The sequence below is a fragment of the uncultured Ruegeria sp. genome (assembly GCF_947500045.1).
Taxonomy (GTDB): Bacteria; Pseudomonadota; Alphaproteobacteria; order Rhodobacterales; family Rhodobacteraceae; genus Ruegeria.
Genome location: NZ_CANMQQ010000004.1, coordinates 281,457 through 373,791 on the forward strand (window position 1 = coordinate 281,457; position 92,335 = coordinate 373,791).

Genomic DNA, 92,335 nt, shown 5'->3' on the forward strand with positions numbered 1-92,335 from the left:
TTCAACTCCCACGCAATCGCATGCATCAGGTGAGTCTTACCAAGACCAACACCACCATATAGAACCAAGGGATTGAAGGTTACCGGCCCGCCTTCAGAAACACGGCGCGCAGCGGCATGGGCCAACTCGTTTGGCTTGCCGACAACGAAACTGTCAAATGTGAACCGCGCATCCAGCGGCGCGGCCTGTAGCGCGTCAAGCGCATCATGTTTTGCTTCGGTCATAACAGGCTGTGTCGCAATCTGGGGTTTTGGCGCCTCGGTCTGCGCAGGACGCGCCGGAGAATTGGCTGCGGTGCGGAAGGCCAGGCGTTTTACAGGTTCACCAGCGGTGTTCAATTCATAAAGAATAAGGTCGGCAAAATTCTGACTTACGTAGTTGCCCATAAAGTTGGTTGGCACAGAAAATACCGCCACCCCGTCCTGCAACTCCTGAAACTCCAAAGGTTCGATCCAGGTCGTGAAGTTGTTCTTTCCAACAGCCTTCATCAACTTGTTCCGCAGTTGTCCCCATTTCTCTTGTGTCATTCGGCGCCTCACGCATCCCATTCTTTATTGGCCTGACGGCCTTATCAAAAATAGTCCGGTTCCCCGGTTGTATTGCGTCCACCCACAAGGATACCCTGCGCCCGATCCCAGAATCTGGCGGGTACTATAAGATCAGCGCAATCCGAAACCATGTTGTCCCATGGCCGGAACGACCCAGAAAACCGGGTGGCGCGTCACAATCCAATTTTTCGACAGGGCCAAGATCATCGGAAAATCCGAGACCATGAGCAGATCGTCGATCCGACCGAAGCCGGCTTTCGAACATTCGCCCCTGAACCCTGCTGATGCCCGTCAGTCAGATCTCAGGAACAGCCTGTCCCCCCAAGCGAGTGAATCGCTGACTAAGTCGTAGCAAGAGCCCAAGGGTTCGGGCAACGAAACTCTGATATTGACTCGGGGTTCTGGCCGAAAGAATCTCTCGGGTTCGTGAAGGCGCGGCTTTCCGGCAACAATGAAAAAGGCGCCGCAGTACGCGACGCCTTTTTAGCAAATCAACGCTTGACGCGTTTTCCCGAAGAATCAGCCCAGCGCTTTGACGCGCGCCGACAGGCGCGACATTTTGCGAGACGCTGTGTTCTTGTGGAAGACACCCTTGGTGACGCCGCGCATCAACTCAGGCTGAGCGGCGCGCAGGGCTGCGGTGGCCGCGTCCTTGTCACCGGATTCGATTGCTTCTTCAACTTTGCGCAGATAGGTGCGAATGCGCGAACGACGTGCTTTGTTAACAGCGAAGCGCTTTTCGTTCTGACGCGCGCGTTTTTTTGCCTGGGGCGAGTTAGCCATGTGTCTCTGACCTTTGTTCGGTACGTTTATCTAGGGTTGCGCGCCACGGGATTATCCGCACCAGATCGAGATCACGAATGTGAATCGGGCCAGAGCGGGCCGCACGCGCATGTATGACGGCGGTCTCTAACTAAGTTTTCGGACTTTGCCAAGCTGATTCTCGCATTCGGTTCGCGGCACGAAAAAGGGCGGGACTTGCCCGCCCATCTTACGACACGTTTCGCGCTTTACTTGTCGCGGAATTGCGCCGCGCGTTTTTCCAGAAATGCCGCCATGCCTTCTTTCTGGTCTTCCGTCGCAAACATCGAATGGAAAACCCGGCGCTCAAACAGCATGCCTTCGCTCAGCGGCAACTCGTAGCTGCGGTTCACAGCTTCTTTGGCCGCGATCGCCGTGATCTGTGATTTCTCAGCAATCTTCTGCGCTGCACTTGTTGCTTCTTCGATCAGCTTTTTGGCTGGCACAACCCGGCTGACCAGTCCGGCACGCTCAGCTTCTTCGGCGTCCATGAACCGACCTGTCAGGTTCATGTCCATCGATTTGGACTTTCCGACAAAGCGGGTCAGGCGCTGGCTGCCACCCAGCCCGGCAATGACACCCAGATTGATCTCGGGTTGGCCAAACTTGGCCGTATCAGCGGCGATAATAAAATCGCACAGCATCGCCAGTTCACACCCACCGCCCAGCGCGTATCCGCAAACAGCAGCGATGATCGGTTTGCGAATGGCCGTGATCCGGTCATTTGCATCCGCAAACAGGTTGATGTTGAACACATCGACATAAGTCATCTCGGACATCTCTTTGATGTCCGCGCCCGCAGCAAAAGCCTTGTCCGAGCCGGTGATGACGATGCAACGCACCTTGTCATTGCCGTCCGCATCTTCCAGCGCGTCGCACAATTCACCCAGCAATTGGGTGTTCAGTGCATTCATCGCGTCGGGTCTATTGAGCTTGATAAGGGCGACGTGGTCTTCGATTTCGACGATGATCGTCTCAAAAGCCATGAGGTGTAAGCTTCCGGTTGTTCCGTTCAGATACGATTCCTTATCACGCGGTTTCGCTGGATCAAGCTATCTTTGGCATTGCGCACAATAGAAGGATGAGCGACCGGACTGGGTGATTCTCTTGATTTCACCGCCACACCCTTCGGTCCTGCAGGGCTCGCCCTCGCGTCCGTAGACATCAAAGCTGTGCTGAAAATACCCAAGTTCTCCATCGGCTTGGCGGAAATCGCGCAGGGATGAACCACCCGCCTCAATGGCCTCTTGCAACACCTGCCGAATGATCGGCACCAGCGCGGCGATACGCGGCACAGAAATCTGCCCGGCTTTGCGACGTGGCGACACCTTGCCGCGATAAAGAGCCTCGCAGACATAGATATTTCCCAAACCGGCAACGATTCCCTGATCCAAAAGCGCCGATTTGACCGGGGTGTTCTTACCTTTGAACGCATCGATCAGGTGCTGCTCGTGAAAATCATTGCCCAGTGGTTCAGGCCCAAGAACCGTCAGCAGCTTGTGATCTTCAGCCGTTGCTGTCGACAACAGGTCCATCGCCCCGAATCGGCGCGGGTCGTTGAACGTGATGCGCGCGCCATTGGCCATGTGAAAGATGACGTGGTCGTGTTTTTGCTTCGCTGGATGGTCATGCACGAATTGACCCAGCGGATCACCCGAGACCGTCATCCGTCCGGACATGCCCAGGTGAATCAGCAACGTCTCACCACTGCTCAAATCGGCAAGGATGTATTTCGACCTCCGTCGCAGCCGGTCTACCCGCTGTCCCGTCAGACGCTTTGCCATGCGATCCGGGAACGGCCAGCGTAAATCGGGTCGATTCACTTCCGCCCGCTCGATCACTACGCCCTCCATCGCTGGACACAGGCCGCGTCTTACTGTCTCGACCTCGGGCAATTCGGGCATTACATGGCTCCTATTCCAAAGGGCCGCATTGTGCCCACCTCTTATGGCCTTATAACAGAGGCGAAATTCGACGAACGGCAAGGCAAATGTCCGATAACAGTGACAAGACCACTCATTTTGGGTTCGAAACCGTACGCGAGGCCGATAAGGCCGGGCGTGTGCAGGGCGTGTTCAATTCGGTCGCCTCAAAATATGACGTGATGAATGATGTCATGTCGATGGGCATTCACCGGGTCTGGAAGGATGTGATGATGGATTGGCTCGCCCCGCGTCCCGGCCAGCGGCTACTGGACGTCGCTGGCGGCACAGGGGACATTTCATTCCGGTTTCTCAAGCGCGCAGGTCACGGCCACGCCACTGTTCTGGATCTGACCGAACCGATGCTGGTCGAAGGACGCCAACGCGCCGAGGCGGACCAGATGTCCGACAGCCTGAACTGGGTGGTGGGTGATGCAATGTCTCTACCGTTCGAGGATAACACCTTCGACGTCTACACCATCTCGTTCGGCATCCGGAACGTGACCCGCCCGCAAGAGGCCCTGAATGAGGCCTTTCGCGTGCTGAAACCCGGCGGCCGCCTGATGGTGCTGGAATTCAGCCAGTTGCCCAATGACGGGCTGCAAAAGCTGTATGACCTCTACAGCTTCAACGTCATCCCCCGCATGGGAAAGCTGATCGCCAATGATTACGACAGTTATCAGTACCTGGTCGAATCGATCCGCAATTTTCCTGATCAAGAGACATTCCTGAATATGGTCCGGACCGCTGGGTTCGAAAACGCCAAGTATCGCAACTTGAGCATGGGCATTGCCGCATTGCATTCCGGCTGGAAAATCTAGATGCGCGGCCCTCATAACATCATTCGCCTGATCCGCACAGGCGCCACTTTGGAACGCACTGGCGCAATGAATGTCGTACTGGACGCGTTCGAGGCCCCCCGTGCGCTGCGCATCCTGGCGCATACGCTGGGCAAACCCTTCCAGTGGTTGGGGTATAAGGGCGATCCCGACATGCCACCCGCGACTCGTGCCCTGACGGCGCTTGGTCCGGCCTATATCAAGTTTGGACAGATCCTTTCGACCCGTCCCGACGTGGTCGGGGACGAATTGGCCGAACAGCTGCGCGTGCTGCAAGACAAATTGCCTCCATTCTCCAAGGCCGAGGCCATAGCAGAAGTCGAAAAGGAATTGGGCCAGCCCGTCTCCGAGATGTTCAGTGAGTTCAGCGAGCCCATCGCCGCTGCGTCGATCGCTCAGGTCCACAAGGCCAAGCTGGTCAGCACCCAGGAAGATGTTGCGGTCAAAGTTCTGCGCCCGGGCATCGAACGTGCCTTCCGCAAGGACGTTGACGCCTTCTATTTTGCCGCCCGAATCGTCGATCTGTTCGCACCTGGCGCGCGCCGCCTGCGCCCCATGGAGGTGATTGAGCATTTCGACGGAGTCGTCCGAGGAGAGCTTGACCTGCGCCTCGAAAGCGCCGCTGCCTCGGAATATGCCGCCAACACCAAGGACGATGCCGGATTCTGGTTGCCACCCGTGGTGTGGTCCCTTTCCGCGCGCCGGGTGATGACGCTCAGCTGGGCCGATGGCATCCCGCTGGGCGACAATACCGCCTTGGATGCTGCAGGGCACAACCGCAGCGATCTGGCGGAACGCGTCCTGCGGTTGTTTCTGCTGCACGCCCTGCGTGATGGCTATTTCCATGCTGACATGCACCAGGGCAACCTCAAGGTTGCCGCGAACGGGGACATCATCGCCTATGATTACGGCATCATGGGCCATATCGACGAATACACACGCCGGGTCTATGCCGAGATTCTCTTTGGCTTCATCCGCCGCGATTACAAGCGCGTGGCCGAAGTACATTTCGAGGCAGGGTATGTTCCTGCCAATCAGGACGTGGACGAATTCGCCCGCGCCCTGCGCGCGGTGGGCGAGCCGATCTTCGGCATGGATGCCGCCCATATTTCAATGGGTCGGCTTCTGAGTTACCTTTTCGAAGTCACCGAACGCTTTGGTATGGAGACCCGGACAGAACTTATCCTTCTGCAACGCACAATGGTGGTCGTGGAAGGCGTCGCCCGATCACTTGACGATCACATGAATATCTGGGAAGTCGCCCGCCCCGTCGTCGAGGACTATATCAAGCAGTCCATAGGCCCCCGCGCGGCCTTGCGGGACTTCGGCAAGACGGCCATGGTATTGGCCCGTTTTGGCCCACGCCTGCCAACACTTGTCGAAAACGCCCTAATGGCGCAAACCGGGAAAGATGATCAACAGACATCCGGCAAAATTGCCATGCTGCTGCCTGCCGCCATTGGTGCTGCCGCCGGAATAGCAGCCACTCTTGCCGCTATGACGTTCGGCTGACGTCAATCCGCCTGCTTCATCTGGCTTTAAATATCTTCGGGGGGATCGCGCCAAAAGCGCGATGGGGGGCAGACAGCCCCCCTACAAGGTTTCAATCAGAGCCGCTCGATGGCAATGGCAATCCCCTGTCCGCCCCCTATACACATGGTAATCAGCGCCTTGGACCCGCCGATGCGCTCCAGCTCGTACAGTGCTTTTAAGGTTATGATTGCCCCGGTTGCCCCGACGGGATGCCCCAGAGCTATTGCGCCGCCATTCGGATTGACCTTGGTTGCGTCCAAGCCAAGCTCTTGATTTACGGCCAGCGCCTGCGCAGCAAAGGCCTCATTGCTTTCGATCACATCGAAATCAGCCGCTGACAATCCGGTCTTCTTGAACAGGTTCTGCACCGCCGGAACCGGCCCGATCCCCATGACCTCTGGGCGCACGCCAGCATGGGCATATCCCAAAATCTGCGCCTTTGGCTTCAATCCGGCCTTTTCTGCCGCGTCTGCCGTCGCCAAGACCATCGCCGCAGCCCCGTCGTTGATACCCGAAGCATTGCCCGCCGTGACGCGCCCGTCTTTCTTAAACACCGCGCGAAGGCCAGCCAGCGCTTTTGCGGTTGTGGCCTTTGGATGCTCATCCACTTTGAAGTCGACCATCTCGCGTTTGATCTTTACCTGCACAGGCACGATCTGGCTTTCGAAGTATCCGGCTTCGATCGCTGCCGCCGCTCGTGTCTGGCTGCTCATCGCAAACGCATCCATCTGCTCACGGCTGATCTGATGTTCGTCGGCCACATTCTCAGCCGTCACGCCCATATGACCGGTTCCGAACGGGCAATTCAGCGCGCCCAGCATCATGTCGAGCGAGGTGACATCACCCATCTTAGCCCCCCATCTAGCCTGCGGCACGATATAGGGGCTGCGCGACATGCTCTCGGCGCCCCCGGCGATGGCGAAGTCAGCATCCCCCAGCATCAGGGATTGCATTGCCGACACGATCGCCTGCGCACCCGATCCACATAAACGGTTCACGTTCATCGCCGGTGTCCCGTTCGGAATCCCCGCTTGCATCGCGGCAACGCGCGAAAGGTACATGTCGCGCGGCTCGGTGTTAATCACATGACCGAACACCACGTGCCCGATCTGCCCACCCTCGACACCCGACCGTTCAAGCGCGGCTTCGGTTGCGACGGTTGCCAGATCAATCGGCGCGGTCGAGGCCAGCGCACCACCAAATGTACCGATGGCCGTACGCGCACCATCCAGAATAACGATATCGGTCATGGATCACTCCTCCTGAGGTTGGCGGCAGTATGCACTCGCAGAAACCCTCTGTCGCCTGAGACGTCCCGTCACAGACGGAATTGACAATTGCATGTACAACACGCATGAAATTCCGTCATGACGGACAAAACGGACGATATCCTGACACGCCTCCCCGCACGCCTGAAAGAGGCGCGCCGGGCCCAAGGCCTGTCCCTTGAAGCGGTCGCGAACCTCAGTGGTGTATCGCGCTCCATGGTCAGCCAGATCGAGCGGGGTGAAAGCAGCCCCACAATCTCGACCTTGTGGAATCTGACGCGCGCTCTGCAGGTGGATTTTGCCGGGTTGTTGGAGGACTCCAAAACTGCTGACCAGATTGAAGTCCTTAGAAACTCCGAGGTGCCCAGCATCGACAACATGGGCGAACGCTGCCGAATCCGCATCCTTTCTCCACCGGAAGAGGCTGGCGGCCACGAGGTTTATGATATCCAGCTCGATCAGGGCGGTGCCCTGAACAGCCAACCGCATGCGCGCGGTGCACAGGAACAGTTGACTGTGTTGGAAGGTGCGGTGCGTGTCACCTCCGGCACGGCTGTGTCCGAGTTGAGACAAGGGGACACCGCCCGGTACGCCGCTGACGTGGTACATTCCATTTCTGCCAGAGCCCCGGCACGGGTCTTCCTGATCGTGAAAAACGCTTAAGTTCGGCGATATTCCGCCTTCACGGAAATTTTTCCGTAATTCTGTAAATCCCCTATTTGGGAATTTCATCCGTTATGTTAGATACGCGACTCAGAGCAAGGAGATCGCCATGGCAGATGCATTCCTGTCCCACATCACGGACACCCTGGAGCAGATCGAATCCGAAGGTCTGTATAAACGCGAACGCATGATCACCTCGCCTCAGGGCGGTGAAATCACGGTCGGCGGACGCCGGGTCATAAACCTGTGTGCTAACAACTATCTGGGTCTTGCGGATCACCCTGCCCTGATCGATGCAGCCAAGAACGCGATGGAACCCAAAGGGTTCGGTATGGCCTCGGTTCGTTTTATCTGCGGCACACAGGATATTCACCGCAAGCTTGAGCAGCGCCTGGCCAAGTTCCTGAACAAAGACGATTCCATTCTGTTTGCAGCCTGTTTCGATGCCAATGGCGGGTTGTTTGAACCATTGCTCGGACCAGAAGACGCCATCATCTCGGACAGCTTGAATCATGCCTCGATCATCGACGGGGTGCGGCTGTGCAAGGCCAAGCGCTATCGTTACATGAACAACGACATGAACGACCTCGAAGTCTGGTTGAAACAGGCGCGTGAGGACGGTGCGCGACACATCATGATCGCGACCGATGGCGTATTCTCGATGGATGGCTATCTGGCCAACCTGCCGAAAATCCGCGAACTGGCCGACAAATATGACGCCGTTGTCATGGTCGATGATTGTCATGCCACAGGTTTCATGGGGCCGAACGGCGCGGGCACACCGGATCATTTCGGAGTTGATGTGGACATTCTGACGGGGACCTTGGGCAAAGCACTTGGGGGGGCAATCGGCGGCTATATCGCCGGGCCGCAGCCAGTGATCGACCTGCTGCGGCAGCGGGCGCGGCCCTATCTGTTTTCAAACTCGCTGCCGCCCTCTATCGTCGCTGCAGGTCTGGAAGCGATCCGCCTGGTCGAAGCCGGTGACATGCTGCGCGCACAACTGTTCGGCAATGCTAAATACTGGCGGGAAGGGTTAGAGAAACTGGGTTTCGACCTGCTGCCCGGTGAACATCCGATCATACCGGTGATGCTGGGTGAGGCTACATTGGCCCAAGAGATGGCATCCCGGCTGTTTGATGAGGGCGTCTATGTTTCCGGTTTCTTCTTCCCGGTTGTGCCGCGTGGTCAGGCAAGGATCAGAACGCAGATGAATGCAGCCCTGAGCAAGGAAGAACTGGACCGGGCGCTGGCAGCCTTTGGCAAAGTTGGTAAAGAACTGGGGATAATCTGATGCGCGCGAACACGATGAAAGCGCTTGAAAAGTCCAAGCCCCAGGAAGGGCTTTGGATGGTTCAGGCCCCTGTACCCGAGATTGGCCCGGACGAGGTTCTGATCCGTATCAACAAGACCGGCATCTGCGGCACGGATATCCATATTTGGAACTGGGATGACTGGGCTGCGGCAACGGTACCTGTTCCGATGATCACCGGCCACGAGTTCGCTGGTGAAATCGTCGAGATTGGGCGAAATGTAGCCGGGTTCGAGATCGGACAGCGATGTTCTGGCGAAGGGCATCTGATCGGAACGGACAGCCGCCAGAGCCGTGCAGGCAAGTTCCATCTGGACCCAGGCACGCGCGGCATCGGAGTAAATGAACAAGGGGCGTTTGCGGAATATCTGAAGCTGCCCGCTTTCAACGTCGTTCCGCTGCCGGATGACATCCCGGATGAGATCGGAGCGATCCTCGACCCGCTGGGCAATGCCGTGCACACGGCGCTGAGTTTCGACCTGCTGGGCGAGGATGTCCTGATCACAGGTGCAGGCCCGATCGGCATCATGGCGGCCGCAGTCGCACGCCATGCCGGGGCGAGAAATGTGGTGATAACTGACATCAATGCCGAACGGCTGAAACTGGCAGAACATGTAGCCCCATCGATACGCACGGTGGATGTCACAAAAGAAGAGTTGCCCGATGTCATCACCGAACTGGGGATGAAAGAAGGCTTTGACGTGGGTCTGGAGATGTCGGGCTCGCAGGCCGCTTTGGATCAGATGGTCGAAGCGCTGGTCATGGGCGGCAAGATCGCACTGTTGGGCATCCCGCCCGGTCAGTCCCCCGTCGACTGGAGCCGCATTGTCTTCAAAGCCATCACCATCAAGGGTGTCTACGGCCGAGAAATGTTCGAGACCTGGTACAAGATGATCGCCATGCTGCAGAACGGTTTGGACGTCAGCCGCGTGATCACACATCAGTTTGGCGTTGACGATTTTGCCGAAGGGTTTTCAGCGATGAAATCGGGCCTGTCAGGAAAGGTTGTTCTGGACTGGACCTGATTTGCTGGAAAATTGCAAAACTGGCCTCTAAACAGGGTGCAAGCGACCTACCGGAGGACCAAGATGGGCAGCAAAAAAGATGACCGATTGCTGGAACGTGGGATCGAGGACACTCTGGTCACCGATTTCGCTGAGAAGCATCGCAAGAGCTATGGTGATTTTCTTCAACTGAAAACTCTGCTTAACCTGCAAGAAACTTTTCAGGACCCGGCACAACCTGACGAGATGTTGTTCATCATCATCCATCAGGTCAGTGAATTGTGGCTGAAACTGATGCATCATCAGCTCCTCGAGGTACGTCGCTTCCTGCAGGCAGACGACTTTGGCCCGGCAATGAAAAACCTCGACCGGATCAAGGCGATCCAGCGGCAGTTGATTACGGCGTGGGAAACCCTGTTGACGATGACACCTGCCGACTACATGACCTTTCGGCATGCACTTGGAAACTCATCAGGGTTCCAAAGCTATGGCTATCGACAGATCGAATTCATCTTTGGGAACAAGGATGCCTCGACGCTCAAGGTACACGCTCATGACCCTGAGGTCATGGAAATGCTGAACGCGGCACTCACCAAACCATCGCTGTATGATGAAGTGCTGCATATGCTGGCCCGGCAAGGTTTTGATGTACCACAAGACCTGATCGAACGAGATTACGCCCAGCCTTATTCTGGCGATCCGCGCATTGTCAAAATCTGGGTCGAAGTCTTCCGCAATCCCGAAAAATACTGGGATCTCTATGCGCTGGCTGAAAAGTTGATGGATGTGGAATCCCTGTTCCAGCGCTGGCGGTTCGACCATGCAACAGCCGTGGAACGCGTGATCGGGATGCAGCCTGGCACCGGTGGTTCCAGCGGAGTTGCCTTCTTGCGTAAAGCCCTTGAGCTACGGTTCTTCCACGATCTCTATGATATGCGGACGAAACTGATTTACGCCGAGGACTAAGACATGCTGTATCGCGGCTTTACCCAGATCGAACTTGCGCAGGAATACTCTCCCAGCGCAATGGTCGGTGGTGATATAACACCCTATCTGACCAGTTATGCCACGCTGAGCGCGAAGGCGAGGGCTGAGCTGGAGGTGAAAGAAAACACCGCTTTTGGCGACACTCCGGGGCAGGTTCTGGATTTCTTTCCAGCGTCGCGTCCAAATGCGCCTTTGCATGTCTTCATCCACGGCGGCTACTGGCAGGCGCTCAGTCAGCGTGAATCGGCCCTGATGGCCCCGGCCTTGCATGAAAACGGGTACGCTTTTGCGACGCTGAACTATACGATTGCGCCCGAGGCACGGCTGGGCCAGATGGTCGAAGAATGCCGCAACGCACTTCTTTGGTTAGCGTCTCAGGCCGATACGCTGGGATTCGACCCCTCGCACATCATCCTCTCTGGTCATAGTGCAGGCGCCCATCTGGCAGCGATGGTCATGGCGACGTCATCAGACCTTTTGGCTAAAGCTGGGTTGCGAATCCGCGATGTGATTCTGATCAGCGGTGTCTACGATCTAGAGCCGATCAGCCAAACACCGGTAAATGAACCATTGCAGCTGACGCCGGTTGAAATACATGATCTTTCACCAATCCTTAATCTGCCCCTACCCGGCCCGCGGTATCATGTGACAGTGGCGGAAAGAGATACGGCTGAATTCATCCGCCAGAGCCGCACCTTTGCCGAACTGCTGCGGAAGGCTGGTCACTCAGTCAGCTTTGATTTGCAGCAGGGCATGCATCATTTCGACATCATAATGCATGGATCAACCTTCGTACCGCCCGCACATTGACTGACCTCATTGCAAACGAAAAACAGCGGCTTAGACAAGCCGCTGTTTCCTGTTTTAGTAGGCAAGGATGATCAGTCCAGCGTGCGGGTCACTTCCTCGCGCTCGAAGATTTCGATCACGTCGCCTGCGCGGATATCGTCGTAGTTTTCGAACGCCATACCGCATTCCTGACCCGACTGAACCTCGGCGACCTCGTCCTTGAAGCGCTTGAGTGTCTTCAACGTGCCTTCGTGGATCACCACGTTGTCGCGCAGCAGGCGGACGCCCGCGGAACGACGTGCCACGCCTTCGGTGACCAGACAGCCAGCAACCTTGCCGACACCGGTAACCTTGAAGACTTCGCGAATCTCGGCGTAGCCAATGAACTTCTCGCGGATCTCGGCGCTCAGCAGGCCTGAAGCGGCGGCTTTTACGTCATCCACAAGGTCATAGATTACCGAGTAATAACGGATCTCTACGCCCTTCTGGTTTGCGGTGTTCCGCGCTGACGTATTGGCACGAACGTTAAAGCCCAGGATCGGTGCGCCCGAGGCTTCGGCGAGGCCGACATCCGTTTCGGTGATCGCACCTACGCCCGAGTGCAAGACGCGTACACGCACTTCGTCGTTGCCGATCTTTTCCATCGCCTGAACGATGGCTTCGGCTGAACCTTGTACGTCCGCCTTCATCAGAATCGGAAGCTCGTTTACGTTTTCGTCTTCTTTGGCCTTCTGCATCAGCTGTTCAAGGGTTGTCGCAGCGCCAGCGGCGGCGCGCTTGTCCTTGGCGGCTTGCTCACGATAGGCGGCAATCTCACGCGCCTGCGCTTCGGTCTCGGTCACGTTCAGAACGTCGCCCGCTTCGGGCGTACCGTTCAGGCCAAGAACCTCAACGGGAACCGAGGGTCCGGCTTCCTTGACGCGGTCACCCTTGTCGTTGATCAGAGCACGAACCTTACCGTACTGCTCACCCACAACAAAGATATCACCCTGACGCAGCGTGCCGTTCTGAACCAGAACAGTAGCCACGGGGCCGCGACCCACATCCAGCTGTGCCTCGATCACGGCACCTTGGGCGGCGCGATCAGGGTTGGCTTTCAGCTCCAGAATCTCGGATTGCAGCGCGATGGCTTCCAACAGTTCATCCAGACCTTGACCCGTAATGGCCGAAACCTCGACGTCCTGAACCTCGCCCGACATCTTCTCGACGATAACTTCGTGCTGCAGCAGGTCGGTGCGGACCTTATCGGGGTTCGCATCCGGCTTGTCGACCTTGTTGATCGCCACGATCATTGGCACTTGGGCGGCCTTGGCGTGGTTGATCGCTTCGATCGTCTGCGGCATCACCGCATCGTCGGCGGCGACAACCAGAACTACGATATCCGTGACCTGAGCCCCGCGCGATCGCATCGAGGTAAAGGCCGCGTGGCCCGGTGTGTCCAGGAAGGTCAGCGTGGTGCCGCCATCGGTTTTCACCTGATAGGCGCCGATGTGCTGGGTAATACCCCCGGCTTCGCCAGCGACGACACGCGCGTCGCGGATTGCATCCAGCAGCGAGGTCTTGCCGTGGTCAACGTGACCCATGATGGTGATGACCGGTGGGCGTGACTGCAGTTCGTCATCGTTGTCTTCGACCTCTTTAATGACGTCTTCAACATCCGAATCAGACACGCGGGTGACCTTGTGACCAAATTCTTCGATGATCAATTCGGCGGTATCTGCATCGATGGTCTGGTTCTGTGTGACCATCATGCCCATGTTCATCAACGACTTAACAACGTCAGCCACACGCTCGGCCATACGGTTGGCCAGTTCCGAGACCATGATGGCCTCGGGCAACTGTACGTCGCGGATCACCTTCTCCCGCTCGACCGGACCGCCCATGGCTTTCTGACGCGCACGCTCTTGCTTGCGCTTCATCGCAGCCATCGAGCGATGGCGATTGCCTTCGCCACCGGTGGCCTGACCCAGTGTCAGCTTGCCCGAACGGCGGTTGTCGTCGCGTCCCTTGCCACGGCCACGCTGTTCGCGTTCGCGATCCTGCTTGCGCGGGGCAGCTGCCGGGGCTGGTTTGCTGGCCGGGCTGCGTACGGGTTTGGGTTCTGCTGGCGCAGCGGCAGCACGTTGGGCCGTTTCTTCGGCCTCCTTGCGCTTGCGTTCTTCTTCTTCGGCCTTGGCTTTGGCCCGCTCTTCAGCCTCACGCTGTTCGCGTTCCTTGGCTTCCTGTTCGGCACGGCGGCGTGCGCGTTCTTCTTCACGCGCCTTTTCCTGTGCCTCACGGGCCGCGGCCTCATCGGCCTCACGGGCTTTGGCGGCCTGCAACGCTTTCATGCGGCGCGCCATTTCCGCATCGGAAATGCCCGCCGGACGACGCGAAGGATCACCCGAGGGTGTCGCACCACCACTTGGTTTGGTCGCGCCCGGCTTGGGTACGACCACGCGTTTGCGTTTGGTCTCCACCACGACATTCTTGGTACGTCCGTGGCTGAAACTCTGTTTCACATTTCCGGGGCGCGCCCCGCCACGAAGACCCAATGTCTTTTTGCCGTCACTATCGCTCATTAAGCTTCTTACCCTTCCGCGCGGCCCTTGCCGCCGTCATCCGTTTCGCGCAAGCCACGCAGGCGCTGCGCTTCCTCTACAACACGTTTGGCGAGTCCGCCAGAGGCCAAGGCCGCATGAATCACGGTTTGGCGCCCAAATGCAGCCCCCAACTCGTCAGCGGTCAGCCAACCGATGTATTTTCCGAAGTGCGGCGTGCTGAGTTTCGACTTGCCGCGCCCCGATCCATCTGAGGCCTGAATCAGTACCTGAGCCTCTTCACGGTCCAGCCACGTCTTGACCTTTTCATAGCCCGCGACAGCGTCGCCGGACTTTCGCGCCAGACTGATCAGTTCGATCACCCGTCGCGTCATTTGTTTTTCGACCTCGCCCACCAGATCCTTTGACGCGGTCACCTGCGTCTTGAACCCGCGCGAGAACAACTTCTTGTTCACAGCCTTGTCCAACGCAGCGCGATCCGCCGCCACATAGACCCCGCGCCCCGGCAATTTTGCCGCGATATCGGGAAACACCTGACCGTCCGGCCCCGTCACAAAGCGGATCAAGCCATATTTAGGCTGAACCTCGCCCGTGGCGATGCACTTGCGTTCGGGGCCTTCCGACCGATCCTTATGGACGCCACCGCGACCCATGTGCGCCACCCGAGGCCTGAGATCAGGCCTCGGCCTCCTCTTCAACGGTTTCACCGTCTTCTTCGGCCTGCTCCAGCTCGGCCGGATCAACCCAGCCCAACATGATGCGTGCGGTCATGACCATATCCTGTGCTTCTTCCAGCGTGACGCCGAAGGGCTCCAGAACACCATCGTCCTTGATGCGCTCACCATCGACTGTCGTCCAGCCACCGGCCAATTCCCAGTCAGCGCAGGTTGCAAAGTCTTCCAGCGTCTTCACATCATCTTTGGCAAGCGCTTCCACCATCTGGGGTGTCAGGCCTTCGAATTCAATAAGACTGTCCTCAACGCCCAGAGCCCGCGCAGCATCCAGCGCTGCCTTGGCCTGTGCTTCCAGGAACTCGCGGGCACGGGTCTGCAGTTCCTGCGCAGTACCTTCGTCTACACCATCGATCACCAGCAGCTCGTCAATCTCGACATAGGCCACCTCTTCGAGGTTGGTGAACCCTTCAGAGACCAGCAACTGGGCAAAGAACTCGTCCAGATCGAGTGTTTCCATGAACAGATTGGTCCGGGCTTCGAATTCCTTCTGACGGCGGGCCGATTCTTCGGCTTCGGTCATGATATCGATGTCCAGATTGGTCAACTGGCTGGCCAGTCGCACGTTCTGACCACGGCGACCGATTGCAAGGCTCAGTTGTTCCTCGGGCACCACGACTTCGATCTTGCCAGCTTCTTCGTCCAGAACGACCTTGGAAACCTCAGCGGGCTGCAGCGCATTCACCAGGAAGGTCGGCTGATCTTCGTTCCACGGGATGATGTCGATCTTTTCACCCTGAAGTTCGTTCACAACGGCCTGCACGCGGCTGCCGCGCATACCAACGCAGGCACCGACGGGATCGATGGACCCATCATAGGAGATCACAGCAATCTTGGCGCGCGAACCGGGGTCGCGGGCGACGGCCTTAACTTCAATAATGCCATCGTAGATTTCCGGCACTTCCATCTTGAACAGCTCAGCCATGAATTCCGGCGCGGTGCGCGACAGGAATATCTGGTGGCCACGAACCTCTCGGCGAACTTCCTTGATGTATGCGCGCACACGATCATTCGGGCGATAGCTTTCGCGGCCGATCTTGTCGTTGCGGCGCAGAACGGCCTCGGCACCGCCCAGATCGACGATGACATTGCCAAATTCTTCGCGCTTGACCGCACCGTTAATGATGGTACCGGCACGATCCTTGAAGTCTTCGTACTGGCGATCACGCTCGGCTTCGCGGACCTTTTGCAGGATCACCTGCTTGGCCGACTGCGCAGCGATCCGGCCCATTTCAACCGGCGGCACTTCTTCGACATAAACGTTACCGACTTCGGGCGCTTCCAAGTATTGCTTGGCCTGCTCAACGGTCATTTCCGCCTGATAATTCTCAAGCTCTTCATCCTCAACCACAGTACGAACGCGCGTGAAGGTCGCCTTGCCGGTCTTGCGGTCAATGCTGACGCGGATGTCCATCTCGGCGCCGTAGCGGCTCTTGGCGGCACGGGCGAGCGATTCCTCCATCGCTTCGACAACCAGACCGGGGTCGATCATCTTTTCGCGGGCCACGGCCTCGGCGGTCTGCAGCAGCTCCAGCTGGTTGGCTGAGGTGATTGCCATCAGTTCGTCTCCTCTTCGGACCCTTCGGTCTCAATCTCGTCGAAAGCGTTTTCGTTCAGGGCACCGGCGTCTTTGCGCTGGCGCAGCATTTCCTTGATCAGTTCATCGGTCAGGACCAGCTTGGCGTCGCTCAGCCAGTCAAATTGCAGACCGATTGTGATCGTCTCATCTCCCTCGGGGATGTTGATCAGAACTTCATCCCCCTCAATCCCGGCCAGTTCGCCCTTGAACCGACGGCGACCATCGATCAATTCGGCGGTCTCGATCTTGGCCTCATAGCCCTCGAACATCTCAAAATCCTTGAGACGGGTCAGCGGGCGGTCGATCCCGGGGCTGGACACTTCCAGCGCGTAGGCATCAAGGATCGGGTCCTCGACATCCAGCGTGGCGCTGACTGCATTGGAAATCTCGGCGCAATCGTCCACTTCGATTCCACCGTCAGGCTTGTCGGCCATGATCTGCAGTGTGGTCATCTTGCCGCTCATCAGGCGAATGCGCACAAGTTCATACCCCAGGTCCTCGATCACGGGGGTGATGATCTCGGCCAGTCGCCGGTCGATGGCAGCTTTTGCTATCAGGTCGTTTGTCATCAGGTTCTCTACCCTTCAATCGGGCACAAAAAAACGGGCGCGCGGCCCGTCGAAATTTCCGGTGGAGCCTCGGACCAGAAGTCCAACGCGCCGCTGTTGCAAATGCATATACGCAGGAGTTTCCGAGTCTGCAACCCCCAGCGAAATTCGTGAACGGATTTACGCCAGCCACCACCGTTCGGCGATGCGGCCATCATCAAGCGGATGGCCCGCACCGATCTGTCGTGGCATCCCCACATGGGGGGCTACGGCCAGTGCCATATCTGCTTCATCCGGGTGAAAACGTAGCCTGCGATGGCCCTTCAGTTCACCACGCGCTGGCAGGGCCGCGATGTCCACATAGCCATCACGCAGCGCCTCGGCGCGCACACGAGCGTCGGGAATCACAATGATTTCCACCGCATCAGCCCAACCTGCGGAACCGGTCTTGTAATGGCCAGCAACCTTGCGCCCCAGAAAATGGCGCCCATCCTCGGCCCGCTCAACTTGAAAACACCCGGTGCCATTGGCCGTGTGCAAAGGTGTCACATCCTGCCCTTCGCGCGTAATAACAAACCGATTATCTGCCAACACGAAAGGGAGCCCCGGATCGGCCTCGGCCAATTCCAATTGAACCGTGTCGGGTGACAAGGCCTCGGCCCGTCCCAACCCGTTCAGAACTGCCACCACATCGGCAACATCCAGTGTCGCGCCATCGTGGAAGCGCACATCGCAGCGCAAAACAAACCGCCAGACACGGGCTTCTGCATCGGTTTGCCAGCCTGTCGCCAGCTCTCCGCGCAAGGTGCCGTCGGGCGCGATTTCGGTTAGGGTATCGAACACAGCGCCGCGGGCCACCTGCTCAAGACTGTTATCCCGTGGCACTGCCAGCCTTAGCGTTCCACCCGATTTCGGCGTGTCCGCCAATGAGGCCCCCGTCGCCGCCAGCAGCGCGGCAGCAGCACCCGAGGCGAATAACGCACGGCGGTCGATCCGCGTCATGATACCCCCTCGGCCACGAGGTCCATGATACGGACCAACTCGGCACTAATTCCGGGTTCTGACAACGCGTGGCCCGCGTGACGGACCATCTTCAACTCGGCATTGGGCCAGCGTTCGGCAAGGCTCCACGCCGCGTGGGGTGGGCAAATCATGTCATAGCGCCCCTGAACGATATGCCCGGGGATATGCGCGATTCGGTCCATTTGATCCAGAATTTGCCCGTCCTTCTCAAGGAAGGCTTTATTGATGAAATAGTGATTCTCAAGTCGCGCAAAAGTGCGCGCATATTCACCCGGACTTTCACCGACCGAGCCGTTGGTATGGATCGAGGCCAGCGCGTTCTCCCAATGGGACCAGGCACGCGCGTACAGAATCTCGGTCGCGCGATCACCAGAGAAAAGGCGTTTGTTATAGGCCGCAATTGGATCTTGGAGATCGGCCTCAGGCAGCAAAGAGGTGAATTTCGCCCATTGCTCAGGCCAGAAACGCCCGGCGCCGCCGCCATAGAACCAGTCCAGCTCGGCCTGCGTTGCCAGAAACACGCCGCGCAGCACCAGACGGTTGACCCGATCCGGATGCGTCTGTGCGTAGATCAACGCCAGAGTCGCCCCCCAGCTGCCACCAAACGCAATCCAATCCTCAATCTCGAACAATTCGCGCAGCCGTTCGATATCGGCCACTAAATGCCATGTTGTGTTCCCGTCAACCGACGCCGTGGGCCGCGACCGGCCACATCCCCGCTGATCGAACAGAATCATTCGATACGCGGTAGGATCGAAATACCGCCGCATTGCCGGGCTGCATCCACCGCCGGGACCCCCGTGCAGAATCACCACGGGAATGCCATCGGGATTGCCGCATTGCTCCACATAGATACGGTGCCCATCGCCCATATCGACCATGCGCTGATCAAAAGGATCGATCGGCGGGTACAGATATTGAACTGCGCGCTTTTGGTCCGGGTACTTGTCCATTATGGCCCTATATAGTCCTTAAGCGTAAAAGAGCACACGGAGACAGGAATGCAAGCGCATCCGAACACGGTTGACCCGTCCGAGATCGCAAAATTTGAGGCGATGGCGGCGGAATGGTGGGATCCCCATGGGAAATTCAAACCCCTGCACTTGCTGAATCCGTGCCGTTTGGATTATATCACACAGCAGATTGCGGGCGAATTTGACCGTGATCTGAAGGTTCCGCGCCCATTCGAAGGCCTGCGCCTGCTGGATATCGGCTGTGGTGGAGGGTTGCTAAGCGAACCGATGGCGCGCCTTGGCGCTGAGGTTGTTGGGGCAGACGCCGCCGAGGGCAACCTGCCTGTCGCCCGCATCCATGCTGAACAATCGGGGTTGGAAATCGACTATCGCCACACCACAGCCGAGGCCATGGCTGCCGCAGGCGAACAGTTCGACGTGGTTTTAAACATGGAAGTGGTCGAACATGTTGCCGACCCGCTCAGCTTTCTGACCGCCACCCAGCAATTGCTGAAACCCGGCGGGCTAGAGGTTTGTTCGACCCTCAACCGAAACCCGAAATCCTATGCCATGGCGATTTTCGGGGCCGAGGTCGTCATGCGCTGGCTGCCGCGCGGCACGCATGAATGGAACAAGTTCATCACCCCCGATGAGCTGTTCGACCTGCTGCGTCAGGCCGGTCTGGACCCGGTGGACCGCAAAGGGTTTGTATTCAATCCGATCCTGTGGAGCTGGTCGATCTCGGACCGGGATCTGAGCGTGAACTATGTGACCGCGAGTGTGAAGTCGGGACCCAGCCAGTAGCGCAATTCTGTAAAAGGAAAACCTATTGATGTGGGGCAAAAGGTTTTTTGATGTTCCAGTCTATCGCTTAGCGAGAGATAGGTATCAGCACCAACTGAGCTCCAAAATTGACCGCGATATGGAGATCTTTGCTGGATCAGACATTCCCGAAGACATCCTTTCGCGAAACCGCAAAATGCGAGTCGAACATCAACGGCTGAAGTACGGAACGTGGGATTTCAACGAAATCGTCGGCTACATCCGACTTTATTTTCGCGGATCTCAAGTTCTAGGCGAGTATTTTAGCGCGGAAAAGAAACGTACGGTTCTAACCAGACGCAAGGTCTTCCTGTACGAGACCTACAAACTCGCTACTGAAGGCAGTATCCCTGCGAACGCTACGAACGAAGAAATCTTCAACTGCATCATAGAGTACACCCAGCGCTGCGAAAAAGAGCTTACAAGAGGCAGATTTGTTGAGACAGCTTTCTTGGAGCAGCTTGGACCTCACGTCGATTGGGACGCATTGCGAAGAGAAGATTGAACTTGTTCGCAACTCTAATGTGAGTCGGGACCCCTACTCGCCCTCCAACTGCAACCGCAAATCCCTCAACACCGGCAACGTACTGCGGACCCGCTCCAGCCCCAGTTCTCCGACCACGCGGTTGATCAGCGGGGCAATCGAGGAAATCGCCTGATCCCGCGCGCGGCGTCCGGCGGGGCTGATCGCAACCATCTTGCGGCGGGCGTCGTCCCAGTCGGGGCGGATGTGGATGTATCCGGCCCATTCCAGCTTGGCCAATGTGTTGGTCATTGCGCCTCGGGTCACGTGGAACGTGTTGGCCAGTTGCGCCGGGCTGCGCTCATCCCCGACAAAAACCAGATGATTTAGCACCGAGAAATGCGAGATTTCCATGCCCTTGGGCAGCACCCGGCTTAGCCGGTTGCGCAATAGCTGGTCCGCGGTCAGGATTTCGCTGAACAGCGTGACCGCCAGGGCATTTTTCTCGTCAGTCATGGTCCGGTTCTGGATCAGGGTCCGTCGAAGCGACGGATATGTGTCAACGAGGGCACCTTGTGGCGCGCCTCGGACACAGAACTATCATGCATCTCGAAAATGTGAATGCCTGGATCGGTGCCTGCGTCGATCAGCACCTCTCCCCACGGGGCCACAACCATGCTGTGACCATAAGTATAACGCGTTCTACCGAGCGTCTTGGGGTGTTCTCCGGTCTGCGCCGGGGCAATCACCCAGCAGCCGTTTTCAATGGCCCGGGCGCGCAGCAGCGATTCCCAATGTGCCGCACCTGTAACCGGTGAAAACGCGGCAGGAACGGTCAAAATCCGCGCCCCAGCCTGCGCCAGCGCGGTATAGAGATGCGGGAAACGGATATCATAGCAGATCGACAGGCCGACCTTGCCGAAGTCGGTCTCGGCAATCACGGCTTTCTCACCGGAGCGATAGTTCTTTGATTCGCGGAACGTTTCCGTTTCAGTGACCTGCACGTCGAACATGTGTATCTTGTCGTACCGCGCCACGATCTGACCCTTTGGGTCGATCATGAATGAGCGGTTGGCAAAACGGCCATCGGTGTTATGAGTCTTGATCGCCAGTGATCCAATCAGCAGCCAGACACCCAGTGCAGCGGCCTGCGCGCGCAAGCCAGCCAGGGTTATGTCATCTTCTTCATGTTTCAAAACTTCGCGTTGCCGCGTGGTGCTGGTCGAGACACAGTTCGTCACCTCGGGCGTCAGGATAAAGCGCGCACCATCAGCAGCAGCTTCGGCCATCATCGCACGCACCATGTCCAGATTTTCGGTCGGATCATCCGACGCGGTGATCTGCAGCAGCGCGGTTTTCATCACGCCGCGAGCAGGCGATCCAGCTTGCCCTGACGCTCAAGCTCGTACAGTTCGTCACAGCCGCCCACATGGGTCTGACCGATGAAGATCTGTGGCACTGTGCGTTTGCCGCCCGCCCGCTGGATCATCTCGGGTTTGCGTTTGGGGTGCACCAGAACATCAACTTCTGAAAACTTGACGCCTTTTTGTTTCAGCAACCGCTTCGCCGCGTGACAAAACCCACAGAGCGGCGAGGTATAGATTTCAACCGATTTCATTCTTCGTCCTTTTGGAATTCGCGCAATCTTCCGCGAATTAGGCATCCTTGGCAACGCGCGCCAGTACCAACACGGAAATATGATTTGCCCCTGACGCGCGACAGACACGCGCGCAAGCCTCAAGCGTCGCGCCCGAGGTCATGACATCATCCACAAGTAGAATGTCGCGCCCCTGCATCAGGTGCACATGTTTTCGATGCGTTGTTATGGCACCGGCAAGCGCAGCGGAACGCTCAACCGCTGTTTTTCCGTCCAGAACAGGGGTTCGCACCGTGCGCCTCAAAAGATCCGGGCATACGGGCAAACCCGTTTCCCGGCCCAAATGATACGCCAGCAATGCCGACTGGTTATAGCGCCGCCGGATCAGCCGGGACCAATGCAGGGGAACCGGCGCGATCAACATGTTCGGGCGTAAAATCTCTGAACCGGCTTGGGCCATCCAGCGCGCGGCGGGGCGCGCCAGTTCCGGCCGATCCCCATGTTTCAACGCAAGTATCAGCGCTTTGGCACCCCCCTTATAGCGCAGTGCAGCCCGACCATCATGCCACGCGCGCGGGATTCTCAGGCAATCATCACATTCGATCCGGTACCCGTCCTGCGCACCGGGAACCGGCATGCCGCAGCTTTCGCAAACTGTGCCGCCGATAAACGGTGTATCGCGCCAGCACGGGCCACACAGGCCAAAGTCTGATTCGGTCAGTGCACCGCAGGAAAGACAGCGGGGGGGATAGATCATCTCGACAGCGGTTTGAATCCCCTGACGAATGCGATACTTGCGGCTTATGAAACTGCCGTCCGCCACTGCACCCTCTCTGTTTGACCGCGCTGTGATCGCACTTCACCGCAATCGCGTGCGGGACGACGCGCTTTTCCTGCACCGCGCCGCGGTTGACGAAGTGCAGGATCGTCTGTCCATGGTTAACAAATCATTTAAGGCACCCGCCGTCGTGACCCCGTTCCCTCACATATGGGAGGGTTTATGGCCCGAGGTCCGGATCATCAGGGATGATGAGGTCCTGAATCTGACACCAGGCGCGCATGACCTGGTTATCCATGCGATGGCGCTGCATTGGGCCAACGATCCGGTTGGCCAGTTGATCCAATGTCACCGTGCCCTGAAACCCGATGGCTTGCTGCTGAGCGTTTGTCTTGGGGGGGACACCCTACAGGAATTGCGCGCGGCATTGGGTCAGGCCGAGATCGAAGTTTCGGGCGGGCTCAGCCCACGTGTTGCACCGATGGCCGAACTCCGTGATTTGGGTGGGCTGTTGCAAAGGGCCGGGCTCGCCCTGCCTGTTGCCGACAAGGCAACACTGACCGCCGAATACCGCGACCTGACACATCTGGTACATGATTTGCGTGCGATGGGGGAAACCAACGCGCTGACCAACCGCCTGAAACAACCGACCCGCCGCGCGGTCTTCGACAAGGCACAAGATATCTACGCCACACATTTCAAAACACCCCACGGCCACCTGACTGCAACATTTGAGCTGATCTGCCTGACAGGATGGGCCCCCGATGACAGCCAACCCAAACCTTTGCGTCCGGGGTCGGCTCAAATGCGCCTTGCCGAAGCGCTGGGCACGGATGAGGGCAAACTGCCCGATTGACGACCCGTCTTTTCCCTTTATCTCAGGCCAGACACCATAACTGAGGAAGCTTTACATGTTTGATGCCACGCGTCCCGCCCATGCACCCGCAGACCATCCCAAGGTCAAAACGGGCCGTGTCGGTATCCTGCTGGCCAATCTTGGGACACCGGACAGCTATACCTATTGGCCCATGCGGCGCTATCTGAATGAGTTCCTGTCAGACAAGCGGGTGATCGACTATCCGGCATGGAAGTGGCAGCCGATTCTGCAGGGAATCATTCTGACCAAACGCCCCTTCAGTTCGGGCGAGGCGTATAAATCGATCTGGAATCACGACAAGGGTGAAAGCCCCCTGATGACGATCACCAAGGATCAAACCGCAAAGTTGCGCGCAGCCTTGCAGGATCGGTATGGCGATCAAGTGATGGTCGATTTCTGCATGCGCTATGGCAACCCGTCGACCCCGTCGAAAGTGCGCGAAATGGTGGCAGAGGGCTGCGACCGGATCTTGTTTTTCCCGCTCTACCCGCAATATGCCGGGGCCACGACCGCCACGGCGAACGATCAATTTTTTCGTGCTTTGATGAAAGAAACCTGGCAACCATCCAGCCGTACAGTACCTGCCTATTTCGACGAACCCGCTTATATCGACGCGTTAGCAAGTTCGGTCGAGCGTGCTTATGCGGCGATGGAAACAAAGCCGGATGTCCTTGTCTGCTCGTATCACGGAATGCCGGAACGCTATCTGCAGCAGGGTGACCCCTATCATTGCCAGTGCGTCAAGACCTCAAGACTTCTGAAAGAGCGTTTGGGTTGGTCGGATGATCAGCTCGTATCGACTTTTCAATCGCGTTTTGGACCGGAAGAGTGGTTGAAACCGTATACCGTCGATCATGTGGCTGAGCTGGCGCGCGAAGGCAAAAAGAACATCGCAGTGATCGCGCCTGCGTTCTCGGCCGATTGCATCGAAACTTTGGAAGAGATCAACGAAGAGATTAAGGAAAGTTTCGAAGAGGCGGGCGGAGAATCGTTCACCTATATCCCATGCCTCAACGATGAAGAGTCGCATATTTCGGCACTGAGTAAGGTGATTGAAGACAATCTGCGCGGCTGGCTGGACTGATCCTGCAGGGCAACAAGCATAAAAAAAGGCGGTGGCTTGCACCACCGCCTTCTTAAATTGACTAAAGTCTCGTCGACTTAGCTTGCTGCAACAGCGGCGGCAACAACAACCAGCAGGATCAGCGGCAGGATGATACCCTGCGACGAACCTTGGGTTTCTTCGACAACAACAGGTGCTTCAACAACCGGCTCTTCCAGGTTGCCTGCATATGCGGTCGAAGCAGCAGCAGTCAGTGCAGCAGCGAGAACGAGTTTCTTCATATTAACCTCCAGAATTTGCGCGATTCCCAATAGCGAAACCGCACATCTAAGACTTACCTCGTGAGTTTTTCTAATCAGCTATCCCAATGGATTGCAATTGCAACTTGCTCCACAAGCGGGTTCGTGCGCGAAAATGTCGTCAAATTAGCAACACTTGCGTGCCCACATTGGCCATCGAGAACAGCTCGGCGATGTCTTCGTTGAACAAGCCGATGCAGCCATTCGAAGACCGGCGACCGATTTTGCGCGTATCGTGCGTACCGTGGATGCGATAATACTTCCAGCTCAGATATAAAGCGTGTGTTCCCAAGGGGTTATCAGGGCCGGGCGGAATATAGTCCGGCCATTCGGGATTGCGCTTTTTCATCGAGGGTGTCGGCGACCAACTTGGACCTTCCACTTTACGGATGACACTGGTGCGCCCGCGGCGGGTCAATTCCTCGGTCAATGGCACGGACGAGGGGTAAAGTTTGTACACCGATTGATCATCTGACCAATAATGCAGCGCCCGTGACACGGTATCGACCAGAATGGCCCCGTTTCTGGTGTTCGAGAAATAGGGCTGCCAATCCAGCGCCCTGAAACCGGACACATTGCGACGCACGTCTGGTTCGGGCTCGGGCGCGGGGCGCAGCGGATCACCGGGTGTATACTGGGCAAGCGCAGGCGAGGCCAAGCTGGCGGTGGCACCCGCCAGGAACCCACGGCGCGTCGGGGATAAAATAGGTTTCTTGACCATGCGGGGCGGTCCTTCATTATGTGAAATTGCAAATTCTACGACATTTTATGGCCAGAATGCTTCAGTCGCAAATCAAACCGGCAGAATCACGCAAGGTTGGGTCATTGTACGTTTACTCTGGGCGTACAGGCAGGCTATTTCCGTTGTCGACACTAAATTCAGGCCGATCATGACACGTATTCTTTCTCTTCTGGCGATTTGTTTTGTCGCGCTCGCGGCATGTACCGATTCGGGTACTACAACAATTGGTGCCGATGGCAGACCATTGCCATCCGTCTACAAAATCAGGGGCAACCCTGAAAAGCTGCAATTCCGCATGCTGGATTCAGTTAACGCCCTGCGGCAGGCCTCGGGTCTTCAGCAGGTACAGTTGAACGCGCAGCTGAATGCAGCCGCCGCGACCCACTCGAAAGACATGGCCCGTCAGAATCGGCCATGGCATTTCGGATCGGACGGGTCTTCACCGCTGGATCGGGCATCGCGGGTTGGATATTACGGAACCTTCCTGGGCGAGGCGATCTCGGAAACCTATGAAACCGAAACCGAAACACTGGCCGCATGGATGCAGGAGCCGGGTCCACGCGACGTGATTATGGACCCCAAGGCCACGCAGATGGGCTTTGCTTGGCATCAGGAAAACGGCGGCAAAATCTGGTGGACGCTGGAAATGGGAACCGGCGGCTGAGCAGACGGATCACCGAATTGAAAAAAGCCCCCGAAAATCGGGGGCTTTTTTATTGATCAGATAATTCTCAGGCGGCTTGCATCGATTGGGCTTCGGTCAGAATCGCATGAAGCTTTACCGGGTCGGGATTAGCCCGCAATTTTGCGCAAACAGATTGCTCACGCAATGTACGTGAAACCAATGCCAGGGCCTTGAGGTGTTCAACCCCTGCCTCTTCCGGCGCAAACAGCGAAAACGCCAGATCCACGGGCTGGCGATCGACCGAGCCGAAATCGATGGGCTTTTCCAGCAGAACAAAAACCCCCGAGACCGATTCGAGTTCGGACAGGCGTGCGTGCGGAAGCGCGACACCATGGCCGACACCGGTCGGACCAAGACTTTCCCGCTCGAGCAGGCCTTCAACGATCGCATGCGCATCCAGCCCAAGCGTCGCGGCGCCAACATCGCCAATTTCCTGAAACAAACGCTTTTTACTGGACGCTGCGGACAGTACACGCACCGCTTCGGGCTTCAAAATGCTCGAAAGCTCCATCATTTTGCTCCTGAGCCGTGCCCCCAAGGTTGGGGGCAGGCCACTTATCCTTGCCTGTTACGGATCAATCCAGCCGATATTGCCGTCTTCACGGCGATATACGACATTCAATCCGTCCTTGTTCTCATTCCGGAACACCAGCACGGGTGCACCGGCAAGTTCCATCTGCATAACGGCTTCACCAACACTCAGCGATGGAATCTTGGTCTCCATCTCAGCCACAATCATCGGCTGCAGCGATTCGGGCTCAGCAGCGGTCTCCGATTCATCAGAGGCGAGGATATAAGAGGACGCGCCAAAGAGTTCAACCGGCTCGGACCGATCCTTATGGTGGTCTTTCAGGCGACGCTTATAGCGGCGCAGTTGTGTCTCCATTTTGTCGCAGCAACCTTCGAAGGCCGCATAAATCTCGGTCGCGTGGGCCTTGGCCTGAGCCGTCAGGCCGGTCGACAGATGTACAGTAGTTTCGCATACATATTCATGCGCCGAACGGGAAAAGACGACATTGGCGTCCGTTGGCCGCTGGGCATATTTGCCCACGACCTCGCCCAGTTCGGTCTGCACATGAGTTTGCAAGGCCGCACCGATGTCGATCTGTTTTCCGCTGATTTGGTAACGCATGTGGTCTCCTTCACAATTCACACCCATTCTGACGTCGCATAACGCGACTGACTTATTTTTATCGGGTGGGGGGGATCGGCATTTTCTGTGGTTGCCGTTGGCCCGGCCCTTCAACGAAGGGGGATCGAGATCCAGACTGGAACCGAAGAAATGCCATATGCCAATTGAGCCAATAGGTGAGAGAAGAGTCAATCAAAACAGGTGTGTATATACGTGATTTCCGCCATGCCTCGGGCGCAATTCCGCGCAACCTTATGAAATACGGAAATTTTCGCCCAGATAAACCCGGCGCACGTTTTCGTTTTCAACCACTTCGTCGGGCGTGCCGGACATCAGGACCTGCCCGTCATGCAAGATATAGGCGCGATCCACAATTTCCAGTGTTTCCCGGACGTTGTGATCCGTGATCAACACTCCGATGCCACGCTTTTTCAGATCGGCCACCAGATGCCGGATATCGCCAACACTGATCGGATCAACCCCGGCAAAGGGCTCATCGAGCAGCAGGTATTTCGGATCGGCCGCCAGACAGCGCGCAATCTCGACCCGGCGGCGTTCTCCGCCCGACAGGGCCAGGGCTGGCGCGCGGCGCAAATGTTCGATGGAAAAATCTGACAACAGCTCTTCAAGCCGCTCTTTGCGGCGATGGGCGTGTTTGACCGTGATATCCAGAACCGAAGCGATGTTATCCTCAACACTCATACCGCGGAAAATCGACATTTCCTGCGGCAGATATCCGATGCCCAACCGGGCCCGGCGATACATTGGCAGTGTCGTTACGTTTTGCCCGTCGATCTCGACGGTACCCGCTTCGGGGAAAACCAGCCCTGCGACAGAATAGAAGGTGGTGGTCTTGCCTGATCCGTTCGGTCCCAGCAACGCCACGACCTCAGACCGGTTCAGTTCCATGGACACATCGCGGATGACCGTCTTCTTGCGATAAGATTTCCGCAACTTCTCGATCTTCAGACCCGAGGAACCTTCGGTGATAGACAGTTCGGGACGGTTCATCAGTTGCCACCTTGCTGCAGGATAGTCTTGACGCGCCCGGACATGGTTGCTGTGCCGGAGGTCAGATTTGCGATCATCTGATCGCCGCTGATGATGCTGGGCCCCTGCGTCAGCAGCACATTGCCCTTCATCTCAATCACGCCGGAATCGATGGTGTACTCTGCCCAATCGCCTTCTGCAGCATCGGGGGGGCTTACCAGCACCACGTTTTCCGTCGCTTCCATCCGTTCAATGGCCGAGCGTTCCTGGTTGTAGATGACAAGAACCCGTTCCGCGGTTAGGCGCATCTCACCCTGAATGACGATAACATCGCCGATGAATTCGGCGGATCCATCTTCCTGATTGACGTTCAGTGTCTCGGACGTGACTTCAACTGGCAGTGTCGGATCGGCGTTGACCGAGCCAAACGCCACCTGTGCCTCCTGTGCAGAAACAGGGATGGCCCCGGCTGCTGCGGCAAAACACAAAACGGCGACACGTAAATCGAACACAAGTTATCTTTCTGCTTTTTGCGGCTCGTATATCAGCTTCACGCCGCCTGTAAAAAGAATATGGACGGGCCCGTCCTTTTTTTCAGTCCCAAAGATCATTCGTCCAGCGGTAAAGTCGCCAATCGGACCGGTTCCGTCAATCTGGCCAGGGCTGTCGCCACGGATTTCATCCAGAGATGTATTCAACAAGTCGGTTGTCACCTGAATGCCATCCGCAGTTGTGATGACCACATCCCCGGCAAAAGTCGCGGTGCCCTTGTCGGGCCGGATCATGCCGGTATTAGATTCAAGCGTGATCTCGCCACCGCTGCTTAACTCAAAGCGCCCCTGAACCTCGGAGGCGGTGGGGGTTCCCTCCTCACCACTTTGGCTGGCGCGGCGTGCTTCGACCCTAATCTCTTCGCCCTTACGGGTCACTCCTTTGTAGTCGGGGCGGCTGACAACCTGATCGGTCAACCGGTCGTCGACATCCTGATCCCCGAACGGGGCCGAGACATTGGTGTCGATGCTGCGGGACAGAAGAAAAACAGAAGAAAGCAACAAAATCGCCACGAGCGGTAACAGCACCTTCAGGAACTGCACCCAACGGGAATGGCGATCGACCTCAGCCATCTCTTTAGCCCAGACCTACGCGCAGGCAGTCGTGAATGTGAATCAACCCCTGAGCCTGCCCCGGAACTTCAGGGTCGACTACGAATAGCGATGTGATCTTACGATCGTTCATAATTGCGACGGCTTCTTCCGCTAATGCGTTCGGCGCGATTGTGGTCGGATTCTTGGTCATCACCTGAGCAGCAGCATTATCCAACAACCCGTCCATGTGACGTCGCAAATCACCGTCTGTGATGATTCCAACCAGCTGTCCCTGTGCGTCAGCCACTCCGGCAACGCCAAACCCTTTCTGGCTGATCTCGATCAGGGCATCGCTCATCGGTGTGTCTGATGAGACCAGAGGCAGTGCTGCTCCCGAATGCATCAGATCACGCACCGTGCTGAGCCGTGCACCCAACTTGCCACCGGGGTGGAATGCACGAAAATCTTCCGGCTTGAAATCCCGATACTTCATCAAAGCAATTGCCAACGCATCGCCCATTGCCAGCGTTAGCGTCGTCGAGATCGAGGGCACCATACCAAAGCCACAGGCCTCTCCCATCGACGGGATCAGCAGATGTACGTCGGCCTGTTTCATCAGGGTGCTTTCCGGTTTGCTGGACAGACCAATCAACGGAATGCCGAACCGGCGAGTAAAGGCCAGAAGGTTGGCCAACTCGGGCGCTTCGCCTGAATTAGAAATCGCCAATACGACATCACCCTTCGAGACCATACCAAGATCACCATGGCTGGCCTCGGCCGGGTGGACGAAATAGGCAGGTGTGCCTGTGCTGGCCAGCGTGGCCGCGATTTTGTGACCGATATGGCCGGATTTTCCGATGCCGCTGATAATGATGCGCCCGGTCGCTTGCAGGATCAGTTGAACGGCCTCGGCGAAATGCTCGTCCAGGCTTTCGGCGAGGACGTCCAGCGCGCGGGCCTCATCAGTGATGACCTGGCGGGCAGTGTTCAGAAAGGGCTCGGTATCGGTCATGAGTGTGCAAAAATATCGGTTTCGGGCCAGCCTGCGAGGTCAAGCTTCGCACGGGTCGGCAGGAAATCAAAACAGGCCTGCGCCATTTCGATCCGGCCTTCGCGGGCCAGCCGCCCGTCCAGCGCGCCACGCAATTGGTGCAGATACAAAACATCCGAGGCAGCGTAGTCCAACTGAGCCTCGGTCAGCGTTTCTGCCCCCCAATCGCTCATCTGTTGCTGTTTCGAAATGTCGACGCCGAGCAGTTCCTGACACAGGTTCTTCAGGCCGTGACGATCCGTGTAGGTGCGGATCAGACGGCTGGCGATCTTTGTGCAATAGACCGGCGCCGCAAGCGCCCCAAAGGCGTGATACATCGCTGCGATGTCAAAACGACCAAAATGGAACAGCTTCAGCACGTTGGGATCTTCCAGCATCGCACACAGATTCGGTGCCGATGATTGGCCCTTTTCGACCTGAACGATGTGACAGTTTCCATCCCCACCCGACATCTGGATGACACACAACCGATCCCGGTGCGGATTCAGCCCCATGGTTTCGCAATCAATGGCCACAACCGGGCCCATATCCAACCCATCGGGCAGATCGTTCTTATACAGGTAATTCGCCACGCCGACTTCCTTTGTGCGGTCTCGTCCCCGAGATAGGAGGTTTCGCAGGCAAACTCAACGCTATCGGCTCATATGTGGTTTTTGACCGGCGACCATATTGACAATATCCCCATGGGGGGGATTAGGATAATGCATGCCGACACACCCCCACAAATCGCACCCGCAGATCACAGCGCGCCTGAAACGCGCGCATGGGCATCTGGCCAAGGTAATCTCTATGCTCGAAGATCAGGCCCCGTACTCAGATATCGCACAGCAGCTTTATGCCGTGGAGAAGGCAATCACCAATGCCAAGCGTACGCTGATCCATGATCATGTTGAGCACTGCCTGTCCGGTGGGGCGGATGGGGATACCATCGAAGACTTCAAAACCATAACCAAGTACCTCTGACCAATGCTCAGCGTCCTGACAAACCGCACCTATCGACATTTGCTGGCGGCCCAGATCGTGGCGCTGACTGGCACCGGGCTCGCAACCGTCGCGCTGGGTCTACTCGCCTTTGATCTGGCCAGGGAGTCGGCTGGGTTGGTGCTGGGTGCCGCACTGACTATCAAGATGGTGGCCTATGTCACCGTCGCCCCCCTTGCCGCCGCCTTCGCCGAGCGGTTGGACCGGCGCAGAATGCTGGTGGTGTTGGACCTCGTGCGCGCGATCGTGGCGCTCTGCCTGCCGTTCGTTACCGAAATCTGGCAGGTTTACGTGCTGATATTTGTCCTGCAATCGGCCTCAGCCGGGTTTACACCGGCCTTTCAAGCCACCATCCCAGACGTTCTGACCGACGAACAGGACTATATCAAAGCCCTTTCCCTATCGCGGCTGGCATATGATCTGGAAAGCCTGCTGAGCCCGATGCTGGCCGCCGCCCTGCTGCTGTTCGTCAGCTTCAACAGCCTGTTTCTGGGCACCGGTATCGGCTTTGTCGCCTCTGCTTTGCTTGTGGTATCAGCTACCCTGCCCTCACCTAAACCATCCGAGCCGCGCGGTATCTATGACCGCACCACTCGCGGTATCAAAATATATCTTAAGACCCCTCGCTTGCGGGGTCTGCTGGCACTGAGTTGGAGCGCGGCGGCGCTGAGTTCAATGGTGATCGTCAATACAGTCGTAATTGTGCGCAGCGATCTTGATCTGTCTGAGAGCGCCGTGGCCATTGCCCTGGCCGGGTTCGGCGGCGGTTCGATGCTGGCAGCCTTTGCCCTGCCTCGGCTTCTAGCGAAATTCCCTGACCGCCGGGTCATGCTGAGCGGCGCGTTGCTGGCAACGGGCACCATGGCAGCGGCAGCAGTTCTTTCTATCACCATACCAATGACACTGGGTTTGCTGACCGCAACATGGGTGTTGGTTGGTTTCGGGTATTCCAGCACGCTGACACCCTCGGGCCGCCTACTGACCCGCTCTGCCCATGCCGAAGATCGGCCCGCCATCTTTGCGGCCCAGTTCACGCTTTCTCATGCTTGCTGGCTGGTACTTTATCCGTTGGCCGGTTGGCTGATGACCCGCTTTGGCGTCTCGGTTGCCATGGCAGGAATGACCGCGGCTGCGATCCTGGGCCTTGTTCTAGTGTTCAGGGCTTGGCCGCGCACCGACGAAAAGGCGGTGATCCACAACCACCCTGACCTTCCCCAAGATCACCCGCATCTTTCCGGGTCGAAACCGCACGCTCATCCGATCGTCATTGACGATTTGCATCCCCGCTATCCGAGGGAGCCTTGAGCCAGGGCACCGAACTACTCTAAACCGGAACAAGCACTGCCCGAACTCGGAGCTCAAATGGATCAGCTTGATCGACGCATCATCGCCGCCCTGCAGCACAATGCGCGCGACTCGACGACGCGTATCGCCACAATGCTGGGCGTCGCCCGGACAACAGTGCACGAACGCATCAATCGTATGGAAGAGCGTGGCGTCATCGCAGGCTATTCCGTCGTGCTGCGCGAAACCGAAGACACGCCTCGGGTACAGATCATCGTCCTGCTGGAGGTTCAGCAGAAAGAAACCACGCGCATCATCAGGCGGCTTGAAGCATATCCCGAAGTTAAACTCTGCCTGTCTATCAACGGCGAATTTGACCTGCTGCTTTCAGCCGAAGCGCCGCGGATCGAAGACCTCGATATTTTAGTCGATGAACTGGCGCGCATTCCCGGTGTGTTGCGTACCAATACCAGCGTTGTTTTCGGTCGGAAAATCGACAGGAACTGAGGTGCGCTAACCCTCTGTAAACAAGTGGTTGGTTAGCTTGGCCCGGATTGATCAGAATCCCGGACCGGCAGAATGCCAATTCACAGACTCCTCATCGCGGCGCTTTGGGTGCACGTATTTCTGGCAACGGCCGGGCACGCGACATCCATAGCAGCACTGTGTGATCGCGCCGCGCGACGGGCAGCACAGGCAGAGGGTGTACCGCTTGACGTGCTCCGGGCGATTACCCGCGTGGAAACAGGCCGTGCATTGGACGGGAAGCTGGAACCCTGGCCATGGACCGTCAATCGTGAAGGACAGGGATATTGGTTTGCCTCTGAGATTGAGGCCAAATCATATGTGTTTGAAATCTTCAAAACCGGTGTGCGCAGCTTTGATGTCGGCTGCTTTCAGATCAATTATCGCTGGCATGGCAAGGCTTTCCGTTCCATCGATGCGATGTTCGATCCAGACGAAAACGCGTCCTACGCGGCGCGGTTTCTGGCGCAGCTTTATGCGGAACTCGGATCATGGCCCGCCGCCGCCGGCGCTTACCATTCACGCACGCAACGCCACGCGACCTCGTATTCCGACCGTTTTCAGACGGTGCTGGCACAGCTGAGCGGTTCAAACGCACGCATTGGACGCGATCCATTTACCACCGCCGCAAACCCGCTCATCCCACTGAACGCAAACCCTGCTGGCCAGAATGCGCTGGGATCTCTGGTTCCCGGTACTGACACCCCCACCGCGTTCATCGCTTTCAATTAGGAGCAGACAGTGCCCCGTATCGATCCCCGCTCGTTGTTTTCGCCGACCGTGCTGCTGGCGATGGCGCTGATGGCGGTCATCGTGATGATGATCCTGCCGATGCCCGCCTGGGTGCTGGACGTGGGGCTGGCGGCATCGTTCGCGCTGGCGATCCTGATCTTCACCCTGACCCTGTTTATCGAGCGGCCATTGGATTTCTCGTCCTTCCCGACCATCCTGTTGGCCTCTCTGATGTTGCGTTTGTCGCTGAACGTGTCCTCAACCAAGTTGATTATCGGTCAGGGGCATACCGGTACCAACGCGGCTGGCGACGTGATCGAGGGCTTTGCGCAATTCGTCATGGGCGGCAGCATATTTCTGGGCCTTGTCGTGTTCGGCGTGCTGTTGATCGTGAACTTCATGGTCATCACCAAGGGTGCCGCCCGTATGGCCGAGGTGGGCGCCCGGTTCGCGCTGGACGGGATGCCCGGCAAACAGCTTGCCATCGACAGTGACATGTCTGCCGGGGCCATAGACCATCAACAGGCCAAAGAACGGCGCGAGCGCGAGCAGCAGGAAACCACCTTTTTCGGCTCGCTCGACGGGGCGTCGAAATTCGTCAAAGGCGATGCGGTTGCTGGGCTGCTGATCACGCTGCTCAACCTCGTCATGGGATTGGTCATGGGTGTCATCGTGCATGGGATGCCGGTCTCCTCTGCCTTCGAAACCTATGCAATTCTGACTGTCGGTGACGGGTTGGTGTCGCAGATACCTGCTGTGATCATTTCTATCGCCTCTGCCTTGTTGTTGGCGCGTGGCGGGACCCAAGGCGCGACTGACAGTGCAATCTTCTCACAGCTGGGGCGCCATCCCGCTGCTCTCGGAACTGTCGCGGTTTTGATGGCGCTGTTCGCCTTGGTTCCCGGTCTGCCGTTCTTGCCCTTCATTCTGGGCGCTGGAGTACTGGGTTACGCCGCTTATTCTGGTCTCAGGAAACGCAGCGCAGACGAGACTGCAGCACAGACACCTGAGGCCGAGGCTGATACCCCCGTCTCGCAGGCCATCGGCGATATTCTGGATCTGGACGACGTGCATCTGGAATTTGCACCCGATCTGGTCAGCATGGTGTTGAACCCAGGCACCGGCCTTGATGCGCGGATCGCCAATATGCGGACCTATGTCGCCTCAAGCTTTGGCCTGATTTTGCCCGAGATCCGCCTGACGGACCGCGCCGATCTGCCAACCGGAACTTATGTCATCAAGGTGCATGGGGTTGAACAGGCGCGTGGTGTCCTGAACTCGGAACTCGTGCTGGCACTGGTGCAGGAGGGGCATGATTTTCTGCCCGACGGCACCGATGTGACCGAACCCGTCTATGGCGCCCCCGCACGCTGGATACTGCCGAAGGATCAAGAGGCCGCCGCGCTAAACGGGGCCACGATCGTCACCCCGCCTGAAATTCTTGCAACCCATTTGCTTGAGATCATCAAACAGAATTTCTCGCGCCTGTTGACGCTGAAATCCCTGCGCCGCCTGTTGTCCGAGATGACGCGGCTCAGCGATCCGACCCGGGCCGAAGCCAACCGCAAATTACTGGACGAACTGATCCCTGATAAAGTGCCGATTGACACGCTGCACGCGGTTTTGCGGCTGTTGCTCGACGAAAGGGTCTCGATCCGGAACATGGCCCTGATCCTTGAAAGCGTGGCCGAAGCGCGCCTGACCACCACCCAACCTGAGGGGATCTGCGAACTGGTCCGCCAGAGGTTGGGTTTTCAGCTAGTCGCCGACATGAAACGCGAAGACGGCTCGATCCCGTTGATCCAGCTTGCACCGGAGTGGGAGGACACGTTTGCCACTTACCAGATTGATGCTCCGAACGCTGGCATGGACGTGGCGTTGCCGCCCAACCTGTTCAACAAGCTTGCTGATGGGGTGGTCGATAGCGTGGCAAAGTCAGCAGATCACGGATTGTTCCCGGCTGTTGTCACCTCGACTCGTCGTCGCCGGTTGCTGAGCACGATCATGCACGCACGTGGCATCGCCAACCCGGTTCTGTCCTTCGAGGAAATCGGGCTTGAGGCACGGCCCGCATTGGTCGGAACGGTACCCGCGTGATCTCGGTCCCAGCAGAGCTGTTGCCATATCTGGGGCATAACCTGTGGCATCTTTTCGCGGTTTTCCTTCGGGTGTCCGCGCTGGTTTCGCTGTTGCCCGCCTTTGGCGAGCGCAGCATCCCGACCCGGGTCAAATTAGCAGTAGCCCTAGCGTTCACACTGATTGTCGTACCCGCCATTCCTACGGCAGAGGTTTCGCCGGGTCTTCCCAACATGGCGGGGTCGATCTGTATTGAAATTCTGATCGGCCTTATGCTTGGTATCGGATTACGCCTGTTTGTCCTTGCTCTGCAAACTGCAGGCTCTATCGCTGCGCAGGCGACATCATTATCGCAAATCCTGGGCGGAGCCGCCGCTGAGCCTGTTCCCGCAATGGGATATTTGCTGACATTGGCCGGTTTAGCGCTGGCGGTGCTGCTTGGTCTTCATATTCGTGCCGCGCAGTTCATGATTCACAGCTACACTCTATTTCCGATGGGTACGTTGCCAGCAGCACCCGACCTATCGCAGTGGGGTGTCACCCGGGTTGCGCGTAGCTTTGGGCTGGCTTTTGCGCTGGCGATGCCATTTGTCATCGCCTCGCTGATCTACAACCTTGCGCTGGGTGTAATCAACCGCGCGATGCCCCAGCTCATGGTTGCTTTTGTCGGTGCGCCAGCAATTACTTTTGCAGGCCTGTTCCTGCTGTTCGCCGGGACACCTCTGATCTTGTCAACCTGGTCTGATGCTCTTTTTGCCTTTCTGCAAAATCCACTTGGTGGTCAGCGATGAGTGCATCAGACGACGACAGCGACAAGTCGTTTGAAGCGACACCGCAGAAGCTGGAAAAAGCGCGCAAAAAGGGCGAGGTGGCAAAATCCAATGATCTGTCGGTGGTCGCCGCCTATGCGGGGCTGCTGATCGCGCTGTTCATCGCAGGAAAATACGTGACAGAGCATTTGGGAAGCCTGTTTGTTGTGCTGATTGACCAATCAGACCAGTTTGCACTTATGCTGACTGTCGGACCGGCGACACCCACAGTGGCAGGCATTCTTAAATCGACATTGGCTCCGATCGCGGCATTGTTCGTTGTCCCGGCCGCAGCGATATTGCTTAGCCTGATTGCCCAGCGCGCATTGATCTTTGCCCCGGACAAGCTGAAACCACGTGCCTCGCGCCTGTCGATCATCTCTAACGCGAAGAACAAGTTTGGCCGGGGTGGTCTGTTCGAGTTCGCCAAGAGCTTTGTGAAACTGCTGATCTACGGGACCTGCCTCGCCTTGTTCTTGCGTGCAAACCTGCCAGAGATTCTAACGGCCAGCGCAGCGCCGGCACGATCTTCGATCCTGTTGATGATGAACTTGCTCATGCGCTTTCTTTTCATCGTCATCACGATTGCATTGGCAATCGGCGTTGTTGATTATCTGTGGCAACATGCTGAACACATGCGTAAAAATAGAATGTCGCGCAAGGAAATCCAGGATGAGACCAAGGATTCCGAAGGCGACCCACATGTCAAACAGCAAAGGCGCCAGCGTGCACAGGAAATTGCGACCAGCCAGATGATGGCAGATGTGCCCAAGGCGGACGTTGTAATCGTCAACCCGACGCATTACGCGGTTGCTTTGAAATGGACACGCGCGTCCGGTAGCGCACCGGTCTGCGTCGCCAAAGGCGTCGACGAAGTCGCCGCAACGATCCGCGCGACAGCCGGAGACGCCGGTGTCCCGATTCATTCGGACCCTCCGACAGCGCGGGCGCTGCACGCCACCGTCGAAATCGGCCAAGAGATTGCCGAAGAGCACTATCGCCCTGTTGCTGCAGCAATTCGGTTTGCCGAAGCCATGCGCAAAAAGGCCAAGGGGCAGGTCGGATGAAGTATGATCGCCTGACCACTTTATCGACCGTGGCCGAAGCGGTTTTTCAACGAGAACACCAAAAACTCCGGCCCTTATTGCAACGTGAGGCCCAGATACTCCGGCAGCTGTCCCGACTTGAGGCTCAATCGATGGATATGAAATCAGCCAGTGCAGGGACCGATGGCTACCAGATTACCGGCGCTGACTTGGTATGGCACAGCTGGGAAGAGGCCACACGACGAAAGTTGAACATCGAGCTTGCGAGGTTGCGATCGCAAAAGCTTGCCGCGATGGAGAGCTTGCGAGGGGCGTTTGGGCGCAAACAGGCCGTTTCCGAACTGGCACGTCGCCTGCACGCAGACAGGCGACGCGTGGTCCAATCAAAACCCTAAGCGGCGTGAACAAAAGCGGTGAATTTAGTTCAAAGTGGACCTGGTCAGGTATCCTGACGGCTAACGCTCATAATCAGAACCTGCGATACATCCTGCCCCAGATCCTTTTTCGCCACCTCCAACAATGCCTCGCGCAGTGCGGCAAGGTTGTCTGATTGCGTGAAAGCCCCGTCGAACCCGCCGATATTGGCATGATCGAACAAAACCTGCAAAAAACGGTCCCTTAACTTTGGTTCAATCTCATAAACCGCCTCGGTAATCCCGGGACGTACTTCAAGACTGAGGGACAGGACAACCAACGCTGAAATCTCATCCTCGGAAACCACCGGAACTACGAACTGTTTCGTGAGTTTCAGATACTCATGCGTTGCTGGCGCATCGTCTTTCCCGGGGTCAGCCTTTTCTTTCTTATCCTTTTCAGACGTCTTCTGGACCTCACCTTGATCGGCCTCTTTCTTTGCTGGCACCAGAATCAGTCTGGCGCCAACGCCAATTGCCAACCCAACAACCAGAAATACGACTGGTATCAGCTTTCCCATAATTCCAGTCCTCAGAACGGCAGCAGAGTGTCTAGAATTTGCTGGCCATAGCGCGGTTGCTGCACATCCGTGATCTGACCCCGACCACCATAAGACACGCGCGCGGTAGCGATCTTGTCATAGGTGATTTCATTCTGGCGCGAGATATCTTCTGGACGGACATAGCCCGATACCAACAGTTCCCTGAGCTCAAAATTCACCCGCAGCTCCTGCGAGCCCGAGATCGAAAGAACACCGTTGGGAAGCACGTCGATCACGGTTGCCGCCACACGCAAGGTCAGTTTTTCTTTGCGCTTGACCGACCCCTTACCCTTGCTGACCGAGGCCGAGTCTATCGATACGGCATCGTCAAACGAGGCCCCCTCTGGCAAGCGGTCTGAGGCGCGTTGTGGCAAACCGAATAGATCTGGTACTGCAAGGCTTTCAGACCCTGCACGCGAGCGGTTGGTATCGTTGGATATTTCAGCCTTTTCATCCAGCTCGATCACAACAGTAAGAATGTCGCCCTTTTTCATGGCCCGCTGATCGCCCAGTAACGAGCGCTGTCCGCCACTCCACAACGAGGATTGGTCGACCGTTCGCTGCGGCTGACTGTGCAGAGGAAGCCCCGGCCACAACATCGCCACATGTTCGGGTGAGTCCGTGTTTGGCGTCAGGCTGGGCGGCTTGCCGAGATGGTCCAGACGACCGCAGGCTGAAACACTCAGAACGACAAATATCAGGGGTTTTGTAAGTCTCGGCATCAGTTGACCTCAATTTGACCATCCGGACGAATAACGCCCGATATTGTAGTGCGGGACGCCAGGTTCATGACGCGGATGCGGTCTCCGACAGCACCTCGACCCAATGCGCGCCCCTCAGCGGTGATCGAAAGCACGGCGCGGTCGAACACCAGTGTCACCAGATCGTTTCGATCCACGATGGCTGGCGGGCCAATGTCGGCAGGACGGATTGGTCGCCCTGGGTAAAGCGCGACGCGTGCCTCTTGGCCGATCAACGCTTCGGGGTTTTGTACTGCCCCGGCAACCTCACTCGCTTTGATTTCCAGGTCCGATGCCGCGATGACTTCTTTGGCGCGGATCGTCCGGGTCGCAACAATTATCTCGGCCAAGGACGTGAATGGGACCAGACACAGGATCAAGATCAAAAACCGCATCAGCGCACCTGCGTGGTAGCGCCCATCATCTGGTCGACGGCGCTAATAACCTTGGCGTTCATCTCATAACCGCGCTGCGCTTCGATCAGCTCGGTAACCTCGCGCACAGCATCGACCGAGCTATCCTCGAGGTAACCCTGCCGCAGCGTTCCCAATCCGTCCTCGCCCGGCGTCCCAACAACAGGGGCTCCTGACGCTTCGGTCTCCTTGAACAGGTTGCTGCCTACGGCTTCCAAACCTTTGGCATTCGAAAAGCTGGCGAGTGTGAATTCACCCAGCAGCTGCCCCTCAGCCGTATCGTCGAAATAGGCATAGACTTCGCCCGCAGCATTGATCGAGATCGATCTGGCATCGTCCGGTATTGTAATCTCAGGTGCAACGGCAAAACCATCGGAGGTCACGATAAGCCCTTCTGCCGATCGTTTCAGACTGCCGTCACGGGTATAGGCCGACTGCCCATTGGGCATCGTTACCTCAAGATAGCCGCGCCCTTCGATGGCGACATCCAGATCACTGCCCGTCGCCGAGAGCCCGCCCTGTTCCAACTGAACGGTGACCGCAGCCGGTCGCACGCCCAATCCCAACTGGATACCGGTCGGAAGAACCGTTCCATCCGAGGCATTGACCGCACCGGCACGCGCCATCTGCTGATAGTGCAGATCCGCGAATTCGGCCCGGCGAGTATTGTAACCGGTGGTGTTCATGTTCGCGAGGTTGTTCGAGATCGTCTCGACCCGCATCTGTTGCGCGGTCATGCCTGTGGCCGCGATTTTCAAAGCACGCATTTGGTTTTCTCCTTCAGGTGATCAGCGCATCAATGCTTTCAGCGCCCCGCGAACGCGTTCATCTTCGGCCTCAAGAAAGCTCTGCCCAAGTTCGTATGCCCGTTGAACCTCGATCATCCGGGTCACCTGGCCGACTGCATTGACGTTCGACCCTTCAAGGAACCGGTGCAGGACAACAGGCTCGTCCATCGGATCAACCTGTCCGCCGGGGCGGAAATGGGTGCTACCCTCACGCACCAAATTCTGCGGGTCAGCAACGCCGTAGACACCGATTTGACCCAGGATCTGGCCGTTGACGCTCATCGTGCCATCGCTGCCTACATCAATCGTGTCGGCATCGGGCGGGACGAAAACCGGGGCACCGTTGCTGTCCATAACCCGATGGCCGTCCATCGTGACCAGATCACCTTCGGCGTTGGGAGAGAAACTTCCTGCCCTTGTCAGGCGGTTCCCCGCAGGTGTTTCGATCATGAAAAATCCGTCACCTTCGATGGCAAAATCGAACGAACCACCTGTTTCTGTCAGCATGCCCTGCTGCAAAGAAGTGTTTCGCACCTGTGCCCGGCTGAGCGATAGCGAAGGATTTCCGGGCATGTCCCGTACAAATTCCGAAAAGACGACTCCTTGTTGGCGATAACCGGTTGTGTTTGCATTGGCGATGTTGTTGGCAACCATCCGCATCTCGTTCATCAGACCAGATTGGCGGGATAAGGTGACATAGGCGGTATCCATCAGTGACCTCCTGCAATAAGCGGGATCAGCGTCCCGGTGAAAAACGTGACAAGCGTCTGGGTCATGAAGCCCATCGACATCCAGAACACGACAACGATTGCGATCAGCTTGGGCACAAAGGTCAGCGTCATCTCTTGCACCGAGGTCAGGGCTTGAAACAGACCAACAGTAAGGCCCGAAACCAGTGCCACTGCCAGAATCGGCACTGATGTGATGACCGCGACCCAAAGTGCCTGACGGACGATGTCATAGAACAGACCTTCGCTCAGCATGGCTCAGACCGGCATCCGTAGGATTTCCTGATAGGCTTCGACGACCTTGTTCCGGACGATCACGGCGGTTTCGACGGCCAGCTCGGTCTGCGCCAGCGCCTGCACCAGCGCATGTGGGTCGGCTTGTCCGACCATCGAGGATTGTGCCACCTGTTCGCTGTGTTTCAGCGTCGTCGCAAAATCCTGAAACGAGGATCGTATCCCTTGTGCCATCCCCGGGTGATCCGGATCGACCTGCGTAGCGGGGCGCGCACCCGTATAGTTCTGGGCGGCAGTGATTGAGCGGATATCCATTCTGGCTTTCCTTTATTTACGGAGTAAATCCATCAGACTCGACGACATCTGCCGAGTCTGGTCGAACATCTTGAGGTTGGCTTCGTAGCTGCGCTGCGCCTCGCGGGCGTCGGCGATTTCGATCATCAGATCGACGTTTGATCCACGATAATGTCCGGTCGCATCCGCCATCGGATGACCTGGATCATAAATCCGGCTCAGATCGCGACGGTCGAGTTTGACGCGTCCCGGTTGGACCGTTTCTTTGCCGTCAACCTGGACTGATTCAAACGGCACGGACTTGCGCCGATATCCCGGCGTATCAGCGTTCGAGATATTCTCAGATACATGACGCAACCGCGCTGCTTGCGCACGCAGGGCACTGGCCGATGCACTTAGGGAATGGGAAAAATCGCTCATGCTGAACCCCTTTACGCCCGGCCCAGACTGGTGCGCAGTATGCCTATGGATGATCTGTAAATTGCCAAGGCACGGTCATGCTGCCGCTTGACCTCGACTGCTTTCAGCATCTCTTGTTCCAGCGAAACGCCGTTGCCATTCGGATCACCCGACGCGGTGGCTGTGTATTCAGCCCAGGGCTGATCAGGGGTGCCGCCATGTAGGTGCCCCGCCCGAGTCGCGGCCATCGCGACCTCTCTGCCGGAGTTTTCGAATGCTTGCTGAAATGCCTCGATATCGCGGGGTTTGTAGCCCGGCGTATCCGCATTGGCCATGTTGCGTGAGATGACGGCCTGCCGTTGCCCGGCATGGGTTGCCATTGCGTACGCTGTCTTAAAGACGTTCAGGTCATAGAACATCGGGGCTTCTCCCTCGATCAATTTCAATCAAGGCTTAACCCCGATTCCTTTAGAAACCGTTTTCAGCAAACCAATTTGGAGGACCTGCAATGTCCGATCTCGATCCGATACATCTGAAATGCGATTTCGACAGGATGTCGGCGGTGCGTCACGTCGGTCGTGTGACCGGCGTCGCGCGTGGAGTGATCGAAATCGAAGGTCTGACCGCCCAGGCCCGAATCGGAGATCACCTGTCGTTGCGTCGACAAAGCGGCGCGACCCTGCAAGGCGAGGTCCTGCATGTCGAAGCGGATCAGATTCATATGTTACCCGGTGCGGCACCAGATGGCGTTTGCATGGGCGATCAGGTGATTCTGAATCAGATGCCCGCCTTCGCCCCCGGCCTGCACTGGCTGGGGCGAGTCATTGATCCGTTCGGAAAACCTTTGGATGGCAAACCTCTGTTGCCGGGTGTGCAAGAGCGCGATCTTATGTCCACCCCACCCGCCGCCGTTTCGCGCAAACCGCTGGGTTCGCGCATGGAAACCGGGCTGGCCATTCTCAATACAATGCTGCCGATAGTGCAAGGCCAGCGGATCGGGCTGTTCGCCGGATCGGGTGTTGGCAAATCAACGCTGTTGGCCTCTCTCGCGCGCTCGATGCAAACCGATGCCGTGGTGGTGGCGCTTTTGGGTGAACGCGGGCGCGAAGTGAATGAGTTTGTCGAGACCGCGCTGGGTGCAGAAGGTATGAAGCGATCGGTTGTGGTTGCAGCCACTTCAGATCAGTCGGCGCTCGCCCGCAGACGCTGTGCATGGTCTGCCATGTCGGTGGCTGAATACCTGCGGGATCAAGGGATGAACGTCCTGTTTCTGGCTGACTCAGTCACACGCTTTGCTGAAGCGCATCGTGAAATCGCTGTTGCGATGGGCGAATCGGCCTCGCTGCGCGGTTTCCCCCCTTCGGTGACGTCTCTTATCGCCAACCTGTGCGAGCGCGCAGGCCCCGGCACAGACGAACAAGGTGACATCACAGCCGTGTTCAGCGTTTTGGTGGCCGGATCGGATATGGATGAACTCATCGCCGACATCCTGCGCGGTGTCCTGGATGGGCACATCGTTCTAAGCCGCGACATTGCCGAACGCGGGCGCTTTCCGGCAATTGACATCAGCAAATCTGTATCCCGCAGCCTGCCCGGTGCCGCGAGTGCGGATGAGAATCAAATGATTACAGAGACGCGCAAACTGGTCGGCAGTTACGAGCAGTCCGAGGTCATGATCAAAGCCGGGCTTTATGCCGAAGGGGCGGATCCCTTGCTGGATCGCGCGGTCCGGGTTCACGAAGAATTGGACGATTTCTTTGCCAAAACTGATCCGGGAGGCGTTGAAAACAGCTTTAACCGGTTATCGTTGATTTTACGGCGCGCTGGCGCGAACCCGGTGCGGCAGCCCTAGAATTCAGAACAGTTTTAAGTGTTAAGCCCACCTTAAGACCTGCCCTGCTACCCCGGTAGACGGGTGAATAGAAGGTGGTGGAGATGGGTGCGCAATCCAATGCGGCGCCAATCATCATCAAGAAGAAACGGGTATCAGGTGGCGATGGTCACCACGGCGGTGCGTGGAAGGTCGCGTATGCGGACTTTGTCACCGCCATGATGGCTTTCTTCATGTTGATGTGGCTGTTGAACGCAACGACCGAGACACAGCGCAAAGGTCTGGCGGACTATTTCTCGCCGACGATTCCGGTCAATCCGGTCTCAGGCGGCGGCGATGGCGCCTTTGGCGGCAACAACATGTTCTCGGAACAGACCATGGTGATGGACGGGTCGGGGGCCAGCAACAAAAACCCCACCGAGGCAAAACAGGCGCGCGGATCAAGTGGCGTGGACGCGAAAGGCGGCGGCAAAGGCGCGTTTGAAGATTTCTCGTCGCTCGAGGCCCAATTGCTGGGGCGTACCGGGGAAAGCCTGGTGTCTGACAAGATGCTCAAACATATCGTGACCCGCGTTACAGACGAAGGGCTGGTGGTCGAGCTGTTTGCGACAGAAGATCAACCGTTATTCGAATCAGGCACAGGCAAGCCAACGCCGATGATGCGTGCGCTGGTGCAACTGGTGGCGCGATCGTCAGACCTGGTGACAAATTCCATCGCTGTCGAGGGGCATGTGCGGTCTGCGCCGGTGGTGTTGGCGAATAACCCGGTCTGGGATCTCTCAACCGCACGGGCGCAAAGCACGCGCAAATTGCTGCAGAACAAAGGTGTCCAACCACAGCGGCTGGACCGTGTTACCGGGCACGCAGACCGAGAGCTATCCACCAAGAACCCGATGGCAATACGCAATGATCGGATTGAAATCATCTTCCTGCGCAATCCATAAGTGCCAAAGGATAGAACGCATTTTAGCTGTTAGCCCGCTGTTAAGGGCCAGTGCGGTACGTGTTGCATCAACGAATGACGCAACAAAAGGGCGTACCGATGACCATTTCCTCTTCGCTGAATGCCGGTGTCGCGGCGTTGAAGGCCAATGCCAACAGGCTGGCCACAATCTCTGACAACATCGCCAACTCTTCGACATTTGGTTATAAGCGGGTCGAGACCGATTTTCATTCCATGGTTACATCGGGTCAGGGTGGTAGCTACTCTGCAGGCGGTGTCAGAACCACCAGCCAGCGCTTGATTGATCAGCGCGGATCGCTGGTAACGACCAGCAATTCGACCGATCTGGCCGTGCGAGGCCGGGGCATGCTGCCGGTTCGTCCTAGCTCGCAGATCGCATCCGGCTCGAATGAGATGTTGCTGACCACGACAGGCTCGTTTCGCACAAATGAAGAGGGGTATTTGGTCACACAATCCGGCCTTGTCCTTCTGGGATGGCGTGCCAATCCGGATGGCTCGATCCCCAGCGTCCCGAGGGATACGCCCGCTGCACTGGAACCCATTCAGCTGAGTGTCAATCAGCTGTCCGGCGCGCCGACGACATCAATGAATCTGCGGATGAACCTGCCCGCAACCGCAACCGATGCAGGCGCACCGGGCGACGCCCAGCCGCTATCGGTCGAATATTTCGACAATCTGGGCAAATCAGAAAGCGTCGATATCGAATTGGTCCCGACCGTTCCCGCAACAGGCAGCAGTAATGAATGGACCATGACCTTGCGCGATTCTGCATCGGGCGGTGCAGTCATCGGTGAGTATACGTTGACCTTTACCGATAGCCGCACAGCTGGTGGCACCTTGGCCAGCATCACCGCTGTATCTGGTGGTGCTTATGATCCGGCAACTGGCAGCGTGGTTGTCAATGTGGCCGGTGGACCAATGGAGATCAATATCGGTCAGATCGGGGACGCGGACGGTATCACACAACTGTCGGATACCTTTGCTCCGGTTTCAATCACGCGCGACGGCTCGGCGGTTGGCACAATGACAAGCGTACAGGTTGATGAGAATGGCTATGTTTATGCGTTTTATGATACCGGGGTCAGTCGCAGAATGTTCCAGATTCCGCTGGCCGATGTCCCCAATCCAAACGGCCTGACAGCATTGGACAGTCAGACCTATGCCCCCTCTCGTGACAGCGGCACCTTCTTTTTGTGGAACGCAGGCGAAGGGCCGACAGGCGACCTCGTGTCTTTCGCGCGCGAGGAATCGACAACCGATGTAGCCACCGAACTGACCTCGATGATCCAGACCCAACGGGCCTATTCCTCAAGCGCCAAGGTCATTCAGACCGTGGATGAGATGTTGCAGGAAACCACCAATATCAAACGCTGATCTGGTGACTGACCAGCGGAAAGGAAGCACCTGATGAATATGTCGACAGCGTTGAACAACGCACTGGGTGGGCTAAGTGCCGCCAGCCGAGGCGCTGCCGTAGTCTCAGGAAACATCGCAAATGCGCTGACCCCGGGATATGCCCGAAGATCGCTGGAACTGGCCACCAGCCCCATATCAGGCAATGGCGTCCGGGTTGTGGGCGTCACGCGTCACCAGAATCCGGTTTTGATCGCAAATCGCCGCGCAACCGATGCGGACTTGGCTGCTGCCAAAACCGTGTCGCAATTTCATTCAGGTCTTGAAAATCTGGTGGGTACTGCCGACGACGCCGCCTCGATCGCTGCCAGACTTGCCAAGTTTGAAAGCAGCCTGATTACCGCAGCCAGCCTTCCCGATTCTGCCCAACGGCTGGATCAGGCGGCCCGTGCAGCTGGTGATCTGAACCGCGTACTCAACATGGCGTCCGAGGGTCTGCGGCACATGCGCTCCGACGCGGATCGCACGATTGGAAAGCACGTTGATACACTGAACCAGACGCTGAAAGATGTCGAAAAACTGAATGCCCGGATTCCCGCAATCCGCAACTCGGGTGGGGACATTGGCGCTTTGCTTGACCAGCGGCAGTTACTGATCGATCAGATCAATGAACTGGTACCCGTCAACACCATCGCGCGCGCTAACGATCAGATCTCGCTCTATTCTGATGGCGGGTTGATCCTGCTGGAAGGAACCGCCGCCGAGTTCTCGTTTACAACCACCGGCGATACGATGCCGCATATGACAGTGGGCAATGGATTGCTGTCCGGGCTTGAGGTCAATGGCCAACCCGTCCGCATCAGCGGGGATTTTGCCCAGATCAAAGGTGGCGCATTGATGGCGCAGTTCTCGGTTCGCGACGAATTGTCGGTTGAAGCGCAGGCCGATCTGGACGCCGTGGCCCGCGACTTGATCGAGCGGTTTGAAACCGCCGGGCTTGACCCCACCTCGATAGCTACAGACCCAGGTTTGTTCACGGACGACGGAAACCGCTTTGATCCGACCGCTGAAACCGGGCTTGCATCACGCATCTCGTTGAATGCAGTCGTTGACTCGGATTCAGGGGGTGACAGCTGGAAACTGCGCGCCGGTCTGGGCGCGCTGACACCCGGTGCTCCGGGGGAGGCTAGTCAATTACAAGCGTTTGGCGCCGTTCTCACTGATGCCCGCCCGGTTCCCGGCGCTGGATTCGGGACCGGATCGATGCGCGCGGCTGAGATCGCCGAAGCGCTCTTGTCCAAAGCGGGCGCTAACGCGCATGCGGCCGACCAACGCAGCAGCTTTGCGGCAGCCGCTCAGTTGGAGATGCAAAAAATCGTCGCCGAACAAGGCGTCGACAGCGATGCTGAACTGCAGCGCCTGATGCAGATCGAACAAGCTTATGCCGCAAACGCACGTATCGTCTCTGTCGTCGATGAGCTGATGGACACCTTGCTGAGGTTATGACCATGACACTGAATTCAATCGGCGATCTGGCGCGCGGCCTGACCCTGCGCTCTCGCAGCACCGAGATCAAATCACAAATCGAAACGCTTTCTTATGAGATGTCCACCGGCAAGACGCAGGATGTTTCGGGCCGTCTGGGGGGCGATTACGCCTACCTGTTGGATCTGGATCGCAGTCTGGAACGATTGGACGCGTTGTCCATCGCCACAGCCGAAGCACGGCTATTCACCGATGCGACGCAACTCAGCCTGACAACGTTCAGCGACTCGGTGGCCGAAATGTCCGCATCGCTGCTGTCATTTGGAACAGCAAATCAGATTGTGACGCATGAACAGGCATCGGTTCAGGCGCGAAATGAGCTTGATACAATGGTCTCGGCGCTCAATACACGCGCAGGGGGGCGTAGCCTGTATTCCGGAACCTCAACCGATGTTTCTCCGGTGTCGTCCGCCGACACAGTGTTGGCCGCTCTGCGTGCTGAACTGACTGGCCTGACCACTGCAACGGATATCCGGCAGGCCGCAGAAGACTGGTTTAGCGATCCGGCAGGTTTTGACACGGTTATTTATCAAGGTGGCGCAGACACTCTGGCCCCAATGCAGATTTCTGAGGACGAGCGGATCGCCCTTCCGATCACCGCAACTGATCCCGCGCTAAAGGCTGCACTACGTGATGTAGCGGTTGCTGCGTTGGCCACGGATGATGCGCTTGGATGGGCCCCGGGCCTGCGAACAGCGCTGTTCACAGAGCTCGGCGTGGGCCTCGCAAATACGCAAGATGCGACAGTCAACTTGCGCGCCCAGGTTGGCGCTGCTGAGGCGCGCGTAGAGCAGGCTGCCACGAGAAATGCAGCTGCAAAAACCAGCGCTGAGTATGCCCGGAATGAGTTGATCGCAGCGGACCCATATGAAACCGCGGCGCGGCTGCAAACTGTGCAGTTCCAGCTGGAAAGCCTCTATTCCGTGACCGTTCGTAATGCAAACCTGTCACTGGTGAATTTCCTCAGATGAAAATACTCGCGTTCCTGCTGATGTTCCTTCCTTGCATCGCCCATGCTGGCGCCATCCGTCTGAAAGATCTGGTGGATTTTGACGGTGTGCGTGGCAATGATCTGGTCGGCTACGGCCTTGTAGTTGGCCTTAACGGTACCGGCGATGGCCTGCGAAACTCACCCTTTACCGAAGAAATCATGTCCAGCATTCTCGAACGGCTGGGCGTGAACGTGAACGGCGAAGATTTCCGGCCCAAGAATGTCGCCGCTGTTCTGGTCACTGCCACGCTGCCGCCATTTGCACGTGTAGGTGGCCAGATTGATGTAACCGTTTCTGCCATCGGCGACTCCAAGGGTCTTCTTGGAGGGACGCTGATCATGACACCCCTAAACGCCGCAGATGGTCAGATCTACGCAGTGGCGCAAGGTACGGTACTTGCCGGAGGAGCGGCAGTCGAAGGCGATGCAGCCTCGGTCGTAAGTGGCGTACCGACATCGGGTGTCATCCCCTCGGGTGCGCGCGTAGAGCGTGAGATTGATTTTGAGCTTTCTGATCTAACGCAACTTAGACTGGCTCTGCGGGAGCCGGATTTTACAACCGCAAGTCGCATCGAGACGGCCATCAACACGGAATTTAACAGGGCCGTTGCGCTGATGCGCGATTCAGGAACGGTCGAACTAAGTGTCGAAGCAACGCGATTGGCGTCAACTGCGCATGCAATAGGTCGGATTGAAAACATTCTTGTCGAGCCGGAAAGCAAGGCCCGCGTTGTTGTGGATCAGAGATCCGGGACAATTGTCATGGGCCGGGACGTCAGGATTTCCCGCGTGGCGGTGTCACAGGGCAACCTGACCCTCACGGTCGAAGAAGCCCCGATTGCCGTTCAGCCCAATCCGTTTGCACGGGGTGAAACTGTCGTCGTTCCGCGCACCTTCGCCGGAATCGAAGAGGAAGAAGGAACCGGGCTGGCCGAAATCCCCGAAGCAACCACCCTGTCCGAAGTGGTCTCTGGCCTGAATGCATTGGGCGTATCGCCTCGTGACATGATCGACATCTTAAAAACCATCAAGGCCGCCGGGGCACTTCATGCAGAGTTCGTCGTGAGATGAACGACCAATCGACACTGGCCGCTTGCATCATCTTTGATGTGTAGCTCTATTTTGATTTCCAACTGTTCAGCCAGCGGCGGAAACCTTTGCGTTTTTCATCGATCGCATCGCCAGCGGCGTAGATACCATCTTCCATGTTTTCCAAAACGGGATCGATTTTCTTTTGCCGGAAGCGGCGCCAACGGACCCAGATCGCCCAAACCAGCGCTGCAAACACTGTCAGGAAGATGATATTGAACCAAGGTATGATACGTACATCCGGGCCTTCGACGTGCCGGATAAAAATCGCATTAGGAAAGATCGACATGAACTCATTGCGCCAGCCGTAATGAGTTACAACCACCCAATCCGGGTTCTCTTTGGTCGACTTGGCGTCATTCGCCTCGGTATAGAGGTTTGCTGTGTCGAACTTGAAGTAGGGCGGCCAGCCCCAGCCGGTGTCTTCGTTGCGGTAGACAATGGGTTTACCATTGGCCCGCACGGCCTGAATGAACTGCACATCGCGGTTTGACAGACTGGTGGATTGATCCTCGGGTTCGGACCAAAAAATCCGCGTCCAATCGTTCAGGTCCTGACGCTCTTCATAAGTGTTTACAATGCGCACCACGTCATGCTGCGGCAACGAATATTGCAGGATCACGGCGATCGTGCCCCAGAAAACGATAAAGAATGCCCATTTCACATAGGCCATGCCGTAACCCTCACATGTAGTTTACGATATAGATCAAAGCGCTAATCGCCACCCACGGTACGATATAGACACCCAGGATCAATTTGCGCCGGAATGAGTTGTCATATACATGCAACCCGCGCTCGATAAAGGCTTCCTTGTTGCCTTTTTTGCCCTTTTCGTCCCACCACGTCTCAAGCTTGCGCCGACGAACTCCGCGCGAATAGAAGGAAAGCGCGAAGTAGGCAATCGTCTGGACGATCAACAGGATCAGAAAAAGGCGCATAGCTCCGAACATCTCAATCCTTCCTCAGTGCGCCCCATGGCCCGACACAGGCAATGATGTCATCGCTTAGATGATCCTCACCACTCATATCCGGTTCGTGCCCGAACAGCGCGGCGCGCGCACCGGCCTTGTCCACCTGATACTCGCGCGCAAGGAAGTCGGCAACATAGGCTTTTTTGCTCTCGGGCCAGTTGGAGTAGGTGCTGTAGAACAATTCCTTATGGCAGATGAACATCTGACGCGGGTCCAGCGGGGCCAGTTCAGCCAGCAGCATGTTCACCAAATCGCGGTTTGGCGTGTTTGCTGCGCGCAGCGTATAGAAGTACGCCGCATGATCCGAGGTGATGCGCGGCCAGCGCCCTCCATCCGTCGCCCAGCGCAATAGCTGCGCCAGCCCATGATAGGCCTCGGGCAGGCGATCCGAGTGGTTCCGGGCAAGGCGACGCATGTCGCTGCGATCCAGTCCGGTCAGATCAACATCGGCATCTGCGGCGGCGGCAACGGTTAGAAAATCCATCTTCTGTTGCAGGATCGCTGCAGCATCCACGCCGCGCGCTTTAACAATGGGTTCGACCAGATCGTTGTATTCAAGGAATTTGGCAATCTGGTTCCGCTGCGACGGTTCAAAGGCGTATTTGATCGGCAGATCGTCAGGCTTGTCACCCATGCAAATCGCCGCCGGGTGGTCCAGATCAGGAAACAGGTAGAGCCCACCGAAATGTGCCGTCCAGAAATTTCGCTGCTCGAACGCCGTGTGGCGCAGATGGACGGGGTTGCGGGTGACGTCGCCAGTTTCCTTGGCCGTTTCAATCATCTTGGCGATCAGAATGTCGTCGAACCAGGCGTCCTCTTCGGTTTTGAACCGTTCGACCATGCCCGCCAGCCGCTCGGCCTTGCGCAGAGTGCCGCCTGCTGTATCGGCCTCGATCTCGATCTTCTGGATGTTGAACAGATCGCGCGGAGTGGTGAGTTTTATGACCGAGTTCACCAGCTCTCCGGCCACCGCATCGGTGGCGGTCAACGCGAACAGCTGCGCCTCGTTCATCTCGATGAATTCGCGCAGGATATCGCGCGAGGTTGAGAATTTGACGTTCAGCAACGGCGCGCGTTTCTGTTCGGTCGTCAGCAGGATGAACTGGCGGTTGACCCCGTTGGGGTTGAGGTAGAGCTCATCCTCCAGCTCGATCCCCACCTCAGGCGAATAGCCCGAGATATCGACATGGAAATCCGTCAGCACCGTGGTCTTGCCCGCCAGATGCTGCAACGCACGGTTATACCGCTCGACCAGAGCCGGGCTGGAGATATGGACGAGGTTGCCGAACATCAGGCCTTTTTTGATGAGGCGGATCATGCTTCGCTATCGCTCCAGATATCCCTTTGTCGGGCCAAAGCGGACCAGACATCGACCGCTCGGTCTAACCCTAAGTCTTGTGCCCGGTTCCGTTCGGCTACAGAAAGACTAGGTAAAACACTCTTTATTTTTCTAAGAGTGTTTTCAATAAACGAAGCCTCTTGCGGAAGATTCGGCCTCTCGAAAAACTCACGCTCTCTGGTGGTTTCTGTGGGAATTAGAACCTGTTCCGCCGCAGCTAAGCTTGCACAGAATTCGCCTATCCGTTCTTCTATGCCATCCTCCCAGCATTCAATCCGTAAGTAACAACGTTCTTCTTGTTCTTTCAAATGCCACCTAAGATAAACCTCTTGAAGAGACTCTGATTGTTTGAATAGTCGCTGCTTTAGGCTCTCAAGAATTTCTTTGGCCTCGACTTCTTCCCGTTGCTTTTGCTCCTTTTCAAAGATGTTCTTTTGGACATCCATGATTTCGACCTGCTTTTCTTGAGCCTCTGACATCTTCTTGAACTCAAGACGAGTGAGAGTGAGCTCGCGCTTTTGCGCAGAAAGTTGTTTTCCCTGCAGCATCACAGTCAAGATTAGCCAAAAAAACGCTAGCGTACTGGAAACACCAGCCAGAGCGTCACCGATCTCATTCGGTTTAGACTTGATGAAAGCTTCGAGTTTTGGAACGCCTTCCTCAGTATCTTTGTTTGTAGGTAAACCTGAGAGAAAAGCTACGGTCAGCAAAAAAACTAGAGTGATAATCGCACCCGTCCTCACTAATGAGTCGAGCCGTTTCCACCGCCACTTTGCTACTTTCCACCTTCTATGAATCGAAGAAACGTTTACCCCAGCACATATCAGTAGGATGAGTATCGCGACCGCACAGGCGAATAGGACGAACGGAAAAGGGATACTCCAATAGTAAAAGTTCATTTCCCCTCCAGATACCGCCGCTTGGCCTCTTCCATCCGGCCCATCTCACGCACGGCGTTCTCGATGGCGACCTCGTCGCTCTTGTCGGCATAGCGGAACTCGCTGTCGGCGTAGCGGTTGATCTCCTGAATCACCATCTCAACCGTAATGGGCTGGCGCAGGTCCTCGATCATGGCCTTCTTGGTGTCGTAATCGCAGAACAGGAACAGGTCGGGGTTCTCCATCCACTCATCGGGCAGTTCGAAATCCATCGCGCGGACCTTGACCGCGTCCGTGATGTTCTTGATCGCCCGGCCGGTAAAGCGCTCATCCGCCTGTTGGATCGCCTTCAGATACGCCCCCATCTTGGCAATGGTGTCCATCTGGCCGATATCACCGGACACCCGGTCATAGACCTGCAACAAGGCGTCCTCATGTGGGCGGGAATGGCTTTCGAAACTGGCGGCGACGGCCTTTTTGATTTCCTGCGCGGCATAGGCTTCGTGCTCACCCAGAGGGATGTCGTGGTTGCGGCCCATCAGCAGGTGCAGGATGTCGATGTAGTCCTCGCGCGTTTGCGGCCCGTCCACAAGGAACCGCGCGCCTGCCCGCTGGCGCAGGGCGTCGTCCACATTCTCGGGGTAGTTCGAGAACATGCCAAAGGTGCAGTTGCCCCGCACGACAGTGTTGGCGCCCGCAAAGCTTTCCATCAGCACTGCGGTGATTTCCAGTTGCCCGGCTGACGACTGCCGGTCGCCGCGTTTACCTGCCAGCTGGTCGATATCGTCAATCGTGCCAAAGCCGATGACCGAGGGGTCGATGATCGTGTTGATAAAGGCCTTGGCGTTCTGGCCGGATTTGCCCTGATAGCTGTCGATATTGTCGGTGCTCAGGTTCTGATAGCGGAACGGATATCCCGCGTTCTGGCAATAATCGTTGATCAGCCCGGCCATCATCTGGATCAGGGTGGTCTTGCCGGTGCCCGGTTTGCCGTCCCCCATGAAGGTAAAGATGAACCCGCCGAGTTCAGCAAACGGGTTCAGACGACGGTCGAAATCATAGGCCATCACCATCTTGGCCAGTTTCATCGCCTGATATTTGGCGATATGGTTGCCCACCACTTCGTTCGGTTTCTTGAACGTCATGGTCAGGGTGGTGGATTTCGCTTTGGAGGCAGGCTCGAACCCCCGGATCGTCAGATCATCGGCCTCGATATGCCAAGCGGCGTTCTGGAACGGGGCCAGATGGCCCGCGGATTGGGCGCGCAGGGCAGCCTTGTCCATCAACTGCTCGGCATAGGCGCTGGTGGCCGCGATCAGATGGGCGTCGTCGGGGGCATGTTTGGCCAGCGTCTGGTCCAACTCCCACAGCGCGCCGTGCAGGGCGAGTTGGCCGTTGTCGGTCAGAACCTCTTCGATCTCACCGATATCGACGGTGGTTTCACCCAGATGCGAGGACATCAAATAGGCCAGCGCATTGCCAAATGAGTGCGACGTGATTAGTGCCTCGGCCGTCAACAGTTCCGAGAATTCAGTCTTGCGGGCGGCGGGCAGATCCCCAGCTAGGTTTGCGCGCTTGAGATCGGCCAATGGCGTTTGTTCGGCATAGGTCTCGGCAACGGCCAAGGCGATGGCGATAGCGCGGCGAATGGCCTGCTGCGTCGTCGCCTGCGGCGGTGAGACCAGCGCATCGCCATCATCCGAGGCCTCGATCCGTTCCACCAGATGCACCCCATCGGCGCGCACGGTACGCCGTGTCACCAGCCCCGGGGTGGTGGACCGAAACCGCCGCCCCGTCGAAACACCCGGAGAGCGTTCAACGGTGGCCTCAACCGCCTTGGCAATCCGTGGCGCGTGTTCAAACCCGTTCAGCAACGCAGTCGCTGCGGGGTAATGCTTGCGAATATCGTCTTCGCGCAATTCCATCTGATCTGACGTCAAACTCATCTTTTTCCTCGCAATGCCGGGCTGAAGCCCGGCCTACTCAAATTCCGTCGGGCGGGCTTCAGCCCGCCACTCGTGTTAATACCTCAACACCTGCCCGGCCTTGCTGACCACGAATTTGCGCACATCGGCAAACCCCGGTGGGTTACGTTCGGCCAGCACCTGAAACGGACGCTGGGGCAGGATGATTGATCGCTGCGTGCGCGTGGCCCCAGTTTCGGCCCCCTGCCCGCCGAAGGGGTCGAGTGCGAAGACCTCGCGCTCGACGGTGGAAAACCACCCGGCGCGTTCTTCGATGACCTCTTCGCTTTGCAGCTCTTCGGTGGTCCAGGCCAGCGCCCAGTCCTGACCTTGCGGAGACTGTGCGTCTTCCAGCACCTGCTGCAGCGGGCCGGTTTGTTCGGTATAGGCCGAGGAATACATCGGCCCCACATGGATGCGGCGCATGTGCTTAGGATGGAGGTCGTCGAAATCCTGATCGAAGCCTTTGGCGATGGTCACCAGTTTCAGCCCACCCAAGGATTGCGCCATCAGATGCGCCTGCACTTCGGGCCAGCGGCGTTGGTCTTTGGGCAAGGCGGTTTTGCCGCTGTCCTCCAACTGCATCAGATAGATCACCGGCAGGTTGATCTGACTGTCATAAACCGCCCAATGGATCATGAACTTGCGCCGTTCGCCTTCGTTCCCGATCCAGTGGCATTCGGGATCGTTACGCGCCCAGAACATCTCCCCTTTCAGCAATTCCTCGTAGTAGAGCCTTTGAGACAGCGCGAATTGCAGCTTTGTGGGGATTTCCCGGTCGCTGATGATGGTGCGGATCATATCGGTTTTCAGCTCGTCCTCGGACGGCATATTGGCCAGATGCACCTGCGCTTGTTGGGCGTCGTTGGCCATAGTTAACAGCTCGGCCGCCACCGGAAACCCGCTGTCGCGCTTGTCCATGGCGAGGCTGCCAAAGAACCGCCCCGTATCGCGCCCGACCAGCAGGTATTTCATAGACAGCGCGCGGAAGGTGTAGAGCAACCCCGAGAGGTAACGCGACACGATCCGCACCTCTTGCTTGCTGATCGCGCCCTCAGCCTCCATCGTCGCGGCCACGCGCAGGAGATGGACGGTAATCACCTCGAATTTGCGGAAATAGCGGCGCGAGGCGAAAGTGTCGGTCAAGCCGATATGGTCTTGGGTGGGGTCAGTCATTTTTCGACCCACTAACCAACAAGTCCGTTCCGTCTTGGTTCAGTCGATAAACAAGTCGATCCAAGAAACCAGTTTTGCTTTTTTTCTTCACGTAATCTGGTGCAATCGGATTGGAAGCAGCTAGAAGAGTTACCTGACGCTGCTTCCGTATTTGCCAGCCAAAGAATGCCCCAAAAAGGCCGAAAACAACGGGAAAAGCCACCAGAAATGCAACAAGTTGCGAGCCTGGTGCCGTGTATTCTCCAGACTCCCCAGTGATTCCAATATTGTATTCTACTTTCACCGACTCCGAAAAATATGCCGGCAGCGAGAAAGTCAGCAAGGTCAACGCAAAGAAAAGCAATCCGAACGCCAAACAAGTTCTAATTCGAGGGTTGTACATCACCCACCGTATAAATTCTTATCATGCTTCTCGACAATCGACGCAAACCGGCGGGCAAAGCGTTCATCCGCCTTCGCCTTTTTCTCCAGCACGTCGCGGGCAAAGACCATGTGGTCCTCGTGCGCCTCAAGCATGTCGGCCATTTTTTGGTTGGTCGCGGTGCCGATGGCGGCCATGGCGGATTGCGCCTCTTGGTCGGTCTGCACGCCGATCTCATTAATGCGGTGGGCCACGTCTTGCTGCTGTGCGGTTTTCAGCGATTTGGTCAGGGCGTCATACAGCACCACGCGCTGCTGCGTGTCCGTCTGCAGCTTGTTGATCAGCACCATCTGCGTCGCCGCCTGGTTCTGCAATGAATCGACCCATGTCTTGCCCTTTTCGATATAGCGTTCCAGCGTCTGCGACTTGGCCAGCTTGACCTGCTCTTCCTGAACCTTGGCGTTGTATTGCTTGTTCAGCTCGGCCAATTCAGTCTCCAACTGGGTCCGCGCGGCGGCGTCCTGTTCGACGCTGATCTTGTTTTCCAGCGTGATAATGGCCGGGTCCATGCCCTGAATCTCAGCGCGCAGTGCTTCCAGCTCGGCCACGGTCGCCTCGCGATCATCCAGCGTGACGGTCAGGTTGTCTTCGACCTTCACGCGCTGTTCCTCCAACACGGCCAACTGCCCTTCCAGCAGCTTTACGATCACGTCAGATTTGGCGATCAGGTCCTGCAGCTTATCGTCGATATTGGCAGTGCGCATCCGCTCCTGCCGCATCGACTCGGATTTACCTTTGGAAAAGATGCCAACAAAGCTCTCCCACCCGGATTTCGAACGCATTTCGTCGAAATCCTTCGAAAACGCGCTGGTGACGTCGTCCAGACCCATAATCAGTTCGGCGATATTTGCGTTCATCACCTCGGTATGGGCATGCACGTCCTCGAGCGTGGCGTTTTCGATGTCGATGTCAGCCTCAGCCGTGCCAATCTTGGCACGCGCTGCCTCAATCCGCGAAGTCAGCCCTTCAATCTGCGACTGGCTTTCGCGCACCTTGGTCTGAGTTTCCTGAATCAAGGCTTCGAATTGCTGGTTCGACATCTGTCCTATTCCTTTTTTTCTTATCTACCCAATAAGATAGGCAATGTTACACATATTTACATCCCTGTGGATGCCAAATTCCTGCAAAGATTGACAAATTCGTGCGGGAAAGGAAAGGCAGGACAACCCAGACATGAGCTGAACCTGGAACGCGCGTCATGGATGCAACGCCGCTTGCAGGCCAGATATCTGCGGATTGACTTGGGAATAGAAATGCCCCGCGTCTGGAGGAACGCGGGGCGTGTGTTGCGATAATCCAGGGAGGAGAAGATTATCGCTATGTGATCAAAGGCCTTAGTTCACGGCCTTGGCGTCAACCACATCCTTTTCGATGGCATTTGTCGAAGAAATCTCGATCCGGCGCGGTTTCAGTGCTTCGGGCACTTCACGCTTCAGTTCGATGTTCAGCATACCGTTCTCATGGCTGGCGCCGGTGACGCGAACATGGTCGGCCAACGCAAAGCGGCGCTCGAACGCGCGGGTGGCGATGCCGCGGTGCAGATAGCTGCGCTCCTGATCTTCGGCGGCTTTTTTGCCGGAAACAACCAGGGAATTCTCTTTTACTTCGACCGACAGATCAGCCTCGGAGAACCCGGCAACAGCGACCGAGATGCGATAAGTATCGACATCCGTTTTTTCAATGTTGTAAGGGGGATAGCTGGGCTGAGCCACATCATTGGTCAAAACCCGGTCCATCATGTCTGCGATTTGATCGAAACCGATGGTGGCGCGGTGAAGCGGTGCAAAGTCAAATGTACGCATGTCGTATCCTCATCATTGAGCGATTTACGAATTTGCCCTCCGGTATGGACGGGCGGTGATGTAATCCGGGCCCCGATTGTGGCGATCCGGTAGAACTCAGATGGGATGCGATTGGTTCGGGTTCAAGACCCGCCTGCGCTGATGAACTTGGCGCCCGAGCTGGATTTGTCCGATCCCGGCTGCAATCTGCGGATCGTCGCCGTTGGCCGGGGCGCGTCACGGCGCAGGATCGCTTTCAATTCAGACACGATGCCCGACAGCTCCATACCATAACCAACTTTCTGCCGTCCGTTTGTGGAAATGGCAGAAGCCACCGACAATATTTGCCAGCGTGGTCCTTTCCTGGCCAAAATGGCCGAACCTGATGATCCGAAAGTGACATCGCAGTTAAAGATGATCAATCCCTGCGCGCGCTGCAGGATGTGGCAGGACCGCTGCCGCAGGATCGCATCTTCCCGACCGCGCCCATAGGATGCGACGCTGATTTCATTGTCGCTAACCCGCCCACTGTGCAACGCAAACGGATCAGCAATTGAATAAGGAATCGGCTCTTCTAGCCGCATTAGAGCCACATCAACCCGAACCCGAGGGGCAGAGACAGGTTCATTCGCCACAAAATCCGGGTGTGCGGCAATCTGGATAACCTTTCGCTCGGCCAATGCCTCTCCGTCGCTCAATCCCGCGCGGAAGGTCACTTCTCCGGGGGCGTATGGCTTGCCTGTTGCCTTGTCCAATGCACAATGCGCGGCCGTCAGTACAATATCCTGAGCGATCAAAGTGCCGGTACAAAAGCCCTGATCGCCGATATCCAAGCGACCGACCGCTTCCCAGCCGTACAGATCATCCCGGTCTGTCAGGCGGCGCTTGTTGCTGTTTTGAGCTTGCGATGTGGTTGCAAGAACGGAAGCGAGTAAAATGATGCTAAGAAATATCCGGGTCATGGCTTAACGAATTTGGCTCCAAGGTGTTTGGTGTTGCTATCCAGCGATGCATTCATGCCCCGCCCTTGCGAAAGCTCGGCCTGCAACAACTCTAATGATTCATCCAATGCAGTACCGAGCGCGACACGTTGGCCCTGCATCTCGGCTTTGGCGGCAACGACGGAAACGATTCGCGGTCGATCACCTGAAAAAGAAAAGATCGGTGCACCGGACGCGCCGAAATCCACGTCGCAGGACATGACCAGAATACCGGCCTGACGACCTATGACTGAACACACCTCTTGCAAGGATGGTGCCTCAGCCCGGTCATGGGCGTATGAGACTACGCCGACCTCCTCGCCCCGGGCTGGGCGGCGTCCGGTTTCAAAAGGAATGACCGAAGTGTTGCGGATCGGTTGCCAAAGCTCGATCAAGGCTATGTCGTGGCGTACCCGAGTCGCAGAAACATTGCCTTCATACTCATACTCAGGATGCACCACCGTTCGTCGCGCTGGCCGATAAGCCGAGGCCTGTCCAAGGCGCCAACCGGCCAGAAACTCGATCCGCGCCGGATCAATCCGCTGTCTTGTCGCTTTGTCAAACAGGCAATGGGCCGCCGTCAGGACCAATGTCGGAGATATCAGTGATCCGGTACAAAATCCGGTTCCATCGATATCCAACCGGCCAACCGCCATCCAATCCCGCCCGGCATCGGTGGTTTCCAGGCTTTTCAGCCCTGTGTCCTGCGCCAGCCCTGCCAGAGGCAGCATGCTGAGCACAATAGCCGTGATCCAGTTCCGCACGCGGGTCTCCGGTCATGAGGTCCGACCACAATTCATATTCTTGGGGTGAGGCGAAAATAGGGCAATTTCCACGAGGGCTGAGTTCACCCAAAGCTGATGCCACCTTTTGGCAATACCGTTAACTCAGCCGCGGTACGTCATCCATTCGTTCACGCAGGGCGCGCGGCTCGGGGCCGCCAAAAGCCCAATCCAGCAGTTCGACAGTATGAACAACAGGTGTGGCCGTGCCGGAACCGATCTGCATCATGCACCCGATATTCCCAGCTGCGATCACATCGGGGTTTTTGGTTTCAAGCGTGCGCACTTTCCGTTGTTTCAATTGGCTCGAAATCTCGGGCTGCATGAGGTTGTAGGTTCCAGCGCTGCCGCAGCATAAATGACTATCAGCAGGCTCTAACACAGTGAATCCTGCAGATTTTAACAGGCTTTTGGGATGGGAGGTGATCTTTTGTCCATGCTGCAGAGAACACGCAGCGTGATATGCAACAACCATATCCTTGTTATCCCCGGCTGGTATATCCAGTTGGACTAACAGCTCACTGATATCCATTGCCAAGGCCGATACGCGCGCGGCATCGGCTGCCATTGCGTCGTTCCGAAACATATGCCCGTAATCCTTGACCGTGGTCCCGCACCCGGACGTGTTGATGACGATCGCGTCCAGGCCATCCCCATCCATTTCACGCACCCATGCCCGGATATTTGCCGCCGCCGACGCGTGACTTTCGTTGGTTTTGCCCATGTGATGGGTTAACGCCCCGCAACAGCCTGCCCCGCTGGCCACGACAACTTCGCATCCCAAACGAGTCAGCAAACGAATCGTCGCGTCGTTGATATCGGTGTTCAGGGCCTTTTGCGCACAACCCGTCATCAGCGCCACACGCTTGGTCTTTGCGCCTTTTGGAGCAAAACTCTGGGGATCGTCATTGCGGCTGACGGGCGGAATATACTTTGGCGCCATGTCCAACATCGCCTTTAGCCGGGCATCCGGCATGAGGGAACGAAATGGGCGGCCCAGCTTGGCTCCGATCAAGGCCCAGCGAAAACGCATGGGATAAGGCAGAATTCTCGCCAATATCCAGCGCAACGCACGATCAGAAAACGGGCGCTTGTAGGTCTTTTCGATATATTCCCGCGCGTGATCCACCAGATGCATGTAATGCACGCCCGAAGGGCAAGTGGTCATACAGGCAAGGCAGGACAGGCAGCGGTCTATGTGCCTAACGGTTTTCTCATCCGGAACACGCTCGTTCTCTAGCATGTCCTTGATCAGGTAGATGCGTCCACGCGGGCTATCCAACTCATCGCCAAGAACCTGATAGGTCGGGCATGTTGCCGTACAGAACCCGCAATGAACGCAGTTCCGTAGAATTTCATTGGACCGTTGAATCGCAGGGTCCTGTAACTGCTTATCGGTAAATGTCGTCTGCATCGTCTACCCCATAAGACCCGGATTAAACACAGATCGTGGATCGAACTTCTGCCGAAATGCTCGTGTTAGAGCCTTTATACGCGTGTTCTCCGGTTGGAAACGTCCCAACTCACCCATTGTCTGAGCACTTGCACGTACAAGGGTCGCATGACCTTCAAATTGTCCCAGACGTGCGCGTAGATCTGTACCTTTTGGCATTAACGCCCAGATCAGCCCGCCGCCCCAATCGAAAAGGGTTTGGTCGGCACTGATCCGTTCAGCGATACCTGGGGCATCGCTGGGTTTGACTGACAACCGCCAGACATCGCCATCAATATCTCGAAACGCGCGAACATCACGTAGATCGGCCCATCGTGTTACCGAGTTCGCCATCTCGATACACTCACCCCCTAGGCTTTCACGCAATCGGTCAATCCTGTATGCGACCGAGTCGGCAAATCCCTCGATCCGCAACAAAACCTGACCATCCGCGGGGGCATATGCTGCACCGCTCACCTCGTAAGGTGACTTCAGCGCGGTCGACATGAGATCAACCGCTGCTCTTGTATCTGCGACCCCTATGGCCAGCGTTAGCTGCGTTTCAGACTTGGGAAGAACTTTGAGCGACACCTCGGACAAAACACCAAGCGTGCCCCAGGAACCTGCCATCAGCTTGACCAGATCGTAGCCAGTGACATTCTTCATCACCCGCCCGCCATTCTTGATCACCTGCCCCAGCCCGTCGACATAACGAACACCCAACAGGAAATCCCGGCACGCGCCAGCCTGAATTCTGCGCGGCCCGGAAATGTTGGCTGCAACGACCCCACCAATTGTCGGTTCGCCCGTCGTGCCAAGCAATTCCCGATGATCCATTGGCTCAAAGGCAAGTTGCTGTCCCTCAGCCTCTAGCGCGGCTTCAACCTCGGCGACAGGTGTCCCGGCGCGCGCCACCAAAGTCAAAGCGCCAGGTTCATACAGGGTAATCCCGCTTAAACCTGCGACGCTCAGCACCGGCTCTGCGCCTACAATCCCGCGCGTGCCGCCTCCGGCGATGCGCACGGGACCATTAAGCCCGGCTACGAATTCTGCAAGTTCGGCCTCAGTTTCAGGTCTCATCGCGTTTCATCTTTTCACAAATACTTGGGATACGAAGGGGCAAGCCCCCTATTCCGCCGCCATTCTTCGCACGGCGGACGCCTTAAGCGGGAATACTTTGGCCGGGTTCAGCAGCCAATTTGGATCGAAGACATCTTTCACCGCCATCTGCGCCTCAAGGTCCTGTGGCGCGTACTGATGGGTCATCAAATCCCGCTTTTCGATGCCAACCCCGTGTTCACCTGTCAGGCATCCACCGGCATCCACGCAAAGCTTTAGAATGTCTGCTCCGAACGCCTCACATTTCTCAAGATCCCCGGGTTTGTTGGCGTCATACAGAATCAAGGGGTGCATGTTCCCATCACCGGCATGAAAGACGTTGCCAACCGGCAGGCCGTATTCCTTGCTCAGTTCTCCGATTCGACGCAGGACGAAAGGCAGCGACGAAACCGGGATCGTCCCATCCAGGCACATATAGTCGTTAAGCTGCCCCATCGCGCCAAAGGCCGACTTCCGACCCAGCCAAATGCGCGCGCTTTCGTCTGCGGATTGGCTTTCACGCAGTTCAACCGGATTGTGGCGCTTTGCGATCTCAATGATCTTCGACAATTGGCTGTCGATCTCGGCGTCCGAACCTTCAACCTCGACTATCAGCAAAGCTTCACAATCAGGATATCCCGCGTTGGCAAAATTCTCGCAGGCCCGGATACACAGGCGATCCATGAACTCGATCGCAACGGGCAAAATGCCCGATTTGATAATGTCAGAGACACATTGACCGGCCACTTCATTGTCATCAAAGCCCATCAGCACCGGCCGTGCCCCCTCGGGTTTGCGCAGGATCCGCAACGTCGCTTCTGTGACAACTCCCAATTGCCCCTCAGATCCGCAGATAACACCCAGCAGATCCAACCCTCCGGCATCAAGATAGGCACCACCGATTTCGACCACGCTGCCATCCATCATCACCATGGTCACACCCAGCAAGTTGTTGGTCGTCACCCCATATTTCAGGCAATGCGCCCCGCCCGAGTTCATCGCGATATTCCCCGCGATAGCACAGGCGAGCTGGGATGATGGATCGGGTGCATAAAAGAAGTCTTCCGCCTCAACGGCACCGGTCACACTCAAATTGGTTCGGCCAGATTGCACTTTGATGAACCGGTTGTCGTAGTCGACCTCCAATACTTCGTTCATCCGCGCAACGCCTAGAATCACACAGTCTGCGGTCGGAAGGGCACCCCCTGCCAGCGACGTACCCGCACCCCGTGGTACCACGGGAACGCCCGCGTCATGGCAAATGCGCAGAACATCTGAAACTTGCTGCGTGGTTGACGGCAACACAGCCAACATGGGCGGGCACTTATAGGCGGTCAAGGCGTCACACTCATAGGCCCGGGTCTCGGCCTCATCGTGGATGACGGCATCCTGCGGCAGAACTTGCTGCAAACGCGCCACTAATGCTCGCTTGAGCGCCAGCACATCTGGATTTGGCTGCGGCATTTCCATCGCTGACCCTCCTATTTGGTAAAATAATATTACCAATTATTAGATATAGCAAGCAAACTCGTACCAGTTACACATTCGCCGCAGAACACACAGATATGATGACAGAACAACACGGCACGCCTTAGGTTCGGGCCATGCGATATCTGATTCTCAGCGCCTTCTTGGCCAGCCCCGCCTTTGCCGACCCTCCTACGATCGAACAGGTTTCTGCCCGTTCCAGCGGTGATACCTGGCAATTTGATGTAACGATCCGTCATCCTGACACCGGTTGGGATGACTATGCCGACGGCTGGCGCGTGCTGGACATGGCAGGGAACGAACTTGGACTGCGCGTGCTGCACCACCCTCATGTCGATGAGCAGCCCTTTACACGTTCATTGGGCGGCGTTGTAATCCCGGATGGGACCAAACAGGTGCAAATTCAGGCCCGCGACAGTGTCGGAGGCTGGAGCGACAATACTACGGTAATCGACCTGAACTGAGGGTCAGAAAACCCCGAGGCTCAGGCCCGCGGCCAATGCGGCACCGATCTCGCGACAGGTCTCTATTTGATCGTCAGGAATGGTTTTTTCAGCCATTATCGCCTCAGGCGTTTGCGCATGGGTGCAGATTATCAAAGGCGGCTGCACCTCTTTCAGTCGCCAGCCCGTGGCAATGCGCGCGATCTGACGCGCTGCGTTTGCGCCGTCTGATCCAGCGCAAATCATCTGCGCATAGGGTCGACCTTCGATCAGACCCAGCACCGAATAATAGCAGCGGTCGAAAAACTCTTTCATCAGACCCGAAATCGCAGCCAGATTTTCGGGCGCGCAAAAGATATAACCGTCAGCCGCCAACATATCCTCAGGTTCGGCCTGATCGGCGGTTTTTAGAATTGTATCAGCCTCCGCCCGCGCGGCCTCGGCAGCGGCTTCGGCCATTTGTCGCGCGCCACCGGTTCGGGAATGGTAAACGATAAGAAGCTGCGTCATGTCAAACCCGGTGGTAGGGACCGCCCGACAGGATGGTTGCGGCCCGATAAAGTTGCTCGGCCAGCATCACACGGACCAGCATGTGGGGCCAGACCATTGACCCGAATGAGATGGAAAAATCGGCCTCGGAACGCAGATTAGGGTCTATTCCGTCCGCCCCACCAATGATCAGGGCCAGATCCTGTCGCCCTGCATCGCGCCATCCGCCCAGTTTCATGGCGAAATCAGGCGAGGACATAACACGCCCGCGTTCATCCAGTGTGCAGACCACCGCACCTTTGGGCAGCGCTTTGCGCAACAGGGCCGCCTCGGCCCCCGTCCCTGCGTTTTTCTTGTCTTCAACCTCGATCACGTTTGCTGGCCCAAGGCCCAAGCTACGGCCGGTCCGATCAAAACGGGTCAGGTAATCATCAAGCAGGGACTTCTCGGGTCCGGCGCGCAATCGCCCGACCGCAACTATGCTGATACGCATATCTCTCTCGCCTCCGGCCCTTTAATACGGGCCGGGATGGCGCCTCAGTTCGCCGAGGCGCTGCTGCCCGCAGGCTGCCACATCTTTTCCAGCTGATAGAATTCACGCACTTCGGGGCGGAAGATATGAACGACGACGTCGCCCGTATCGATCAGCACCCAGTCGCCGGCATCCTTGCCTTCAACCTTCGAGGTGAAACCGAATTCCTGCTTGATGCGATCCGTCAGCTTTTCCGCCATGGCCGAGACCTGACGGGTCGACCGACCCGAGGCAATAACCATGTGATCCGCCACGGACGATTTGCCCTGCAGGTTGATCTGCACAACGTCTTCGGCCTTGTCATCGGAAAGTGAGGAAAGGATACGCTCAAGCAGCTTGTCGCTGATTGACTGAGAGTGGGCCATTACACAGGCCCCATCTTCGGCGGGCAAACCCGCCTGTGTACGTAGAGACAGGACATAGTCCTCCTTTGCTGCGCGCCGTGAAACCCCGGCGCAGGGGTACTAATAAGGTAACAAGGGGATTGCAACATTTCAATGAAAGGCCACGGAAGCCACTGCACATCCAGTCACTCTTTGGCGAGTTGTTGCCCGTCTGCGTCGTCGGGATCACTGCTGAGAATGCGTACTTCACGCTGCGGGAAGGGGAGGGATATGCCTTCGGCCTTGAACGCATCCCACAGCGCCAGAAAGACATTTCCGCGGATGTTTGTTAGGCCCTTGTTCGGATCACTAATCCAAAAGCGCAACACATAATCCACGCTGCTGTCGCCAAATCCGGTGATGTGGCAGACAGGTTCGTGCTTGCCACCACTCAAAACACGGCCAACTGTTTTGACGGCGCGGATTGCCGTTACACGGACCAGATGCGGATCATCGCCGTAGCTGGTGCCGAAATCCAGATCAAGCCTTACGAAACGGTCCGAATGCGACCAGTTCACCACCTGATTGGTGATCAGATCTTCGTTCGGGATAAGATATTCACGCCCGTCCCGCGTAACCACCGAGACATAGCGCGCGCCCAGCGCGTTGATCCATCCGAACGTATCACCCAACGAAATCACATCGCCCGGCTTTATCGACCGATCCATCAAAATGATGATGCCCGAGATCAAGTTCGAGACCACCTTTTGCAACCCAAACCCGATCCCCACGCCGATCGCACCGGACAACAGGGCAATACCGGTCAGGTCAAACCCAAGGGTGCGGATCGCTGCCATGAAAACTGCGCCATACAGTAGGACCTGAATACCCTTGGCCAGCAGCACCTGCATTGAAGGCGTGATATCCGCGTTGCCCTTCAAACCCCGCTCGGCTGTGCGCGCCCCGATCCGCGCCAGTGTCAACAATACACCAATCAGGAGGACGGCCTTGATGATCCCAAGGACAGATATATGAAGGTCACCGATGGTAATCGCTACGCCATCGAGAAATTCCGCCACATCGTCCGTCAGCCCCAAAGCGATCAATGTTGCGTAAATCCACATCGACCATTTGAAAATTTGCCGCAACGTTCGGTTGCGCACCAATCGTGACACGAGCGCGATGGCCAACCATGCCACAGCCAAAGTCGCTATGACCCCAATGATGTAGCTGTGAGAGGGCCACGTCGTGTTCTGCATCACCCAATAGAGCGACCAGGACATCACTACGAAATACACCAGCGTCAGGCGGCGCATGAGCTGGATGAGTATACGCAGGCGCCATTTCGGCCATCCGGTGCGCGCGCGGGCCCAAGATTCCCAGCGGTTTTGCGTCAGAAACTTCAGCAGGAACGCCAGCATCCACAAAAGCAGGATGATGATCAGTTGATACTGTCGCCAACCTGGTGTGACGATCAACTCGATCAGATTCATAAATTGTGCTGAAAAGGCCGCTGCCATATTGCCGTAAAGCTCGGACAGCGTATCTGGTAGCAAATCCTGGTTCATGCCTGCCAGCTTGGCCATCCGTGTACAGGGATGCAAGCCCGCTGCCGGATTGAACCTTGATTGACGACAAACCCCGTTATATCTGAGGCGCATGAGACTCAATGTGGCCCAAGAACAGAATCTGGAAGATCGCGCGCGCTTGCGTGAACGGTTCTATGGGGCTGCCCGCACGGTTCTGGCCCGCCTATCTGCGGTCTAAGCCAACTCGCCAGCCATTTCTCATTACATACGGGAGAGGACCGATGTCCCCCAAAACACTCTATGACAAGATCTGGGATGCCCATGTCGCGCACGAAGCCGATGATGGTACTTGCCTGCTGTATATCGACCGCCATCTGGTACACGAAGTCACCAGCCCGCAGGCGTTCGAAGGCCTGCGCATGGCCGGTCGCCCGGTGCGCGCGCCAGAAAAGACGATCGCCGTTCCGGACCACAATGTTCCGACCACAGCGGATCGCGTGAACGGAATCGAGAACCCGGAGTCGCGCATTCAGGTCGAAGCACTGGATAAGAACGCCAAGGATTTTGGCATTCACTACTACCCGGTACATGACGTTCGCCAAGGCATCGTTCACATCGTCGGCCCCGAGCAGGGCTGGACCCTGCCCGGCATGACCGTTGTCTGCGGCGACAGCCACACTGCGACCCACGGCGCCTTTGGTGCTCTGGCCCATGGCATCGGTACGTCCGAGGTTGAGCATGTTCTGGCCACGCAGACGCTGATCCAGAAGAAATCCAAGAACATGAAGGTGGAGATCACCGGCAAATTGCAGCCGGGCGTGACCGCCAAAGATATCACTCTGGCCGTTATCGGTGAGACCGGTACCGCTGGCGGCACAGGCTATGTCATCGAATATTGCGGCGAAGCAATCCGTGACTTGTCGATGGAGGGCCGGATGACCGTCTGCAACATGGCCATCGAAGGCGGTGCCCGCGCAGGCCTGATCGCGCCAGACGAGACCACCTATGAGTATGTCAATGGTCGCCCGCACGCCCCGAAAGGTGCCCAGTGGGAAGCCGCGCTGAACTGGTGGAAAACGCTTTACACCGACGAAGACGCGCATTTCGACAAGGTTATCACCCTGCGTGGCGAAGATATTGCGCCGGTTGTGACCTGGGGCACCAGCCCCGAAGACGTGCTGCCGATCACCGCAACCGTTCCGAACCCGGAGGATTTCGAAGGCGGCAAGGTCGACGCGGCCCGTCGGTCCATCGAATACATGGGTCTGGAAGCCGGTCAGAAGCTAAGCGATGTTGAAGTCGACACCGTTTTCATCGGTTCCTGCACCAATGGTCGGATCGAAGACCTGCGTGCCGCTGCTGAGATCCTGAAGGGCAAAAAGATCAAAGACGGGATGCGCGCCATGGTCGTGCCGGGATCAGGTCTTGTTCGCGCCCAGGCCGAAGAAGAAGGTCTGGCCGACATCTTCAAGGAGGCCGGATTTGAATGGCGCCTGGCAGGATGTTCGATGTGTCTGGCAATGAACCCCGACCAGTTGCAACCGGGCGAGCGCTGCGCTGCAACCTCAAACCGCAACTTCGAAGGTCGTCAGGGGCGCGGTGGGCGTACGCATTTGCTGAGCCCGGCGATGGCTGCCGCAGCGGCAATCACAGGACGGCTGACAGACGTCCGTGAATTGATGTAAGGTCCGCTCATATCTAGATATTTGAGGGATTGAAAACATGAGTGACTGGATCAAATGGCTCCTGCTGGGGCTTCTATCCATAGCGTTCGGCATATTCGTACTGGGTGCGCCGGTCGTAGCATCCGTTGCCGTGACGGTGGTGACTGGTGTGTTGCTGCTGATTGCGGGTGGAATGCAGGTTGTTGGTGGCTTCACGGTCGAAGGCGCCGGCAACAAGATCCTGTCACTCATCATGGGTGCGGTCATGCTGTTTCTGGGCTGGTCCTTTCTGTATCACCCGCTGCAAGGCACGCTGACGCTGGCGACCGTGATGCTGATCCTGTTCATGGCGGGCGGCATCGCGCGGGTCATCTTGTCGTTCCAGATGAAGGGTACGCAGTTTTTCTGGCCCACAATGATCTCGGGCATCTTGTCGATCATCCTGGCCGGTATCATCTGGTCATATGCGGCATCAGAACCTGCAGCCCTGCTTAGCTTGCTGGGAATCCTTTTGGGCATCGAGATGCTGTTCAACGGGTTCGGATTGGTTTTCATGGCGTTCTTCGTCAAGAACGCACCCAAGGACGAAACAACAAAAGCCGAAGAGGCATAATTCGCGGGACATGGGCGCGGCCCTCTCCCGCAGGAGTGTAGACATGGAAAAGTTCGAAAAAGTCCACGGGGTGGCCGCCCCAATGCCATTGATCAATATCGACACCGATATGATCATCCCCAAGGTGCACCTGAAAACAATCAAACGGTCCGGCCTTGGTGTCGTGCTGTTTGATGAGATGCGCTATCACGATCATGGCGGCGAGAATGAAGAGTTCGTTCTGAACAAACCCGCATATCGGCAAACCGAGATACTGGTGGCCGGTGACAATTTCGGCTGCGGCTCATCGCGCGAGCACGCGCCTTGGGCCATCAAGGATTTTGGGATCAAGGTCGTGATCTCAACCAGCTTCGCCGACATCTTCTTCAACAACTGCTTCAAGAACGGCATCCTGCCCATCGTGGTCGAAGAAGAACATCACGCGGTTCTGATGGATGACGCGCATAAAGGTGAAAACGCCCGCATGACCGTACATCTGGAAGATCAGCAGATCACTACATCCGACGGAGTGGTCATCGAGTTCGATGTCGACCCGCACCGCAAACACTGCCTGTTGAACGGTCTGGACGATATCGGCCTGACGATGGAAAAAGACCACCACATCGACAAATTCGAGAATCACGCAAGCCAGGCCCGTCCCTGGGTCTAAGCCCTGGGGATGATTCTGTGGATACTCAACCTGACGGGGTCGCAATTGCGGCCCCGTTCGCATTCTTGGGGTTGAATCCTCTCTAACCACTACATCTAGGTATCACTTTGAGATACACGTCGGATTTGCGTCGAAAATGATGCAATCCCGCACCAGTTGCGCCATCATTTTGCCCGAAATCAGGTGTTTTCTGCACTCCGACTTGAGCGAAATGCCGCTTATCGGCCAAGTTGGCTCCTATGAGGTAGCCGTCAACGAACGAGCGGCGAGCACAAGTTGGATAACTACGTCGACACAGAATCGGCGGCTCCGGTTTGGAATAAAGGGTTCGGATTGTGATTGCACGCACGACGGGCGCGGCGATACGTGGATTATTGGTGGCACTAATGGTGCTTACCCCTGCGTTGTACCTGCCCACATCGACGTCTAACGGGACTGAGATTATCGTCTTTTTGGCGATTCTTGCGTTTATCCTGACCTTTTCGGAATATAACTCGGCCTTTCCCAGCTTTATCGAATTCCGTGACGCCCCACCGGTGAACAGGTTGCGTTTCGTCGGCCTGATGTCGATGGTCACCTTCCTGACACTGATCTGTAAGAACGCTTATGCCCCCTCGGATCTTACAGAGGTGTTTTATTCGATTGGCCTGATGGTCGCGAATGTGGTGGATTTCCCCTATTCCCCCGTTCGCCTTGTAGTTCTGATGCTGCCCGATAACGCCAGCGTGCCACTTATTGAGCTTGTCAGTATCTCGGCCAGTATCGCCTATGTCGCCGCTTTGGTTACCATCGCCAGCTTTGCCTATGCCGTGAAGCTGCGTGGCTGGCCAACGGGCAATGGCGCGTTCAACGTCTGGACTAATCTGCCCCTGTTTGATCCAACCAAAGGAGGCGATGTAGTCACCCGTTTGCAACGCGACGGACGGCTGAACATCGCAATCGGCGCATTGCTGCCTTTCCTGATCCCTGCTGTGATCAAACTGACAGCCGAATTTGTCACACCAATCGCACTCAACAATCCGCAGACCCTGATCTGGACCCTTTGCGCATGGGCCTTTCTTCCTGCCAGCATGATCATGCGTGGTATGGCAACACTGCGAATCGCCGGTTTGATCGTTGAGAAACGTCGCGCCTATTCCACATCCGAGGCCACGCAAATCGCATGATCCGCGCTTTAGTTGTGTTGCTGCTGCCCATTGCGGCGCATGCAGACACTCTGCGCGTCGCCACTTATAACACGGAACTCAGCCGAGAAGGGCCTGGCCTTCTGCTGCGTGACATCCAGCGCGGTGATCCACAAGTGCAGGCCGTGGTTGATGTTCTGACGATGACCCGTCCCGATATCGTCGCCCTGCAGGGGATCGATTGGGACCTCGATGGCCTTGCCCTGTCAGCTCTGCAAAAGACGCTAGAGGTTGCGGGGCTAAGCTATCCCCACAGTTTCGCGGAGCAACCCAATTCCGGGATCGAGACCTCGTTTGATCTGGATGGAGACGGCAAAACCGGCGGGCCGGGTGACGCACAGGGCTGGGGCCGTTTCACGGGTCAAAGCGGGCTGGCCGTGCTGTCGCGCTATCCGATTGCAGTGGATCAGGTACGATCCTATTCCACCATGCTCTGGCAGGATCTACCAGGTGCAACATTGCCAGTGGTGCAGGGAACACCTTTCCCCTCGGCACAGGCGCAAGCGATCCAACGGCTGTCATCGACTGCCCATTGGGTTGTTCCGATCGATACCCCCGCAGGCCGCCTTGACCTAATGACCTTCCACGCCAGCCCACCGGTCTTTGACGGCCCAGAAGATCGCAACGGGCTGCGTAACCGGGATGAGATCCACCTCTGGTCGCTGCTTCTGGACGGAAAACTGGGGACGATGCCTTCAGAGCGGTTCATCATCGCCGGAGATGCCAATCAGGACCCCGACCGGGGCGAGGGTCGTAAGGAAGCGATAAAGGGCCTTCTGGCGCATCCGCTGCTGCAGGACCCAAGCCCTACTAACTCAGAGGGCGTATCTACGACGGTTCACTGGAAAGGCGTCGGCGAGATGCGGGTGGACTACACCCTGCCCTCGGCCGACTGGCAGGTTCTCGATTCAGGTGTGTACTGGCCTGCACTACCCGCCCGCGCAATCGTTGAGGCCGCCAGTCGCCATCGCCTTGTCTGGGTCGATCTGCTTGACGATTGAAGCGACCAGAAAAAAGGGCCACCGCAAGGTGGCCCGATTTCGTCACGAGGATTGTCTTTAAAACCAGACGTACTTGTTAACAAACAACCATTGGGATCAGGGTGTTGAACCGGGTGGAGTGCCCGGTGTCGAAGATCCACCCGTCGGGTCAGGGCGACCGCCTGTGGTCGAACTTCCGCTAGGATCGCGTGCGCCACCCGATGTTGAGCTGTCGCTCGGGTCTCGCCCGCCACCGCTGGTTGAACTGTCATCGCCGTCGCCTCCTTCACCCCCAGGAGGGCACGGAATTCCGGTCGATATTTCCACGCAATCATCCGGTGGGGGCGGCGGCGGTGGTGGAGGTGGTGGTGGTGGAATGTGCCGGCAGGGATTGGCCGCATCTGCACCATCAGGGCTGGAGCCGTCGGAACATCCAACAACATCGCCATATTTGTTAAAAATTGGTTCAGCCTGTACCGGTGGCGGGGCCTCGGTCTGGCTGCAGGCTGCGATAAATGACAGGCACAGGGTCGCAGTCCAGAGCTTTGAGAAATCTGGCATTCATGTTTCCTTATGATCTGGGCAACCCATACGCGCGATCACCCATCACCCCTAGAAGAGGTGTGTTTCTAACCCATTGTGAAATAACGGAAATGACCGAACACTGATGGGTGGCGCGACTTTAGGGTGGAATTATCTGGACAAAAAGCCGTCAAGCTGCATGAAGATCATGCATATTTGCAGGATTTTGATCTAAGGTGCTTAGTCATGAACTGGGACAATCTTAAGATATTGCTGGCAATCAGCCGCGCGGGTTCATTGACCGGGGCGGCGCACTTGCTGGATGTGGACGCGACCACCATGGGGCGCAGGTTAACTGCGCTGGAACGCGATCTGGGCACTATTCTATTCGTGCGCGCCAAATCGGGTTTTGTCGCCACTGAGGCAGGCGCAATCGCCATTCACCGCGCCGAAGAGATCGAGGCCTGTTACCACTCCATGACCGACGATATTTCGCGCTCGCAATCCGGGGCGGTGGGGACCATGCGGATCATCGGGAACGCGTGGACAATGCAACAATTGGCAGGCGCTGGTATGGATGGGTTCCTACGGCGAAATCCCGGCCTCGACCTGCGGCTGCTAACGCGTACGCCTGCGGCCAAGGTGACGGGCGAAGCCTCGGTTCAAATCTGGTTCGAGGTGCCACCCCAATCGGCGGAATACACAATCACTCTGGGGCAAGTGCCCTATGCGGTTTATCGCGCGGCCAAACTGACGACGGACCCCGACAATTGGGTGGCCTTCTTCGATGAAGAGGCCAGCCGCCCGATCATCACCCGCGCGATGGATCGCCTTAGCCACGGGGCCGAGGCAATCCGTCTGACCGCGACGGATGCCAGCGTTCTGGTCTCAGCCGTCGCCGCCGGGGCGGGCAAGGGACTGCTGCCCATGTGTCTGGCTGAAGGGCGTGACGATCTGGTGCGCGTCGGTCAGGGGCGGCCCGAATTCAGCCGCGCCCTGTACCTCTACCTCAATCCCGACACGGTGGGTTACAAACGGGTACAAGTCACCGTCGAGTGGTTGCGCACCGCCTTCACGCATGCCTTCGCGACAGATTACAACGCGCCGATGTAAGCGCCGCGCGGCGGGTAGTTGTTGGCCAGCGTAAACTTCAGCCCGCCGACAATGTCCGACATGGCAGGCCGCGCGAAAGGCGTTGTTTGCTGCCATTCATAATAAAGCGTCTGATCTGCGGCGATGTAGAAATGTCCCGGCTCGGCAAACAGCGCCGGTTCGGCACTGCCTTCGCGCGCCTCCGAGATATTCAGCCCCCAGACATCCCGCGCCTCGGCCAATGGCAGACCGTGACCCACGCGCAGCATCGATACCCCGGCTTTTTCGACCGTTTCGGCGGCGCGTTCGGCTGTATCGGTGGTGATCATGATCACCTCAACCCCAAGTTCGGCGAAATCATCCAACGCCGCCTCGACCTCGCCCATCTGGCGAATGCAGATCGGGCAGTGCAGGCCGCGATACTGAATCACCAGCGTGCCATTTTTGCCTGTGTCGCGTTCAAGATCAAACGTCCCATGGCCCACAGTTTCGATTTTCAGCGATGGGGCCGGATTTCCGGGTGTCAGCATGTGTTTTCCTCGTGAATTGGCGGGTTCGTCTCATTGACCCGATGCGCAGCAGACGCTAGGGCCTGTGCAACCAAACGCAAGGAGACTGTCGATGTCCAACCCCTCGCTCCTCATCCTGCCCGGAGACGGAATTGGCCCGGAAGTTATGGCCGAAGTGCGCAAAATCATTGATTGGTTCGGCGCCAATCGCGGTCTTCAATTTGACGTGAGCGAGGATCTGGTGGGCGGTGCGGCCTATGATGCCCACGGCAAGCCGCTGTCGGATGAAACCATGGCCAAGGCGCAAGAGGTTGACGCCGTTCTGCTGGGTGCCGTTGGCGGCCCCAAGTATGACGATTTGGATTTCAGCCTGAAACCCGAACGCGGGTTGCTGCGTCTGCGCAAGGAAATGGACCTGTATTCCAACCTGCGCCCGGCCCAGTGTTTTGATGCACTGGCCGATTTCTCATCGTTGAAGAAAGACGTCGTTGCGGGCCTCGACATCATGATCGTGCGCGAACTGACATCAGGCGTCTATTTCGGCGAACCGCGCGGTATTTTTGAGGAAGGCAACGAGCGCGTGGGTATCAATACCCAGCGCTATACCGAATCCGAGATCGAACGCGCCGCGCGTTCGGCGTTTGAGCTGGCGATGCGTCGGAATAAGAAATTGTGCTCGATGGAAAAGGCCAACGTGATGGAGTCGGGCATCCTGTGGCGTGAGGTTGTAACCCGTGTGGGCCAGGATTATCCCGAGGTTGAGCTGTCGCATATGTATGCCGACAACGGTGCGATGCAGCTGGTGCGCGCGCCCAAACAGTTTGACGTGATCGTCACCGACAACCTGTTTGGCGATGTCCTGTCAGATTGTGCCGCGATGCTGACCGGGTCTCTGGGCATGCTTCCTTCGGCCTCATTGGGCGCACCGATGGCCAATGGTCGCCCCAAGGCCATGTACGAACCGGTACACGGCTCGGCCCCGGATATCACAGGCCAAGGCAAAGCCAACCCAATTGCATGTATTCTCAGCTTTGCCATGGCGCTTCGCTACAGCTTCGATCAGGGTGCCGAGGCGGGCCGTCTGGAAGCAGCGATCGAGAAGGTTTTGGCCGATGGCGTCCGCACAGCTGACTTGCTGGCCGAAGACGGTGTTCAGCCGGTTTCGACTAGTGAAATGGGTGATGCAATTCTGGCGGCGCTGGACGAAAGCGTCTGATCGCGCGATCTCTCAGACTTCAAAGGCGGTGCCCAGCGCACCGCCTTTTTTGTTTGTCAGTTTCCGAAGATGTTATTCAGCAGGTTGTTGATCGCCTTGTCCAACCCGGTCTCTTTCTTTCGGCGCTGTTGCTGCGGCTGAGCGGTCCTGACCGGTGGGTCCGGCGCCAACATTGGTAACGGTGTCGGCGTCAATCCTTCGGTGACGCGCAACATGGTCTCTTTCCAGATCTCCGCCGGCAACCCACCGCCCGTCACGCCTGACAACGGAGTGTTGTCGTCATATCCCATCCAAACGCCCGTCACGTAGTCCGCAGTGAACCCTATGAACCACGCATCCCGCGCGGCCTGAGTCGTGCCAGTCTTACCCGCCACCTGCCAACCCGGCAGTTTCGCACGACCGCCTGTGCCTTCTGAGACCACACGCTCCATCATCCAAGTCAGTTGCTTGGCGGCCTTGTCGTTGATGACCCGCTCGCCGATACCTGTTGTTGTAACCATGACAGGATCGGCCTCGCCCAGAAGTTTCAGCTCGGTCAGGCCATAAGGCTCCACGGCTGAGCCACCGTTCAAGATACCCGCATAAGCCCCTGTCATCTCGATCAGCGTGCTTTCCGACGCGCCCAGCGCCAACGCGAGCCCCTCAGCCAAATCACTTGAAAGGCCGAAACCACTGGCAACGGTGCGGACATTATCCAGACCCGAGATATCGGCCACTTTGACCGCCGGGATGTTCAGTGAATTCTTCAGCGCGTCTGCCAGCGTCACCCGACCATAGAACTTGTGGGTATAGTTTTTCGGGCACCACTGCCCCGACCCTGCGATATCCCAGCAGGTCGGTTCATCCATCACCGTGTCCAAAGGTGAGTATCCCAGCTCCAACGCAGTCGCATAGACAAACGGTTTGAACGACGACCCCGTCTGACGCAGCGCCTGCGTGGCGCGGTTGAACGCACCCGACACACGGGTCTTGCGCCCCCCGACCATACCCCGCACTGCGCCATCAGCGGACATCACCACAATGGCGGCCTGCGCCTCAGACCCTTCTCGCACTTTCTCTTGAAAGATGAATTTCAGCGCCTCTTCCGCCGAGGTCTGGATGCGTGGATCCAGCGTGGTCCGGATCACAACGTCCTCGGTCGTGTTGCGGGTAAAGAACTCGGGGCCACTGGCCATGACCCAATCCGCGAAATAGCCACCCGCACGGGCAGCTGCAGCCTCGGACAATTGGGCCGGACGACTGCGCGCTTCGCTCGCCTGCGCACTGGTCAGATAGCCCTGAGCCTCCATTAGCCCGACCACCAGCCGCGCCCGGTCCTGAGAGCGTTGCAGGTTATTGGTCGGCGCATAACGCGAGGGGGCTACGAGAAGCCCTGCCAGCATCGCCGCCTCAGCGGGGCTGACTTCGGCTGCAGAGATTCCGAAATAGCGCTGGCTTGCGGCCTCAAACCCGCGCGCACCTGCACCAAGGAAAGTGCGGTTCAGGTAGATCGTCAGGACCTCATCCTTGGAGTATTTCACCTCCATCGCGATTGCATAGACGGCCTCTTTCGCCTTGCGCCAAAGCGAGCCTTGGCGGCAATCGTCCTCATAAGCTTTTTCGGATTCCCATTCACTGGGTTCGTACGGCACGCCGAGGCACAACAGTTTCGCCGTCTGCTGCGTGATGGTCGACCCGCCATGGCCCGACAATGGCCCGCGCCCTTCACTCAGGTTGATGCGCACCGCGCTGGCCACGCCACGCGGGCTGACGCCAAAATGGCGGTAGAACCGCTTGTCTTCTGTGGCGATCACCGCGTTCTTCAGATGTGGTGAAACCGTATCTGCCGTAATCACCCCGCCGAACTGATCACCGCGCCAGGCAAAGACCTTGCCATCCCGGTCCAGCAGGGTCACCGAGCCCTTTGCGCGGCCATCCAGCAAGGCATCCACATCCGGTAACGACGTGTAGACGACGCCCACAGCCAGCGCCAATAACAGCCCGACCACCGCTCCAACTCGCCAAGTGATGCCCCAGAACAAACGCCAGAGCCAGCGGAACAGGCGACGGAAAATGCCACCGCCCTTCCCGCCGGAACTACGACGGGTTTTCTTGCGCGCCGTCTTGCGTGGGGCGGCTTTGCGGACCGTTGCTTTCTTACCCGCCGGTTTTGCAGCCCGCTTGGTCGTCGCAGGCTTGCGGGCCTTGGACGGGTACCTTTTGTCCGCGACAAGACGCGGTTTGCGGCGCTTGGACTCAGTCATGCTCAAACTCTGCCCGTTATGCTTTTGGGGCACCATACCCCGCCGGAACGGCCATGTAGAGGTGTGAAATTCCGGTATTTCCCCTCGCAATCTCGCCTATTTTTTCACCGCTGGGCGCAATTTGTGCAAAAAATGTGCAATTTTTTAGGTTTTCTCCTCTGACTACCCCCTCGGAATCGTTCCCTATCACCGATCGCCGCGCTCTTTTTCTGCAGGTGCAAAAGAAACCGGCCTGCCCGGAGCAGCAGAGGGGAAAGATGTGAAACTGATCATTGCGACAATCAAACCGTTCAAGCTTGAGGAGGTGCGCGAGGCACTCACCAACGCAGGCGTGCGCGGCATGATGGTGACTGAGATCAAGGGCTTTGGCTCACAATCTGGTCACACCGAGATTTATCGCGGCGCCGAATACGCCGTGAATTTCGTTCCCAAGATCAAGCTTGAGATCGTGGTGCCCGCCACCATGGCCGACCAGATCGTCGAGACCATCACCACAACCGCCAAAACCGGCAAGATCGGTGATGGCAAGATTTTCGTCCTCGATGTCGAGCAGGCCCTGCGCGTGCGGACTGGGGAAACCAACGAAGACGCGCTGTAAGGCGCGCCCACTCATAATCATTCGAGGAAAACACATGAACCTGATGAAATCTCTCATCCCTGCCGTAGCGATCGTCGCGCTGCCGCAGATGAGTCTTGCGCAAGAGGCCGCCACAGGCGAACCCGCGTTGCATACCCAGTACATCTTCACCACGTTACTCTTCCTGATGGGCGGGTTTCTGGTGTTCTTCATGGCTGCAGGCTTTGCCATGCTCGAAGGCGGGCTGGTACGGTCCAAGAACGTCGCGATGCAGATGATCAAGAACATTGCGTTGTTTTCGATCGCGGCGATCATGTACTGGCTGATCGGCTTTAACCTGATGTACCCCGGTGATGGCTGGACCATATCGGGCTGGTTGGGTCCGTTCTTCTCGGTCACCACGCTTGATCCGGTAGGCGTTGCACCCACAGATGCAGCACTCGACTACGCCTCGATCGGTTCGGACTTCTTCTTCCAGTTGGTCTTTGTTGCAGCGACCGCTTCGATCGTGTCCGGCGCGGTGGCTGAGCGGATCAAACTGTGGCCGTTTCTTGCCTTCGTGGTCGTCCTGACAGGTATTCTATATCCGATTTCTGGTTCGTGGAAATGGGGCGGTGGCTGGCTTGACGCGCGCGGTTTCTCGGATTTTGCCGGTTCGACTGTTGTGCACTCGGTCGGTGGCTGGGCAGCTCTGGCTGGTGCCATCATCCTTGGGCCGCGGATTGGCAAGTACAAAGACGGCAAAGTTCACCCGATGCCCGGTTCGAATCTGGCCCTGGCGACGCTGGGTACGTTTATCCTGTGGCTCGGCTGGTTCGGCTTTAACGGCGGCTCGCAATTGGCGATGGGCACTGTGGGCGACGTATCTGACGTGTCGCGCATCTTTGCCAACACCAACATGGCCGCCGCGTCGGGCGCAGTCGCGGCCCTGATCCTGACACAGGTTCTGTACAAAAAGCCGGACCTCACCATGGTGCTGAACGGCGCGCTGGCCGGTCTGGTTTCAATCACCGCCGAGCCACTGGCCCCGACCCTGTTTGGCGCACTTTGGATTGGTGCGGTGGGTGGTATCATCGTGGTCTTCGCAGTTCCAATGCTGGACAAGTTCAAGATCGACGACGTTGTTGGCGCGATACCGGTTCACCTGTTCGCCGGTATCTGGGGCACCATCGCCGTGATCTTCTATGGTGAGGTTAGCCTGATCACCCAGCTGACCGGCATCATTGCCTACGGTGTGTTCACCTTTGTCGCCGCGCTGATCCTGTGGTCAGTTCTGAAGGCAACCGTGGGCATCCGCGTCAGCGAAGAGGACGAGATCAACGGTCTCGACATGGCTGAGCTTGGTATGGAGGCCTATCCGGAGTTCTCAAAGGGCTAAGCCATAGACGTCGATCGGATCCACACCGGATCAGTCTTACACCAAAACCTCAAACACTGGCTGGCCCTGCATATTGCAGGGCCAGTTTTCATTAGCAAACCTGTTCAGAGTTTCGTGCCGATTATCGGTTAAACACTTCATCATAGCTAAACCGCATTTCAAATGTCTGCTCCAATTGGTCGTTCATGAAACACATGTCCTCACTGCTGATATCTGCAGGCGTCAAACGCTTTGACCCCGTTTTTGGCCCAACTCTGCCAACGCGCAAGGTGGCATTCGATTTTATCGGAAGATCGAAGGTCTTCGAGATCGCCTTCAAAAACCCGGCCGCATCGGCCGCGAGGTCCTCGTATCGCACCACAGCGACATTGGCGTCGCGCTCAAGAAATTCAATATGGGCTTTCATTTTGATCGTGCGCAATTCGAATACGTTCGAAAAACATCGCCCTTCAATGGGATGCCGGTCGTATTGAAGTGGTGTGTTCCGCGCCACCGGAAATCCCCGAAGTCCGAACTTCACGCGACCAAGTACGCCGGGCCTGTAGTTCGACTGCCAAGGCGTTCGGATAAACTCGGAAAACGACAGATCCGTCATCGCCGGGCTTGCGAATGGCCGGGCATGCATGCTCAGAACCCAATCAAGGGGATTACGAACAATAACGGCGATTAGGCTGCTAGATTGGATACAGGGCATGACAGGTACGCCGTGCTTCCAGCCGTAGGAAAAGGTTTCGTCCAGCTCAAACGTCTCTGCCAGGAGGGCAGAAAGAAAATTTGTACCTGAACGCCGTTCACCAAAGACCTGAAAGTCAACGAGTTGATCGGACTTGAAACGCCTGAATTCCATAGACTGCTCAAAAGTAACTGGTTGAACGCTCGTGCATCTTGCAAACCCAATATACAAGCGCGTCGTCTAGTCCACCGTAGTCGCCCCAATCCCCCAAGATGCTGATCTATATTGGGGATTGGGGCCAACATATTGCGTCGCTTTGCTGGGTTGGCCTGAGTTCAGGGGGCGACGTTACACCCCAACGTCGATGATGGCCTGCGCCAAAATTGGCACGGTTGTTGCGTTCAATCCGGCGATGTTTAGGCGGCTGTCGCCCACCATGTATATGCCGTGATCCACGCGCAGCTTCTCGACCAGTTCCGGGGCCGCGCCAAGGCGCGAGAACATGCCGCGGTGTTGCGCGACAAAGCCGAAACGATCCGATCCGCTAAGGCGTTGCAATTCGTCAGCCAATTGCTGACGCAGACCCAGCATGGACAGCCGAACCTCTTCCAATTCAGTCGCCCAGTCGGCGCGCAGGGCATCGTCATTCAGGATCGTCGTAACAACACGAGCACCATGATCAGGCGGGAACGAATAGTTCTGGCGGTTCAGAAACGCCAACGTGGACTGGTTCAGCGCCGTCTGCGCCGCATCGTCGCTGATCGCCATCAGCAGGCCGGTACGTTCGCGGTAAACGCCGAAATTCTTCGAACAAGACGCCGCAATTAGGCAACGCTTGACCGACGAGGCCACCAGGCGGACCGCTTGCGCATCCTCCTCCAGACCGTCGCCAAAGCCTTGATAGGCGATGTCGATCATCGCAACGAGGCCGCGGGTGTTGATCAGGTTCACAACCTCCTGCCACTGCACGATGTTCAGGTTGGCACCCGTTGGGTTGTGACAGCAGCCGTGCAGCAGAACCACATCACCCGCATTGGCAGTTTTCAGGTCCTCGATCATGCCGTCAAAATCGACGCCACGGGTTTCGCCATCAAAATAACGATACTGGACCGTCTCGATCCCCAGATAATTCAGAATCGACAGGTGGTTCGGCCAGGTCGGGTTCGACACAAAAACACGGGCCGAGGGATTGGCCATGCGGATCATCTCGAACGCCTGACGGCACGCGCCGGTGCCGCCGGGGGTGGCGACGGCCGCAATATTGGCGCGAGGCACAGCATTCCCGAGGATCAGGCCGATCATTGCATCCGCAAAAGCCGGGTCACCCGCCAGACCTGTATAGGCCTTGCTCTCTTGCTCTTCGAGAATACGCTTTTCGGCAGCCTTCACCGCGCGCATCACCGGGGTTATGCCTTTGGCATTCTTGTAGACACCTACGCCCAGATCGATCTTCTGATCGCGCGGGTCTTCGCGGTACATCTGCATCAGAGCCAAAATCTTGTCAGCAGGCTGCGGTTTAAGGTTCTCGAACATCAGTTCTCTCCGGTTGCGACGGGCAGGGTCGGGAAGGCACCCCATTCAGCCCAGGAGCCGTCATAAAGCGAATGGTCTTTTTTTCCGATGCGTTCCAACGCAAGGCTGAGGATCGCGGCGGTCACGCCAGACCCGCAAGATGTTATGGCAGGCTTTGACAAATCCACGCCTGCGGCCTCGAACACTGCTCGGCAATCGTTGGGCGATTTCATCGTGCCGTTCTTGTTCAGCAGCATTCCAAAAGGCACATTGCGCGAGCCGGGGATATGGCCCGAACGCAGACCCTCACGCGGTTCGGCCTCGGCCCCCGCAAAACGGGCAGCTGCGCGGGCATCGATGATCTCATGATCATTCAGCTTGGCCGCGGCTGAGACCTGCGTAACATCGCGAACCAGATGGTTTTGCACCCGAACAGTCATATGACGATCCCGTATCACCGGCGGCAGGTCCTCGATCTCGCGCCCTTCAGCCTGCCATTTCGGAAAACCACCATCCAGTACAGCGATGTTTTCCTGACCCATCAGGCGGAACATCCACCAGACGCGAGCCGCTGACATCAGCCCGGCGCCGTCATAGACCACTACCTGATGGCCATCGCCAACGCCCATGGCCCGCAGGCGGGACATGAATTTCTCGACCGGAGGTGCCATATGCGGCAGGTCCGAGCGATGGTCTGAAATCTCATCAATATCGAAGAAGCGTGCGCCCGGGATATGGGCCGCGTCATATTCTGCCTTCGCATCCCGCGCTTGCTGCGGCAAATACCAAGACCCGTCCAGAATCCGTAAATCCGGATCCTTGAGATGAGCGGCAAGCCATTCGGTAGAAACAAGGGTTTTTGGATCGTCCTGCATCAAAGCCTCCCCTAAGCGAGCTTGGGTTTTCCCTATACTTGGTGGGATGCTGGTTCAAGGCTGGATAGCGCTAGCGCCCAAGTCGTTCTGGATTTACTGCACCCGACGCAGGCGAAAATACTGAATGATCCCGATGACGCTGATGATAATCCAGAACCCTTCGATCAGCATCGACGCCAGATTGAAGTTCTGCATCAACGAAAACACGATCAGAACCGAGCCGATCAGGTTCACCACCGGAAAAGCCAGATCATCCGAGTTCATCATTCGCATCTGGGTGGCAAAATAAGCCGCAACCACGATCAATGCCCCGAAGGAACCGATGGCATCGACGACTGTCAGGTTGTCAAAAAATGCGGTCATTGAAGTGTTCGGTCCTGTTCCAAAATCTCGGCCGATTGCGAGTAGTGGTGCATGTTGAGGAAGGCCGCGCCCAGATCACCGGCGCGGTACCCGTGTGGCACGTCAGCGGCGAACCGCAACCCCTGACCGGCTTGCAGTGGAACCCAGTTTCCATTGCGCAGGACGTCCAGCGTTCCGTTCAGTACAAAAACCTCTTCGGTCACGCCTGCTGCATGGGCGGGCGATTCATGGCTTTGATTCGGCGACAGATCTACGTGAAATGTTTCGGCCCCCAACGCGGGATCAAAGGGGAAGACAATCTTGACCTCGATGCTGCCCGGGAAAGTTACAGTGCTAAATACGCCGGTATCCTTTGTATTGCGCATTGCAGCGGTACCGATCAAAGCGCTTAGCGGAAGCTGGAAGCCTTTTGCGATCTTCCACAAGGTCGCGATCGTCGGGCTTGATTCGCCGCGCTCAATCTGACCCAGCATGGCTTTGCTAACCCCGGTAAGTTCGGCCACCTTGGACAGGCTCAGCCCTGACGCTGCGCGAACATCCCTGAGTTTCAGTGTTAGTTCGTCCGAATCCATACCCAGGCCTTGCGATTTGTCTTGTGCGTTATAACGTACATATGATACGTGCGCTATAACGTACACACCCAATATCGCAGCTTGGGTAATAGGGAAACAGCATCATGCCATTGTACCGATCCAGAACCTCAACCCATGGCCGAAACATGGCCGGTGCTCGTGGCCTGTGGCGCGCCACTGGAATGGGCGACGATGATTTTGGCAAACCGATCATCGCCATCGTGAACTCGTTTACCCAGTTTGTGCCCGGTCACGTCCACCTGAAGGACCTGGGCCAGATGGTCGCGCGCGAGGTTGAGGCCGCAGGCGGTGTCGCGAAAGAGTTCAACACTATCGCTGTGGATGACGGCATCGCCATGGGCCATGACGGCATGCTGTATTCCCTGCCATCGCGTGAAGTGATCGCGGATTCGGTGGAATACATGGTCAATGCCCATTGCGCAGATGCGATGGTCTGTATTTCGAACTGCGACAAGATCACCCCCGGCATGCTGATGGCCGCAATGCGCCTGAATATCCCCGCGATCTTCGTCTCGGGCGGACCGATGGAGGCTGGCAAAATCGATATCGCCGATCTGGACGCCAAGAAGATCGACCTTGTGGATGCGATGGTCGCTGCTGCTGACGACAAGTTCACTGACGAACAGGTCCAGCATATCGAAGAAAATGCCTGCCCCACCTGTGGATCCTGTTCCGGCATGTTCACCGCGAACTCGATGAACTGTCTGGCCGAGGCGCTGGGTTTGGCCCTGCCGGGCAATGGTTCGACATTGGCGACCCACGCGGACCGAAAAGAGCTGTTCCTTGAGGCCGGTCGCCGGATCGTCGAGATTACCAAGCGGCACTACGATCTGGACGAAAAGGGATTCCTGCCCCGCGAAATCGCCACCTTCGATGCCTTCGAGAACGCGATGAGTCTGGATATCGCGATGGGTGGGTCAACGAACACTGTGCTGCACCTGCTAGCCATCGCACATGAGGGCGAGGTTGATTTCACCATGTCCGATATGGACCGCCTCAGCCGCAAGGTGCCCTGCTTGTGCAAAGTCGCTCCGAACACCGAGAACGTGCATATGGAGGACGTCCACCGCGCAGGGGGCATCTTCTCCATCCTCGGCGAGCTTAGCCGCGCGAGCCTGCTGCACGAAGGCTGCAATACGGTGCATTCAGGTACGATGGGTGAGGCGATCGCCAACTGGGACATCAAGATTGCCAACAATCCCAAGGCGCAGGATTTGTTCAAGGCAGCGCCCGGAGGCGTGCGCACTACGCAGGCCTTCAGCCAGTCGAACCGCTATAAGGAACTGGATACCGACCGCGAAGGTGGCGTAATCCGCTCGAAAGAACACGCGTTCAGTCAGGATGGCGGTCTGGCGGTGCTGTTCGGCAACATAGCCCGAGATGGCTGCATCGTAAAAACTGCCGGTGTGGACGAGAACATCCTGAAATTCACCGGTTCGGCCTATGTCTGCGAAAGCCAGGATCAGGCGGTGAGCGACATCTTGACCGGCAAGGTCAAGGAAGGCGACGTGGTGGTGATCCGCTACGAGGGGCCACGCGGCGGCCCCGGGATGCAAGAGATGCTTTATCCTACTTCGTATCTGAAATCCAAAGGACTGGGCAAGGCCTGCGCCTTGCTGACCGACGGGCGGTTCTCGGGGGGAACGTCGGGTTTGTCGATCGGCCATGTTTCACCTGAAGCCGCCGAAGGCGGTGAGATCGGTCTGGTGCAAACCGGCGACAAGATCGAAATCGACATCCCCAACCGCACCATTCACCTCGCGGTGTCTGACGAAGATCTCGCGGCCCGGCGCGAGATACAGGATGAAAAAGGCTGGCAGCCCGCAGAGCCGCGTAAACGCAAAGTTTCGACGGCACTTAAGGCATATGCCAAACTTGCGACCAGTGCCGCAAAAGGCGCAGTACGACAGGTTTGATCCTGCCTATTGGGGAGTTCTCCCGCGCCCGCGCGGGCCATCGGCTTCGCCAATACCCCCTTGCGGACTTGGGCCCGGCGCCACGCTTTGCGCTGCGCCGGGCCCAACCAGAGGAGGCGTCTCGTCAGAGACGTTGACGATGGGCGGCAGCTTCTGGGTGGGCTTTAATCACCCAGTTTTGCGTGGATTTCGTTCAGATCAATCTCGGCGATTGGCATCTTGTTCGCCGGATTCTCGAAATCGTATTTGAACAGTTCAAAATCCTGTTTGTAGATTTCATAGACCAGATGCATCGACAGGTCGTCAAAATAATCCTCAACCGGATGTGCACGTTTAGGTCCATGACCCTCGGACTCGTTGAAGCGCGGGATATCGGTCAGGATAACGGGATGCGCGGTATCCAGATGTTCCAGCACATCTTGCATGCCGTCATTGAATTTTTCGGTCCAGAATATCCGATCATACCGACCACCATTCGCAATCAGGGTCGAGACATGGCCAGACATAGCGGACCAGTGGATGTCCGGGTCCATCGGACGCCGCCAACGGATCGTGTCTCGGGCGAATAAAAGGAAACGACGGAAACTTGCGATTTGGTCAAACTCGCCTTTACCGTCATCGCCGCCGACTTCGATGCCATAGTTGTAAATCAGCGTCGGCACCAGATTTCCGCGATAGCGCTTACCGTTACGTTGAATACCGCAGATCTTGTCGAAAAACGAACTGAGGATGCGCGTATAAGGATTGCGCACACAGGTGAAAGTGTACGATCCATGCGATTGAACATTTCTGGCAATCGGATCCTGGCTGGCGTTAAAGGCCCACTTGTGCATCCCGTCCTTGGCGTCATGAATGTCACCATCAAAAAACCGACCATGATCCGAAAAATACATGATCTGTCCAATGGTCGAACAGGCGCATTTCGGCACAACACGGTAGACCATGCTTTGACTTTCGGTCATCCATGTTCCGGGAAAACCCATCGGCCGTGCCTCCTTCGCCAGTTATCACGTTGATACTCTGGCTTATTGGCTCAAAGAACCAAAAATATTCTGTTTATTCAATCGCTCATCCTCAGTATCACGGTTGCAAATGGGCAGAAACGGGGAATTACGAAACGCAAATGGCAAAGATCGCCTATATCTTGCTGTGTCACAAAGACCCTGAAGCAATCATTGCTCAGGCTGGACAGTTGACAGCCGCCGGCGATTGCATGGCGATCCATTTTGATGCGCGCGCTAATGACGCGGACTATGCGCATATACGTAAGACCCTGAGCGACAATCCCAACGTCACTTTTGCAAAGAAGCGTATCAAATGCGGGTGGGGCGCATGGTCCCTGGTCCAGGCTACGCTGCATGCGCTTCAAGCGGCAGTGGATCAGTTCCCCAGAGCCACCCATTTCTACATGTTGTCTGGCGATTGCATGGCGATCAAGACCGCCGAGTATGTGCACAGCTTTCTTGATGAGAACGACATGGATTTCATCGAAAGCCATGACTTCTTTGAAAGCAACTGGATCAAGACCGGTATGAAAGAAGACCGTCTGATCTATCGCCACTATTTCAACGAACGCAATCAACCGCGCCTTTTCTACACCGCCTACGAGATGCAAAAGCGTCTTGGCCTTACGCGTGATATCCCGGCAGATCTACAGATCATGATCGGCAGCCAATGGTGGTGCCTGCGCCGTCGCACCGTTGAGATGATCCTGGAATTCCTGCGCCAGCGCCGAGATGTGATCCGGTTTTTCGCGACGACCTGGATTCCGGATGAGACCTTCTTTCAAACTCTCGTTCGTCACCTGATCCCAAAGCAAGAGATCGAGAACCGGACGCTGACTTTCCTGATGTTTTCCGACTACGGCATGCCGGTCACCTTCTACAACGACCATTATGACATGCTGTTGGGTCAGAATTATCTCTTCGCGCGCAAAATCAGCCCCGAAGCGTTTGAACTGAAGGAACGTCTGGGGCAGCTATATGCAAACGAGGGAATCGAGTTCAGCATTTCTGGCGAAGGGCGCAATCTATACCACTTCCTGACCAGCCGTGGACGTGTCGGGCGGCGGTTCGCACAACGGTTCTGGGAGGCTGGGAACACGCTGGGACCTGAACGCGAGGTATATCTGATTGTTTGCAAAAAATGGCACGTAGCCAAACGGCTGATTGATCAGATCGCCTCGGAAACCAGTATTCCCTGTATCGAATACTTGTATGATGAGCGGGACACGCCGCTTCCAGATCTGGGTGGCATCGAATCAACGCTAACCAAGCGGACTCGTCATCGTCGCGCGGTCGCGCGACTGCTGTTTGATCATTTCAATAGCGACAAATTGGTTTTGTGCATTGATCCGGCAAATCTGGACGTCATTCAAGATTTCTGTGCCGATCAGGCTAAGACGCGGGTCTTGGAAATCGAATGCGATTACTCTGACGAATATCTTGCCGGACACGCCCGTCGCGTCGGACTGGCCGGTCAGAACAGCGCAGCCGAATCTGTTATTCGGCTACTTCCTACCCTGCGGAACGCCTTGGCTTATGAAGCTGAATTGATCCGCGACACCCAAAACGATGGGTTGTTCCATCTACGCGAGGCTGCCGATCGTTCAGTCAACGAAGACGCAATCGCGGAATTTCTGGATATTGCCCCTGAAAAGGCCAAATCCGTGATGCAGCTGGATTACCTTTTTGCAGATTGAAACCCGGCGATATATTGGAACATCGCCGGGTCTGCAGAATTAGATGTCGAATTTGACACCCTGCGCCAGTGGCAATTCAGCCGAGTAGTTCACCGTGTTGGTCTGACGGCGCATATAGGCCTTCCACGCGTCCGAGCCGCTTTCGCGCCCGCCGCCGGTTTCCTTTTCACCGCCGAACGCACCGCCGATCTCGGCCCCCGACGGACCGATATTGACGTTTGCGATCCCGCAATCTGACCCGGCTGCGGTCAGGAACTGTTCCGCCTCGCGCATGTTCAAAGTGAAGACGCAGGATGACAGGCCCTGCGGGACATCATTTTGGATTTCCAGCGCCTCGGCGAATTCGTCATATCCCATGACATACAGGATAGGAGCAAAAGTTTCCGTTTTCACCGTTGCGGTCTGGCTTGGCATCTCGACGATGGCGGGCTCCATATAGACGCCACCCGGAACGCCGTCAGTCACACGCTGGCCGCCAAATACAGTCCCACCTTCGGCCTCAGCCGAATTGAGCGCCGCTGTCATTGCAGCACCCGAGGCTTCATCCACCAGCGGACCGATCAGAGTTCCGTCGATCAGCGGATTACCGATAGGCAGCCCGGCATAGGCTTTTGTCAGACGGCTCACCAGTTCTTCACGGATAGAGTTATGAACGATCAGACGGCGCAGCGTGGTGCAGCGTTGTCCCGCCGTACCGACCGCTGAAAACACAATTGCCCGCACCGCCATTTCCAGATCCGCCGAAGGACCAACAATCATTGCGTTGTTGCCGCCAAGTTCCAGTATGCACTTGCCAAAGCGCTGTGCCACGATCGGCGCAACCGCGCGCCCCATCCGGGTCGAACCGGTGGCTGAGATGAGCGGTACATCCTCGCTGGCGACCAGCGTCTCACCCAGGGCCGCGCCTCCGATCAGGGTCTGCAACAGACCCTCGGGCGCATCGCCGAACCGAGCTAAAGCGCGCTCAAAGATCTTCTGACACGCCATCGCGGTCAAAGGTGTTTTCTCGGACGGTTTCCAGATCACCGGATCACCGCAGACAAGCGCCAGCGCTGCGTTCCATGACCAGACCGCCACCGGGAAGTTGAAGGCCGAGATCACACCGACTGGCCCCGTCGGATGCCATGTTTCCATCATCCGATGACCGGGACGCTCAGATGCAATCGTCAGGCCATATAGCTGGCGCGACAGACCCACGGCAAAGTCGCAGATATCGATCATCTCCTGCACTTCGCCCAACCCTTCCGAGGTGATCTTGCCCGCTTCCCAGCTGACCAGCGCCCCCAGATCATCCTTGGCCGAACGCAGTTCTTCTCCCAACAGGCGGATAAGCTCGCCCCGGCGTGGTGCGGGCACAACCCGCCAGGCTTTGAATGCGGCCTTGGCACGCACAAAGATTGCGTCCATGGCTTCGACGGGCGTCTCATGCACCTCGGCCAGCACGCTGCCATCAATGGGAGAGGTCACGCGCAAAGTTCCGCCAGTCAGGTCCGCAACCGTCAGATCCAGTTTCGCAAGAGTGTTTTCTGCAGTCATCACAACGTCTTTCATACCTCAGGCCGCCTTGTTCTGTTCGGTGACATCACCGGCGCGATAGAGCCGGCCAAATTCAGTGCTCCGGAAATCAACAAGCTTCACTTGTTCTTGTCGGACAAAGCCCTTGGACGGCAGCGCACCCGTCCGCATCAGATCGACGACACCCAGCACTCCGGCTGCGGTGGTGATTTGGATAGCGCTCCAAACCTGCCCATCGATGGTGCGGGCAAAGGACTTGTTGATCAGGGATTTCTCGCGCAACGCGCCATCAATCATCCCCTTGGCGGTGCAGTAGACAAGCACCACGTCTTGGTCAGTGCGCGGCAACGCTGTTTCAAAAATCTCTTTCAACAGGTCGCGACGACGTTCCAAACCCAGATCATTCAGCAACAGCCGAAGAATATCGCGATGTCCGGGATATCGAATTGACCGATACGATACAGCCCGCGCCTTGCCCCCAAGCGTTTCTGGCAGCGTACCTAGCCCACCCGACGTGTTGAAACATTCATACTCCACACCGTCATGGCCGATCAGCTCATAATCTTCGAGCGGCGCAGTCTTTACCCGCTCAGCGTTCACGATGGCATCACAGGGATTGCAATATTCGTTGATCAGGCCGTCTGTTGACCAGGTGAGGTTGTATTTCAAGGCGTTTGTCGGATAGAGCGGCAGCGCCCCGACCCGCATGTGCAAGCTGTCTAGTTCATCAAATTCTGCGGCCAATGCAGCGCCTGCAATTCCAACAAATCCGGGGGCCAACCCACATTGAGGCATAAACGCCGTATCACTGTTTTCCGCCATCTCGCGCACGGCATTTGTCGCGGCAACGTCCTCGGTCAGATCAAAATAGTGCGCACCAGAAGCCTTGGCCGCACGCGCGATCGCAGGCGTCAGAAAAAATGGAGCAGCCGAGATAACAGCATCAAACCCCTTGAGGCCCTGTTCCAGATTGGTGCTATCGCGGGCATCAATCTGCCGCGTGGAAATTCCCCGCTTGTTGAAGGCGGACAGGGCTGCAAGATCATGATCCGCAACGGTTACCGAATAGTGAGTCGAAGTTTTCAACAGGGTCGCGATCATCTGACCAATCTTGCCTGCGCCGACTACGCAAATATTCCAGCTCAAGATATGCCTCCACACTTTGTTTCTTTAAGTATGGCGCACGATTTGTCCGGTTCGCAGGGGTTATCTTGACGACACATATACGTTGATCGTCATTTTTACGTTAATTTTGTCAATATGTCGTGAGCAGTCAATTTGAGGAGCGTGCTTGAAACAGGAGTATGGAGACATGCCTTGGTTCATCAGTATTTTAACCTGCTGCAACTCTGAGCCAATTGTAAGCGTTGCATCCCACCCCGGATTCAGCGCCTAGCAGTAAGGGGGCCTCCAAGGTAGTCCAGTGGCGGCTTGTTCGACACATTGTTCGACTGTGTTCGGTTTGGGAGTAGGGTTTGAGCGTTTGGCTTTCAGGTTATGAGCCTGACGAGGTTTGATCGTTGAGCAAACATT

At 57.0% G+C, this 92,335-nt stretch carries 101 protein-coding genes (1 of these 101 running past the window's edge); 39 read left to right on the forward strand and 62 right to left on the reverse strand.

Annotated features, from left to right (window positions below; genetic code table 11):
* The 4 genes from dnaA to mutM form a co-directional block, all read right to left on the reverse strand.
* Positions 1 to 527 carry the 5' portion of a chromosomal replication initiator protein DnaA gene (gene dnaA / locus Q1B46_RS09520; protein WP_299947352.1) on the reverse strand. Its footprint begins 850 nt before the window's first position, so only the first 527 of its 1,377 coding nucleotides appear in the window; the start codon lies at positions 525 to 527; its stop codon lies beyond the left edge, outside the window.
* A 540-nt stretch (positions 528 to 1,067) separates the two neighbouring features.
* Positions 1,068 to 1,331, reverse strand: a complete 264-nt coding sequence (rpsT, locus tag Q1B46_RS09525) for a 30S ribosomal protein S20 (RefSeq protein WP_170463044.1) — start codon at positions 1,329 to 1,331, stop codon at positions 1,068 to 1,070.
* 227 nt (positions 1,332 to 1,558) lie between these two features.
* A complete protein-coding gene (locus Q1B46_RS09530) occupies positions 1,559 to 2,335 on the reverse strand; it encodes an enoyl-CoA hydratase (protein WP_299947362.1) in 777 nt (258 codons plus the stop codon).
* A gap of 66 nt (positions 2,336 to 2,401) precedes the next feature.
* Positions 2,402 to 3,253 (reverse strand): bifunctional DNA-formamidopyrimidine glycosylase/DNA-(apurinic or apyrimidinic site) lyase, encoded by an 852-nt coding sequence (gene mutM / locus Q1B46_RS09535; RefSeq protein WP_299947364.1) that lies wholly within the window; start codon positions 3,251 to 3,253, stop codon positions 2,402 to 2,404.
* Positions 3,254 to 3,339: 86 nt separating this feature from the next.
* Here mutM and ubiE point away from each other — a divergent pair, with 86 nt between their 5' ends.
* Positions 3,340 to 4,092 carry a bifunctional demethylmenaquinone methyltransferase/2-methoxy-6-polyprenyl-1,4-benzoquinol methylase UbiE gene (gene ubiE, locus Q1B46_RS09540; protein ID WP_299947367.1) on the forward strand — a complete coding sequence of 251 codons (753 nt, stop codon included), beginning with the start codon at positions 3,340 to 3,342 and terminating at the stop codon, positions 4,090 to 4,092.
* Complete coding sequence (gene ubiB, locus Q1B46_RS09545) at positions 4,093 to 5,622, forward strand: 2-polyprenylphenol 6-hydroxylase (protein WP_299947370.1); 1,530 nt, start codon at positions 4,093 to 4,095, stop codon at positions 5,620 to 5,622.
* Between the two features lie 95 nt (positions 5,623 to 5,717).
* On the opposite strand, the gene Q1B46_RS09550 is transcribed toward ubiB, so the two are convergent.
* The gene (locus tag Q1B46_RS09550; RefSeq protein WP_299947372.1) at positions 5,718 to 6,893 is read right to left on the reverse strand and encodes an acetyl-CoA C-acyltransferase family protein; all 1,176 of its coding nucleotides are present in this window, start codon (positions 6,891 to 6,893) and stop codon (positions 5,718 to 5,720) included.
* 117 nt (positions 6,894 to 7,010) lie between these two features.
* On the opposite strand from Q1B46_RS09550, the gene Q1B46_RS09555 reads away from it, so the two are divergent.
* From Q1B46_RS09555 to Q1B46_RS09575, 5 genes are all read left to right on the forward strand, one after another.
* Entirely contained in the window at positions 7,011 to 7,574 is a 564-nt protein-coding gene (locus Q1B46_RS09555) for an XRE family transcriptional regulator (protein ID WP_299947376.1), read from the forward strand.
* Between the two features lie 109 nt (positions 7,575 to 7,683).
* A complete protein-coding gene (locus tag Q1B46_RS09560; RefSeq protein WP_299947378.1) occupies positions 7,684 to 8,868 on the forward strand; it encodes a glycine C-acetyltransferase in 1,185 nt (394 codons plus the stop codon).
* A gap of 14 nt (positions 8,869 to 8,882) precedes the next feature.
* Positions 8,883 to 9,911 carry an L-threonine 3-dehydrogenase gene (tdh, locus tag Q1B46_RS09565; protein WP_299947564.1) on the forward strand — a complete coding sequence of 343 codons (1,029 nt, stop codon included), beginning with the start codon at positions 8,883 to 8,885 and terminating at the stop codon, positions 9,909 to 9,911.
* A 63-nt stretch (positions 9,912 to 9,974) separates the two neighbouring features.
* Entirely contained in the window at positions 9,975 to 10,856 is an 882-nt protein-coding gene (locus Q1B46_RS09570) for a tryptophan 2,3-dioxygenase family protein (protein WP_299947381.1), read from the forward strand.
* Positions 10,857 to 10,859: 3 nt separating this feature from the next.
* Positions 10,860 to 11,687: an alpha/beta hydrolase gene (locus Q1B46_RS09575; RefSeq protein ID WP_299947382.1), complete on the forward strand. Its 828-nt coding sequence runs from the start codon at positions 10,860 to 10,862 to the stop codon at positions 11,685 to 11,687.
* Positions 11,688 to 11,758: 71 nt separating this feature from the next.
* Here the strand turns inward: Q1B46_RS09575 and infB are convergent, their stop codons facing one another.
* The 6 genes from infB to pip form a co-directional block, all read right to left on the reverse strand.
* Positions 11,759 to 14,227, reverse strand: a complete 2,469-nt coding sequence (gene infB, locus Q1B46_RS09580) for a translation initiation factor IF-2 (protein WP_299662523.1) — start codon at positions 14,225 to 14,227, stop codon at positions 11,759 to 11,761.
* Positions 14,228 to 14,235: 8 nt separating this feature from the next.
* Complete coding sequence (locus tag Q1B46_RS09585) at positions 14,236 to 14,859, reverse strand: RNA-binding protein (RefSeq protein ID WP_299947385.1); 624 nt, start codon at positions 14,857 to 14,859, stop codon at positions 14,236 to 14,238.
* A 22-nt stretch (positions 14,860 to 14,881) separates the two neighbouring features.
* Positions 14,882 to 16,495 carry a transcription termination factor NusA gene (nusA, locus tag Q1B46_RS09590; protein ID WP_299947387.1) on the reverse strand — a complete coding sequence of 538 codons (1,614 nt, stop codon included), beginning with the start codon at positions 16,493 to 16,495 and terminating at the stop codon, positions 14,882 to 14,884.
* Positions 16,495 to 17,085: a ribosome maturation factor RimP gene (gene rimP, locus Q1B46_RS09595; RefSeq protein WP_299947389.1), complete on the reverse strand. Its 591-nt coding sequence runs from the start codon at positions 17,083 to 17,085 to the stop codon at positions 16,495 to 16,497. Before rimP ends, nusA begins: the two co-directional genes overlap by 1 nt.
* Positions 17,086 to 17,244: 159 nt before the next feature.
* Positions 17,245 to 18,066, reverse strand: a complete 822-nt coding sequence (locus Q1B46_RS09600; RefSeq protein ID WP_299947391.1) for an ABC transporter substrate-binding protein — start codon at positions 18,064 to 18,066, stop codon at positions 17,245 to 17,247.
* A complete protein-coding gene (gene pip, locus Q1B46_RS09605; RefSeq protein ID WP_299947393.1) occupies positions 18,063 to 19,040 on the reverse strand; it encodes a prolyl aminopeptidase in 978 nt (325 codons plus the stop codon). The genes Q1B46_RS09600 and pip overlap by 4 nt, the downstream gene beginning before the upstream one ends.
* A gap of 48 nt (positions 19,041 to 19,088) precedes the next feature.
* Here pip and ubiG point away from each other — a divergent pair, with 48 nt between their 5' ends.
* Together ubiG and Q1B46_RS09615 are read left to right on the forward strand one after the other, a co-directional pair.
* Positions 19,089 to 19,844, forward strand: a complete 756-nt coding sequence (ubiG, locus tag Q1B46_RS09610) for a bifunctional 2-polyprenyl-6-hydroxyphenol methylase/3-demethylubiquinol 3-O-methyltransferase UbiG (RefSeq protein WP_299947395.1) — start codon at positions 19,089 to 19,091, stop codon at positions 19,842 to 19,844.
* 25 nt (positions 19,845 to 19,869) lie between these two features.
* On the forward strand, positions 19,870 to 20,367 hold the full coding sequence (locus Q1B46_RS09615; protein ID WP_299947396.1) for a hypothetical protein: 498 nt from the start codon (positions 19,870 to 19,872) through the stop codon (positions 20,365 to 20,367).
* Positions 20,368 to 20,400: 33 nt separating this feature from the next.
* On the opposite strand, the gene Q1B46_RS09620 is transcribed toward Q1B46_RS09615, so the two are convergent.
* The 4 genes from Q1B46_RS09620 to Q1B46_RS09635 are packed head-to-tail and all read right to left on the reverse strand — an operon-like array spanning position 20,401 to position 22,745.
* Positions 20,401 to 20,841, reverse strand: coding sequence for a MarR family transcriptional regulator (locus Q1B46_RS09620; RefSeq protein ID WP_010442526.1), 441 nt, complete (start codon positions 20,839 to 20,841; stop codon positions 20,401 to 20,403).
* A 14-nt stretch (positions 20,842 to 20,855) separates the two neighbouring features.
* Positions 20,856 to 21,686: a carbon-nitrogen hydrolase family protein gene (locus tag Q1B46_RS09625; protein WP_299947399.1), complete on the reverse strand. Its 831-nt coding sequence runs from the start codon at positions 21,684 to 21,686 to the stop codon at positions 20,856 to 20,858.
* The gene (grxC, locus tag Q1B46_RS09630; protein WP_299662500.1) at positions 21,686 to 21,943 is read right to left on the reverse strand and encodes a glutaredoxin 3; all 258 of its coding nucleotides are present in this window, start codon (positions 21,941 to 21,943) and stop codon (positions 21,686 to 21,688) included. The genes Q1B46_RS09625 and grxC overlap by 1 nt, the downstream gene beginning before the upstream one ends.
* 37 nt (positions 21,944 to 21,980) lie before the next feature.
* Complete coding sequence (locus tag Q1B46_RS09635) at positions 21,981 to 22,745, reverse strand: ComF family protein (protein ID WP_299947401.1); 765 nt, start codon at positions 22,743 to 22,745, stop codon at positions 21,981 to 21,983.
* On the opposite strand from Q1B46_RS09635, the gene Q1B46_RS09640 reads away from it, so the two are divergent.
* Together Q1B46_RS09640 and hemH are read left to right on the forward strand one after the other, a co-directional pair.
* Positions 22,726 to 23,556, forward strand: coding sequence for a methyltransferase domain-containing protein (locus tag Q1B46_RS09640; RefSeq protein WP_299947404.1), 831 nt, complete (start codon positions 22,726 to 22,728; stop codon positions 23,554 to 23,556). The genes Q1B46_RS09635 and Q1B46_RS09640 overlap by 20 nt on opposite strands.
* A gap of 55 nt (positions 23,557 to 23,611) precedes the next feature.
* Complete coding sequence (gene hemH / locus Q1B46_RS09645) at positions 23,612 to 24,661, forward strand: ferrochelatase (RefSeq protein ID WP_299947406.1); 1,050 nt, start codon at positions 23,612 to 23,614, stop codon at positions 24,659 to 24,661.
* A gap of 77 nt (positions 24,662 to 24,738) precedes the next feature.
* On the opposite strand, the gene Q1B46_RS09650 is transcribed toward hemH, so the two are convergent.
* Both Q1B46_RS09650 and Q1B46_RS09655 read right to left on the reverse strand, forming a co-directional pair.
* Positions 24,739 to 24,921 (reverse strand): hypothetical protein, encoded by a 183-nt coding sequence (locus Q1B46_RS09650; RefSeq protein ID WP_010442520.1) that lies wholly within the window; start codon positions 24,919 to 24,921, stop codon positions 24,739 to 24,741.
* Between the two features lie 139 nt (positions 24,922 to 25,060).
* Positions 25,061 to 25,660: a L,D-transpeptidase gene (locus tag Q1B46_RS09655; protein ID WP_299662485.1), complete on the reverse strand. Its 600-nt coding sequence runs from the start codon at positions 25,658 to 25,660 to the stop codon at positions 25,061 to 25,063.
* A 169-nt stretch (positions 25,661 to 25,829) separates the two neighbouring features.
* On the opposite strand from Q1B46_RS09655, the gene Q1B46_RS09660 reads away from it, so the two are divergent.
* The gene (locus Q1B46_RS09660) at positions 25,830 to 26,345 is read left to right on the forward strand and encodes a CAP domain-containing protein (protein WP_299662482.1); all 516 of its coding nucleotides are present in this window, start codon (positions 25,830 to 25,832) and stop codon (positions 26,343 to 26,345) included.
* A 67-nt stretch (positions 26,346 to 26,412) separates the two neighbouring features.
* Here the strand turns inward: Q1B46_RS09660 and Q1B46_RS09665 are convergent, their stop codons facing one another.
* The 7 genes from Q1B46_RS09665 to Q1B46_RS09695 form a co-directional block, all read right to left on the reverse strand.
* Positions 26,413 to 26,877, reverse strand: a complete 465-nt coding sequence (locus Q1B46_RS09665; RefSeq protein ID WP_299947409.1) for a PTS sugar transporter subunit IIA — start codon at positions 26,875 to 26,877, stop codon at positions 26,413 to 26,415.
* Between the two features lie 57 nt (positions 26,878 to 26,934).
* Complete coding sequence (raiA, locus tag Q1B46_RS09670) at positions 26,935 to 27,498, reverse strand: ribosome-associated translation inhibitor RaiA (RefSeq protein ID WP_299662476.1); 564 nt, start codon at positions 27,496 to 27,498, stop codon at positions 26,935 to 26,937.
* Between the two features lie 252 nt (positions 27,499 to 27,750).
* A complete protein-coding gene (gene lptB, locus Q1B46_RS09675; RefSeq protein ID WP_299662473.1) occupies positions 27,751 to 28,509 on the reverse strand; it encodes an LPS export ABC transporter ATP-binding protein in 759 nt (252 codons plus the stop codon).
* On the reverse strand, positions 28,509 to 29,000 hold the full coding sequence (locus tag Q1B46_RS09680; RefSeq protein ID WP_299662470.1) for an LptA/OstA family protein: 492 nt from the start codon (positions 28,998 to 29,000) through the stop codon (positions 28,509 to 28,511). Before Q1B46_RS09680 ends, lptB begins: the two co-directional genes overlap by 1 nt.
* A 3-nt stretch (positions 29,001 to 29,003) precedes the next feature.
* Entirely contained in the window at positions 29,004 to 29,612 is a 609-nt protein-coding gene (locus tag Q1B46_RS09685; RefSeq protein ID WP_299947413.1) for a hypothetical protein, read from the reverse strand.
* Between the two features lie 4 nt (positions 29,613 to 29,616).
* A complete protein-coding gene (locus tag Q1B46_RS09690) occupies positions 29,617 to 30,585 on the reverse strand; it encodes a KpsF/GutQ family sugar-phosphate isomerase (RefSeq protein ID WP_299947415.1) in 969 nt (322 codons plus the stop codon).
* On the reverse strand, positions 30,582 to 31,196 hold the full coding sequence (locus Q1B46_RS09695; RefSeq protein ID WP_299947418.1) for a ribonuclease D: 615 nt from the start codon (positions 31,194 to 31,196) through the stop codon (positions 30,582 to 30,584). Before Q1B46_RS09695 ends, Q1B46_RS09690 begins: the two co-directional genes overlap by 4 nt.
* Before the next feature lie 133 nt (positions 31,197 to 31,329).
* Here Q1B46_RS09695 and Q1B46_RS09700 point away from each other — a divergent pair, with 133 nt between their 5' ends.
* The 8 genes from Q1B46_RS09700 to Q1B46_RS09735 all read left to right on the forward strand — a co-directional run bounded on the left by Q1B46_RS09700 (position 31,330) and on the right by Q1B46_RS09735 (position 38,472).
* A complete protein-coding gene (locus tag Q1B46_RS09700; RefSeq protein WP_299947421.1) occupies positions 31,330 to 31,587 on the forward strand; it encodes a metal-sensing transcriptional repressor in 258 nt (85 codons plus the stop codon).
* 3 nt (positions 31,588 to 31,590) lie between these two features.
* Complete coding sequence (locus Q1B46_RS09705) at positions 31,591 to 32,910, forward strand: MFS transporter (protein WP_299947424.1); 1,320 nt, start codon at positions 31,591 to 31,593, stop codon at positions 32,908 to 32,910.
* A gap of 57 nt (positions 32,911 to 32,967) precedes the next feature.
* Positions 32,968 to 33,396, forward strand: a complete 429-nt coding sequence (locus tag Q1B46_RS09710) for an Lrp/AsnC family transcriptional regulator (RefSeq protein WP_299662453.1) — start codon at positions 32,968 to 32,970, stop codon at positions 33,394 to 33,396.
* 72 nt (positions 33,397 to 33,468) lie between these two features.
* Entirely contained in the window at positions 33,469 to 34,146 is a 678-nt protein-coding gene (locus Q1B46_RS09715) for a transglycosylase SLT domain-containing protein (protein WP_299947427.1), read from the forward strand.
* Between the two features lie 9 nt (positions 34,147 to 34,155).
* On the forward strand, positions 34,156 to 36,243 hold the full coding sequence (flhA, locus tag Q1B46_RS09720) for a flagellar biosynthesis protein FlhA (protein WP_299947431.1): 2,088 nt from the start codon (positions 34,156 to 34,158) through the stop codon (positions 36,241 to 36,243).
* Positions 36,240 to 37,013 (forward strand): flagellar biosynthetic protein FliR, encoded by a 774-nt coding sequence (locus tag Q1B46_RS09725; RefSeq protein WP_299947433.1) that lies wholly within the window; start codon positions 36,240 to 36,242, stop codon positions 37,011 to 37,013. Before flhA ends, Q1B46_RS09725 begins: the two co-directional genes overlap by 4 nt.
* On the forward strand, positions 37,010 to 38,098 hold the full coding sequence (locus Q1B46_RS09730; protein ID WP_299947435.1) for a flagellar type III secretion system protein FlhB: 1,089 nt from the start codon (positions 37,010 to 37,012) through the stop codon (positions 38,096 to 38,098). Before Q1B46_RS09725 ends, Q1B46_RS09730 begins: the two co-directional genes overlap by 4 nt.
* The gene (locus tag Q1B46_RS09735; protein WP_299947437.1) at positions 38,095 to 38,472 is read left to right on the forward strand and encodes a hypothetical protein; all 378 of its coding nucleotides are present in this window, start codon (positions 38,095 to 38,097) and stop codon (positions 38,470 to 38,472) included. Before Q1B46_RS09730 ends, Q1B46_RS09735 begins: the two co-directional genes overlap by 4 nt.
* 44 nt (positions 38,473 to 38,516) lie before the next feature.
* Here Q1B46_RS09735 and Q1B46_RS09740 read toward each other — a convergent pair whose 3' ends face one another.
* Genes Q1B46_RS09740 through Q1B46_RS09780 form a run of 9 tightly spaced genes read right to left on the reverse strand, consistent with a single transcriptional unit; the run spans position 38,517 to position 43,047 of the window.
* Complete coding sequence (locus tag Q1B46_RS09740) at positions 38,517 to 39,011, reverse strand: flagellar basal body-associated FliL family protein (RefSeq protein WP_299947439.1); 495 nt, start codon at positions 39,009 to 39,011, stop codon at positions 38,517 to 38,519.
* Between the two features lie 11 nt (positions 39,012 to 39,022).
* Entirely contained in the window at positions 39,023 to 39,754 is a 732-nt protein-coding gene (gene flgH, locus Q1B46_RS09745; RefSeq protein ID WP_299947441.1) for a flagellar basal body L-ring protein FlgH, read from the reverse strand.
* The gene (flgA, locus tag Q1B46_RS09750; RefSeq protein ID WP_299947444.1) at positions 39,754 to 40,167 is read right to left on the reverse strand and encodes a flagellar basal body P-ring formation chaperone FlgA; all 414 of its coding nucleotides are present in this window, start codon (positions 40,165 to 40,167) and stop codon (positions 39,754 to 39,756) included. Before flgA ends, flgH begins: the two co-directional genes overlap by 1 nt.
* Positions 40,167 to 40,952 (reverse strand): flagellar basal-body rod protein FlgG, encoded by a 786-nt coding sequence (gene flgG / locus Q1B46_RS09755; RefSeq protein ID WP_299662428.1) that lies wholly within the window; start codon positions 40,950 to 40,952, stop codon positions 40,167 to 40,169. Before flgG ends, flgA begins: the two co-directional genes overlap by 1 nt.
* 21 nt (positions 40,953 to 40,973) lie before the next feature.
* Entirely contained in the window at positions 40,974 to 41,684 is a 711-nt protein-coding gene (locus Q1B46_RS09760; protein WP_299947447.1) for a flagellar hook-basal body complex protein, read from the reverse strand.
* Positions 41,684 to 41,956, reverse strand: coding sequence for a flagellar biosynthetic protein FliQ (locus Q1B46_RS09765; RefSeq protein ID WP_299662423.1), 273 nt, complete (start codon positions 41,954 to 41,956; stop codon positions 41,684 to 41,686). The genes Q1B46_RS09760 and Q1B46_RS09765 overlap by 1 nt, the downstream gene beginning before the upstream one ends.
* Before the next feature lie 3 nt (positions 41,957 to 41,959).
* A complete protein-coding gene (gene fliE / locus Q1B46_RS09770) occupies positions 41,960 to 42,250 on the reverse strand; it encodes a flagellar hook-basal body complex protein FliE (RefSeq protein WP_299947450.1) in 291 nt (96 codons plus the stop codon).
* A 12-nt stretch (positions 42,251 to 42,262) separates the two neighbouring features.
* Positions 42,263 to 42,649 (reverse strand): flagellar basal body rod protein FlgC, encoded by a 387-nt coding sequence (flgC, locus tag Q1B46_RS09775; RefSeq protein ID WP_299947452.1) that lies wholly within the window; start codon positions 42,647 to 42,649, stop codon positions 42,263 to 42,265.
* An 11-nt stretch (positions 42,650 to 42,660) separates the two neighbouring features.
* Positions 42,661 to 43,047, reverse strand: coding sequence for a FlgB family protein (locus Q1B46_RS09780; RefSeq protein ID WP_299947454.1), 387 nt, complete (start codon positions 43,045 to 43,047; stop codon positions 42,661 to 42,663).
* An 89-nt stretch (positions 43,048 to 43,136) separates the two neighbouring features.
* On the opposite strand from Q1B46_RS09780, the gene Q1B46_RS09785 reads away from it, so the two are divergent.
* From Q1B46_RS09785 to Q1B46_RS09810, 6 genes are all read left to right on the forward strand, one after another.
* Positions 43,137 to 44,480, forward strand: coding sequence for a FliI/YscN family ATPase (locus Q1B46_RS09785; RefSeq protein ID WP_299947457.1), 1,344 nt, complete (start codon positions 43,137 to 43,139; stop codon positions 44,478 to 44,480).
* 83 nt (positions 44,481 to 44,563) lie between these two features.
* Positions 44,564 to 45,403: a flagellar motor protein MotB gene (locus tag Q1B46_RS09790; protein ID WP_299947460.1), complete on the forward strand. Its 840-nt coding sequence runs from the start codon at positions 44,564 to 44,566 to the stop codon at positions 45,401 to 45,403.
* A gap of 98 nt (positions 45,404 to 45,501) precedes the next feature.
* Positions 45,502 to 46,797, forward strand: a complete 1,296-nt coding sequence (locus tag Q1B46_RS09795) for a flagellar hook protein FlgE (RefSeq protein WP_299947461.1) — start codon at positions 45,502 to 45,504, stop codon at positions 46,795 to 46,797.
* Between the two features lie 33 nt (positions 46,798 to 46,830).
* A complete protein-coding gene (flgK, locus tag Q1B46_RS09800; protein ID WP_299947464.1) occupies positions 46,831 to 48,282 on the forward strand; it encodes a flagellar hook-associated protein FlgK in 1,452 nt (483 codons plus the stop codon).
* Positions 48,283 to 48,284: 2 nt separating this feature from the next.
* Positions 48,285 to 49,292 (forward strand): flagellin, encoded by a 1,008-nt coding sequence (locus Q1B46_RS09805; RefSeq protein WP_299947466.1) that lies wholly within the window; start codon positions 48,285 to 48,287, stop codon positions 49,290 to 49,292.
* Positions 49,289 to 50,383 (forward strand): flagellar basal body P-ring protein FlgI, encoded by a 1,095-nt coding sequence (locus Q1B46_RS09810; RefSeq protein ID WP_299947468.1) that lies wholly within the window; start codon positions 49,289 to 49,291, stop codon positions 50,381 to 50,383. Before Q1B46_RS09805 ends, Q1B46_RS09810 begins: the two co-directional genes overlap by 4 nt.
* Positions 50,384 to 50,429: 46 nt before the next feature.
* Here Q1B46_RS09810 and Q1B46_RS09815 read toward each other — a convergent pair whose 3' ends face one another.
* The 14 genes from Q1B46_RS09815 to Q1B46_RS09880 form a co-directional block, all read right to left on the reverse strand.
* Positions 50,430 to 51,074: a DUF1523 family protein gene (locus Q1B46_RS09815; protein ID WP_299947470.1), complete on the reverse strand. Its 645-nt coding sequence runs from the start codon at positions 51,072 to 51,074 to the stop codon at positions 50,430 to 50,432.
* Between the two features lie 10 nt (positions 51,075 to 51,084).
* Positions 51,085 to 51,351 carry a hypothetical protein gene (locus tag Q1B46_RS09820; RefSeq protein WP_299947473.1) on the reverse strand — a complete coding sequence of 89 codons (267 nt, stop codon included), beginning with the start codon at positions 51,349 to 51,351 and terminating at the stop codon, positions 51,085 to 51,087.
* Between the two features lies 1 nt (position 51,352).
* On the reverse strand, positions 51,353 to 52,690 hold the full coding sequence (locus tag Q1B46_RS09825; RefSeq protein ID WP_299947475.1) for a DUF6638 family protein: 1,338 nt from the start codon (positions 52,688 to 52,690) through the stop codon (positions 51,353 to 51,355).
* Positions 52,687 to 53,610: a hypothetical protein gene (locus tag Q1B46_RS09830; RefSeq protein ID WP_299947478.1), complete on the reverse strand. Its 924-nt coding sequence runs from the start codon at positions 53,608 to 53,610 to the stop codon at positions 52,687 to 52,689. Before Q1B46_RS09830 ends, Q1B46_RS09825 begins: the two co-directional genes overlap by 4 nt.
* Entirely contained in the window at positions 53,607 to 55,535 is a 1,929-nt protein-coding gene (locus Q1B46_RS09835) for an ATP-binding protein (protein WP_299947482.1), read from the reverse strand. The genes Q1B46_RS09830 and Q1B46_RS09835 overlap by 4 nt, the downstream gene beginning before the upstream one ends.
* Positions 55,536 to 55,610: 75 nt before the next feature.
* Positions 55,611 to 56,729 (reverse strand): hypothetical protein, encoded by a 1,119-nt coding sequence (locus Q1B46_RS09840; RefSeq protein ID WP_299947484.1) that lies wholly within the window; start codon positions 56,727 to 56,729, stop codon positions 55,611 to 55,613.
* A complete protein-coding gene (locus Q1B46_RS09845; RefSeq protein WP_299947486.1) occupies positions 56,722 to 57,072 on the reverse strand; it encodes a hypothetical protein in 351 nt (116 codons plus the stop codon). The genes Q1B46_RS09840 and Q1B46_RS09845 overlap by 8 nt, the downstream gene beginning before the upstream one ends.
* A 38-nt stretch (positions 57,073 to 57,110) precedes the next feature.
* Complete coding sequence (locus tag Q1B46_RS09850; RefSeq protein WP_299947488.1) at positions 57,111 to 58,190, reverse strand: hypothetical protein; 1,080 nt, start codon at positions 58,188 to 58,190, stop codon at positions 57,111 to 57,113.
* 294 nt (positions 58,191 to 58,484) lie between these two features.
* Positions 58,485 to 58,952, reverse strand: a complete 468-nt coding sequence (locus Q1B46_RS09855) for an Hsp20 family protein (RefSeq protein WP_299947490.1) — start codon at positions 58,950 to 58,952, stop codon at positions 58,485 to 58,487.
* 122 nt (positions 58,953 to 59,074) lie between these two features.
* On the reverse strand, positions 59,075 to 59,893 hold the full coding sequence (locus Q1B46_RS09860; protein WP_299947492.1) for a trypsin-like serine protease: 819 nt from the start codon (positions 59,891 to 59,893) through the stop codon (positions 59,075 to 59,077).
* On the reverse strand, positions 59,890 to 60,675 hold the full coding sequence (locus Q1B46_RS09865) for a trypsin-like serine protease (RefSeq protein WP_299662369.1): 786 nt from the start codon (positions 60,673 to 60,675) through the stop codon (positions 59,890 to 59,892). Before Q1B46_RS09865 ends, Q1B46_RS09860 begins: the two co-directional genes overlap by 4 nt.
* A 118-nt stretch (positions 60,676 to 60,793) precedes the next feature.
* Positions 60,794 to 62,107, reverse strand: a complete 1,314-nt coding sequence (gene glcF, locus Q1B46_RS09870) for a glycolate oxidase subunit GlcF (RefSeq protein ID WP_299947494.1) — start codon at positions 62,105 to 62,107, stop codon at positions 60,794 to 60,796.
* A gap of 3 nt (positions 62,108 to 62,110) precedes the next feature.
* A complete protein-coding gene (locus Q1B46_RS09875) occupies positions 62,111 to 63,205 on the reverse strand; it encodes an FAD-binding protein (RefSeq protein ID WP_299947495.1) in 1,095 nt (364 codons plus the stop codon).
* Between the two features lie 48 nt (positions 63,206 to 63,253).
* Entirely contained in the window at positions 63,254 to 64,693 is a 1,440-nt protein-coding gene (locus Q1B46_RS09880) for an FAD-linked oxidase C-terminal domain-containing protein (RefSeq protein ID WP_299947497.1), read from the reverse strand.
* 134 nt (positions 64,694 to 64,827) lie between these two features.
* Here Q1B46_RS09880 and Q1B46_RS09885 point away from each other — a divergent pair, with 134 nt between their 5' ends.
* On the forward strand, positions 64,828 to 65,175 hold the full coding sequence (locus Q1B46_RS09885) for a hypothetical protein (protein WP_299947499.1): 348 nt from the start codon (positions 64,828 to 64,830) through the stop codon (positions 65,173 to 65,175).
* A gap of 3 nt (positions 65,176 to 65,178) precedes the next feature.
* Here Q1B46_RS09885 and Q1B46_RS09890 read toward each other — a convergent pair whose 3' ends face one another.
* From Q1B46_RS09890 to Q1B46_RS09905, 4 genes are all read right to left on the reverse strand, one after another.
* Positions 65,179 to 65,664 (reverse strand): NAD(P)H-dependent oxidoreductase, encoded by a 486-nt coding sequence (locus Q1B46_RS09890; RefSeq protein WP_299947501.1) that lies wholly within the window; start codon positions 65,662 to 65,664, stop codon positions 65,179 to 65,181.
* Position 65,665: 1 nt separating this feature from the next.
* A complete protein-coding gene (gene rlmH / locus Q1B46_RS09895; RefSeq protein ID WP_299947503.1) occupies positions 65,666 to 66,136 on the reverse strand; it encodes a 23S rRNA (pseudouridine(1915)-N(3))-methyltransferase RlmH in 471 nt (156 codons plus the stop codon).
* A 44-nt stretch (positions 66,137 to 66,180) separates the two neighbouring features.
* Entirely contained in the window at positions 66,181 to 66,540 is a 360-nt protein-coding gene (rsfS, locus tag Q1B46_RS09900; protein WP_299947505.1) for a ribosome silencing factor, read from the reverse strand.
* Between the two features lie 164 nt (positions 66,541 to 66,704).
* Positions 66,705 to 68,066 (reverse strand): mechanosensitive ion channel domain-containing protein, encoded by a 1,362-nt coding sequence (locus Q1B46_RS09905; protein WP_299947507.1) that lies wholly within the window; start codon positions 68,064 to 68,066, stop codon positions 66,705 to 66,707.
* Positions 68,067 to 68,169: 103 nt separating this feature from the next.
* Between Q1B46_RS09905 and Q1B46_RS09910 the strand changes: the two genes are divergently transcribed.
* From Q1B46_RS09910 to Q1B46_RS09935, 6 genes are all read left to right on the forward strand, one after another.
* Positions 68,170 to 68,265 carry an isopropylmalate isomerase gene (locus Q1B46_RS09910; RefSeq protein ID WP_299662343.1) on the forward strand — a complete coding sequence of 32 codons (96 nt, stop codon included), beginning with the start codon at positions 68,170 to 68,172 and terminating at the stop codon, positions 68,263 to 68,265.
* Between the two features lie 43 nt (positions 68,266 to 68,308).
* Positions 68,309 to 69,712: a 3-isopropylmalate dehydratase large subunit gene (gene leuC, locus Q1B46_RS09915; protein WP_299662341.1), complete on the forward strand. Its 1,404-nt coding sequence runs from the start codon at positions 68,309 to 68,311 to the stop codon at positions 69,710 to 69,712.
* 37 nt (positions 69,713 to 69,749) lie between these two features.
* On the forward strand, positions 69,750 to 70,304 hold the full coding sequence (locus Q1B46_RS09920; protein WP_299947510.1) for a DUF308 domain-containing protein: 555 nt from the start codon (positions 69,750 to 69,752) through the stop codon (positions 70,302 to 70,304).
* Positions 70,305 to 70,347: 43 nt separating this feature from the next.
* Entirely contained in the window at positions 70,348 to 70,953 is a 606-nt protein-coding gene (leuD, locus tag Q1B46_RS09925; RefSeq protein WP_299947512.1) for a 3-isopropylmalate dehydratase small subunit, read from the forward strand.
* A 335-nt stretch (positions 70,954 to 71,288) separates the two neighbouring features.
* Complete coding sequence (locus tag Q1B46_RS09930; RefSeq protein WP_299947514.1) at positions 71,289 to 72,119, forward strand: hypothetical protein; 831 nt, start codon at positions 71,289 to 71,291, stop codon at positions 72,117 to 72,119.
* Positions 72,116 to 73,138 carry an endonuclease/exonuclease/phosphatase family protein gene (locus tag Q1B46_RS09935; protein ID WP_299947516.1) on the forward strand — a complete coding sequence of 341 codons (1,023 nt, stop codon included), beginning with the start codon at positions 72,116 to 72,118 and terminating at the stop codon, positions 73,136 to 73,138. The genes Q1B46_RS09930 and Q1B46_RS09935 overlap by 4 nt, the downstream gene beginning before the upstream one ends.
* A gap of 96 nt (positions 73,139 to 73,234) precedes the next feature.
* Here the strand turns inward: Q1B46_RS09935 and Q1B46_RS09940 are convergent, their stop codons facing one another.
* A complete protein-coding gene (locus tag Q1B46_RS09940) occupies positions 73,235 to 73,678 on the reverse strand; it encodes a hypothetical protein (RefSeq protein ID WP_299947518.1) in 444 nt (147 codons plus the stop codon).
* A gap of 207 nt (positions 73,679 to 73,885) precedes the next feature.
* On the opposite strand from Q1B46_RS09940, the gene Q1B46_RS09945 reads away from it, so the two are divergent.
* Positions 73,886 to 74,752: a LysR family transcriptional regulator gene (locus Q1B46_RS09945; protein WP_299947520.1), complete on the forward strand. Its 867-nt coding sequence runs from the start codon at positions 73,886 to 73,888 to the stop codon at positions 74,750 to 74,752.
* Here Q1B46_RS09945 and Q1B46_RS09950 read toward each other — a convergent pair.
* The gene (locus Q1B46_RS09950; protein ID WP_299947522.1) at positions 74,734 to 75,261 is read right to left on the reverse strand and encodes a redoxin domain-containing protein; all 528 of its coding nucleotides are present in this window, start codon (positions 75,259 to 75,261) and stop codon (positions 74,734 to 74,736) included. The genes Q1B46_RS09945 and Q1B46_RS09950 overlap by 19 nt on opposite strands.
* A gap of 91 nt (positions 75,262 to 75,352) precedes the next feature.
* On the opposite strand from Q1B46_RS09950, the gene leuB reads away from it, so the two are divergent.
* A complete protein-coding gene (gene leuB, locus Q1B46_RS09955) occupies positions 75,353 to 76,456 on the forward strand; it encodes a 3-isopropylmalate dehydrogenase (RefSeq protein WP_299662317.1) in 1,104 nt (367 codons plus the stop codon).
* Between the two features lie 56 nt (positions 76,457 to 76,512).
* Here leuB and Q1B46_RS09960 read toward each other — a convergent pair whose 3' ends face one another.
* Complete coding sequence (locus Q1B46_RS09960; RefSeq protein ID WP_299947524.1) at positions 76,513 to 78,699, reverse strand: transglycosylase domain-containing protein; 2,187 nt, start codon at positions 78,697 to 78,699, stop codon at positions 76,513 to 76,515.
* A 259-nt stretch (positions 78,700 to 78,958) separates the two neighbouring features.
* Here Q1B46_RS09960 and Q1B46_RS09965 point away from each other — a divergent pair, with 259 nt between their 5' ends.
* Positions 78,959 to 79,297, forward strand: a complete 339-nt coding sequence (locus Q1B46_RS09965; RefSeq protein WP_170675441.1) for a P-II family nitrogen regulator — start codon at positions 78,959 to 78,961, stop codon at positions 79,295 to 79,297.
* A 34-nt stretch (positions 79,298 to 79,331) separates the two neighbouring features.
* Entirely contained in the window at positions 79,332 to 80,654 is a 1,323-nt protein-coding gene (locus Q1B46_RS09970) for an ammonium transporter (RefSeq protein ID WP_299947527.1), read from the forward strand.
* A gap of 121 nt (positions 80,655 to 80,775) precedes the next feature.
* Here Q1B46_RS09970 and Q1B46_RS09975 read toward each other — a convergent pair whose 3' ends face one another.
* From Q1B46_RS09975 to Q1B46_RS09995, 5 genes are all read right to left on the reverse strand, one after another.
* Positions 80,776 to 81,501: a hypothetical protein gene (locus Q1B46_RS09975; RefSeq protein ID WP_299947529.1), complete on the reverse strand. Its 726-nt coding sequence runs from the start codon at positions 81,499 to 81,501 to the stop codon at positions 80,776 to 80,778.
* Between the two features lie 174 nt (positions 81,502 to 81,675).
* Entirely contained in the window at positions 81,676 to 82,860 is a 1,185-nt protein-coding gene (locus Q1B46_RS09980; protein ID WP_299947531.1) for an amino acid aminotransferase, read from the reverse strand.
* On the reverse strand, positions 82,860 to 83,714 hold the full coding sequence (sseA, locus tag Q1B46_RS09985) for a 3-mercaptopyruvate sulfurtransferase (RefSeq protein WP_299662302.1): 855 nt from the start codon (positions 83,712 to 83,714) through the stop codon (positions 82,860 to 82,862). The genes Q1B46_RS09980 and sseA overlap by 1 nt, the downstream gene beginning before the upstream one ends.
* Before the next feature lie 93 nt (positions 83,715 to 83,807).
* Positions 83,808 to 84,077, reverse strand: a complete 270-nt coding sequence (locus Q1B46_RS09990; protein ID WP_299947534.1) for a hypothetical protein — start codon at positions 84,075 to 84,077, stop codon at positions 83,808 to 83,810.
* On the reverse strand, positions 84,074 to 84,649 hold the full coding sequence (locus Q1B46_RS09995; protein WP_299947537.1) for an XRE family transcriptional regulator: 576 nt from the start codon (positions 84,647 to 84,649) through the stop codon (positions 84,074 to 84,076). Before Q1B46_RS09995 ends, Q1B46_RS09990 begins: the two co-directional genes overlap by 4 nt.
* Before the next feature lie 104 nt (positions 84,650 to 84,753).
* On the opposite strand from Q1B46_RS09995, the gene ilvD reads away from it, so the two are divergent.
* On the forward strand, positions 84,754 to 86,586 hold the full coding sequence (gene ilvD / locus Q1B46_RS10000) for a dihydroxy-acid dehydratase (RefSeq protein ID WP_299662293.1): 1,833 nt from the start codon (positions 84,754 to 84,756) through the stop codon (positions 86,584 to 86,586).
* Positions 86,587 to 86,750: 164 nt separating this feature from the next.
* Here ilvD and Q1B46_RS10005 read toward each other — a convergent pair whose 3' ends face one another.
* The gene (locus Q1B46_RS10005; protein ID WP_299947539.1) at positions 86,751 to 87,569 is read right to left on the reverse strand and encodes a sulfotransferase family protein; all 819 of its coding nucleotides are present in this window, start codon (positions 87,567 to 87,569) and stop codon (positions 86,751 to 86,753) included.
* 140 nt (positions 87,570 to 87,709) lie between these two features.
* Between Q1B46_RS10005 and Q1B46_RS10010 the strand changes: the two genes are divergently transcribed.
* Entirely contained in the window at positions 87,710 to 89,287 is a 1,578-nt protein-coding gene (locus Q1B46_RS10010) for a DUF5928 domain-containing protein (RefSeq protein WP_299947541.1), read from the forward strand.
* 39 nt (positions 89,288 to 89,326) lie between these two features.
* Here Q1B46_RS10010 and Q1B46_RS10015 read toward each other — a convergent pair whose 3' ends face one another.
* Complete coding sequence (locus Q1B46_RS10015) at positions 89,327 to 90,838, reverse strand: aldehyde dehydrogenase family protein (protein WP_299947543.1); 1,512 nt, start codon at positions 90,836 to 90,838, stop codon at positions 89,327 to 89,329.
* A 3-nt stretch (positions 90,839 to 90,841) separates the two neighbouring features.
* Entirely contained in the window at positions 90,842 to 91,948 is a 1,107-nt protein-coding gene (locus Q1B46_RS10020; protein ID WP_299947547.1) for a saccharopine dehydrogenase NADP-binding domain-containing protein, read from the reverse strand.
* Between the last annotated feature and the right edge of the window lie 387 nt (positions 91,949 to 92,335).

Bases quoted from the DNA above. Each gene is read 5' to 3' on its own strand.
- rpsT (WP_170463044.1), bottom strand. From the start codon at position 1,331: ATGGCTAACTCGCCCCAGGCAAAAAAACGCGCGCGTCAGAACGAAAAG.
- Q1B46_RS09530 (WP_299947362.1), bottom strand. From the start codon at position 2,335: ATGGCTTTTGAGACGATCATCGTCGAAATCGAAGACCACGTCGCCCTT.
- mutM (WP_299947364.1), bottom strand. From the start codon at position 3,253: ATGCCCGAATTGCCCGAGGTCGAGACAGTAAGACGCGGCCTGTGTCCA.
- ubiE (WP_299947367.1), top strand. From the start codon at position 3,340: ATGTCCGATAACAGTGACAAGACCACTCATTTTGGGTTCGAAACCGTA.
- ubiB (WP_299947370.1), top strand. From the start codon at position 4,093: ATGCGCGGCCCTCATAACATCATTCGCCTGATCCGCACAGGCGCCACT.
- Q1B46_RS09550 (WP_299947372.1), bottom strand. From the start codon at position 6,893: ATGACCGATATCGTTATTCTGGATGGTGCGCGTACGGCCATCGGTACA.
- Q1B46_RS09555 (WP_299947376.1), top strand. From the start codon at position 7,011: ATGACGGACAAAACGGACGATATCCTGACACGCCTCCCCGCACGCCTG.
- Q1B46_RS09560 (WP_299947378.1), top strand. From the start codon at position 7,684: ATGGCAGATGCATTCCTGTCCCACATCACGGACACCCTGGAGCAGATC.
- tdh (WP_299947564.1), top strand. From the start codon at position 8,883: ATGAAAGCGCTTGAAAAGTCCAAGCCCCAGGAAGGGCTTTGGATGGTT.
- Q1B46_RS09570 (WP_299947381.1), top strand. From the start codon at position 9,975: ATGGGCAGCAAAAAAGATGACCGATTGCTGGAACGTGGGATCGAGGAC.
- Q1B46_RS09575 (WP_299947382.1), top strand. From the start codon at position 10,860: ATGCTGTATCGCGGCTTTACCCAGATCGAACTTGCGCAGGAATACTCT.
- infB (WP_299662523.1), bottom strand. From the start codon at position 14,227: ATGAGCGATAGTGACGGCAAAAAGACATTGGGTCTTCGTGGCGGGGCG.
- Q1B46_RS09585 (WP_299947385.1), bottom strand. From the start codon at position 14,859: ATGGGTCGCGGTGGCGTCCATAAGGATCGGTCGGAAGGCCCCGAACGC.
- nusA (WP_299947387.1), bottom strand. From the start codon at position 16,495: ATGGCAATCACCTCAGCCAACCAGCTGGAGCTGCTGCAGACCGCCGAG.
- rimP (WP_299947389.1), bottom strand. From the start codon at position 17,085: ATGACAAACGACCTGATAGCAAAAGCTGCCATCGACCGGCGACTGGCC.
- Q1B46_RS09600 (WP_299947391.1), bottom strand. From the start codon at position 18,066: ATGACGCGGATCGACCGCCGTGCGTTATTCGCCTCGGGTGCTGCTGCC.
- pip (WP_299947393.1), bottom strand. From the start codon at position 19,040: ATGGACAAGTACCCGGACCAAAAGCGCGCAGTTCAATATCTGTACCCG.
- ubiG (WP_299947395.1), top strand. From the start codon at position 19,089: ATGCAAGCGCATCCGAACACGGTTGACCCGTCCGAGATCGCAAAATTT.
- Q1B46_RS09620 (WP_010442526.1), bottom strand. From the start codon at position 20,841: ATGACTGACGAGAAAAATGCCCTGGCGGTCACGCTGTTCAGCGAAATC.
- Q1B46_RS09625 (WP_299947399.1), bottom strand. From the start codon at position 21,686: ATGAAAACCGCGCTGCTGCAGATCACCGCGTCGGATGATCCGACCGAA.
- grxC (WP_299662500.1), bottom strand. From the start codon at position 21,943: ATGAAATCGGTTGAAATCTATACCTCGCCGCTCTGTGGGTTTTGTCAC.
- Q1B46_RS09640 (WP_299947404.1), top strand. From the start codon at position 22,726: ATGAAACTGCCGTCCGCCACTGCACCCTCTCTGTTTGACCGCGCTGTG.
- hemH (WP_299947406.1), top strand. From the start codon at position 23,612: ATGTTTGATGCCACGCGTCCCGCCCATGCACCCGCAGACCATCCCAAG.
- Q1B46_RS09650 (WP_010442520.1), bottom strand. From the start codon at position 24,921: ATGAAGAAACTCGTTCTCGCTGCTGCACTGACTGCTGCTGCTTCGACC.
- Q1B46_RS09655 (WP_299662485.1), bottom strand. From the start codon at position 25,660: ATGGTCAAGAAACCTATTTTATCCCCGACGCGCCGTGGGTTCCTGGCG.
- Q1B46_RS09660 (WP_299662482.1), top strand. From the start codon at position 25,830: ATGACACGTATTCTTTCTCTTCTGGCGATTTGTTTTGTCGCGCTCGCG.
- Q1B46_RS09665 (WP_299947409.1), bottom strand. From the start codon at position 26,877: ATGGAGCTTTCGAGCATTTTGAAGCCCGAAGCGGTGCGTGTACTGTCC.
- raiA (WP_299662476.1), bottom strand. From the start codon at position 27,498: ATGCGTTACCAAATCAGCGGAAAACAGATCGACATCGGTGCGGCCTTG.
- lptB (WP_299662473.1), bottom strand. From the start codon at position 28,509: ATGAACCGTCCCGAACTGTCTATCACCGAAGGTTCCTCGGGTCTGAAG.
- Q1B46_RS09685 (WP_299947413.1), bottom strand. From the start codon at position 29,612: ATGGCTGAGGTCGATCGCCATTCCCGTTGGGTGCAGTTCCTGAAGGTG.
- Q1B46_RS09690 (WP_299947415.1), bottom strand. From the start codon at position 30,585: ATGACCGATACCGAGCCCTTTCTGAACACTGCCCGCCAGGTCATCACT.
- Q1B46_RS09700 (WP_299947421.1), top strand. From the start codon at position 31,330: ATGCCGACACACCCCCACAAATCGCACCCGCAGATCACAGCGCGCCTG.
- Q1B46_RS09705 (WP_299947424.1), top strand. From the start codon at position 31,591: ATGCTCAGCGTCCTGACAAACCGCACCTATCGACATTTGCTGGCGGCC.
- Q1B46_RS09710 (WP_299662453.1), top strand. From the start codon at position 32,968: ATGGATCAGCTTGATCGACGCATCATCGCCGCCCTGCAGCACAATGCG.
- Q1B46_RS09715 (WP_299947427.1), top strand. From the start codon at position 33,469: ATGCCAATTCACAGACTCCTCATCGCGGCGCTTTGGGTGCACGTATTT.
- Q1B46_RS09730 (WP_299947435.1), top strand. From the start codon at position 37,010: ATGAGTGCATCAGACGACGACAGCGACAAGTCGTTTGAAGCGACACCG.
- Q1B46_RS09735 (WP_299947437.1), top strand. From the start codon at position 38,095: ATGAAGTATGATCGCCTGACCACTTTATCGACCGTGGCCGAAGCGGTT.
- Q1B46_RS09740 (WP_299947439.1), bottom strand. From the start codon at position 39,011: ATGGGAAAGCTGATACCAGTCGTATTTCTGGTTGTTGGGTTGGCAATT.
- flgH (WP_299947441.1), bottom strand. From the start codon at position 39,754: ATGCCGAGACTTACAAAACCCCTGATATTTGTCGTTCTGAGTGTTTCA.
- flgA (WP_299947444.1), bottom strand. From the start codon at position 40,167: ATGCGGTTTTTGATCTTGATCCTGTGTCTGGTCCCATTCACGTCCTTG.
- flgG (WP_299662428.1), bottom strand. From the start codon at position 40,952: ATGCGTGCTTTGAAAATCGCGGCCACAGGCATGACCGCGCAACAGATG.
- Q1B46_RS09760 (WP_299947447.1), bottom strand. From the start codon at position 41,684: ATGGATACCGCCTATGTCACCTTATCCCGCCAATCTGGTCTGATGAAC.
- Q1B46_RS09765 (WP_299662423.1), bottom strand. From the start codon at position 41,956: ATGCTGAGCGAAGGTCTGTTCTATGACATCGTCCGTCAGGCACTTTGG.
- fliE (WP_299947450.1), bottom strand. From the start codon at position 42,250: ATGGATATCCGCTCAATCACTGCCGCCCAGAACTATACGGGTGCGCGC.
- flgC (WP_299947452.1), bottom strand. From the start codon at position 42,649: ATGAGCGATTTTTCCCATTCCCTAAGTGCATCGGCCAGTGCCCTGCGT.
- Q1B46_RS09780 (WP_299947454.1), bottom strand. From the start codon at position 43,047: ATGTTCTATGACCTGAACGTCTTTAAGACAGCGTACGCAATGGCAACC.
- Q1B46_RS09785 (WP_299947457.1), top strand. From the start codon at position 43,137: ATGTCCGATCTCGATCCGATACATCTGAAATGCGATTTCGACAGGATG.
- Q1B46_RS09790 (WP_299947460.1), top strand. From the start codon at position 44,564: ATGGGTGCGCAATCCAATGCGGCGCCAATCATCATCAAGAAGAAACGG.
- Q1B46_RS09795 (WP_299947461.1), top strand. From the start codon at position 45,502: ATGACCATTTCCTCTTCGCTGAATGCCGGTGTCGCGGCGTTGAAGGCC.
- flgK (WP_299947464.1), top strand. From the start codon at position 46,831: ATGAATATGTCGACAGCGTTGAACAACGCACTGGGTGGGCTAAGTGCC.
- Q1B46_RS09805 (WP_299947466.1), top strand. From the start codon at position 48,285: ATGACACTGAATTCAATCGGCGATCTGGCGCGCGGCCTGACCCTGCGC.
- Q1B46_RS09810 (WP_299947468.1), top strand. From the start codon at position 49,289: ATGAAAATACTCGCGTTCCTGCTGATGTTCCTTCCTTGCATCGCCCAT.
- Q1B46_RS09815 (WP_299947470.1), bottom strand. From the start codon at position 51,074: ATGGCCTATGTGAAATGGGCATTCTTTATCGTTTTCTGGGGCACGATC.
- Q1B46_RS09820 (WP_299947473.1), bottom strand. From the start codon at position 51,351: ATGTTCGGAGCTATGCGCCTTTTTCTGATCCTGTTGATCGTCCAGACG.
- Q1B46_RS09825 (WP_299947475.1), bottom strand. From the start codon at position 52,690: ATGATCCGCCTCATCAAAAAAGGCCTGATGTTCGGCAACCTCGTCCAT.
- Q1B46_RS09830 (WP_299947478.1), bottom strand. From the start codon at position 53,610: ATGAACTTTTACTATTGGAGTATCCCTTTTCCGTTCGTCCTATTCGCC.
- Q1B46_RS09835 (WP_299947482.1), bottom strand. From the start codon at position 55,535: ATGAGTTTGACGTCAGATCAGATGGAATTGCGCGAAGACGATATTCGC.
- Q1B46_RS09840 (WP_299947484.1), bottom strand. From the start codon at position 56,729: ATGACTGACCCCACCCAAGACCATATCGGCTTGACCGACACTTTCGCC.
- Q1B46_RS09850 (WP_299947488.1), bottom strand. From the start codon at position 58,190: ATGTCGAACCAGCAATTCGAAGCCTTGATTCAGGAAACTCAGACCAAG.
- Q1B46_RS09855 (WP_299947490.1), bottom strand. From the start codon at position 58,952: ATGCGTACATTTGACTTTGCACCGCTTCACCGCGCCACCATCGGTTTC.
- Q1B46_RS09860 (WP_299947492.1), bottom strand. From the start codon at position 59,893: ATGACCCGGATATTTCTTAGCATCATTTTACTCGCTTCCGTTCTTGCA.
- glcF (WP_299947494.1), bottom strand. From the start codon at position 62,107: ATGCAGACGACATTTACCGATAAGCAGTTACAGGACCCTGCGATTCAA.
- Q1B46_RS09875 (WP_299947495.1), bottom strand. From the start codon at position 63,205: ATGAGACCTGAAACTGAGGCCGAACTTGCAGAATTCGTAGCCGGGCTT.
- Q1B46_RS09880 (WP_299947497.1), bottom strand. From the start codon at position 64,693: ATGGAAATGCCGCAGCCAAATCCAGATGTGCTGGCGCTCAAGCGAGCA.
- Q1B46_RS09885 (WP_299947499.1), top strand. From the start codon at position 64,828: ATGCGATATCTGATTCTCAGCGCCTTCTTGGCCAGCCCCGCCTTTGCC.
- Q1B46_RS09890 (WP_299947501.1), bottom strand. From the start codon at position 65,664: ATGACGCAGCTTCTTATCGTTTACCATTCCCGAACCGGTGGCGCGCGA.
- rlmH (WP_299947503.1), bottom strand. From the start codon at position 66,136: ATGCGTATCAGCATAGTTGCGGTCGGGCGATTGCGCGCCGGACCCGAG.
- rsfS (WP_299947505.1), bottom strand. From the start codon at position 66,540: ATGGCCCACTCTCAGTCAATCAGCGACAAGCTGCTTGAGCGTATCCTT.
- Q1B46_RS09905 (WP_299947507.1), bottom strand. From the start codon at position 68,066: ATGAACCAGGATTTGCTACCAGATACGCTGTCCGAGCTTTACGGCAAT.
- leuC (WP_299662341.1), top strand. From the start codon at position 68,309: ATGTCCCCCAAAACACTCTATGACAAGATCTGGGATGCCCATGTCGCG.
- Q1B46_RS09920 (WP_299947510.1), top strand. From the start codon at position 69,750: ATGAGTGACTGGATCAAATGGCTCCTGCTGGGGCTTCTATCCATAGCG.
- leuD (WP_299947512.1), top strand. From the start codon at position 70,348: ATGGAAAAGTTCGAAAAAGTCCACGGGGTGGCCGCCCCAATGCCATTG.
- Q1B46_RS09935 (WP_299947516.1), top strand. From the start codon at position 72,116: ATGATCCGCGCTTTAGTTGTGTTGCTGCTGCCCATTGCGGCGCATGCA.
- Q1B46_RS09940 (WP_299947518.1), bottom strand. From the start codon at position 73,678: ATGCCAGATTTCTCAAAGCTCTGGACTGCGACCCTGTGCCTGTCATTT.
- Q1B46_RS09945 (WP_299947520.1), top strand. From the start codon at position 73,886: ATGAACTGGGACAATCTTAAGATATTGCTGGCAATCAGCCGCGCGGGT.
- Q1B46_RS09950 (WP_299947522.1), bottom strand. From the start codon at position 75,261: ATGCTGACACCCGGAAATCCGGCCCCATCGCTGAAAATCGAAACTGTG.
- leuB (WP_299662317.1), top strand. From the start codon at position 75,353: ATGTCCAACCCCTCGCTCCTCATCCTGCCCGGAGACGGAATTGGCCCG.
- Q1B46_RS09960 (WP_299947524.1), bottom strand. From the start codon at position 78,699: ATGACTGAGTCCAAGCGCCGCAAACCGCGTCTTGTCGCGGACAAAAGG.
- Q1B46_RS09970 (WP_299947527.1), top strand. From the start codon at position 79,332: ATGAACCTGATGAAATCTCTCATCCCTGCCGTAGCGATCGTCGCGCTG.
- Q1B46_RS09975 (WP_299947529.1), bottom strand. From the start codon at position 81,501: ATGGAATTCAGGCGTTTCAAGTCCGATCAACTCGTTGACTTTCAGGTC.
- Q1B46_RS09980 (WP_299947531.1), bottom strand. From the start codon at position 82,860: ATGTTCGAGAACCTTAAACCGCAGCCTGCTGACAAGATTTTGGCTCTG.
- sseA (WP_299662302.1), bottom strand. From the start codon at position 83,714: ATGCAGGACGATCCAAAAACCCTTGTTTCTACCGAATGGCTTGCCGCT.
- Q1B46_RS09990 (WP_299947534.1), bottom strand. From the start codon at position 84,077: ATGACCGCATTTTTTGACAACCTGACAGTCGTCGATGCCATCGGTTCC.
- Q1B46_RS09995 (WP_299947537.1), bottom strand. From the start codon at position 84,649: ATGGATTCGGACGAACTAACACTGAAACTCAGGGATGTTCGCGCAGCG.
- ilvD (WP_299662293.1), top strand. From the start codon at position 84,754: ATGCCATTGTACCGATCCAGAACCTCAACCCATGGCCGAAACATGGCC.
- Q1B46_RS10005 (WP_299947539.1), bottom strand. From the start codon at position 87,569: ATGGGTTTTCCCGGAACATGGATGACCGAAAGTCAAAGCATGGTCTAC.
- Q1B46_RS10010 (WP_299947541.1), top strand. From the start codon at position 87,710: ATGGCAAAGATCGCCTATATCTTGCTGTGTCACAAAGACCCTGAAGCA.
- Q1B46_RS10015 (WP_299947543.1), bottom strand. From the start codon at position 90,838: ATGAAAGACGTTGTGATGACTGCAGAAAACACTCTTGCGAAACTGGAT.